Origin of the sequence: Acinetobacter sp. CIP-A165 (assembly GCF_000367985.1) — a bacterium.
Lineage (GTDB): Bacteria > Pseudomonadota > Gammaproteobacteria > Pseudomonadales > Moraxellaceae > Acinetobacter.
Window position 1 is genome coordinate 1,116,205 of sequence record NZ_KB849202.1, and the last position, 115,343, is coordinate 1,231,547.

The following is a 115,343-nucleotide window of genomic DNA, read 5'->3' on the forward strand; positions in this document are numbered from 1 at the left end:
GCCTGTACGGTGAATCCATCCCGTGGTTTTACCTAAACTAGAACCAACAGCAGCACTCTTACGTTGTAATAAGTAAATTTCGCGTTCAGATTTTTCGAGTTCAGGTTGTTTTAAACCGCCAACATGCTCATACGTGGTATCAATGCCCCATTCTGCATAGAATTTTTCAGGATTTAAGCTACCACTTTCACCTTCATGAGTTAAATACTCTGCTGTATCAAAGCCAATACCACCAGCACCAATAATTGCGACACGCTTACCAACAGGCATACGCTCTTTTAATACTTGGAGGTAGCTTAATACTTTTGGATGATCAATCCCCTCAATCTGTAATTGACGTGGCGTAACCCCTGTTGCAATCACAATATCATCGTAATCTGCTTGGCTAAGCTCTTCATAAGTCACAGTATGATTCAGGACTAATTCAATATTAGGTTGTAATTCAATTTGACGCTTGAAATAACGCAAGGTTTCATAGAATTCTTCTTTACCCGGAATGGTTTTGGCAATATTGAACTGACCACCAATTTGATTACTTGCATCAAACACTTTTACCTTATGACCACGACTTGCAGCATATACAGCAAAACTTAAACCTGCTGGCCCTGCGCCAATGACTGCGATATTTTTGGTCGCATTGGTTTCTTTGAAAATTAACTCAGTTTCATAGCATGCACGTGGGTTAACTAAGCATGTTGCAATACTCATTGAGAAAATATGATCTAAACACGCTTGGTTACAACCAATACAGGTATTAATTTCATCACTACGACCTTCACTCGCCTTCAATACAAATTCAGCATCTGCAAGCATCGGACGCGCCATGGACACCATATCTGCATGACCAGAAGCTAATACGTACTCCGCCATTTCTGGTGTATTGATACGGTTAGAGGTAATCAATGGAATCGATACTGTACCTTTTAGCTTTTCAGTCACCCAAGTAAACGCAGCGCGAGGTACTTTGGTTGCAATCGTTGGAATACGTGCTTCATGCCAGCCAATACCCGTATTAATAATCGTTGCACCTGCTTTTTCAATTTCTTTGGCGAGTTGTACCACTTCTTCTAACGTTGAACCACCTTCAACCAAATCAAGCATGGATAAACGATAGATAATAATGAAATTCTCACCAACAGAAGCTCGAGTACGTTTTACGATTTCGATTGGAAAACGAATACGATTTTCATAACTTCCGCCCCACTCATCATCACGATGATTGGTACGAGCTGCAATAAACTCATTAATGAGGTAACCCTCAGACCCCATGATCTCAACACCATCATAACCCGCATATTGGGCTAGCTTGGCGCAGTTGGCAAAGTCATCAATGGTTTGCTGCACTTCAGCAGAAGACAAAGCTTTCGGTTTAATTGGATTGATCGGTGCTTGAATGGCAGATGGTGCAACGTTATCGGCTTGATACGAATAACGCCCTGTATGCAAAATTTGCATCGCAATTTTACCACCAGCATCATGCACAGCTTGGGTAATGACTTTATGCTTTTCAGCTTCTTCACGTGTATCTAATTTAGTTCCATGCGCAAATACCACGCCATCATCGTTTGGAGAAACACCACCAGTAACAATTAATCCAACATCACCTTTCGCACGTTCAGCATAAAACGCTGCCATACGTTCATAACCTTCCGGTGCTTCTTCTAGACCAATATGCATAGAGCCCATCAGTACACGGTTTTTCAATGTAGTGAAGCCTAAATCAAGTGGTGCTAATAAATTTGGATAAGCTGACATGTGTTCTCCTTTGGCTAGCAATCTGCTTGCTAATGCAACTTGTTGCACAAACTTATAAACAAGATTTGATTTTTATGCAACATTTTGCATAATCTAAAGAGTCACTTTTTATTTCTTGGATGGTTATGTCACTCGCCCATGTTTTATTGACCAGCTTATTGGAAAAACCAAGCTCAGGTTTTGAATTAGCTCGTCGTTTTGATCGCTCCATGGGCTTTTTTTGGAATGCCACTCATCAGCAAATTTATCGTGAACTCAATGGTATGCTGAAAAAAGAATGGATCTCTACCTTAGAAGAGCAAACAGCCAATAGTCGAAAAAAAACCTATCAAATCGAACAGCTCGGAAGAATACAACTCGCTGCATGGATTGAGCAGCAAAGTGAACCAGCTCAACTACGTGATGATCTCATGGTTAGACTAAGAGCTGAAGCGCAACTAGGTGGCAATAAAATTTTGCCCGAATTAGAACGGCATTTAATATTACATAAGGAAAAATTAAGCCTTTATCAAGCTATTCATGATAAAGATTTTAAAAATACCGAACCGACCAATCGCGTTTTGTTTATCCATAAAATGATTCTTGAACTTGGTATCATTAAAGAAAACGAATGGATAAAATGGTTAGAACAGATGATTCCTCAACTTAAGAAGTTTGATGAACTAGACAAAGGAGAAAAATAATGCCGTTTTATAGCATGCCCGATCAACAAAAATTATTTGTACGACGTGTGGGTGAAGGTGAACCTGTACTTGTGTTATCTGGGCTGGGTATGCAAAGCTGGCAATGGCTTCCTTTTTTATTTGCTAATCGTAAGCAATATGAATTTATTATTCCAGATTGGCGTGGCTTTGGTGGTTCAAAACACTGCGCAATTCCTGAGACTGATGCAATTTCTAGTCATTGGAATGATATTGATCATCTGATTAAACAATTAAAATTAGATCAGTTTATCTTGATGAGCTACTCCATGGGCGCAACTACAGCGATGCATGGCATGAAACATGGTGGTTTGGCAGAAAAACTCAAAGCCTATCTTCATATTGACCAAACCCCTAAGATTTCGGTAGACGACTCTTGGCATTATGGCTTGTTTGGACAAAAGCACGCTCAATTCAAAAATCTACTTCTCGATATTCAAACACTTTTATTAGATTATAAGCATGCACAAAAGCTTGAAGACCTACCAAATGATATCCGTTATAAGCTAGTAAGTTTATGGGCCGCTTTTATTGAACTACAAAGTAGCAATACCTATAGCCCTAAAATCGTTAAACTCGCACTAAATCGCCCCTTCCTACAAAAATATTTACTGCCGATTCAACGTTTAGATTATTTGCTTTGGTATGTTGAAAATTATTTAAATCACAATGAAGACTATAGAGAAGCGATTCGCCAAGTGAACTGCCCAACCACGTTCTTTATCGGTCGTGAATCTAGCCTTTACCCTGAAACTGGTCAGACACTGATTGCAAAGAGTCTAACAAATGCTAAAACTGTTTATTTTGAACGCTCTGGACATACACCATTGATTACAGAACCCAGAAAGTTTAGCCAAGAGATTGGTCGTTTTCTTAGCGCGCAGTCCATATAAGCGGTTTTACGGAATTGAATAAAAAAGCCAATCTGATCTAGATTGGCTTTTTTAAGGAAGATTATTTCTTATGTCTCATTTGTTCAGCAATATCTAACAAAACTTGTTCCGTTTTATCCCAACCTAAACAACCATCTGTTACTGATTGACCATAAGTCATATCACAAGAAATCTTCTGACTCCCATCAACTAAATGGCTTTCAAGCATAACACCACGTACGTTTGATTCAGCTCGCTCAACAATAATTTGCTGCAAAACCTGTGGTTGTAACAAAGGATCTTTACCACTATTGCCATGACTGCAATCAATCACCAATGCTGGTAAATGCTTATGTTTAAAATGCATCGCCTGAATCGCTGCCAAATCATAGTTTGTCCCTTGATTTGAACCACGTAAAATCAAATGTGGCAATGGATTACCTTCACTATGCAAAATTGCAGGTAAACCTTGTTGTGTCATGCCTAAAAATTGATGACCATGCAGCGCAGATTGGATTGCATCTAACGCAATTTGAATCGAACCATCGGTACCATTCTTGAAGCCAATACTGTAGGGCATATGGCTAGCAATCTCACGGTGAATTTGAGATTCGCTGGTACGCGCACCAATTGCCCCCCAAGCGAGTAAATCATCAAAATAACCTGTTGCCATTGGGCTTAGAATTTCACTTGCAATTGGCAAACCCTTTTCAACAAGTTGTAAGTAAAGCGCGCGCGATTTTTCTAAACCCAACTGTAAATCTGATGATCCATCTAAATTTGGATCATACAAAAAACCTTTCCAACCCACTGTTGTCCGTGGTTTTTCAATATATGCACGCATAACAAGAAATATCTGATCTTTTACTTGTTCTTGTAGTTGCTGTAGACGATCAGCATATTCTAGAACGGCGATAGGATCATGAATCGAACAAGGCCCTGTAATCACCATTAAACGGTGATCTTGCCCTGATAAAATATTCTGAATCGTTTGACGATGTTTTGAGATTTGCTGCGCTAAAGTAGCAGACAAGGGATACTGCGCTTTAAGTTGCGAAGGTAAGCTGAGCATTGTTTCTTTTGTATGACTTTTTGATTGTGTTAAAGCAGTATTTAAAGCGTTCATTGGCAATTCCTTTGGACTGTCGCACAGTCCGAATATTTATTTGAGCAAGTGTGATCTAAGCGATGTTGATTTCTTTGCAAAGTAAAACCAAGAAGTCTTGCTAAAATATGAAACGTTAAATATGTACATGCTATTTCTCCTAAAGTGATGAATATTAAAGCATAAAAAAACCTGATCGGGGTTGCCGATCAGGTATTAACTGGTTGGGCAACCTTTTGTCGCCCGAAACGCTTCAGGCAACTAAATATATTGCCAAAAATAAAAGTAAGCGTTTGTGTTTACAGTATGCTTTAACATCATTATTTCAAATATCTAAAAAACTGTTCTTCCTTACTAAACTACGCACTATTAGGGCATTTGACAAGCTTTTTTTCTCTTTTTTAACTGCGACTGTAAAAAGGTGAAATTTGACCTTTGACTTTTTCACCAATAGAATAATGCATAAATAAACCCATTTGAGATCACGCCGATGAAGTAAGTTCTATTTTTATCATCAAAGTTCACTTCCCTTTTTGATGTGCAAAATAGACTTATCTATCGTTTAGCGATTCGTATTCTAAAACCCCTCTCATTCTATTTTGCATATCCTGTTTATGAGGTTCTTATGACTCAACAGGCATGTATCATTACCAATCTAACACTAGAACTATCTCAGCTTAAGCTCTTTGAAAGCCTATCCTTTCAAATCCCCTTAAAACAATTTTCTGGATTGATTGGTCGTAATGGCCAAGGTAAATCGGTATTAATGTCTATTCTGCATAGACAAGCAGCCAGTAACCTATCTTATTCAGGTCAAATTTCGTGGCGATGCCCACATCAATATTTGGCGCAACTTCAGCGTGTGCAAGCACAGACCATTGCTCAGGCCTTAGACATTGAAAATTTATATTTAAGTTTTCAGTATATTCAACAAGGTAACGCTTCATTTACAGATTATGAACAGGTGGAAAATCTGTGGCATTTGCCTATGCAATGGCAGCAGCTCTTAGAAAGCGCTGGCTTACCCACAGATCTCAGCACACCTATTCAACATTTAAGTGAAGGTCAAAAAACCAAACTTGCACTTTGTCGTTTATTTCTACTTAAAGATCATTATCTGCTACTAGATGAACCCAGTAATCATTTGGATACTCAGGGTCGTCAATGGCTAATCAATCAAATGGCTCAACATACTACAGGTGGGCTCATCATTAGTCATGATCGACAGCTATTAGCTCATGTAGAAAGTATTTTTGCATTAAATCAATTTGGTTTAAATTATTATGGTGGGAACTATGCACTGTATCAGCAACAGCATCACTCCAAAGTCGAAGCTTTATCGCAAGCTGTTCAACAAGAAAAAAGAGAATTGAAGCATCTTAAGGAACAGCAACATCTCAGTCAAATGAAAGCTCAAAAGCGTAAAAAAATAGGTGAAAAGTTAAGGTCGTCTGGTTCGCAAGCTCCAATCTTGTTGGACGCAAAAAAAGAGCAAGCCGAGCAATCACTCTCTCATCTACGTAAGCAACAGAACAACCAATTAGCGGATGCAAAAGACGAGTTGCTACATAAGCAAACTCAACTGGAACATTTGAAACCGCAATCTTTTGAATTTACCCAAATCTCAGGAAAGTTATCAGAAGAAATCTTACGCTGCCATCAGGTTAAATTGGCTTTTGCGAATACCACTCCCCTTAATCTTGCAATCTCTGCTAGAGAGAAATTGCATTTAAAAGGTATAAATGGCATTGGTAAATCAACTTTACTAAAGACCATCCACGGTCAAATTCCTCCAGCTTCAGGAGAAATTTATTGCAAAGTAGATTCTATTTATCTGGATCAAAATGTTTCATTGCTTGATGAAAATATTTCTGCCGTTGATTATTTATGTAGTTTTGATTCAAATCTGACCGAGCAACAAGCGCGAACTTTGCTTGGAAATTTACAAATCCGTAGAGATAAAGCACTTACTCCTTTAGCAACTTTGAGTGGTGGCGAACGCTTAAAAGTGTCATTGCTTGCGTTGAAACAACAAACTGTAGAGCTATTACTTTTGGATGAACCAGAAAATCATCTCGACATCGAATCACGCGAATTACTCGCTCAGGCAATTCGCTCTTTTAATGGTGCGGTGATATTAGTATCACATGATGAATCTTTCGTAGAAGAATGCGGAATTTCAGAAGATTATGTATTGATGTAGTATTTTTTCTCATATTTCTAAATAAGCGTGACAACATGATTGTTGTTATGCTTAAGCGCTTAACGCACCAACCCTTGCGGTTGTAAGATAATCAAGCTTGCACCACAAAGCACAATGATCCCACCCAAGACATCCCAGCGCGTCAACATTACTTGATCAACGTAACGTAGCCACATCAACGCAGTGAAAATATAAACACCACCATAAGCCGCATAAATACGACCTGATGCAGCTGGATGTAATGTGAGTAACCACACAAACACAGCTAGACTCAATGCTGTCGGTATCCACAACCAATGAGACTTGCCATGATTCAAAATCAAATAAGGAAAATAGCAACCTAAGATTTCAGCAATTGCAGTTAATAAAAATAACCCGAATACACTTAGTATTCGGATTATAGAAAAAGAGAATTCAAACATTAAGCGGGTTCAGCACTCGGATTGATATGGTCTTCAAATACTTCCAATTTCAAACCAACTTCTTTGCCATCTTCATGTTTGACAGAAACAGCAACATTACCGCCATGTTCAGCCAACTCACCAAATAAAATCATCTCAGCAAGTGGTTTTTTCAAATGCTCTTGAATCAAACGTTGCATTGGACGAGCACCCATGAGGCGATCATAGCCATTGGTCGATAACCAGTCACGTGCACTTTGATCAACTTCAAGCACCACTTGTTTTTCATCTAGCTGCGCTTGGAGTTCTGTTAAGAACTTATCAACCACAGATTCAATGACTGTTGTTGGTAATGATTTAAATTGAATCACACCATCCAAACGGTTACGGAATTCAGGTGAGAATGCACGTTTCATCGCATCTTGGTTATCGGCACTGTGATCTTGTTCTGTAAAACCAATACTTGCACGAGAAATACTTTCCGCACCGACATTGGTTGTTAATACAATAATCACATTTCTAAAATCAGACTTACGACCATTGTTATCGGTTAAAGCCCCATGATCCATGACTTGTAATAATAAATTGAATACATCTGGATGTGCTTTTTCAATTTCATCAAGTAACAAGACACAATGTGGGTTTTTGTGAATCGCATCGGTCAACAAACCGCCTTGATCATAACCAACATAACCTGGAGGTGCACCAATCAAGCGTGAAACTGCATGACGCTCCATATATTCAGACATATCGAAACGGACAAACTCCACACCTAACAGTTTTGCCAATTGTTTGGTAACTTCTGTTTTACCAACCCCTGTGGGCCCAGCAAATACAAAACTTCCAACAGGTTTGTCTGGTGCTTTTAAACCTGCACGAGAAAGCTTAATTGCTGACGATAAAGCTGTAATTGCTTCATCTTGACCAAAGACCACACGTTTTAAATCACGCTCAAGATTTTCCAACACAGTCTTGTCATCTTTCGAGACTGTTTTAGGTGGAATACGCGCAATCTTAGACACGATATCCTCAATGTTTTCGACAGAAATCAGTGAGCCATCGACTTCCGCCTTCAAACGACGTCCCGCACCTGCTTCATCAATAACATCAATCGCCTTATCGGGTAAAAAACGGTCATTGATGAATTTTGCAGAAAGCTCCACAGCAGCCACAAGTGCTTTGTCGTCGTATTCAACATGATGGAAATCTTCAAATTTGCTTTTCAGACCACGTAAGATCTCGATCGTTTCCCCAATACTAGGCTCACTAACGTCAACCTTTTGGAAACGGCGTGATAATGCATGATCCTTTTCAAATACTTGACGATATTCTTGGAAAGTTGTTGAACCGATACAACGTAAACTTCCGTTTGCCAAAGCAGGTTTAATAAGATTTGATGCATCCATTGTGCTGCCCATACTTGAGCCAGCACCAATAATCATATGGATTTCATCAATAAATAGAATTGCATTCGGATTCTTTTTTAACGCATTTAACAATTGTTTCAAACGTTTTTCAAAGTCACCGCGATATTTAGTCCCTGCAACCAATGCACCAATGTCTAAGCTATAAACTTCAGCATTTGCTAAAGGTTTTGGTGCTTTACCATTGACAATCAACCATGCCAAACCTTCGGCAATCGAAGTTTTTCCGACACCCGGATCTCCCACTAAGAGTGGGTTATTTTTACGACGGCGACATAAAATTTGTGCCGCACGCTCAATTTCTTTCTCACGACCAATTAAAGGGTCAGTTTTACCCTTTTGCGCTTCAGTATTTAGATTTAACGTGTATTGCTCTAAAGGCCCTGCATTTGCAGATGCTGCGCTTTCACCATCAATATCTTCAACTTCTTCTTCAACTTGAATCTCTTCTTTACGTGTTCCATGAGATAAGTACTGAGTCAAAGTTAAACGATTAATTTGATGTCGTTTCAATAAATAAACAGCGAAAGAATCTCTTTCAGAATACATGGCAACTAATACGTCTGCCCCTTCAACGGTACGATCTCCACCGCTTGATTGAACATGAAAAATTGCTCGTTGCAAAATTCGGTCAAAACTTTCCGTTGGGTGTGGTGCTTGTTCGCTATTATCACCAAGCTTTGGGGTGTGTTGCTCTACATATTCCTCTAACTCTTTACGTAAAGTAACGATATCAGCACCACATGCTTTTAGTGCATTCACAGCTGAATCATTATCAAGCAAAGCGAGCAATAGATGTTCAACTGTCAGAAACTCATGCCTCTTTTGACGAGCCATGCTTACAGCCAAACGTAACGATACTTCTAATTGACGACTGAGCATGTAACCCCCTTATATTTTGGGCTAGATCAAAAAAAGACGCATCTTTAACTGAAAAAGCCAATTATGGACTAATCCGCTTGAGTATCTGCAATCGTTATCTAACATACGTTTACAAGTCTCTTTGCTTCATAGTCTACTGTTAGCATTAGTTGAGTGTATTGGTCAAGATTCAAAACAAAGTATTGTTGTAAAAATTTAATTACAAAGAGAATATGAACCATTCAATTGTTTAAAAAACAAACATACTTATTGTTTAACCGTTACTTTCCTTCATCATCCATTCAAATTTTACTTGAACGTATGATTATATTTTTTACTCGAGATTAAAACTTTGCTACACCTGCCACTCGAGCATACGAGACATATATGGCTATGGCGCAAGGTCTTCTTACGAAGCTTTAAAGGCATCTCAGGACAAAGCCTTAAGCGATGCTTTAAGTTTGTTTTATCCGCCACTCGGAGCATATAAGCCATATATGGCGCAAGGTCTTGCGCATGAGGAATATATTCTGCAAGAACGTTGCTTTGTTTAACCCGCCACTCGAGCGTAGCTCTCATCTTGCGCAGCTAAAAAGCGTTGCTTTTCTTAACGCTGCTCAGGTTCGATCTGACAAAGCAACGGGTGTCCTTGTGCACGCGCATAATTATTAACTTGATTTGCTTTAGTTTCAGCAATATCTCGAGGATAAATACCCGCAGTGCCTTTGCCTTCATAATGGACTGTTAGCATTACTTGACTTGCTTGATCCAAGTCCATAGAGAAATAACTTTGTAGTACATCAATCACAAAATCCATTGGCGTGTAATCATCGTTTAATAAAACAACTGCATACAATGGTGGTCGCTGCACTGCTGGTGGAGCTGTTTGCACAACCAGCTCACCATCATGATCCTCTTGCGAATCACTTAAACGAGGATTTAAGTGCCAGTCAACATAACCCGATTGATGAAAAGAGTTTTTCACTTCACTTAAATTCATTTGACGTCGATATCTTCGCATATTCGGTTCTTAATCTATAAATTTACTGAGCATTTGCTTCAGCTTGAGGAATTTCTGATACAAAAGCAGAATTTAAATCAACGGGTTGACCACGTTGCCAGCTAAAGCGCTTAATCACAGGTGTACCTGCGCCAGATAAACGCACTTCGATAAATTGTGGCGTAAATCCTTTTGGCATAGTCCAGCGTCCAGTTAAACGCTCAAAATCATCAAAATTAAAGCTTTTATCTTCTAGTGGTACATCTAAAATTTCAGTATTTCGAATCAAACGCAATTCAACAGAACCTGCTGCACGGCGTTTATTCGGGCTCACTTGAACAAGATCAATTTGATATTCAAACGCATTTTCAGGTAAAGACTTGATCGCCAAATTCTGAATCGTCAAACTCACGCCACCGCGCTGTCTCAAAATATCTCGATAAATGGCATTCATGCCTTCAAACTGAATTTTATCCGCATTGGCTTGATTGACCGCTTTGAATAGATCATCAGCATTACCCACAGCCATATCCCGCTCTTGAACAGCAGCATTCAAACTTTTGTTAATAGAGTCTAATGCTGTCTTCTGTTTTTGAACAACATCTACTAGCTGCTCAGCATCGGCATCATAACCAACAACAGTTAATCCTTGACGGTGCCCAACTGTATAACCAATCATAAAACTACTACCAATAAGAATGGTTGCAGCAATAAGTAAAGGTAAATTCGTTTTTAAGAATTTGTTTTTCTCAACCGAACTTTCTGGTGAAGTCGTTGGTTCAACGTTATCCATCATTATCTCTATCGTTACGATCTACATCAAAGCACACATTTAAATCCAATTTTAAATGTGTGTGAAGTAAAAAAGCGTTTTTTATGGTAATAAACCAATACCTTCCAAACCTGCAGCCTCATCAAAATCGAACATTAAGTTCATATTTTGAACTGCTTGACCCGCCGCGCCTTTCACCAAGTTATCCTGTGCAACAAGCACAATTAACTTATTCGGTTGAGGTTGGTGTATCGCGATACGTAATTCATTTGCACCACGAACACTGCGTGTTTCAGGTGAACTGTTGGCAGGCATCACATCTACAAAACGTTCATTTTGATAGAAGCTTTCATACAATGCTTGAATATCTGTTTGTTGACTCTGTTCAGTTAAATCCACGTAAATCGTGCTTAACATACCACGAATCATTGGAACCAAATGCGGTACAAAAATCAGTTGATCAAACTGACCTTTTTGTCCTGAAATATTCTCAAGGGCTTCAACAATCTCTGGATGATGACGATGTCCTGCCACGCCATAAGCTTTGAAGTTATCCGCATTTTCACTGTAAATCATACCAAGACTGGCTTTACGTCCTGCACCCGACACACCTGATTTTGCATCAACAATGATACTCTGAGTATTGATCAAACGATTCTTTAATAATGGTGCTAAACCAAGCTGAACCGTGGTCGGATAGCAGCCTGGGTTACCAATTACATTCGCTTGTTTGATTTTTTCACGATTCAATTCAGTTAAACCGTAAACTGAATCTTTGAGTACAGTTGGGCAATGATGTTGCATGCCATACCATTTCTCAAATTGGGCTAAATTCTGTAGACGAAAATCTGCCGCCAGATCAATTACTTTCGTACCAGCAGCAACCAATGCCTCAGCATGTTGCATCGCAACACCATGCGGCGTTGCAAAAAAAACAACATCACACTGTTTAAGCTGATCCAAATCAAAATCAGAAAACTTGAGCTCAGTATGTCCTCGTAGGCTTGGGAACATATCTGCAACACGCTTTCCAGCTTCAGTACGCGAAGTGAGAATACTGACCTGAACTTGTGAATGTCTTAACAATAGACGTAGTAGTTCAACCCCTGTGTATCCAGTTCCACCAACAATACCAACAGAAATCACGTGTCACACCTCTAGCGTTCATTTAGACAAATAGTATGGCAGTTTGGCTTGTTTTACACAATCTTCAAGTCTCTAACTTATAAGAAAATAAAATGAGTAGTCATCATCAAATTAACATGAATAAATTGGCTTATATTTCAAAAATCAGATATATAGAAAGGGAAAAGGTATTCTTTTATTTTGAGCTGATTTTACCATTGGTCAAGAAAGACTATTGAATCAGTATAAGATTCGCATAGAATAAAACGATGCGGTAATAAAAATTTCATGGATGCAAAATTTTTGGAGAGCTGGAATGCCTTCTTTGATGTCAGAACAAAGATTACATCATCATATTTGCTTAGGGTTGAGTACACTTTTACTTAGTTCAGCTTTGATTGGTTGTGGTAGTGGTGAGAGTGAAGCACGTAAGAGCACTCCACCAGAAGAGGTCGTAGCCCAAAAACCGAAGAACTTTAATATTAAAGTGCCTCTCGAAATACGTGAAGTTGTTGTTAAAGTCTTTGATAACGTTGATGACCGATTAGTCTTAGAGCAAAATTTTAGTACAACAACCGATTTATCGATTACCCTGCCTGAAATCCTGAATAAAAACCGTTTATATCGAGTTGAATTAACGACTACACCTAATTCTCTGATCTACGATTTCCTCAGTGGTCAATATAAAAAAATTGATCTGACATTACGAGCATTAGTCAAAGTTGATGTCAGTGATTTAACGCAAACGATATTTATCAACCCCAGCAGCGAGTCGATTTATCAACGCGCCTTAGTTCGTTCAGGACAGTTGCCAAGTGATGAAAGTAACTATGCAATGAACATCACAGCAGGACAGCTTGAACTTGCGACATCGGATGTTGAAACAGCGTTATTGAGTGCCTTTAAATATTTAAACATCACCAACGTAAATCCATCCAATAGACTGCATGTCTTCTCACCACAAAGCTCCAATATAAATTCTGGGTTATATTTAAACACCTACCTGAGTTTTGGTTATCTACAGCAATGGTCAACCATATATCCTGACACTTCCTTCGCTGAGTTCTCTAAAAATTTAGCCATTGATTTAAGAGATGGCTATCTGGATGCAAAAAAAATCCGTGGCGATCAAGAAGTCCTGACTACTCTGGTTCTCGCAGCACCAGATAATATTGACCCTGCTAAAAATACCATCATTGACATAGCAAATAATCAAAAAAACACAAGAGAACAATATGCCGCATCATTAAAACAAGCAGTATTGCAACTCGCAGATACTTATGACCAAAAGACATCTAATCCAACGCATTATAACCAATTGCAACAGCGTAGCTATTCTGGTGTTGTACCAACAGTCAATCCATCTGTACCGCACAATGTTCGTATAACTGGTGCGGGGGATTACCGTCGAGCTGTTGGTTTTTCAGATACAATCGCAACTTGCAATGGCTCAATTTATCCCTGTAAACAAGGCATTACAGGTATCAATATCATTAATCATAGCTCACCTTCTATTGAATATTTGATTGGCCACTATCAAGATAACAGTCAAGATTGCCAACTTAATATTCGTGCCGATGGATGGCTGGAACTTACCAAAAACAATCAGACATTTCGATCAAAATTGGATGGTGACAGTACAGATAACCTATTACAAGTTGATAAAGAAAATCATGAATATCTATTAAATAGTAGTTCACCAGAGCCAACTAATAGCAATTCACAATATCAATTTGTGCAAGTTAATATCAAAGCCAATCAAGTACTGAGCGCCAGCGCTGGTTTTGATGCTCGTAAAGCACCCGATCAATTGCAAAGCACGCAGCTGCAATGTAATTTTAATTAGCAAAAACCCTCATCCAGCAGGCAACAGAATAAATATTCAATTGCCTGCCGGATGATCTTAATTATTTAAGTAGTAACGATGTGCCAAATTTAAAACAATCTTGGTGTTTTCATATGGATTAATCTTCAATCAGTAACTTAAATCTTTTTATAATACCAATGCGGTAGCTGTATCTGCTTTAACTGCCTGCGATGCTCTAGATAGTTGTGATCATGTTTAGCCACCTCATTCCAAAATGCAGCACTATGATCGAAATGTTTGGTATGCGCTAATTCGTGTACACATACTGCTCGCACATTAGATTTAGGCATCAACACCAACGCTGCATTTAACATGATGTCATGTTTTGTACTGCAACTTCCCCATCGTGTTTTTGGTTTTCGGACTGCACATGCTTGGTAAGGCAAGCCAATTTCTCGGCTGACTTGATTTAAATATTCAGGTAAAAATTGTTTTGCGTAAGCCAATACAGCCGCTTGTAAAGCAGCTTCAGGTTGTTGGTTCCGTATAAATAATTGGTGTTGCTCCCAATCGAACTTAAAAATATAGCGCTGCTGTTGCTGAATAATATGAAAGGGTTGTGAATGGAAAAACAAACATAACGCTTCGGGAAAATCACGCCCTTGATCTAATTGTTGCTGCTGTTTTGACCAAGTATTGACTAGCCATTGTTCTGACTGTTTCAAAAATTGTTGAATTTGAATTTTAGTACAAAACGGAGGAACAGTGAGACGTATACCCGTTGGCTCAACACGCAAGCGCAAATTTCTCGCCCTTGCGTGTCGAACAACTTTAACTTCAGGTAATAACGCTTCCAATGAAACTGATGGCATTATTGTGCGGTACGTTCTTCAATACCATGATCAGTTGCAACGATTGCGATACTCGCTGCATTTAAGGCAAAAATACCGTTTGTTACAACGCCCGGAATGTTATTGATGGTTTTTTCTAAATCAAGGGCATTTAAGATATTTAGATTAAATACATCCAAAATCACGTTTCCATTGTCAGTTACAACACCTTCACGATAAGCAGGATCACCGCCTAAAGCGACGATTTTACGAGCGACTGCTGAACGTGCCATTGGAATAACTTCGATCGGCAATGGGAAATCACGTCCCAATTGATCCACCCATTTAGAGTCATCAACAATACACACAAATTTCTTTGCAATTGAGGCAACAATCTTTTCACGCGTCAAAGCAGCACCACCACCTTTGATCATATGCATGTGACGGTCGATTTCATCTGCACCATCGACATAAGCATCTAAACCACCCACTGAGTTCATATCAACAACTTCGATACCGAGTTTTTTTAATCGCTCCGCTGTTGCATTCGAACTTGCAACCGCCGCTTCAAGTTGCAGCTCAGGCAATAAATCGATAAGGAAATTAACCGTACTTCCTGTTCCTACGCCTAAAATGCCGCCTTTGGGTAAATGTTTTAAAGCGGCTTTTGCTGCTGCTTGTTTTTTTTCATCTTGGGTTGCATATAGACTCATGACTTCACTCAACTATTTTGACATTTGCTTTAAGAAAACAGCGCAAATGTACAGGGGTTTGCTACAATGACTCCCTATTTTAAACTGTTATAGGGAAGATGAACATGCTGTCTCGTGTGGTACGACAAATTTTACAAGCAACGGTTTACGATGTTGCGATTGAAACACCGCTTGAAGCAGCTCCCCGAATTAGTCAAAAAATCAATAATAACATTCGCTTTAAACGCGAAGACTTACAACCCGTGTTCTCTTTTAAACTCCGCGGTGCGTATAACCGCATCAGCCAGCTCCCAAAAGATCAATTAGATCGCGGGGTAATCTGTGCTTCTGCTGGCAACCATGCTCAAGGCGTTGCTTTGTCGGGTAAAAAACTCGGCATTCCAGCTATTATTGTGATGCCAATTACCACACCAGATATTAAAGTCCAAGCCGTTAGAAACTTAGGTGGTCAAGTTGTTCTACATGGTGATAGCTTTGATATTGCCAATAAATACGCAAAACAACGTGCTGAAACTGAAGGTCTAGTTTTTATTCCACCCTATGATGATGAACTCGTCATTGCAGGACAAGGCACCATTGCAAATGAATTACTTCGTCAATGGCGTGATGTTGAGTATGTTTTTGTTGCTGTTGGCGGTGGCGGTTTAATCGCAGGTGTTGCAGCTTACCTCGGTGAAGTCGCACCACACGTCAAAGTTATAGGCGTGGAATATGAAGAATCGGCTTGTTTAAAAGCTGCACTTGAATCCAATGAACGTGTGATTTTACCGCATGTCGGTTTATTTGCAGATGGCACGGCGGTTGCACAGATTGGTGAGTTACCATTTGAAATGGTCAAACTACGTAAATCTGACAATTCTGGTCCAATTGTTGAACCCGATGTAGTGACTGTCGATACAGATGAAATTTGTGCAGCAATTAAAGACACCTATGACGAGAACCGCAGTATTGTTGAACCTTCTGGTGCAATGGCATTGGCAGGGATCAAGAAATATGTGGCTCAACATCAATTGACGAATAAAAATATGGTGTCGATTGTTTGTGGTGCAAACATGAATTTTGATCGTCTACGTTATATTGCTGAGCGCACCGAATTAGGTGAGCGTAAAGAAGCCATTTATGCAGTGACGATTCCTGAACAAAAAGGCGCATTTTTACAATTCTGCCGTGCCTTACAAGGCCGCAATATTACTGAATTTAACTATCGTGCCAGCAATAGCGGTCTAGCTCAGGTATTTGTTGGGATTAGCTTAAAAGGCGGTGAAATCGAACGCCATGAGATTCATGAATTGCTCAAACAACAATATGAAGTCGATGATTTGTCTGATGATGAAGTCGCGAAACTACATATTCGTTATCTGATCGGTGGACATGCAAATCTTGAAAATGAACGTTTATTCCGTGTCGAATTTCCCGAACGTCCAGGTGCTCTACTCACCTTCTTAGAACGTTTAGGTCCAACACACAATATTACCCTGTTCCACTATCGTAATCACGGCGCTGCGGAAGGTCGCGTTCTTGTGGGGTTTCAGGCAACAGATGCGAAGCAAAATCCAGATGGTTTGATTGAAACATTGGAGCAGATCACCTATCCATATGCAGAGATCAGCGACAACATTGGATATAAGCGTTTCTTAAAATAAAGTGAACATAACGAGGAGGATTGAGTTCTAATGACAGAACTCAATCCTTTTTATCGTTTTCTGCATCTCGAAGACTGTTTTTCCTAAAAAAAGTTACACACGATCCCGTCAATTCTCAATAAAATGAATAAAAATATTTTTTGATCTTTGGTTCAGGGGTACACATGGCACAGTTTGCAATCATTGGCTTAGGTAGTTTTGGTGCAACAGTTGCGTTAGAGCTCACAAAACTAAATCATGATGTTATTGGTATCGATACCCAAAAGCGTAATGTCGAGAATCTAGCCAACCAAATTACGCATGCCGTTATCGCAGATGCAACTGACGAGCACGTCCTTGATGAACTAAACGTACAAAATTGTGATGCTGTCGTGGTGGCAATCGGTGAAGATATTGAAGCCAGTATACTTTGTGTGCTGAGTCTAAAAAATTTAGGTATTGATAAAATTTGGGTAAAAGCAAAAACCAAAGCGCATCATACAATTCTATCCCATCTTAGCATCAACAAAATCATCCACCCTGAAGAAGATATGGGGGTACGTGTCGCACAAGCACTTAACTACCCAATGGTGAGCCGCTATATGGCATTGGATGATGATCATTTTATTATTAAAGTTCCAATAATAGATAAATTGCATGGCATCAACTTATCAGGACTGATGCAGCTCGCGCCCCATGTCAAACTCTTATTGGTCAAACGTGATCAGCAAATTTTTTACGAGACAGATTGTAATTTTACCTTACATAGAGGCGATGTACTTATCCTTGAGGGGTTATTGCCAAACCTGAAAAAACTGTCTGAGTGCTTCCAATAATATGACAACGAACACTAAGGCACAAAAGATTTTTAATCTGAGCCCTCCCTCCTTACTCGCGATTGGTTTCTTAAGCTTTATTGTGATTGGGACGATTCTACTCAAACTTCCTTTTGCACATACAGGACAAGTTTCTTGGATGGATGCGTTTTTTACAGCAACTTCCGCGGTGACTATTACAGGGTTATCTGTTGTAAATATTGGCGAGTCCTATACTCATTTTGGGCAAATGATTATTCTACTCATGATCCAGTCTGGTGGGCTTGGGTTTATGACTTTTGCGATATTGGCGGCACTTAGTTTATCTCCCAAAGTAGGATTGCGACAACAAATGATGGCGCAAGAAAGTCTGGGGCAAACCAGTTTATCTAAAGTGACGTTTATCGCGAAAGGCGTTGTTGCGTATACACTTTTCTTTGAATTGATTGGCGCGATATTACTGGCCACGACCTTTATTCCACTTTATGGCATTCCCAAAGGTATTTATTACTCTATTTTTTATAGTATATCCGCCTTTAACAATGCTGGTTTTTCTTTATTCGATAACGGTCTTACTAACTTTTACGGCAACTATTTCATTTGTATCACCATTAGTATTCTCTATATCTTAGGCGGGATTGGCTTTTTGGTATTGATGGACATTAAACAGAATAAAAAATGGCGCAAACTCAGTCCAAACAGTAAATTGGTAATCAGTACAATCGTCATTATTAATATTATTGCTTTTATCGCCATTTGGTTACTTGAAGCACGTAACCCTATGACTTTGGGCCATATGAGCTTGGGAGAGCAAGCCGTCAACTCTTGGTTTCAAGCCACTGTCCCACGTTCTTCAGGCTTCAATACACTTGATACAGGCTCGATGAATAACAGCACAACACTATTGACCATGTTATTGATGTTTATTGGTGGTGGCTCTCTCAGTACCGCAGGTGGTATCAAAGTTGGAACGTTTGTCATCTTGGTTTTATGTGTTGTCGCTTTCCTGAGGCGGAATGACGAAATCCGCATCTTTAATCACGCAATTTCGCATGAAAGTACTTATAAAGCACTGGCTGTGGCATCGATTACAGGCATGTTAATTTTTATAGGTGGCTTTACTATACTCATCTTAGAACCTGAGTTAGATGTTCTAGATCTAATGTTTGAGGTATTATCTGCCGCGTGTACTGTAGGACTTTCCAGAGGCGTGACGGGCGAACTACATGACGGTAGCCTTTTAATGCTGTGTTTACTCATGTTTACAGGGCGGCTTGGGCCACTGACTTTGGCCTATTTAATTGCAACACCGAAGAAGAGCCGTTTAAAACATCCTCCAGCCAACATTCAAATTGGATAATAAAAAAGCAGATGATTTCATCTGCTTTTTTATGGACTTAAATTAACTTAATACAAGTTCATCAAAGACACACCCAACCCGACATAAGTTGCACGATGATTATAATCAATCAAGCTCTCGCCATAACCATCAAATATTTGGAAATGTCCACGCAGTTTATCTTTGATCGGAAAAGCCCAGTCAAACTGCACCGCGCCATTTGAACGATCTCCACCCTTGAGTGAATGGCGTAACATCAAAGAAAAATCATTTTGCTTATGTCGATAAAAAGCAGTTAAATCACCACGACCAATATAATCCTTAATATCTGGATTATTATCGTCTTTCGCATCTTCTTCGACACGGTACCAAGGGCGTAGCATCAATGCAAAGTTATCTTTTTCAAATCCGAAGTTAAAAATCACACGATTCCAACTACGAGATAATGGATCAGAACGACCATTTGATTGATGATTTAAAGTCACACCTAGTAAGCGTGCGTTTAAACCCAACACATTGTAATTGGTTCTAAACATGAGGCTTGCTTCAGGTTCATAATTGGTCTCCCGGAATGGTCTAGACTCTTCCGAGTTATAAACCTGCCAACGTGAAGATTGGGTATAACCGACCCAAAGATCACCATTGTTGCCAAAAATATTTTCCCAAGCTTTGGTCTTTAATGAGATCTGAAACTTCGCCTCTGCCGACGTTAAGTCTTGTTTATCTTCCACCGTGTTTTGCGGATTTGGACTATTCGGAAACTCGTTTTTATTACTGGTCCAAAACACGGGCAGCAAATAAACAGGTTGATAAGCACGAATATTCCAAACGCCTAATTTACTTTCTTCAGAAAGCTCCCAACGACGATCCAATAAAGAAACAGTCGGGTCAAACTTTGGCGCAGCACCTAAGATATGCAAGTCACTGACTTTTTGGACCACTTTATCTTTTAATGATTCAAGCTGAGTCTGTTCATTTTCACGCTCAACCATCACTGGACTTGCTGCAAGAACAGGCTCAACGACTGGTGTTGGTGGCTGAATAATCGTTGGCGCTTTGAACAGACGATCATAACAAGCGAGTCGATCCGCATTTGAAGCCAACGCCACACACGCTTCTGCTGACGCAGGGCTTGTTGGTGCTGTCGCCTCAGCATTTGCCAACGATGTCGTTAAAGAGCCAAGTATCGTAAGGACACCTAGCTCCAAATAACGACGCTCAAAAGATTTGAACACCATACATATCTCCAGTTTTTATTTTTTAATTGACCTGTTGAATCTCAAAACCAAGTTTCTGCAATTCTTCGCGTTTAGCGAATGGCGCCACCACCGCTTTCACTGGGGTTTGCTCTAGCAAATATTGTTTCGCTACACGTTGTAAATCATCGAAAGTTACATTGAGTAGACGTTCACGTAACAATTTACGGAATGTAGGTGTCCGAGCATGCAACCATGAATAACAAGCGGTAATCGCTTCACCAGCAGGTGAACCTGGTTTATCCATACTCGAAACCAATCCTAAAATCGCTTCTTCGAGTTGGTATGATTGCTGTTCAGTATTGAATAACCATTGTACGCTTGCTTCAAAATCATTAAAAGTTTCAACTAAACGTGGATCCCGATAGCTGTAGAAACGGAATGAACAAGCATTGCCATCGTAGCTCGCCCCACCACCGTATGCCCCACCTTTTTCACGGATTGCGCTGTGCAGGAATCCATTACGTAGGTACGCTGCCAAGACCATTAAGGGTGCAGCATCAGGGTGTGCCACATCTACAGCTTGATAAGCTGATGCACAGAACTGGACATTGGTTTGAATCAACCATGCTTCATCCGTATTTGTATTCACCTGTGCGACTTGGGTTAAAGTTACAGGGGTCTGATCAACTTCTAATTTATCCCAAACATTTTGGATTTCTTCAACCAAACGATCAGACTGATGTTCTTCACATACCAATAAGAACTGCTTAGGCGCTTGTAAAAGTTGGCGATGAATGGCTTTTAATTCTTCAATCAACGCTTGATAAGCCGTGTCATCTTGATCAATTTTAGCCACTAAATCACTGAGCCAATTTAACGCACCTAATCCTGTATTATGATAATCACGGCGTGCCAAAGCACTCATTTGACGTGAAGCAGCTTGCATTGCATAACTGTGACCAGAACCAGACAAGCGTGATTGCCAACGTGTTTTGCGTTGCTGCAATAACTCAATGATACGATCTTTCTCATCGAAACGTAGTTTTTCAAAAGCTAACTTTAATAGCTGGATCGTATCTAATTTTTGCGTGAGTGATTTGGTGGTTAAAGTTAACCAAGCGCTGATACGATCTTTATCATCAACCTTACTGCGCAAAGATGCACCCATGCCTAAGCCGCCACTCACCGCAGTTTGGATTTGTTGGAACTCGAGATAATCGTATTCGCCAGCACCAACTTCACCCATCAAAATAGAGAGCAAGTTGAAATAAGGTGACTGTACGATTTCATCAGGCACTTGAATGAGTACCTGTTGATAATAAATCCCGTTCGTTCCAGCATGATATAGATTCAATGGTACATCTGAACGATTAATGATAATTTCACGCAATTGACCCTGTACGATCTGTAAATCAGCGGGCACATCTTCCAGACCAACTTTAGGCAGCAATTCTAAGTTATCAGGCGTATCTTGGCGTTTTTTCAGCGCTTCAGTTTTCTCTTGAATTTCAATTTTCTGAGCATCTGTTAGATTTGCAGTGATTTCAGCTAAACGTGCGTGTTCAGCCTCTTGCTCTTTTACAGATTTAGTTGCATCAGGCACAAGTGTCATTTGGACACGATGAGGATTATCTAACAAATGCGTTTGAATCAAGTTGGATAACCACATTGGGTCTTTCAACTCTTCTTTCACTTGTTCAATCGCTGCATCTACATCCCAAACATGAATTGGATCCGTGTGATGAATGGCACAACCCAAACCATTCAAGATCAAACTTAAGCCATAAGGTGTACCATCGCCATTGATTTCACGTTGGTGCAATTCAATTTGATGAAGAATGGCATCAACCAAATCTGTATCGATAGGTTTAGATGCAACATCTTTTAGAATATCTAATACGCCATTTTTAAAGGTATCAGCATGTTCAGCATTTGAACCTTGAATGCCACAATAAAAGGTCATTTCAAAATTACTATCATCTACACCCATGATTGGGCCAGTTGATTGAGCATAACCACAGGTTTCTAAGTAATGACGTAATGGAGAGGCTGAGTTTTCTAATAAAATCCCTTCAACCAAACGCATCCCTAAACGGAGTTTGATATCACTGGTTTCAGGCAATAACCATGACATAACATGATAGGTTTTATCTTTTAAATCTTCACTATCGACCGCATAGCTTTCAGTCACTTCAACTGGCGCAGCTAAACGTTGCTCAGGTGTTGAATATAGAGTCGTACCCTGAGAAAACTTATGTAGTGCTAATTTTTCAAACTGCTCTTGTAGATCATAAGCAGTTTGATTGCCAAAAGTCATAAATACAGCATTGCTCGGATGATAATGCGTTTTATAAAAATCAACGAGCTGCTCGTAACTTAAATCTGGAATGTCTTTTGGATCACCACCTGAGTTGTAGTGATAAGTGGTCTTTGGAAATAAATGATGTGCCAGTTGATGATAAAGCTGATCTGTAGGAGAACTCATTGCCCCTTTCATTTCATTGAAGACCACGCCTTTATAAACAGCTTGATCATTTTCAAGCTCTATACGAATACCTTCTTGAGCAAAGTCTAAAGGATTTAAATTCGCGGCAAATGCAGCATCCAAATACACTGACAATAAGTTTTGAAAGTCTTTTTTATTCTGAGTCGCAAATGGATATGCAGTCCAATCTGCGGCAGTAAACGCATTCATAAAGGTATTGAGTGAACGGCGGATCATTAAAAAGAATGGGTCACGTACAGGAAACTTTTCAGAACCACACAAAGCAGTATGCTCTAAGATATGTGCCGCACCTTTTGAATCCATGGGTTGTGTTCTAAAAGCAACCAAAAATACATTTTCATCATGCTCTGTTGCCAAATGGTAATGAACCGCACCTGTCACTTTATGTTTGTATTCTGAAACGTGAATATCGAGTGCTTCTACATGGTGTTGACGTAATAGCTGAAACGCAGGGTGAATAGTTTGAGTAATGCTTTCAGAAACATCTACAGTCATGTGATCTCCAATTTATCTATTTAAATAACGACGATTGATAGTACAGAGTCTACCGAAGAATACCTATGGATATCCATGTAAATTACTATGTTTTTGTAGAAAAAATCAGCGAGTAATCTAAACAGCGTCACATAAAAATCTTTCTAAAATTCGTATGAGGCAAAGCAACCTTCTCATATCTCATCATTTGATAAAAATTAGCTGCATTTTCAGTATCCGTAAACAATTGCAGCTCATTAAAATAAGCCCGTGCATATCGCTCGATATACGATAACAAATGATGCCCTACACCTTTTCGACGATAAAGAGGATGGATATAAAAACGACGTATGCGCCCCACTTTATTTACATCATAGTCATCATATGGATTCTGATTAAGCCCACAAATGGCAATCAAACGATTCTGTTCATATACAGTAAATAAAGCTTCACCAAACTGATTAAAACAATTTTCACCATTTTGAAAATCATACTTTAGCCTTTCTAAAAACCTAAAACCTTCAATTTTAGAAGACTCAATGAGGGCATCAAGCTGTACTGGTAAATCTAAAACCTTTTCAATCCTTAACTTATCCAATCTAACCATTTATTCCTCTCTTTCATCCTAATCCATTCAACACCTGAATTTTTTTCAACAAACTACAGTAATCCTGAGCATTGGTGTAAACTTTAGTTTTTGATTTTTACTGTGATGACAAACATGGCAACTGTTGATCTTTTTGCAATTGGAAATGCACTCATTGACCAAGAATTTAAGATTTCAAATGAGTTTTTAACACAACAAGCATTGCAAAAAGGTACGATGCAGTTGGCTGATGGTGATGCGCAAGCGGCGTTATACCAAAAATTACAAGATACACAGACTTATAAAGGTCAAGCCAGTGGTGGTTCAGCAGCCAATACAACGGTTGCATTTAGTGCATTAGGCGGTACAGCTTTTTATGGATGTCGCGTTGGGAATGATGAATTAGGCTCAATTTACCTAAAAGGTTTAAATGACGCTGGCATCAAAACAGCCATACAATCCATCAGTGAAGGCGTAACAGGTACTTGTATGGTACTGATTAGCCCAGATTCAGAACGTACCATGCACACATATCTCGGCATTACCGCTGAATTAACGGCTGAACAAATCGACTTTGAACCATTAAAAACGGCGAAATGGCTATATATCGAAGGCTATTTATCGACCAGTGATACTGCACGCAAGGCAGTAAAACAAGCGCGAGAAATAGCAAAAGCACATGACGTTAAAATCGCACTATCGCTTTCCGATCCTGCAATGGTGCAATACGCACGTCAAGGTTTAGAAGAACTATTGGATGATGGTGTTGACTTATTGTTCTGTAACGAACAAGAAGCATTGATGTTTACCAATACAGAAAATCTTAATGATGCAATTGACGTATTAAAATTAAATAATCAACATATCGTCATTACCCAAGGTGCAAACGGCGCAATGATTATCGATCCTGCACAGCAGTTCCATGTCGCTGGTCGTCATGTTGATGCCGTAGATGCGAATGGTGCTGGTGATGCATTTGCAGGTGCATTTTTATATGCAATCAATGCAGGTTTAAGCTTAGAAGCCGCAGCTCAACTCGCGATCTTAATTTCAAGTGAAGTTGTTGCCCAATTTGGACCTCGTTTAGCTGTCGATAACTACGCTAAACTATTTGAGCAATTTAAAACATCGCAACAGGAATGTGCTTAACATGGAAAAGATTTGCATGACTGAGGAAGTCCCTGAACGTGAGTCTCGTGCATACGATACTTTAAAAGGAACAACCATTTTCGTTACTCAAAAAGATGGCAACTTTTATGCCTATCAAAATGTTTGTCCGCATTTGCAAACAGAGCTTGAGTATTTAGAAAATCAGTTTTTAGATCAAGATCGTGAATATATTCAATGCTCTACTCATGGTGCATTGTTTTCTGTAGAAACGGGCGAATGCATTTCTGGACCATGTCTGGGTGACTTTCTTGAAAAAGTAAACTTGGAAGTCCACTCCGATGGTGGTATTTATATCATTGATTAATACCTAAGCTAGAATTCTGCGATGACTGAGTTTTTTTTTAATTACTACCTGATGCCATTTCACATGAGCGTGGTTGCTTTAATTTTGCTCAGCATTGCAGAAACGATTGGGATTCTGATTGGTTTACGACCAAGTTCTTTAGTAAAAAAATTTACACCTGAATGGATTTTAAACTCACCGTTATTAGATGTTAAATTTTCTAAATATTTAATCGTCGTGTTTTTACTGATTAACTTTAGTTTTGCGGGTTATTTTCTTGAACTTTCTTTCTTTGCTATCCAGCATTATTTCATTTCCCCTTACTACCTCTTTATACCTGCATTAATCATCGACATTTTTTTTACGGTATTTATGATCCATTGCTTAGATCAAGTGATCAAGCCAAAAGTCAATCAGACCCACGCCAATCTTGTTGGCCGTTTAGCCACAATTTCCACAGGGAATGCACGTCCAGGGTTTTCTGCACAAGCACGCGTGCGTGATGAATTCGGACAACTTTATTATGTTCAAGTTGAGCCAGAATATGGTGAATTAGAACTTCAATCCCAAGTGCTCCTCATCAGCCAAAAATCCAATGCATATTATCTCGCAAAAAAAATATCGATTTCAAATAAACTGTTCACCCCAGATTAAGTTCGAGTTTAGTCCGTATTTTTACAAAAAATTACAATAAAGTTGCTTCAAAATAATGCTCTCGTCTACTCGCTTAAAATTCAAGTTTGAGCAAAAAACAAAAAAAGAAATGAATTGCATTTACATTAACAAATCCAGACTAAAATACTTGGTTCTAATGACTATTTAATCTAAATCTTCTTTATTTTAAGCTATAGATTCGCAACTGCATGTAAATATTATATATATTTAATTCATACCATTTCAATCAACTTTAAAATAGATTAAATCAAATTAAAACCAACCATTTTAATTTGATTTATATTTCTTAATTATAAGCAATTTAGTCGGATTTAAAATACAGAAAACAAAGTATTTTAGTTGGTTAATAAAATTAATTATAAAAAATAAATATAAACCATTGATTTAAAACATAATTAATGAAAACAAACCCATCAAAACCTCATAAATTTTATTTTCAATGCATTTTAATTAATAATAAAAGAATCTCCCGCTTAATATGAAATGCAGTTCTATGAACATAATTTCAAATGATCAAAATCGGCGATTAATTCGAGAAATCGCGATCATTCTTATTATTAAAGTAATCCTTCTCTTGGTCATTAAACACATTTGGTTTGATGCACCAACGATTCCAAAAGATTTTAACAATCAAGTTGCCGAGCGTATTACAGGCAATCCATCTAACACTCAGGAGACACGTTGATGATTTCTGAAAGCGTGGTCGATCTTTCGCGGTTCCAGTTTGCAATGACTGCGATGTATCACTTTCTTTTCGTTCCGCTGACTTTAGGTCTCGCATTTATTCTGGCCATCATGGAAACCACCTATGTGATTTCAGGCAAAGAAATTTATAAAGACATGACCAAGTTTTGGGGAAAACTCTTTGGGATTAACTTCGCTTTGGGTGTCACCACTGGCTTAACCATGGAGTTTCAGTTTGGTACCAACTGGGCTTATTACTCGCACTATGTTGGCGATATCTTCGGTGCACCCCTCGCAATTGAAGGCTTAATGGCATTCTTCCTTGAATCAACCTTTATTGGTTTGTTCTTTTTTGGCTGGGATCGACTCTCTAAATTTCAGCATTTAGGTGTAACGTGGCTGGTCGCAATTGGTTCAAACATGTCAGCTTTATGGATTCTGATTGCCAATGCTTGGATGCAAAACCCAGTCGGTGCAGCATTTAACTATGAAACCATGCGAATGGAATTGGTGGATTTCGGTGCGTTGATATTCAATCCTGTGGCACAAGTCAAATTTGTGCATACCGTTTCAGCTGGCTATGTTACTGGCGCGATCTTTGTTCTCGCGATCTCAAGCTATTACTTGTTAAAAAAACGTGACTTGCCCTTTGCACGTCGTTCTTTTGCGATTGCAGCAATCTTCGGTTTAGCATCAACATTGTCTGTCATTTTACTAGGTGATGAATCAGGTTATGAGTTGGGTGATGTGCAAAAAACCAAACTCGCAGCAATTGAAGCAGAATGGCACACTGAACCAGCCCCAGCAGCATTTACCTTATTTGGTATTCCTAACCAAAAAGAAATGCGTACCGACTATGCGATTAAGATTCCTTATGCAATGGGGCTTATCGCAACTCGATCAACGGATAAACAAGTCACTGGCTTACATGACTTGATGAAAGAACATGAAGTCCGTATTCGCAATGGTATGGTGGCATATAGTGAGTTAGAAAAACTTCGTGCGGGTGATCGCTCTCCGGAGTTACTCGCATCATTTGAGAAAAATCAAAAAGACTTAGGCTATGGTCTTTTATTGAAGAAATATTCTCCAAACGTGGTGGATGCGACTGAAGCACACATTCAAGCTGCAACCAAAGATACCATTCCGAACGTAGCAGCATTATTTTTCTCTTTCCGCGCCATGGTCGCGTCTGGTTTCCTGATGCTCGTACTCTTCCTTTTAGCGACTTGGGCTGTTGCCAAACGCAATGCCGAAGACAAACCTTGGTTGCTCAAATTTGCGTTATTCTCGCTTCCACTCCCATGGATCGCAGCGCAAACAGGTTGGTATGTGGCTGAAGGTGGTCGTCAACCATGGTCTATTGGTGAGATTTTACCAACCCATCTATCGGCTTCGAGTGTCAGTGCTGGTGATGTCTGGGGATCAATTATTGCGCTTGCAGCGTTCTATACCGTACTGCTTATTATTGAAATGTACCTAATGATCAAATTTGCGCGTCTAGGCCCAAGCTCTTTGCACACTGGTAAATATCACTTTGAAAAACTAGAAGCAGAAACAGTGGAGGCTCAACCATGATCGAATATGAATTACTAAAAATTATTTGGTGGGTATTGGTTGGTGTCTTATTGATCGGCTTTGCCCTCACCGATGGTTTTGACATGGGTTCAATGGCACTCATGCCATTTGTAGGTAAAACTGATTCTGAACGCCGCGCCGCAATTAACACAATCGCACCACACTGGGATGGTAACCAAGTTTGGTTTATTACTGCTGGTGGTGCACTGTTTGCGGCATGGCCAATGGTCTATGCCGTTGCCTTCTCTGGTATGTATTGGGCACTACTACTGGTCCTCTTTGCGCTTTTTTTACGACCTGTCGGATTTGACTATCGCTCCAAACTAGAAAATACCCAGTGGCGTAACGCTTGGGATTGGGGTCTATGTATCGGTGGTGCTGTTCCTGCACTTGTCTTTGGTGTTGCATTTGGAAATCTATTTCTGGGCTTACCTTTCGGTTTGGATGACACGTTACGCTCGCAATACACGGGAAGCTTCTTTGCATTGCTCAACCCATTTGCGCTCATTTGTGGTGTTGTAAGCCTAACAATGCTCTGTGCTCATGGCGGTGCATGGTTGATGTTGCGAACAGATGGAGCGCTCTATCAACGCTCTGCTAAAGCGACACAGATCATGGCTACTATCTTCCTTATTTGCTTCTTAACGGCTGGTGCTTGGTTATGGTTTGGAAATATTGAAGGTTTTAGCTACGCTACAGCGGTTGATACCAACGTTGCGTTAAACCCACTTGCAAAAGAAGTTGTGACCAATGCCAATCACGGTTGGCTAAATAACTATACGACTTTTCCAATGACGATCGCCGCGCCTATTGCTGCAATTCTAGGTGCAATATTGGTGATCATCAGTGCAACCAAACATAAAGCTGCTGTGAGTTTCACTGGCACGAGCTTAATGATTGTCGGTGCAATCTTGACTGCGGGCTTTGCATTATTTCCATTCTTATTGCCATCAAACATAGATCCTGTTTCAAGCTTGACCATGTGGGATGCAGTATCTAGTCATAAAACACTCGGTGTGATGACTGTTGCTGCATGTATTTTTGTTCCTCTCATTTTGATTTATACCTCTTGGTCTTATTACAAAATGTGGGGTGTCATCACCAACAAACACATTGAAGAAAACTCACATAGTTTGTATTAAATCAAGGAGATGTGAAATGTGGTATTTTGCGTGGATTCTAGGCATTTTGATGGCATGTTTCGCAGGTGTGCTCAGCGCACTGTATATCGAACATCATCAAAATTTAGATGAGGAATAATAAAATGGCGAAAGCAATGTCAACCCCGAAGAATAGTAAAGCTCAAGTGCTTGCAATGACCGTTTCGTTTTTGTTGGCATTGCCACTTGCTGCTATTTTATTGGTACATCCATCACTGATGCTCGATGCGAACGGACACTATAATCATAGCTTACTCATGTTGGTAATGATTGGTATCTCAGGTGGCTTCATTCATGGCGTTGGGTTTATACCAAGATTCTGGTTGTGGAAATGGTTATTCAGTCCTTATATCGCATGGCCATTAATGATTTTGGGTTACTTTATCTGGATCGGTAATTAACGCCCAACAGATCAAATGAAAAGAGGAAGTGGATTCGCTTCCTCTTTTTTTGATATGAATTCCAATTGAGGTTTTATCAATATCTCATCCACATCGCAATATCAACACTTTGTCATTACAACGAAATTACCAAAACTGTATTTTTTAATCAGATCACTCAATTCATTAAGATTTTACCGATATACGTTTCTGTTTATTAATTTTCTCATTTCAATCAATTGCGTTGGTACAAGGGGTTGCCCCACACCTGCCTCTAGCGGATAAGACTCCTTTCGCCCAGTCACTTGATATCCACGTCGCTGGTAATAAGCAATAAGTTCAGAGCGTACATCCAATACATACATCATCAAACTCACAACTGCAGGATAATACTCCTCCACGTATTCCTCTACGAAATGAAGCATCTCACGCCCATATCCTAAGTTTTGCAGCGTTGGATCTATGGCAAAGGTGCCAATTTCAACTCTCGTTTTATCAAAGGTTAACCCTATACAGGCAATAATATGCCCAAGCTCATTTTCAGCGACGAACAATTCAAATCGAGATTGTTCCAATGCGTGACTTAATTGCTGTTGGGTAATGCGTTGCCCACAAATAAAATCTTTTTCAGTTGTCCAACTTCGACTTGATTGAGTTCGATAAGCGATATTAATTAATGCAACAAGCTGTTCTAAATCATCATTTTTTACTTTTCTAATATTTAAATGCATTTCTATTCTATTTCGGACATTCAACAAAAAACCGATGATAACATCGGTTTTATAAAACAATGGATAAGTTAGTTGCTTTGACCAGCTAACCAAGCCATAAACTTTTGACGTTCCGCTTTAGAAGCTTGCTGCCACAGCTCAACCAATTGTTGATCTGTCGTTTTCACTGCACCAACTGTAGCAGCAGTAGTTACAGCGACTGGTGCGCTAGCAACGGCTGCTTGTGTTTTACCCGTAACTGGTGCTGGTTGATTTACCGTATTATTCTTATTTTTTTGGGTCAAATCCAAAGTACGACTTAATAAATTATTACCCGAGAACCAAGGTTTCGCTTCATTATTTGCACCCGTTTGCTGTACGACGAGTTGTTTATTTTGATCATAGAGTGCAACGGTCGGCTGTTCAGCATATTTTTTTGCAGCTTCAAAATCTTTTGGTGCATTGACCAGAGCTAAACGATAGCTTTGATTATCCTTTAAGTTTTGAGCTTGTATCGTAACCACACCAGATTTGACAATGCCATGCTCGCCAGTTAAATGCTCAAAATACTCACGGTAACGAACATTAACCGTTAAATCACCTGCATCAACTTGATAGTTATTTTTACTTGAAGGAAGTAATCCTGAATTCACTTCTTGACCATTTACAGCCAGAATCACAATTTCTTCAGGTGCAGTGATCGTAACCGCTGAAAAGACTGAACCACTGAATAATAACCCGAAAGCAGCAATACCAACTCTTAAAGACATTAGACTCTTCTCGATATAAACTATTTATGAAATCGTATGCACTATGCTACGAGATTGTGACTATTTTATGACAATAAGCCGAACGATCTATCCTAAGAATACGACTTATTAAGATATATACCCATTTTTCATACTAAATACCATACTGCTTTTGGCGAATTTTGCTGTTTTTCTTATTACAACAAAAAGAGCACATTAAGTGCTCTTTTGGGTTAACAACAATTTAAACTTAATTAAATGTTTTAAAGCGTACTGCATCATCCATATAGGTTTTTTCGCCGGCTGGAGCTTCAATTGAACCAAATACAAGCTGAGCGCGTAATTTCCAATTTGCTGGAATATCAAAAGTTTCAGCAACTTCGGCATCTACAATTGGATTGTAGTGTTGTAATGAAGCACCCACACCGATTTCAGCCAATGCCGTCCAAGTCGCGAACTGAGCAATCGCACTTGAATGTTCAGACCATACTGGGAAGTTATCTGCGTACAGTGCGAACTGCTCTTGTAAACCTTTTACAACGTCTTGATCTTCGTAAAACAATGCCGTACCAAAACCAGCCGCAAAGCTATCAATTTTTGCACTTGTATTTGCAAATGCGTCTGCAGGAACCATTTTACGCAAAGTTTCACGAACGATTTCCCAAAATTTGCTATGAGACTCACCATATAGAGTAACAACACGTGAGGTTTGTGAGTTAAATGAAGATGGACTTTGTTTTACTGCTTCACGAATGGTTTCTTCAATGGTTACTTGATCAACTGAAACGTTTTTACCAATTGCATAAATTGTACGACGTGTTTTGATACTATTTAAAAAGTTACTCATGTTGTTATTCCTACCTATGACCTAAAGGGAGTTATCTTGGATTGAGGTCAGTTTATAACGCTTCATTTTTTAGGCATAGCCCCAAAAACATAACAGATCGTTCTATTTTCGCAACATATCTCTTTTTCTAGAGCAAAAAAAACTCCACCTCATCATAAAGTGGAGTTCCTAATATCATCAGAACTTATTTATCTGTTTCAAATAATGCAGCAACAAATGACTTCGCTGAGAAAGGACGTAGATCATCAATTTTCTCACCCACACCGATATAACGAATTGGCACATGAGTACGGCTAGCGATATTGAATAACACACCACCTTTCGCTGTACCATCCAACTTGGTAATCGTAATACCCGTCAAACCTACTGCTTCATCAAATAATTGTACTTGATTAATCGCATTTTGACCCGTGCCCGCATCTACGATCAACATGATTTCATGTGGCGCAGTCGCATCAATCTTTTGCATCACACGTTTCACTTTTTTAAGCTCTTCCATTAAGTGTGATTTGTTTTGCAAACGACCAGCGGTGTCGGCAATTAAAACATCCATTCCTTTGGCACGTGCACTTTCAAAAGCATCAAAAATCACGGAGGCGCTGTCAGCACCATTGCCTTGAGCAACCACAGGAATGTCATTGCGCTCACCCCAAATTTGTAATTGCTCAGTAGCCGCAGCTCGGAAGGTATCGCCTGCCGCAAGCATGACTTTTTTGCCTTCACCCTGTAAACGTTTTGCAAGCTTACCAATCGTTGTGGTTTTACCCACTCCATTTACACCGACCATCAAAATCACATAAGGTGATTTGTTTGGATCGATATGTAACGGTTTTACACGTGGCGCAAGTAAAGCGACTAGCTCTTCTTGCAAAGCTTTATACAAAGCATTTGAATAAATCAAATCACCACGTGCAGTTCTTTCAGTCAGGTTTGCAATAATCGTTTTAGTCGCATCAACACCGATATCAGCAACAAGTAGTTGTTCTTCAACTTCTTCTAATAACTCATCATCAATTTCTTTACCACCAATAAGAATATTGACCATCCCATCCGTAAAACTGCGACGAGTTTTGGTCAAACCATCTTTCATTCGACCAAAGAAACCACCTACTTTTTGTTGATCATCGTTCTCTGATTCTGACGTTGATTCTGACGTTGATTCTGAAATTTCAATAACTGGAGTAACTTCAACTTGAGTCTGCACAGGTTCAATAATTGGAACATCGACAGCAGGTAAACTCGGCAACGTGACATCATCATCACCGATATCAGCATTTATCAAGAATTTATTTTGCATATTCGATTGCTGTTGCATGTCGATTCCTTGAGAAAAAAGCAGCTTTTTAGAAGATGGCCAGTCTAGCATAAAATCCTATTTTTTACTGATCAAGACCAAGCATTCAGTTATAAATGGAAGTCAATCAGCTAAAACTTATTCATCTTCTTTGGCCATTGCTGGGTACTGTCGAATACGATTTGATTCAAATTGATACGCATTCAAAAGCTTCAGATACTCTACACGGCGCACTTGATGTTGTTGCAGCACATTCTCAGCCATATCTTGAGTTTTGGGGTGGCTTGCTTGTTGTGAAAGCTGAATGATGTGCTGATATTGAAAATTATTAATCGGGTGCTGTAATGCACCATACGCAAGTATAAAAATACCCAATAAAATAAGACTGACCAAAATATTGTAAAAATGGTCAAATTTAAATCCGAACTTGGATTGCAAGACTTTATATTTAGAAATGATAGACAACATAACCTACCTCAGTGTTATGAAGTAGTGTATGTCTCTGATTCACTAAGAACAAGCATCAAGTTTAGCGATCTTTCATAGATGGTTGCGTTATAGGCTGTTTTTCCAACAATAACGCAACCCCTAAAGGAGATCGCAAAACACTAACCCATCAGCGTTCGAACAAAAGCAAAGTACAGAATCAGTGCAATAATCGCCAAACTAATAAAGATTGCAAACATCCCTACACCATTTTCAGCATCCGCTGGATGTAATTCATCATCGTCAGCAATACGCATCAACTCTCCATTATAAATTTCATAAAAGCGATCTTTTTGCTCAGGCGTTAGACGAATTGCAAAATCATAAACGCGTTTACGCTGTGCAAGACAATAGTCACCCAAATGGATTTCTTGATGAAATACTGCTTCATCGAGCAACTTACGATGGTAATGGGCCAGAGCAATAATTTGGTTTTCTGATGGCGGAATATCAAAGCTTAAACCATCTATGATAGCTGACATGTTATTCTCCTTTTCTTTTATTTTCACTTTGATTTTACTTAAAATTACTTGTTCACAGTGTTTAATCGTGTAAGCTTTTATTTAAACAAAGCGAATGAATGTAAAAGCGAGTTAAATATTTGACAATTCCATTAATTTTGTCATAATAACTTCACAATACAATGTTAAATTAGCTTAAATTCAGAGCAATGTAGCTTTGAATAGAATATGCGGTAATCATAATTAAAATAAGGAGTTATATATGATTCAACATTTTACACAACATGAACTAGAACATGTTTATGCAAACGCGGTAAATACAATCCAGTCGCAAAAAAACTTTCTAGACGCCGTGAAAGAGCTTGAACAAGTTGCCCAAGCAGGTCACGGGAAAGCGGCATTATTTTTAGCAGAGTTGTACTACCAAGGTTTCCGAGTCGAACGTGACTCCCTGAAAGCCCAGTATTGGCAGAAGATGGCAACCTTACAAGCATGATAAAACGTCCTTGCGCTACATCAAAGCTTTAATCGCTTTGATCTGCTCAGGTGGCGTTTTTTTATGCCTATACTAAATAAAAATATTATTCCCAGAATACTACGCGCTTCGCTTATCTTGCACTGCACCAAAGCTTTAGTCGCTTTTAACCTACGCACTTCGTTTGTCTTGCACTGCACCAAAGCTACAATCGCTTTTAACCTACGCGCTTCGCTTATCTTGCGCTGCGCCAAAGCTTTAGTCGCTTTGGCTTGCTCAGGTGGCGTTTTGTAATGCTTAAGAATATTTGCTTACGATTTTGATGAATAGTTTAAACATAAATGCCATCTAAATTTCTTATAATAAAACATAAGTTTAAATAATATTAGTTTAATAATATGTATAGGTTCAATCATTTCCAGCCAGTATCACGAGAGTTGATGATCAAAATCTCGATTCTCAAGACCATGATGTATTGTGGCGTTCTATGGGGACTTTATCACGATGGTTGGGCGATCACGTCTGATCAGGATGGGCATGTATTCCCTTTTTGGCTGAATGGTGTGCAAGCACATCGTTATGCACGATCAAACTGGAAACACTACACACCTCGTAAGATTACACCAAAGGATTTTCATGAATCCTTACTTCCATTACTTACCCGTTTACAAGTTGAACCAGCCCTTTTTAACTCGTCTCATTGCAAATTTAAACTTTCAACTCAGCAAATGCAGCATTTCTTTTTTATGCCGCAGCAACCAATTATTGCCGCTTAGTGCAGTCAAGAACGACTCAATGATGGCTTTTTCTTATAAATGCTTAAAAAGTCATCATTGAAATTAAATTAGGGCTTTGCAATTAAAAAAAATACCGTTAAGTTAAATGAAAATGACAATACAACACAGGTGGATAAACAATGACAATCGTTGCTCAAGTCATAAAAAATAAAGCTGTACAATCAATTTTTACAATCTCACCAAATGCGACTGTACTTGAAGCGATTAAAATTATGGCGGACAAAGGTGTAGGTGCTTTAGTCGTTGCTGAAGATGAAAAAGTCATCGGTATTTTTTCAGAACGTGACTATACCCGTAAGATTGCATTGATGGAACGTTCTTCAAACAGCACACTTGTTGCGGATATTATGACTTCAAAGGTTATTTCAGTCAGTCTAAACAATACCGTAGAAGAATGCTTACAATTGATGACTGATCGCCATTTACGCCATTTACCAGTACTTGATGATGAGAAACTTGTGGGTTTTATTTCAATTGGTGACTTGGTTAAAGCTGCGATGGATGATCAACGTATTCTCATTGAACAGCTTCAACAATATATTTCTGGCTAAAAATCCTCCCCACCCCTCCTTTCATAAAGAAGGGGGGTCTATATGCTTAACAAAAAATGGGCAATTTTAGAAATTGCCCATTTTTATTTCGATTAGTTTACCGTTATGCGGCCAAAAAATCTTGAATCATAGGAACGAGGCGCTTGAGCAACTCATCGGCTTGATCTTGTGTCATGTTTAAAGGCGGCAACAAACGTACCACTGAACCTGCTGTGACATTGATGATTAATTTATATTGATCACGCGCAATCGCAACCAACTCAGCACAATCTTTTGGTAACTGAATCCCAATCATCATGCCAAAACCACGCACTTGAACGTGTTGCTCTGTCAATTGCTCACGTAACTTTTCAACAATATACGCGCCTACTTTTGCCGCGTTTTCAACCGCATTTTCTTGTTGAAGCGTATCTATTACGGTGTAGACCACACGAGAGCCAAGTACAGTACCGCCATAAGTCGAACCATGACTACCAGCTCCCAATATCCCAACAGCTTTGCCCTGCGTCATCACAGCACCAACAGGAAAACCATTGCCTAAACCTTTGGCTGTGGTCATTACATCTGGAATAATATTGGTATGTTGATAGGCAAAGTATTTACCAGTACGTCCATTCCCTGTTTGGATTTCATCGAGCATCATCAACCAATTATGTTGGTTACATAAGGCACGGACTTCTTCCAAATAACTAAAACCTTGAGGTGCTGTATTGACACCACCCTCACCTTGAATCGGTTCAATTAAGATCGCAACAATATCAGGATGATGAATAGCCGCTTCTTGAATTGCTTCGATATCGCCAAATGGAACGCGGACGAAACCTTCAACAAGCGGCGCAAAGCCTTCTTGAACTTTTTTATTTCCTGTCGCAGATAAAGTCGCTAAGGTACGACCATGAAACGATTGTTCAGCAACAATAATTTTTGGATTGGCTATGCCTTGTTGTGCACCAAATTTACGTGCAATTTTAATTGCCCCTTCATTTGATTCTGCACCGCTATTTGAGAAAAAGATTTCCTCCATCCCAGAAACCTCTGCAAGTTTCTGGGATGCGGCTGTTTGCCAAGGAATTTCAAATAGATTACTGGTATGCACCAATGTTGCGGCTTGCTCAGCAATTGCTGCTGCGATAACTGGGTGTGCATGACCTAAGCCACATACAGCAATGCCCGTTAAAGCATCTAAATACTCTGTGCCATCTGCTGTATATAAATATGCCCCTCGTCCTCGCACAAAACTGATCGCTTGGCGACCATAGGTTGCCATAATATGTGATGGTTGATCAGGTTGCACAGGCGCAAGAGTAATATTAGTCATAACAAACTCAATCTATCATTAGTTGTGGGGAAAAAAGTTATATAAGCAAAAACTTGCGTAGATTGAAAGCGTAAACTCACATTTATATAAGAAAAATCTTGAGTAATCCCCCGCGAAGCGATTTTTTTAGGTATATAATGTCGAAAGTTTAGTTGAGGATCTATCTAATGACGGAACAAGCGCGTGATACAGTAGCGTTAATTCGTGATCAAATTGCGAAACACCCTGTTTTACTTTACATGAAAGGCACTCCACAATTCCCGCAATGTGGTTTTTCTGCTCGTGCAGTAGAAGCACTTAGCCAAATTGGTCGTCCATTTGCCTATGTAAATATCTTAGAAAATCAAGATATTCGTGCAACTTTACCTCAAATTGCGAACTGGCCTACTTTTCCACAATTATGGATAAACGGCGAGCTTATTGGTGGTAGCGATATCATGCTTGAAATGTTCCAAAATGGTGAGTTAAAACCATTAGTTGAACAACACAGCGCGGCGCCTGAAGCCTAAGCTGTACAAACGAAAGCCAATCAAATGATTGGCTTTTTTATTGAGTTAAATTCAATTCTGACTAAAACCAATATATCTAAACAGACCTTCCACACCTAAATCTGCTTTATAAATTTGCATTACAGCATAATTGGCTTGTGTGACACTGAGAAAAACATTCATGTTTGGATCTTCATGAATTTCATCAACAGACTGTGGCAATGCCGCTTCAAAACGATCAGCTATATACTCAAAACCTAGATCCATTGCGATAAACAAAGTATGTTCACAAGGCTGAATATACTGTTCTTGCTCCCAATCTAATACTGCATGATCACAATGAGGGCAGCAAACATTTGCTATAGCGCTAGACACTTCAACCAGTTGATAAGGCATATTGATTATTTCAAAAAATTTTAAAGATTATAAAAGAATTTATGCTTCACAAAAAACCTCTACTCATCACTTATTTTTGCAACGATATGTCTATAAAATAATGAATGTTGCAGAAATGGAATTGAATAATGTTAACTGATTTAGATGATTTTTATTGTTTTGCCCTTGTCGTTGAACATGGGGGCTTTAGTGCTGCGGAACGCGCCACAGAAATCCCAAAGTCTAAACTCAGCCGTAGAGTCTATAATCTTGAAGAACAATTAGGCGTGCGTCTCATCCAACGTAGTTCACGTCATTTTGCTGTAACAGATATTGGTATGGATGTTTATCGACATGCTCAAGTGATGATGAATGCCGCTCAAGCAGCGCATGATGCGGTGAATCATTTAAGTAGTGAACCTCGTGGTGTCATAAAAGTCAGCGTTCCAGTTGATATTGCTCAAAATCAAATGACGAAAATCCTACCCAATTTTTTAAAGAAATATCCTGAGGTGCGAGTACAAATGATGGTGAGTAACCGTCGCATTGATGTCATCAACGAGGGAGTAGATGTAGCCTTACGTGTTCGCTCGAAATTAGATGATGATCCAAATTTAGTTTTACGAGAATTTGAAGCCATTGAGCAACGCCTCTTTGCCAGCCAAGCCTACCTAAATGAATTTGGACATTTAAGCACACCTGAACAACTGACCGATCATCGTATTATCAGTATGGCTGAAGATCATCTCGATCAACATTTCTTACTCACCGACCCAAATAAACTACAGAAAAAAATCAAAGTGAATCCTGTCATTATGGGTTCAAACTTACTCATGCTCGCTGAATTAGCTAGTCAAAACTGTGGTATTGCTTTGCTACCTGATAGCATCGCACAAGACTTCGTTCAATCTGGTCAATTGGTGAAAGTATTGCCTGAGTGGACTGCACCACATGGTATTTTCCATGCCGTTTATCCTTCACGTAGAGGGTTATTGCCGGCAGTACGGGTATTTATCGACTATTTGGTTGAGCAACTGGCTCAGTGTGCAACAAAAAAGGTTCGATATTAAAATATCGAACCTTTGCTGTACTTCGCAGTGTTCATAATTAAATACTAGGATAATGACCTGTTCCATTCGGCCACGGGGTCAATAACTCAAAACCATCATCAGTAACTGCTACCATGTGTTCCCATTGCGCTGATAGTGATTTGTCTTGGGTGACCACCGTCCAACCATCACTTAACTCTTTAATCTGTGGCTTTCCAGCATTGACCATCGGCTCAATGGTAAAAACCATTCCTTTTTTTAATACCATGCCTTGACCTTTTTGACCATAATGCAAGATATTCGGTTGTTCATGGTAAACACGCCCGATTCCATGACCACAGTATTCACGCACGATACTATAGCCTTCACGTTGCGCTACAGATTGAATGGCATGACCAATATCACCCAATGTTGCACCTGGCTTCACCGTATGAATACCCGCTAACATCGCCTCGTAAGTTGTTTCGACTAATTTTTTTGCTTCCGAGGCAGGTTCACCCACAAAGTACATACGGCTGGTGTCACCAAAATAACCATCTTTAATGACAGCAACATCAATATTTAGAATATCACCATCTTGCAAAATCCTTTTCGCAGAAGGAATTCCGTGACACACTTCTTCATTGACCGAAATACAGGTGGTTTTGGTAAAACCGTGATAGCCAACATTGGCAGGAATAACTTGTAATGTATTGACGATATAATCATTACAGATATCATCTAAATATTCAGTTGAAACACCAGCCTTTATATAAGGACCGATCATTTCCAATACTTGTGCCGCCAAACGACCTGAGATACGTAATCTCTCAATATCCTGTTCTGTTTTAATGGTCACAGTAGAAGCTCTCATCCGAGATATTCCTTATAAAAAACAAATTAATTCGAAAAATGCAGATCAAGTATTGCATTGTGTATTTCAGATAGTTGTACGCTTCAACCATCAAATCTTCAATCATTTTATGACTAAAACAGCATTTTTATTTTACATTTAATTTCAATTATGATCACAGGAAAAAACGATAGCAAACATGATACCTGCTCTGGCTTTTAACAAATTCAATGAAGGCATAACACTGTAAAGTTCTAATGCGGTCTTTTTAGCCAAAAATAAAGCAACTTTCACATAAATTAGTTTCAAATGACCGCACTTATGCTCTAAAATTCGCACTTTTATTTTAAACTCCCCTCTTTTATGAACCAACTCCGTACAGGAGATATTATTGCTTTAGGTTTTATGACCTTTGCACTGTTTATTGGTGCTGGCAATATTATTTTTCCTCCCATTGTTGCCCAGCAAGCTGGTGAACATGTGTGGCTTGCTGCATTTGGCTTCTTAATCACCGCAGTTGGTCTTCCTGTTATTACCATCATGGCCTTGTCTCGCACCCAAGGTTCAATTGAAAATATCAGCTCACCACTCGGACGTTTTGCCAGTTTATTGCTTACAATCGTCTGCTATTTAACTGTAGGGCCACTATTTGCAACCCCACGCACCGCTACTGTTTCCTATGAGATTGGCTTTGCGCCTTACTTTGGAACATCAAGCAGCAGCCTTTTTATTTACAGTATCATTTACTTTGCTTTTGTTACGGCTATTTCACTTTACCCAAACAAACTCTTAGATACTGTAGGTCATGTACTTGCACCATTAAAAATTATTGCGTTGGCAATACTCGGTATTGCTGCATTTGCCATACCGACTGGATTGATCTCACCACCCATCAATAACTACGTGGCTAGTCCAGTTTCAGAAGGTTTTGTCAGTGGTTACTTGACCATGGATACGTTAGGCGCTTTAGTCTTTGGTATTGTGATCATTCAAGCGATTCAGTCTCGTGGCGTAACTGACACTAAACTCATAACCAAGTATGCCATCATCGCAAGTCTGATCGCGGGTGTAGGGCTTACTCTCGTTTATGTCAGCTTATTTAAGCTTGGTTTAGGTAGCCATGAAGTCGCTGCAAATGCAGACAATGGTGCAATTATTTTGCATGCCTATGTACAGCACGCATTTGGCGATTATGGCTCTTATTTCCTCACAGGTTTGATTTTCCTTGCCTGTATGGTGACAGCAATTGGTTTAACCTGCGCATGCGCCGAATACTTCACAGAGTTGACTGGTCTACCTTACAAATTGTTGGTGTTTATTCTCACAGGGTTTTCACTATTAATTTCTAACTTAGGCTTAACCAAGTTGATCGCCTTCTCAATTCCCGTTTTGAGCGCAATTTATCCACCTGCAATTGTGGTGATTATGCTGAGCTTTTTTTGGAAATATTGGAATAAGCCCTCTATTGTCGTCGGTTCAGTGACTGGTGTTGCTTTCCTTTTTGGTATCATCGAAGCCATTAAAGCAGCAGGCTTTGGTACTCACTTACCTACATTCATTGAGCAATTACCCTTAAATGAACAAAACCTTGCATGGTTACTTCCATCTTTAATCATTCTTGTAATTGCAATGATTGTGGATCGAGTGCTAGCAACAAAAAGATAAAATAATTTGTCGTTAAAATAGTGTTTTACCCAAACATGATTTTAGCTATACAAAAAATGTTCCTTTACCCAATGGACGTATTTTGTTTACGACAAATTATTCTCACCTAAACATTAAACATCGCTATCCCACATAAAACATCGCATTTTTCATACCCGAATCCCCAATTAACGCTGATGAATAGCATTGATATGTTTTTCAAAATGTAAAAAAATGGAGTTGATATTTAACAAAAAATACCAACAATACACATTAAGAATACTAAAAAACCTTAACAATCAATACCAATATAAACTTATTCAAAAAAATTATAGATTTACCTATTGAAATACAGAGAAAATCACAGTACAACTTAAATAACAATTCCGACAAAATCACATGGTTTTGTCATTAAGACAAGGAGGGATGGAGATGTTATCAACACATTTCAACAAGCAAGTCTTCATTAACACTCTGAAGACCAATGACTCAATTATTTATGCCATTACCACACTTGCACTCATGGCGACACTGTTAGTTCAGGGTACAATTAAAGGCAACTTGAAACCTGAATATTTTGTTTACGCACTGATTGTCTCATTGGCATTTTGTGTATGGGCAGTCGTTGATCAAAAATTCCGACAGCTCAGCCTCGCACGTAAGATAAAATCTTTAAGGAAAATGGATGAGTAATCATCCATTTTTTTAATAATGAAATTTAGCGATGGTTCCAAATACCAATACTGCTGTCGCACCCAGTTCAACAATAATTAAACTCAACATAATTAAACTCATTGCCCAAGCAGGAAGTGTCCACCGACCTAATTGATGTGGTTGTTTGAATTGATTGGTTGTATCTCTTAAAATTCCATGGATGATATAAGTCAAAATAGACATCGCAAAAAAGAATAAATTGGCAATGACACAAAACAAAGCGATGGACGCTGATAAAACAGTAAAGTGACTTAAAACAGCAAGAATTAGACTTGCAGCCGCATAAAGTAGACTACTCCGATGGGCAATATCTACATAATAATGAGCTCGTGCTTGTTCTGTTTTTCTAATCTGATAATACTTCCAAACCCCTGTCAGCATACCAACCCATAAAAAAATCCCGCTAAACACAATCGCAATTTGTGTCGCGCTACTCAAAACATACATCTCATCTCCCCAATATAAATATGATTCATTATGCGCACCTATATTACCTAAAAATTGACTTTGCAGTCATTTTTTAATCGAGTTTCTTTTTAGAACTCAGGTAAAGTAAAAAGATGCAATTACAAGAGTATTTTCAAATGAATACCTATGAATCATGCTGGATCGATTGTAAAGATGGCTATCAACTGGCTGCCCAATTTTATCCAGCACAAGTTGACAGCAAAAATTATCCAATTTTGATTTGCCCTGCAACAGGCATTACAAAAACGTTCTATCATTCTTTCGCTGAATGGCTAAGCCAACGAGGCTACCCTGTTCTAAGTTTTGATTTTAGAGGAATCGGAGAATCACTACATGAGCCGTTGAAAAACTCCACGGCCAGTATTAACGATTGGGGAATCTTAGACATCCCCGCAGCAGTTGACAGCTTATTGCATCAAACACAATCTGAGAAAGTAATTATCATTGGGCATAGTGCTGGTGGGCAGTTACTTGGTATTAACCCCAATTATGACAAAGTCGCTAAAGTAGTCGCAATTGCAGGTTCTACTGGACATGTAAAAGGATTAAAAGGCAAGACCAAATTTTTAGCACCCGTTATGTTTAATATAATTTTCCCAGTCTCTAGCTTTATCAAAGGATATGGAGCGACACAATTTATCGGAATGGGCGAAAATTTACCCAAAAATGTGGCGAAGCAATGGGCGGAATTTTGCAGTAAACCGGGTTATGTCATGAACGCAGTGGGTAAAACCATATTTGAAGATTATCATCAGGAAATTCAATGCCCTATTACTTCATTTTGGGCTACTGATGATGAGATTGCTACTCAAGCAAACGTCAAAGAGCTCTTAGGTTTATATCCAAATGCCAAAACCAAATTAATTGAGCTAAAACCTCAACAACATGGCTATAAGCAGATTGGGCATATGTTAATGTTTAAAAAATCACATCAGAAGTTATGGCCTATTATTGAAAATGAATTAACAGTCTAATCCTCTGCATCTATCTCCTATTTTAGATTCACACTTTCCGCATCTAAACGCGTAATCCAGTTTAGATGCGTTTTTTTATTGTGTTTTGATAGCTACGATTTGCTAGGTATGACTTTTTATTTCTTGTGTTATCAATTAATTTTTCTTATCCAACAATATTATTGATTAGAAAATCTTAATAAATAACACTTTTAAAGTAATAAATTTAAGTCTCCTCGCTATAAAGTGTGATAAAGCATGTATTTATTCAACATTACTTATCACTTCTTTTCCATCAAATTTTAACCAAATGATTAAAACAAACACATGTATTTTTTATATATTTAACGATTATTTATTTTATAAATATAATGATTTTGTATTTTTATGACATTTTAGACAGAATTTTTTATAAAAAAGTCACGTCAAAACGCGTATTTTTTTCCTACAATACGATTACTCTACAAATAAGCAGAAATGCAAAATTGTAGGAATATCACTGAAATAAAATGATTCAGGAAATACATTATTCATTACAAATTTATGTGAATTTTGTGATAATTCCCTTAATCATTTATAAAGATAGTTTCATAATTATCTTTGGTAGATTTGCTATCAATGAAATGATAAAAAAATCAGAAAAGGTTTTTTTAGCAGATAAATTGTAGACATTTCATGGAATCTAAGAGCGACGCTATATTGCTCGATATACAAGCATGGGAAAGAAGTAAATGACAAAGAAATATGCGCGTTTTTTACCTACAGCCGAATCATTTAAGCTAGAAGATTTTCCATACTATTGGATTTCTCAAGTAAATTCTCAGTACGTTCAAAATATTGACAACGTACTCAAGAAATATGGTTTAGACAACTCTCGCCGTCGTATTTTAATTGCATTAGAAGTTAAACCTCATGCAAGCGTCTCCGAACTTTCGGATATGGTCATTTCAAAAATGTCTACTACAACCAAAATTGTTTATCGCTTGAAAGATGAAGGTTACATCGAAACCTACTCTTGTAAAGATGACGGCCGTATTACCCGCGTTTATTTAACCGATAAAGGTAAGGAAATGGTCATCAAAATCAATGATCTAACTTCTGTTATTTTGGAACAATCTTTTGATGGCTTAACGCCCCTTCAAATTGAAAAAACCATGGAAATTCTAAAGCTTATGTTTAAAAATCTTGCGCGTTGATTTTTGCTTAGCGAGGGAGGCTTCGATTTGAAGCCTTTTTTTATTTGGATGATAAAACGCTAGAATGCATCGAACATATTTAACTGTGGTGTGATTTTTTCTATCTTTGCCTTAGGCACATATGAACATTCAAATTCTTCTACAGGGAAACCTTGCATAAAATCGAAGAGTTGATTCGGTTGTTTTAAACTCAGCCATTCATCTAAACGATCGTGAGGAACAACCACAACTGATCGTTTTACATCACCTGGCTCATGAAAATCTTTCATCATTGGATGGTCAATTGCATTCATGGTCAACATGGTTGCAGAACGAATAATCTGATCATTTAATTTTCGAATCTCATAAAGTGCCGCAATAAAAAAACCTTTGCCATCTTTACGGCGAACTCCCCATCTTTGCGGCTTATGATCAATATATTTACTTTCATAAAACTCTGAGACAGGGATAACACCAAACTTACACTTAGATGCGGCTTCTTGAAAGCTTGGCTTCTGAAAAATTGTTTCGTGTCGCGCATTATAAGTATGCTTCGTGATATTGGTATCTTCAGACCATTTAGGCACTAACCCAAATAACACCTCACGCCACTCCAAACCTTGTGCCGATTTAAACAATAAAGGAGTCTTATAACTTGGATAAACCTCATCCGCATATTCAAAAGGAATAAGCGGAAGTTCAAGTTGCTTCGCTTGTTCAATAGTCAAAGGTTTATAATTAGCACACATAAGATCACTTAATCATACAACGCTCAAAATAAGATATTAAAAAGGAGGTCTGCTCACCTCCTCACTTTGTTCAAACCTTATTTAAATAACTTTTTCAATTTCGCACTTAAACCATGTACAAAACGATGTTTGGCATTGGCTTTATCACTGGTTAAAAAATTGATTTGGATCGATTGACGTTGTCCTTCATAAGGGACATAGCCATGCCAACCATTATCAGTCACTTTAAAAGCAACCAACGTGCCTGGACCAGCATTAATTTCTTCGACATAATCATCCATGTTCTTTTCATCATTTAAAATACGAAGACGACCCGTAGGTGCATCCCACGATTCATTTAAATAAATCAAAATAGTCAATAACTTGGTCTTAGAATCAGAATGAATACGCCCATCTTTTTGACGAGAATAACCACGTAACGTAATCATCATTGGATGTTCCATCACATCTACATCAAATTTTTCAGTCAAAATTTGGCGGAACGCTTTACTATCTAATGATTTTAAAAAACGATCAAAGTTGGGTTTGATCTCTACATCTTCTATATTATAACTTCCACCTTGTTCAATCTTTGGAAAATCTTGAATGACGGCTTTTACTTCTTCGTCTACTATCGAGTTTTCCACAACAAAGTATGGATATGGAGATGTAGAAACTTGTGCTTGCTTTAAAGCATCCAATTTTAAAATATGAGACATCGTTACGATTCGACTGAATGATCAAATTAGAATGAATTATAGCAAATATTTCATTTGTATTATGTTTCGTGTTTTTAACAATTACTTCACATTCAATATCTCACCAACATTTTCAATCCCGTACTTCTGGTTAATCCTATATTCCCCTCTACAAAGTAATATGCATAAAAAAGAGCCTCCGGAGAGGCTCTTTATTTAGATGAAATTAATCACCTGTATAACCTTTTAATTTTAAACGTGCTGCGTGTAACAATGGCTCTGTATAACCTGAAGGTTGCTCCGCGCCTTTGAAGATCAAGTCTGAAGCCGCTTGGAAAGCGATACCATCAAAGTTTGGTGCCATTGGTGTATATAGCGCATCATTTGCATTTTGTTGATCAACGATTACAGCCATACGTTTCAGTACGTCTTCAACTTGCGTACGCGTTACGATACCGTGACGTAACCAGTTTGCAACGTGCTGAGAAGAAATACGTAATGTTGCACGGTCTTCCATCAAACCAACGTTGTTGATATCTGGAACTTTAGAACAACCCACACCGAGATCAACCCAACGAACAACATAACCGAGAATACCTTGACAGTTATTTTCAAGTTCATTGTTAAGCTCTTCAGCCGTCCAATTTGTTTCAGGTGCAAAAGGAGGTGTCAACAAGTCATCAAGCGTCAACATTTCTTCTGCAGCTAACTCATCTTGGCGTGCTTTTACATTGATTTGATGGTAATGCATTGCATGCAAAACAGCACCTGTTGGAGAAGGAACCCATGCACAAGTTGCACCTGCATTTGGATGTGCAGTCTTGGTTGCTAACATGTCTTTCATGCTGTCTGGTTTTGGCCACATGCCTTTACCAATTTGTGCTTTACCTTGTAAGCCACAAACTAAACCAATCGCAACGTTACGGTTTTCGTAAGATGCAATCCATTTTTGTGTTTTAACAGCTTCTTTACGCACCATTGGCGCAGCTTCCATAGAGGTGTGAATTTCATCACCTGTACGGTCCATAAAGCCAGTATTGATGAAAATTGTACGGTCTTTAGCAGCAGCAATACAGTTTTTCAAGTTTACAGAGGTACGACGCTCTTCATCCATGATCCCGATTTTGAGTGTTTTTGCTGGTAAGCCAAGTGCTTGTTCTGCACGCTCAAATAGCTCAACTGCAAATGCAACTTCTTCTGGACCATGCATTTTTGGTTTAACGATATACATCGAACCTTTACGAGAGTTTTTGTTCTCGTTTTGACCACGGATATCTGCAATTGAAAGTAATGGCGTCACTAAAGCATCCATAATACCTTCAAAAACTTCTTCACCTTCAACCAAGATCGCAGGGTTTGTCATCAAGTGACCAACGTTACGAAGTAGCATGAGTGAACGACCATGTAATGTTGTGGTACCACCAATTAAGTTTTGAACGGTACGATCTTTGTTCAGCGCACGAGTAACGGTTTTGCCATTTTTCTCGATTGATTCTTGCAGATCGCCTTTCATCAAACCTAACCAGTTACGGTAGCCTTCAACTTTCTCTTCTGCATCAACGGCTGCAACAGAATCTTCTAAATCTTGAATCGTTGTAATCGCAGCTTCAAGCGTTAAATCCTTAACACCAGCAGCGTCAGTTTTACCAACTGGGCTATTTGCATCGATATCAATGATAACGTGTAAGCCATTATTTAATAAAACGATTTCTGTTGGATTGGCAGCATCACCATTAAAACCAACAAACTGAGACTCATGCTCTAAAGATGATGTAGAACCATCTTTCAAAGTGACGACTAAACGATTGTGATCAATCGCATATTTGGTCGCATCCGCATGTGAACCTTGCGCTAATGGGAAAGTTTGATTTAAGAAGTTCTTAGCAAATGCAATTACCTTATCGCCACGAACTGGATTATAACCCTTACCTTTTTCCGCACCGCCTTCTTCAGAAATTACATCTGTACCATAAAGCGCATCGTATAAAGAGCCCCAACGTGCATTGGCAGCGTTCAAGCAATAACGCGCGTTACGTACAGGTACAACCAATTGTGGACCTGCCAATAAAGCAATTTCTTCATCTACATTTTCAGTTGTAACTTGGAAATCTGCAACTTCAGGTACTAAGTAACCAATTTCAGTCAAAAACGCTTTATATGCATTTAGTTCAAATTTATTGTTGCGATGCCATTCGTCAATCTTCGCTTGGAGCTCTTCACGCTTAGCCAATAATGCTTTGTTCTTTGGGCTAAGATCGACAACGACTTGCTCGAAGTTTTTCCAATAAGTTTCACTGTCTAAACCAGAACCTGGTAAAGCTTCATTTTCGATGAAATCGTAAAGTTCTTTAGCAATCGCTAGCTTGCCTTTTTGAATACGTGCAGTCATTGTCTTTCCTGATGGTGCTAACTTTTTATAACAAGAAACCTAGTATACCGATTTATACTAGCCTGAATAGTAATATCACATTCCTAAATAGTAAGCATTTTCCAAGCAGAAGGTATTGACAAATATCAATTTACACCTTACCAGAAAAATAAAATATATAACGTCCTTACTGTTTCAGTTTGCAACACACTCAATTCTAAAACCTACCTAGTTATAGCAAAATTTAACCAAGAATAAAGCTTTCTCTATCTAAATTTATAAAAAAAGACATTCCGAAGAATGCCTTTTAAATTTATGATGTTTTTGCAATTTGAATTTGCCGATGCTCAGAATTTAGATACTCATCCGATTGCATTTCTAACAATCTTGAACGTGTCCGCTCAATTTCAAATGCCAATCTATCCCCTTCATAAAGCTCAATAATTGAATCTTCTGAGGTTAGTAATAACTTCACACCGCGATCATAGAATTCGTCGACTAAATAAATGAAACGACGTGTTCCCTCTGACAAGAAATCAGTCAAATGCGGCACACCACTTACCAATACCGTATTATAAATATTGGCAATCTCGATAAAATCAGCAGGACTACGTGGTTTAAAACAGAGTTCCGAAAACTCACACCACAAAACATCTTCAGTGTGTCCCAAAGTCTCTACTACTCGATTATTAATCATGATCGGAGAGTTTGACTGTACCTGAGTTTGTGTTAAAGCATGGAAACGCTCTGACATCCAAGACTGTACATCATGACCTAATGGGTGCTTAAACAACTGTGCCTGTTTTAATACCCGCAAACGATAGTCAATTCCTGCATCTACATTCAAAACTGTACAGTTTTTCTGTACCAATTCAATCGTAGGCAAGAACCGATCTCGGTGAATACCATTTTTATATAAACCTTCTGGCGCAATGTTTGAAGTTGCAACCAGCGTAACGCCACGCTCGAATAATTTTTGGAATAAATCACTGAGGATCATTGCATCCGTCACATTCGAAACAAAGAACTCATCAAAGCATATCACCACAGCATTTTTATAAATTTGATCAGCAACCGAATCTAGAGGATTACGCTGACCTGAAAGCTTATTTAACTCTTTATGTACATGCTGCATAAAGTGATGAAAATGCATTCGAATTTTGCGACGAAATGGAACTGACTCATAAAATTGATCCATAAGCCAAGTTTTTCCACGACCAACACCACCCCACATATAAACACCTTTAGGGTAGGTTTGACGACGGAAACGTCGAAATGCTTTTTTTGAAGCCTTATAGCGAGTGAGTAACTCTTTCCATACTCGATCTAACTCTTGCACTGCCTGAGCCTGAGCTTCATCAGGCATGAATTGTCCTGACTGAATTGCTTGAGCATAACGCTCAGCAGGTGACGTTGGAATATACGCAGTGCTATGTGAGTCTGGTTTAGAATTTGACATAAGGTGTTATTGCAATTTTAATTGAGGAAAATTATATCGAACATTGAGTTCAAAGACATTAGATTTTAGGCTTATTTATCATCAGGTTTAAACATCATAATGTACCATTTTTAATCATTTAATGATTTCGATTATATTGGCGAGGACTGTGTCCAAACCACCTTTTAAATGCATGATTGAAAGCCGCTGGCTCAGAATAACCTAACATTTCGGCAATTTGTTCAATTGAATATGAGCTGCCTTCGATGAATCTTATTGCCTTTTGCTTTATCAGCCTTTCACGAATTTCTTTATAGCTGGTCTGCATTTGCTGCAATTGATGCCTTAAAGTTCGCTCTGGAATTTTCAATGCATATGCTGTTTCAGTCATAGTTGGTATGACTCCATTTTGCAACTCTAGATAATCCTCAACATATTCGACGATCGTTACTTTTGAATCAGAAACTTTCTCTAATAGTTCTATGTCACGTAGGCATTTTTCTTCATACATTCTATAAGTCAGTGCATCAGCCGAAGGAACACTAACATCCAAAATTTGCGTATTTTCTAAAATAAATACGGCTTGTTTACACCCAAATTTGACATCTTGACCATAATATTGCTGATATGCAGCGGTGAGTTGCACATCATCGGGTCTTTGAAAAGGCAGTTCGATCTGAATATTGGGTGTATCAAGTCCCATCATCTTAAATATGTCTTGTAGGAACTTATAGGTTCCTGAGATTTCACATTGCGCTCTAAACTGCCCTAAATGGGTATCTATATCAGTAGGTTGATAAAATAAATGAATCGCTTTATTGTCAATTTCGAGCTGTAAAGAACCAAATAAATGGGTTAATTGTTGGAAACGCACGCCATTCAACAAGGCATGATGTAATGTGTCACTGGTAACGATCAACATGAGAAAAGGACCGTATCCAGCCAGTGCATAATGCTGACCAATGAACAGACCTTGTTCTGGCGCAATATCCTGACTAATATGTTGCAAAATATCCCATTCAATTGCATCAGGTATAATTGAACTTGGATCTAAAGCATCAGCCTGTATTCCCATATTTGCTAAACGTGCATCCACATCAATACCAACATGGCGCATGCCTTGAATCAAATACATCAATCCGAGGATAGATCTCTTCATAATTCTGAATACAATTCTCAAAAATTTAATGTTTTACTATAAAAACACATATAAATGAATTGCCGAAATGATCAAGTTTTACGTCTATACAATCATATTTAATCTCACCAAAACCTTTAAACTGACACAAAATTTAGTGGTATAGGGCGTGGACTATGCGTAATGCAAACCAGAATGCAATTCAAAAAACTAAAGTTGCAATTATTGGTGCAGGTTTTGGTGGCTTAGCAATGGCAATTCGACTATTACAAAGCCAAATCAAGGATTTTGTAATCTTAGAAAAAACCAATGATGTTGGTGGTACATGGCGTGAAAACCAATATCCAGGTGCTGCTTGTGATGTGCAATCACACATGTATTCCCTGTCATTTGCACCCAAAACAGACTGGTCGAAGCGCTATGCAGAGGCAGATGAAATCTTTGATTATATTCAAGATATTACTGAACAATACACACTGAAAGATTATTGTAAATTCAATCATGAAGTTACACATGCCGAGTTTGATGAACAACGTAATATCTGGACAGTAGAATTTAAAGACCAACCTACGCTTGAAGCGCAGTTTGTTATTTTTGCTTCAGGTCCACTCCATGTCCCTCAAGTTCCACATCTCAAAGGCATAGAAAAATTTAAAGGTAAAGTTTTCCACTCTTCTCAATGGGATCACAGTTACGATCTAAGCGGTAAATCCGTTGCCTCGATTGGTACAGGTGGTAGTGCGATTCAATATATTCCTGAAATCGCACCCGAAGTTAAGCAGCTTTATGTCTTCCAACGTACTGCCGCTTGGGTGATTCCTCGTGATGAACGTAAATACTCAAAATTAAGTAAAACATTATTTAAAGCGTCCAATCTCTATCGTCAAATTCACCGTAGTCGTTTGTACTGGACCAATGAGTCTCGTGTTGTGCCTATCGTACAGCCTCAGATCATGAAATATGGTCAAAAACTTGCAGAAGCCTTTATTCGCTTCCAAGTCAAAGATAAAGCATTAGCGAAAAAACTGACTCCAGATTTTGTGATGGGCTGTAAACGTATTTTGATTTCAAATAAATACTTCCCAACGTTCAATCGAAAAAATGTTGAATTAATTACCGATGGCGTTCAAGAAATTACAGAAAATGGCATCATGACCAAAGATGGTAAAGAACGTCAAATCGATTGCTTAATTTACGGCACAGGTTTTATCACTGATCCACGCATCTATTTGAAGCATTTCAATTGTGTTGGACGCAATAGGATTGAACTCAAACAAGCATGGAAAGATGGCGCAGAAAGTTACTATGGTATCAGCACCAAGAACTTCCCTAACCTGTTCCAGTTATTAGGTCCGAATACAATTCTTGGGCATAATTCTGTGATTTTCATGATCGAATCACAAGTGAATTACATTCTTCAGTTGATCCAAACTATTGATAAAACAGGCACCCAAGCAATTGAAGTCAAACACGACGTACAGGATCAATTTAACGAACGTGTCCAAGAACAACTCAAAGGTACGGTCTGGCAAGCTGGTGGTTGTAGTAGTTGGTACCAAGCGGCTGACGGTAAAAACTTCTCGTTATGGCCAACTTATACTTGGAGATTCTGGTTAGAAACCCGTAAAGTAAATGTAGCTGATTATAATTTTATCAGTACTACAGCAAACGTAAAAAACAATGCAGCCTAATCAATAATTCTTCATAATAAGCAGGTTATTCGTGACCTGCTTTTTTTATGCAATCTGTCGTCCTTATTTTCCAAATTTTTATTGCAATAAGCTTAGGCTATTTCTTAGCTCCCCACTTATCACAAAAAATTAAGCGATTTGTTTTTCAAATCCTTCCTTATTTTTCTTATGTTCTATTAATTAGTGTTGCATTTGAACTCAGCCAAGCGTTGAACCATATTCCAAATCCTATTGCAATCTTACCACCTGCAGTATTAATCGCATTTACCACCTCGATCGGCTCATTTTTCATTTGTTTGATTACCTACAAAATCATTGATCGCCAAAGCGTACAAGGAAGAATTTCATTACATCTATTCATCAATGCATTGAAAAATATCGCCAAAGCATTTTTAGCATTGGGTGTCGGAATTCTGCTTGGCACCCTTGTAAATATCTCTAATCTACAAATCACATTTAATAGTTGGTATTTATTACTGATATTTATCTGCTTGATCGGTATTGAGCTCGCCTTTACACAATTTGATCGCAGTTGGTTGAGTTGGAAAATTTTGCTTGTTCCAATTGCTGCCATCATTGGCTCGTGTTTAGCCTCTATTTTTAACTATTTTATTTTATCCAATGACTATAGCTTGAATGAAGTGATGGCTTTGGCTCAAGGCTATGGTTGGTATTCAATGTCTGGGATTTTATTCACAGAACTACACTCAGCCAAACTCGGTGGGATTGCCTTATTAACTGATCTGTTTAGAGAAATCTTTGCGATTATATTGATGTATTGTCTCGGTTGGCGTTTTCCAAGATCGGCAATTTCAAGCGCTGGTGCAACCTCGATGGATGTCACACTCGCCATGGTCAAACAATCATGTGGTACGCATTACATACCACATGCAATGATGAGCGGATTAATTCTTTCGTTACTTGCACCACTCTTAATCAGCTTATTTCTAAATCTGAAATTATAATGGCGATGAAGTTTGCTAATCCGTCAATCACTCGATAGGCGAACACAGTTCGCCTATACATGAATAGATTTAAATCGAAGCTAAAATCGACTTTAACATTTCGGTTGGATTGTCTGCTTTGGTGATTGGACGACCAATAACTAAATGCGTAGAACCATCTTGCATTGCTTGTTTTGGTGTCACGATACGTTTTTGATCATCGGCATTTGAACCTTCAGGACGGATACCTGGCGTTACAAGTGCAAAATCTTGTCCTAGCATTTCACGTAAGATTTTTGCTTCTTGTGCAGAACATACCACTCCATCCAAACCACTTTCTTGTGTGAGTTTTGCTAAACGCTGTACCTGCTCAACGGGTTCAATATCCAAACCAATATCACGTAAATCTTCACGTCCCATCGAGGTTAAAACAGTCACTGCAATCAATTGAGTTTGATAATTTCCTGCCTGCAATCTCTCTACACAAGTTTCCATCATCTTACGGCCACCAGATGCATGGACATTGACCATCCAGACACCTAAATCAGCAGCGGCACAAACGGCTTGAGCTGTTGTATTCGGAATATCATGAAATTTTAGATCAAGGAAAACATCAAAACCTTTATCTTGTAGGTTTTTAACTATAGATGGACCTTCACGAGTAAAAAGCTCTTTGCCCACTTTTACACGACAAAGTGACGGATCAAGCTGATCTACAATAGTTAAAGCGTCAAATTGGCTTTTTGCGTCTAAGGCAACAATAATACTCACGAATCTAGTTCCATCACATAAAAATCAGTTCATTATAAGATGATTAATAAAATGAACAAAGTAAGAAAGCATCCATAATGAAAAAAGCTTTCTCACCACGATACCTTTCAGCTATCTCTCAGTTCAGATAATATAGATTTAGCGACATCTGCTCGGCAGAAACGTTCCACATGAAGATATCTTGGCTTTCCTTAAAGTAAAAAAATAGCTCTTTAATCAAATAAAGAGCTATTTTTTTTGCTGTAAAATCGCTGGATTTTAAAGCACTTGAAATATCTTAAATTATAGCGGATTACGAGGTTGGCTTTCTGGATTAATATCCATCACCGTTTTCTCATGTCTCACACTGGCTGCAACTTCTGCTGCAGCTTGCTGAGCAAGTTGAATTTGCTCTTTGCGAAGATGGTCAATATCTTTACGTAATCGCTTGATTTCCCAACTCGTTTGAAAAACGCGAAAAACCTGTACTCCTAGCAATAATCCAACCACAACACCCAATGCTAAAGTCAATAAAAGCAAAAGACCTAAACGCATGGCAGGAACTTGAGTAAATAATAAATCTACTGGCAGCTCTGTTGGGTTTTGAAGCACTAAAGCAAGCGAATAACCAAAAATAACAACGAGCAATGCAATTAATACATAACGCATAAACACCTCAACTCTTAATCAGCGGTTTCGTTTACTGCATCACGAAGTGCTTTACCTGGTTTAAAATGAGGAACAGCTTTTGCCGCAACATCAACAGATTTACCAGTTTTAGGATTTCGACCTAAACGTGGCTCACGGTGATGTAAAGCAAAGCTACCAAAACCACGAATCTCGATACGATCACCCGTTGAAAGTGCTTCAATCATTTGATCGATCATAATCTTTACAGCATCTTCCACTAATGGTTCAGCCAAGTGTGGGTTTTTAAGTGCAATCCGTTCAATTAAATCAGATTTATTAAGTGCTTCAGTAGTCATTGATGACCTCTTTAATTATTGCTACTTCTCAGTTTTTTAATAATAACCTGTTTAAATACAAAACGGTAGCGTAGTACATCAATACTACGCTACCGTTTACAGTATTTTTGTATAAAAAAGTACGTATCTGTTACAAGAAACGTACCTTTTAACAAATTACTTCATTTGAGCTTTAATTAAGTCACCAATGGTTTTAGGACCATTGCTTTCTGCAGTTTGAGTTGCAGCAGCTTGACGAACAGTGTTCACAGCTTCTTTCTCTTCAGCTTCGTCTTTCGCTTTGATAGACAAATTGATAGAGCGAGACTTACGATCAACGTTGATGATCTTCGCTTCAACTTCTTGACCAACTTCTAGGAACTTAGTCGCATCTTCAACGCGATCGCGGTTGATTTCAGATGCTTTAAGAGTCGCTTCGATGTCATCAGCAAGTTTAACTGTTGCGCCTTTAGCATCAACTGCAGTTACAGTACCTTTAACTAAAGCACCACGTTCATTCGCAGCTAAGAAGTCATTGAATGGGTCGCTGTTTAATTGCTTGATACCAAGGCTGATACGGTTACCTTCAGCATCTACAGATAAGATAACTGCTTCAACTGTGTCGCCTTTCTTGTAACGACGAATCGCATCTTCGCCTTGTTCGTTCCAAGAAATATCAGACAAGTGTACTAAACCGTCGATTCCACCAGATAAACCGATGAAGATACCGAAATCAGTGATTGACTTGATCGTACCAGAAACTTTTTCGCCTTTTTCATTTGCTTTAGCAAACTCTTCCCATGGGTTAGCACGAGTTTGTTTGATACCCAATGAAATACGACGACGTTCTTCATCAACTTCAAGAACCATAACATCAACTTCATCACCGATCTGAACAACTTTAGATGGGTGGATGTTTTTGTTTGTGTGGTCCATTTCTGAAACGTGTACTAAGCCTTCAACGCCTTCAGCGATTTCAGCGAAACAACCGTAATCAGTTAAGTTAGTTACACGCGCTTTAACGATAGAACCTTTAGGGTAACGGTTCATGATCGCTAACCATGGATCTTCGCCTAATTGCTTAAGGCCTAAAGATACGCGGTTACGCTCGCGGTCAAACTTAAGTACTTTAACTGTAACTTCTTGACCAACTTCAACAACTTCTGAAGGGTGTTTGATACGTTTCCAAGCCATATCTGTGATATGAAGAAGACCATCAATACCGCCAAGATCAACGAATGCGCCGTAATCAGTAAGGTTCTTGATTGTACCTGTAACTGTTTGACCTTCTTCAAGCTGAGCAAGTAATGCTTCACGGTCAGCTGAAGATTCAGCTTCCATAACTGCACGACGAGATACAACAACGTTGTTACGTTTAGCATCAAGTTTGATTACTTTGAACTCTAACTCTTTACCTTCAAGGTGAGTAGTGTCACGGATAGGACGCGTATCAACTAAAGAACCCGGTAAGAATGCACGAACAGGACCGATGTCAACAGTGAAACCGCCTTTAACCTTACCAGAGATAACACCAGTAACGATTTCGCCGTCTTCAAAGATTTTCTCAAGCTTAGTCCAAGTTTCAGCACGTTTTGCTTTTTCACGTGATAAAACAGTTTGACCCATACCGTTGTCAAGTGCTTCAACCACTACGTCAACAGTATCACCAACTTGAACTTCAAGTTCACGTTGTTCATTTAAAAATTCAGCACGATCAACAACGCCTTCAGATTTAAGGCCAGTGTCAACAGTTACCCAGTCAGAATCGATACTAACAACAGTACCTTGGATGACTGCACCCTTTTCAACGTTGAGGTTTAATTCACTTTCTTCAAAGAGGGCTGCAAAAGATTCGGTCATGATATACCTGATAAAGTCCGCGGTCTTGGATCAGACAAGGCCGGTTTAGTTAAGTTGTTACATTGTCCAAAAAATCTGATCAAGCAATGCTTCAACTGATAAAAAATTGTGTATCTATTTTATACGGCTATTGATATAGTCAACCATCAACTGAAATACTTCATTGATACCTATTATAGAACTATCAATGACATACGCATCGTCAGCGGGTCTAAGAGGAGCAACTGTACGCTCCATATCTCTTTTATCCCTAGCCTGTATGTTAGATAAAATGTCGCTTATTTTAGCATCAAGCCCCATGCCCTGCAACTGTTTTACACGGCGCTCTGCACGAGACTCAGCCGATGCCGTCAAATAAATTTTAGCTTGAGCTTCTGGAAAGATCGATGTCGCCATATCACGACCATCGGCAACCAAGCCAGGCGTTTGGATAAATGCACGCTGGCGCTCAAATAATGCTTTACGCAATTCAGGAACAACTGCAACTTTAGACGCATACTCGCCAACCTGCTCAGTCCTGATGGTATTGGTGACATCAATCCCATCCAATAAGGTGAGTGTAGCTGTATCCGTCGTTTTGAACTCAATATCTAAATTTATTGCACAATCAATACATTGTTCTAATTTTACATCTAATTGGTCGAGCAAGCCTTGTTGAAACAATGACAGCCCAAGTAGACGATAAAGTGCGCCAGAATCTAATAAATTATAATGATAATGAGCAGCAATTTTTGCAGCCAAAGTCCCTTTACCAGATCCACTTGGACCATCAATCGTAATAATATGAACTGTCATTCCCATCTCTTATGCAGCAACTGATTTCGCTAATTTTGAAAAACCTAGTGTAATCGCTGCTTTGAGTTGTGCAAGAACTAATTTGCTTACAAAAGGTGCTTTTGCTGTAAATTCAATCTTATAGGTTACCAAAGTGATATAGGGGGTGATTTCTTTGAAATCAATTTGCCCTAAATGGTGCTTAACCAACGGATTATTGATTAACTTGTATTCAATGCGCTGGTTTTCTTCCAACAACGTGATTTCTTCTTGCAGTGGTTTAATTGGACCAAAACCCATACGACGAATTGAACCAATACCATCTGGACGTTCAGGATCGGCAGAGTCTTTTACTCGCACCACTTGTAACGGTGCAAACGCTTTATTATAAGTCGCGTGTTTTGACAACAAGTCAAAAACCTCAGAAATAGGTGCATTAAATTCTTTTTGTATGGTGATTGCATTACGCATAGTTTCGCCTTTTTGATTAAACCAAAATCATCGGAGGCTTAGTTTGCCATAACAGCTAAGACATTTTTAATCATTTTAGGACGTTTTTTGATAAACGGTTTTGCTTCTTTTCACTTCTTCTTTGTTTAAAAAAATCACTAAGTTGGGTTGAACATTGCGCTTGCAAGCAACCTTGTTCAAAGACAAATTTATGGTTGTAATAACCATTTTCAAGCAGTTGACGGGCACTGATCAGTGAACCTGCCTTAGGCTCTGTGGTTGCAAAAACAACACGTTGAACACGCGCATGAATTAAAGCACCCACGCACATGGTGCAAGGCTCGAGCGTGACATAAAGTGTGGCATCATCTGGTAGGCGGTAATTATTGATAGATTGACAGGCCATACGCAGTGCTTGAATCTCGGCATGTGCTGTCGGGTCAGAAAGTTTAATTGGGGCATTATAGCCCACCCCAATTATCTCACCTTGGCTGACAATAACAGCACCAACAGGGATCTCACCCTGAGCTGCCGCTAATGCAGCCTGCTCATAAGCAAACTGCATCCAAAATTCATCATTGCTATTATTTTCGCTCATACGCCTTAAACAATAATACCGTATTGTCTTAATAACGCATTCCAACTATCAATATTGGTCACAGGAGGGCAATCAGACAAAATATCTTTTAAGGTGATGTTCTCGGTCGCTTTCCATTCTGGAGAAAGATCTTTATCGACCAAGCGCGCACGTACGCCTTCTACAAAGTCAGGATGACGGATTTTCCAATCAGAAATCTGAGCTTCTAGCGCAAAAACCTCATCCCAAGCATGTCCTTGTTTACCCCACTGCCAAAGCAACCAAGTAATAGCAGCCGTACTTGGCGAGCCTTTTTGCAAATTCTCACTTGCTTGGCGCAACCAATCACTGCTTGCCTCACTCAACCCAATAATTGCTTGATAATCAAATTCAAAGTTTTGACCACGACAAACACTGTGAATAACATCGATCGAATTTTGCAAAGGACCTGCGGCAACCGGACGGTGAAGACTATTTAATGTGTCATCAATGGCACGGAAAGCACCTGCTGGATAATGATTCCAGTCTACATTTAAGACTTTTTGCAAGACATTATCACGCTGCGCTTCACAAATATGAGTTGCCCAGCCGATGCTAAATGCACCTGCTGCAGTCATAATTGAACCAGTTAAACCCGTAAATAGCCCAATTTGCCCTCGATCTGCAAGGAATCGACTTCCACCGACATCTGGATATAAACCGATATTGATTTCTGGCATAGCCAATCGTGAATAAGGTGTAACCAAACGAAATGGTGCAGCCATAAATAGACCAAGCCCACCACCCATTACATAGCCTTCACCCCAAACTACAATCGGCTTAGCATAATTGTGAAGCAATAAGTCTAATGCATATTCTTGCTCGAAGAATTTATTTGCAGTATTAACCTCATTATTTACAACCAGTTGACGAAGTTTTCGTACATCGCCACCCGCGCAAAAAGCTTTAGGTGTGGTTGAGTCTAACCAAATCGCTTTAACACTTTCATCATCATGAAAATGTTCAAACACGCGAAAAAGTGCACTTACAATAGATTCATCTAATGCATGTAAAGATTTTGGTCGGTTTAGGCGAATCACCCGCCAACCATTTTTTTCTTGCTCAATAACCAAATCAGGATGATAGCTATTTAAATCAGGAGAAGTCATTATGCGTCCAATTGCCAGTCTATAGGCTCAATGCCATGTTGTTTCAAATAATGATTGCTTTTAGAAAATACTTTACAGCCAAAAAAACCACCACGGTTTGCCGCCAATGGCGACGGATGAGCTGCACTTAATACAAGATGTTTATTGCGATCAATACGTTGTCCTTTACGCTGTGCATAAGCACCCCATAAAACAAACACCACATGCTCTCGTTGCTCATTTAGCACATCAATCACAGCATCAGTAAAATCTTCCCAGCCTTGTTTTTGATGTGAAGTGGGTTGTCCTGCCTCTACGGTCAGCACACTATTCAACAACAACACACCCTGCGCTGCCCACTTGCTCAAATCACCATGTCGAGAAATAGGTACAGCCAAATCACTGTGCAACTCATGGAAAATATTACGCAAAGAAGGTGGTAATGCAACACCTCTTTGTACAGAAAAACTTAAACCATTGGCTTGATTTGGACCATGATATGGGTCTTGACCTAAAATCACGACCTTTACTGCACTCAAAGGCGTTGTATTTAATGCATTAAAAATATGTTTGCTTGGTGGGTAAATCGTCTTCTCAGCAAGTCTTTGTTGTTGCAAGAACGCGCGTAAATGATCCATTTTCTGACTGAGCAGAAACTCGGACAATGAGACTTTCCATGACTCATCCAGCTGAACTTTACTTAACTTGTCCTGTTGCTGTTCAGTAAATTGCATCAATATTCCTTGAAATAAATTCACTCCCTTGAGTGAGGACGTACTTAAATATTAACTTGTAGTTCTACATTCGGGTTTTGAAATCTGATTCCCTTTTTCAAGCGCTCATACATTTGTGGATCACTCCACTCACTTTGAACCTGCTCTGAGAAAACGATTTGATCTAGGCTCAATATGCCCATTTGTTCATTATCAATATCTTCTTGAAAACTTTGTGCATAACCCGTATCAGTTTCGTGAACAATCACCGAATAAACCTCAACATCCCCTTCGCCATTTTGGGTAACTGTTGAATTTAATACCTGTTGCGCAAGAAAAAAGAAAATACGAGAAAATTGTTCAGCTGATGGTGAAACAGGCAAAGCCACCCAACGTGCGCTAAAGGTTTTGCATGCATCGATATACGCAGCATCGTCTTTTTGCCAATAACAAATCGCATGATCAAAACTATCAAATAGTTCTTTAATCACGCCTTTCAGTAGCCCAAAATCATAAACCATTTGCCCATGATCTAACTTTGACGCTTTTAGTAATAATTCAACTTTATAGCTATGCCCATGAATCGAACGCTTACAGCGATCCGATGTACAATTCCGTACGATATGAGCGTTTTCAAACTTAAATAATTTACGAATTAACATGCACCAAGCTGATCTTTTTTGCAAACAAGCTTTATTATAAAGCAAAAAAACAAGCATTGGGATTGAATTTAAATCTTGTGACTATTCAATAATCCAATCTGATCACTTAAAAGGAGCAAGACTTCTAGAATAGACAGTAACTTGTTTATCTTGACGGTGCATTGAGCTGCTAAATTGGCGCTTGCGCTCACTTAAAACAACTTCTATTTGTGCAGTAAAAAAAGAGGATTTACTGTCTAACCAGGTCGCCGCATCTGCCTTATTTTGCTGATCTATTCCTGAAAAAGCATTGAGCTTCCATAAATCTTCAACATTATTGAAATATGATAAATCAGCTTGTTTTGTTTTTAATTCTTGCTCAACAGCATTGACATCAACGCTTGGATCAATACTTGCGAGCAATAATGCAGGTGCAGTGTTCATATTAATTTTTGTTGGTTCTGGCAATGCCGTAATATATTGCTTAATCAAATCGTAGTTTTTCCCTTCGAAGCCCCTAACCAACTTCAATTCTTCAACACTATGAAATTTGGTATTTGGAGCTAGATAAGAAGGATCTAATCCTTGATAATAACTACTCTCAGCACCCATCGCACCTGTTGTTTCATCATCAGTATCTTGCCAATCGATCACAGCTTGGCTTAACTCTGCGGGCAAACCAACACGCTGTAAAAGTTTTTCAAACCAACGCCGTGCTAAATCATCAACTTCATTGCCATTTGCTTTTACCAAATTATTTAAGTTGAATTTTCCAGATTCATCCACTAAACGACCTTGAACAGTACCACCATCAACAGGAAATGATGGCATTGGTTTCGCCCAATTCTCCTGTAAATGATCAATATTGTTACCATTGTCACTATCTTGTATTAGCAACTCTGAGAAAAATGCCTCAGCACTTTTAGCATAAAGCAAAGATTGATTTTGACGCATCAAATAGCCTGTATTCTCAGCACTATTGCTTTGTCGTTTTGCGATGGTTGCTGCAAGAATCGTCGCGAGCGCAACCATAACCAAGATCGTAAGCAATGCGATACCACGTTGAGACGCGTATGTCTTCATAGCAATCACTGACCACCCTGATTGTTACTGACCAAGCTATATATCCACTCATAGTCTGTACCTGCGACCGTGAGCTGTATTTTAAAACCTAATGGTAATTTTTTTAGTTCATTCACATTATCTGGATCACCCGTGTTTTCTGGCCACTCAGACAATTCTTGAGGGTTCAATGCCAGTACTTTAAACTGATCAACATTTTCCAATAAAGTACTTGAGATCGGCTGCACACGATTTGGGATATTTAAATTTGCATATTTCAAGCGATATACTTTTTTTTGTGCTTCATCAAAACGATATTCTATACGTTCGTATGGTGATAAGCCTTGTTTCAATGGATCTGACACACCAGCTTTACTGAACATAAAACTTTGATCATTTAACAGCACAGCAGCTTGCAGTTGTCGTCCATCATTGGCAGTCAAGGGAATAATTTGTAAGCTATCCCTTAAAACCTGTTGGTAAGCATCCTGTAACGCGAATAAATGCATTTCATGTTCTGCATTACGATCTTTGACTTTCAGCAAATAGTCAAACACCTTCCAACCCAACATCGAAAGCACAGCAAAAATCGCAATCGCAACCAGCAATTCCACCAAAGTAAAAGCTTGCTGTTTATGTTTCATCATGTCTTCGCTTGTTCAGGATAGTTAAAAAATACAATATTACTAATACCTGCTTCAACTTTATCCTGATCAACATTAAACAAACTTATCTGTAACTCAATACGTTGTATTTTGGGACTAATTGTAGGTTCGGCTTTTTTATCAATTTGCCACGTTTCGCCCTGCGAAGAAACTTGCTTGGATTGCGTTCCATCCAACCACTCTTTATTCATTTCCATCATTGCAACTTCATTCATTGCAACAAATTGAGCTTTGGTCCGCAAAATCGCATTTGACGTTGCTTGTGTGTATTGCATTGCAATTTTAGTCAATGCAATTGCTGCCACAGCAAAAATCGCAAGTGCGACCATGACTTCAAGTAAGGTAAAAGCCTTATTCTTCTTCATTCACTTTACCCAAATGATCCAGCGACAGCTCATGTCCAATCGGTCGTTGCTCATAATAAAATTGAATTCTAACAGGCTTCACCTCGCCATTTCCAAACCAAATCAGTTGTGGCGCCCTGCCACCTAACAGATCGTCATTCTGTGCTCTTTTATAATTTTCAGCATCTAAACTTTGAATGCTAAAAGACACATTTTTCGGTAACTGACGAGGTTTAAACTCCTTATAAATCTGCCAAATACGATCCGCATGTTGGATTTGTTCATGACTCTGATCGTAATATTCAAATAGGTTATAGCTAAATGGCGCAACATCAGTTGCATTCTGGGTATTTAATGCAAAAACTTTCGCTTGATCTGTGGCTTCTTTATTGATTTTTTTAAGATCAAGGATAAACATTTCTCTGGCTTGCATCGCTCGACGTTGGTCAACACCACCAATATTCAAGACCACTAACGATGTCATGACGGTCATAATCACAATCACCACCATGATCTCAATCAGGGTAAAAGCTCGTTGCGACCTCAGTGAAGACTTCATTGTATTGTTCACGAAGATGAAACTTGTTCAAGCTGCTTAGGCATCGCCAAAGCTTGCTCAATGTAAGCCACTCGTAATGTATCTCTAGAACCTAAATAACGCTGATAAAAACTTGAGTTCAAGATCACAGCCGCGCCATAGGTCAAAGACCAAATAGATGCTAAATAATCACGGGTCGTCATCGCACTATTAATATCAAGCAAATAACTTTCTGTCATGCGAATAATAATACGTAAACGTTGGCGACGAATCTTATACAACTCACTAAATAACTGCTGGATACCTTGTGCTGTCGTAGATAAACGCTCTTCTATCTGATGAAATAACGCTGTGCGCTCAGGATGATGCAGATGGTGCAACATAAAAAAAGCCAAATGTTCAGGAAAACTTTTTTCTATATCTTGAATCATTTCTAACAACATTCGTTCATTGCGAATAATCAACAACATATATAATTCATCTTTACTCTGAAAGTGCTTATATAACGTACCTTTCGCAAGATCCAACTCAGCCGCAAGAGCATCAAGCGTCATGCCCGCTTCGCCATTTTCTAATAGGAGTTGCTCCGCGATTTGAAAAATTAATACTTCTCGTGCTCGAAACTGAGCTTGACGATCCATTTTCACGTGATAACTCTCTTTCCTAATACAACATAAAACCGTTTATTTAAAATTTAAAAGATTTTCAAAATTCCGTGTTGTAATCACACCAATCTCTTCAACTGATTTATGATATACATCAGCCAAGGCTTTTGCTACATACGGCACATATTTAGGTTCGTTGGTTTTTCCTCGATAAGGCATAGGTGCCAAATAAGGACTATCCGTTTCAATCAGTACCCGATCTAATGGAACTTGTTTTGCAACATCACGCAAATCTTGTGCATTTTTAAATGAAATAATGCCAGAAAACGAAATATAATAGCCACAATCTAAAACTGCTTTTGCCGTTTCCCAGTCTTCAGTAAAACAATGCAATATGCCATGGCTAGATTGTTCAGCTTGAATTATATCAACTGTATCGTGCTTAGCAGAGCGTGTATGTACAACCACTGGCTTCTTCACAATTTTTGATGCTTGAATATGTCGAGCAAAACACTGTTTTTGCTCAGCGACAAAATCTGTGCTGTGATAATAGTCTAAGCCTGTCTCTCCCAAAGCCCAGACCTTTTCGGATTGGGCTAGTTCGACTAAATAGTCCGTTGTCGCACGTGCCATCACATGACCATCTTCACAGGGATGCACACCCACTGTATAGCCCACATCATCATGACGGGAAGCAATTTCTGCCAGTTTAATATGGTCATCAAGATCAACAGAGATTCCCATAAATTTTGAGACACCGGCAAGTCGAGCTTGTGCGAGTGCTTGATCTAGATCCCCATCATAAGGAGTCAAATCTAACAGGGTTAAATGGCAATGCGTATCAACAAACACTCTTTCTTCCTATTCATTTTGCTTACATCGTATAACTTGGACGATCCATTGCTTTAGAACCTGCCAATAATTTCTCAGCTTCGTTCTTATAATACACACCTTTTTCGCCAGCCAACTGGATCGCAAAACCTTGTGGCTTGAAATGTGTCTGTTTGTGCGAGATCCAAATGACTTTACCTGTGAGCGGGATCTTTTGTGATTGCTCTGGTAGTGTCGCCAAAATAAAAACTTCCTGTCCCATTTTTACTGCTTGTTTAGTTGGAACAAATAATCCACCGCCTTGTACAAAAGGCATATAGCTTGATTGTAGAGTAGCCTTATCAGGAATATTGACCTGTATAATCCCACCCATCATTTGATGTTGCATAACCTTCCCCTGTTAAATACATAAAATTATCAATATCATTCAACATTGATAAACATATAAAAACTATCAATTCGCTTTGATCTGTTTTATAAACGTCCTTTGAATTACCGCTTACTTAGTATCTATACATGATTTATCATTTGATTATAGAAAACAATCCTAGAAACAACAAATGCTGTTTCAGCAAAATGTTGTGAAAACACTCAAAACGGCCTGTATTTAGCTAGATTAGGGGTTTACATAGACCTTGCAGCTCACGACATCAGACCAAACTTTCAAATCATGCGTATGACAAAAACTAAAAAACCGCTCATCATCAGAATACCTCATGAGCGGTTTAATTTATTTTAAAAGGGCTTATTTTTCAGTGCACTTATAATCAAAATTTAGTTTACTAATCGCTTGATCGGTATGTCGTGTCACAACAGCGATCTGCCGCGCCCCTGCTTCAATATAAAGTTTACCGCTGAACTGATTCGATTTTGCATTTTGTTGATTATGATTAAATGAGTAACTATACACGCACTCATAGGCTTGCGAACCATGATTAGATGCGTTGATCAGAATAGATGAGCCATTGATATTTGACTCAAACTTGGGCTCAGCCATTGCAATGGCTGGTAAAATTACAAGTGATAATGCAACAGCTATAGATCTTATTTTCATCATCATATTCCTTATTTTTTGATATTATTGTGAAGTACCTCACATTTTATATATTTTTAGTTCGGAAGTTATAATAAAAAACAATTTAAATACAATCTTTACAAAACATCTTAAAATGCAGTCCAACCTTAAAAGTGACTATCCAATTAGCCACAAAAATATGGATTCTTGCGAATCAAAAGCATGATAGTCCATCACTTTGTTATTGCGAAAACCCAAGCTCAACATTCATCAACTGAATAAACAATTCATCTACGACCAATTGCGACTGTACATTCTGCGCCACCATCAGCTTCTTTTGTTGTACATCAGCATAAATCGCAAATAAACGTTCTAAATGATACTGTTCAGCTAAATCTCGAAAATCTAAATCATCATTTCTCAATGATTGATTCAACCTAAAACTAATTAAATCAGCTAATAAATATTCGAACATGGTCATAAATTCTGTAAAACTTAACTCTTTAGACCATTTGTTGGCATAGTGCAACGGCATACTTTTTTCGGCAACTAATTTTAGCCAATCACTTAAAAATGAAGTGCGTTTTTGCAACCAACCACTTTGCTCTATTTCAATCGCAGTCAATGGCATTCCGTTGGCTAGATTTAACAATAACGAAATATGCTGAGTGCCAATATTTGGAACTTGTTGTTGCACAAATGACTGTGCATCTTCCACACTTAAGCGATCTAAAGCGAAACGTTGCAAACGACTGCGAATCGTTGCAGGTAATTTTAAATAATGATCGGCAAGTAAAATCAAAATGACTTTCTCACCCGGTTCTTCAAGTGTTTTCAGTAAAGCATTTGCAGAAGCCATATTTAACGCTTCCGCAGGTTCAATCATGATAACTCGCCAACCCTCACCAGTTTGCTGAACAAAAGGAAGTAAATCTCGTATTTTTTCTATTTTAATTTTCGCATTTTGTTTTTTATTGTCTTCATCTGTGGTGATATGCACATAATTCGGATGTGTATCAGATTTCAACCATTGGCAGCTTGCACATTCTCCACAAGCTGCTTGTGGCTGTTTATTCGCACATAATATCCAAGCAACAAAGCGCTCAGCAAACTCTTTTTTAGCACAGCCTTGCTTGCCATAGAATAATAGGCCATGCCCTATTTCTGGAAATCGGGTTGTCAGCAATTCCCAAGTTTGTTCATGCCAAGCGTAAGTTTTTGTAGACTGGATATCGACGATCATATTATTCAAATGCACTCACTGGCATTGCATTCAGTCGATCTAAATCAGCTTGAGTATCGACACCTGGTGGTAAGTTGGCTTCGGCAACTGCAATCGCAATACGATGACCATTTTCTAGCACTCGAAGTTGCTCTAAACTTTCTAATTGCTCTAATTGACCTTGATCCCATGTGACATATTCTTGCAGTAATTTCACTCGATAGGCATATAAACCTAAATGACGAAATGCCTGATCATGTACCCTGGCTTCAGCTTGTTTCGCGCCATCACGATCATATGGAATTGTGGCACGACTAAAATAGAGTGCTTCATTGCGATTAGACATCACGACTTTAACGATACTATCGCGTTGAAACTCATCTAAATGATAAATTCGCTCGCACAATGTTGACATTGAACATTGCGGATTATCAACAAGAAGCTGTGTTACTTGTTTAACGAGCTGTGCAGGAAGTAATGGTTCATCACCTTGAACATTGACAATAATATCGTCTGCTGCCCAACCTTTAATACGTGCAACCTCACTCAAACGATCTGTCCCAGATGGATGGTCGGCACTGGTTAAAACCACATCCACACCTTCGGCACGACAAACATCAGCAATTCGAGGATCATCAGTGGCTACACATAAATCATCAAAGCCATCAACCTTACTCGCCTGATCGACCACACGTAAAATCATCGGACGACCATGAATCAATAAAAGTGGTTTTGCTGGCAAACGAGAACTCGCAAAACGAGCAGGTATAACAATATGTTTCATGGTGTTTCTCTAAGAAAATTGAATACCGACTTGTTGCAACTGCTGTTTCAACAAATCATAACAATCAGATGATAAAACAGCTTCAACTGGCACAACCCAAATTGGGATATTAAAATCAGGATGCTGTTGCAATAAACTTTTAAATTTTACAGCATCTTTTTCGGTCGTAATAATTGCATCTTGCGAATCAAAGATTAAATCTTCGACTTCATAATCATAATGATCTGGAAACTCATGCGCTTGATATTGACTCACACCAAGCTTACTCAATGTTTGATAAAAGCGCTGTGGAAAGCCAATACCGACGACCGCATTAAAATATTGGTTTGCATCAAACCAACTTAACTCTAGATGAGTATTGAGCAGATAAGGCTTTCCCACATCTAAATGCATATTGTTATGTGGCTGAGCAACTTTAGTATGCTCTATAACTGTGCTGCTTTTTAATCTTGATTTTGGTTCTCGCAAATACCCTTCGGGTAATAGCTTTTCATTACCTAAACCACGGTTTTGATCCAATACAATCCATTCAATCTGACGACCTAAAGCCCAGTGTTGCAGACCATCATCACTAATAATCAAATCAAGATCACCCGCGGTTCGCAACAGCAACTCTATAGATGCTTGACGATTTGGCCCAACAGCCATCGGCACATCGGTCGATTGAACAATCAAACAAGGCTCATCACCAACAACGGAGGGCTCAGATGACAGTTCCACGCTTGCAGGAAAAGGACCTTGTCCTCCATAACCACGACTGATCACCCCAACACGTACGCCTTGCTGTTGTAAATATTTCACCAACTCAATCAGCAATGGGGTTTTACCACTTCCACCAACCGTAATATTACCAATCACCATGATGGGCACAGGCGCGTGATAAACACTTTTGATGCCTACTTTATACAAGCTTTGATTTAGACAGAAACCAAACCGATATAACCATGACAATGGGCGCAAAACAATTAACCATGAAGCTTGTTCATTCCAAGCATCTTGTATACGTTGCGCCATCGACATGCTTAATCTTCCTCAAAATTACGCTGATGTAACTGGTAATACATACCATGTTTAGCAAGTAACTCTGTATGCGTACCCTGCTCTATAATCGTACCTTTGTCCATCACGACAATAATATCCGCATTTTCAACCGTTGATAGACGGTGTGCAATCACGATCGTGGTACGACCTTGCATCGCCTCATCAAATGCTTGTTGAATAAAGTATTCGGACTCATTATCAAGCGCACTGGTTGCTTCATCTAAAATCAAGATCGGTGAATTTTTCAAAATTGCTCTGGCAATCGCAATACGCTGACGTTGACCACCAGATAGATTTAAACCTTGTGCACCTAGAACGGTGTCATACCCATGCGGCAACTCCATAATAAAGTCATGCGCATAGGCTGCTTTAGCCGCTGCAATGATTTGCTCATCACTTGAATCTTGCAGTTGTCCATAGGCGATATTGTCACGCACGCTACGGTTGAATAGCACCACTTGTTGGTTCACCATCGCAATTTGCGAACGCAAACTAAGCAACTCAATCTCTTGAACAGGAATATCATCAAAATAAATCTGACCGCGACTCAGTTCTTGGAAGCGCGGCAACATATTCACTAACGAGGTTTTACCCGCACCAGAGCGCCCAACCAATGCAATCGTTTGCCCAGCTTTTATATCTAAAGTGAAATCTTTAATCGCATGGGTGCCATCGCTATATTGCAAATTTGCATGATCAAATCGAATATTGCCTTTCAATGCAGGTTTTAATTGGCCTTTATTTTCTTCTTCTGGTAGATCCAATAACTCAAAAACTGAATGCGCAGCAGCTAAACCACGTTGTAGTTTTTCATTGATATCCGTTAAGTTTTTCACTGGCTTAGAAATCAAACCTGCAGCAGTAATATAAGCTACAAATTCACCAGCTGAAGTATCACCAAATACTTGTGGTCTTAACGCTAACCAAAGAATAAGTGCCATTGCACAAGACAAAACAAGCTGAACAACAGGACTGTTAATATTTTGAACCACGACCATTTTTAAACCACGGCGAAGGTTTTCTACCGATGATGTATAAAAACGTTGTTGTTCGAAAGCTTCACCTGTAAAACTTTTGACTACTGAATTACCATTAATGGTTTCTTGAACCACGTGATTGACATCACCCATGGTATTTTGTACTTGCAGTGAAAGCTTACGCATTCGTTTCGCAGCAACACGAACTAACAAGCCAATCACAGGCATAAATACAATAATACAAAGCGTTAAGCGCCAGTTGGTATAAAATAAATAACTGAGCAGCGCGATCACAATTAAACCATCTTTTACGACGGTTTGCAGTGAGTCCGACGAGGCTGCTGTTAACTGTTGTACGTTGTACATCAACTTAGAACTGATATGTCCTGAAGTATTATCAAGATAATATTGTGCAGGTAGCCTTAGGAGTTTCGCATAAACCTCTTGGCGAATACTAAACACCAATCTTCTTGAAATTACTGCTGTAAAGTAGCCACCTAGAAACAAGCCTATGCCGCGGAAAAACATAAGCAAAATAATTAAAACTGGAAACCAGTTTAAATTTTCTCGACTACCTTCCTGAATCGCATCAATAATATATTTAAGTAGTTTAGCGACCGACACCTCGGTGGCGGCATTGATACTAAAACCAAGCAATACTAATAAGGCAACGCCCCAATAAGATTTTAAATAAGTTAAAAGACGCAAATAGACTTTAAAATCTTGACTCACTCAGTAAAACCTCTAGTTGGAACTTTAGTGCTAATGTTGACATTGACAAAGCCAAGCTGTCCCGCCACATCCATCACACGAATCACATCTTGATGTGCTGCATTTGAATCAGCGGCAATAATGAACATAAAATCTCGGCGATCTTGGGCAACTTGTTTAATTGCAGTGCTTAGGTCAGCAATTTCTTTGCTTGATAATGCTTGACCATTCACAGAATAATACCCTTTTGAGTCTACCATGATTTCAATTTTGTGATCGAATTGTTTCGGCGGAACGCCTTGCGCATCAGGCAGCGTAAGATTTATACGACTTTGCTGACTAAAAGTGGTTGAAAGCAATAAAAACACCAAAATAAATAACATGCAATCAATCATTGGTGTCAAATTGATATGAATATCTTCAACCTGAGAACGTTTAAATTTCATCATGACACCTATGCTTAGCTTGCACGACGGTGTTCTTGTACATGCGCTGCTTTTTTATAAAAAAGCGCGGCATGAAACAATGTTGATTGTTGCTCTAGCTCAGCAACATATTCATGTACTACTCGTTGAAAATAGCGGTACGCAATCATGGCAGGAATAGCAATTAACATCCCGACAGCAGTGGTAATTAACGCAGTCGAAATCCCTGGCATCATCATGCTTGCATTACCAGAAGAACCAATATCAACCACCAAAAAAGCCTCGATGATGCCAATAACCGTACCCAACAAGCCAAGTAATGGTGCGATTGCACCTAATGTACCTAAAAAATTGATATTCTTTTCTAGATAACTGATTTCTTGTGAAGCCGTGGCTTCCATTTGCGCACGAGCAAATTGCTCACCTTGGTTTTGATGTGCATAGCCCGCTTTTAGGATACGACCTAAAGGGCTATTTTGAGCGTCATCATGTTCTAAATGTGAAATAACTGATTCTACATCAGCCCCCTGAACAAGGAGTGCTTGAGGTAAAACCTGCGAACGCTTCAACCGGATGAAACGCTCAATGATAATCGCAACCGTAAAAATTGATGAGAAAATAAGGGGCAGCATCAACCAGCCACCCGCTTTCACAAGTTCCCACATATTATTCCCCAATAATATTTAAAATATAAAAGGATGGTTTCTCAATATTATCAGTTTAATTCGGTAAACAAATATTTAGGATTCCATCCAACTCATCCAATGAATGATATTGAATCACTAATTTCCCTTTGCCTTTTTGATTATGGTCTATTTTCACATTTGCCCCAAAACGTTCAGATAACTTTTGAGTCAGTTGTTCAATATCTGGAGAAATTAGCGCCTTTTTCTTTTCAGGTTTTGGCTCATTCCACTCACGAACCAATTGTTCAGTTTGACGTACCGATAAGCCTTTTTCAATAACGATATCTACAACTGCAATTTGATCTTTGGCCTTTAGGGTCAAAATGGCACGTGCGTGCCCCATATCGATTTGACCTTGCTGCATAAAGTCTTTAATTGGGTCAGCCAAACTGAGTAACCTCAATAAATTACTAACTGTCGTCCGTGCTTTACCAACAGTTTCAGCAATCTCCTGATGACTTAAACCAAATTCTTCATGGAAACGCTGTAAAGCTAAAGCCTGATCGATCGGATTTAAATCTTGACGTTGAATATTCTCGATTAACGCCAAAGCAATCGCCACTTGATCATTGAGTTCACGCACAATTGCAGGGATTTCTGTCAATCCCGCCATCTGCGCTGCGCGCCAACGACGCTCACCCGCAATAATTTCGTATGGATACTGCTCATCGTCGACAGGACGAATCACAATTGGTTGCATTACACCATGTTTTTCAATCGAAGAAGCAAGCTCTTTTAACTCTTGCTCCTGAATAAAACGACGCGGCTGATACTCCCCACGTTTCAATAAATTGACATCAATCTGCTTGAGTTGACCATGATCTAAAGCTTGTGCTTCAAGTTGCAATTTCTCTTTCTGAATTGAACCCAGTAGCGCATCTAAACCACGACCTTTAGCCAACCCGCGTTTTTTGATGCTCATACAGCACTTCCTTTTTTCACTTTACTTTTCTTCAATATTTCTGCGGCCAAATTCAAATATGCAACCGCGCCTTTCGAGCTTTTTTCAAAATAGATCACAGGTAAACCGTGTGCAGGTGCTTCAGCCAAACGGATATTTCTTGGTACAACCGTATCATACAGCTTCTTACCAAAATATTGCTCCAACTCAGCCGAGACATCACGTGTCAATGCATTACGAGCATCGTACATGGTACGTAATACCCCAACAATTTCCAAGTTTGGATTAAGGGCTTTTTGTATACGATCAATTGTTTGTGTTAAATCAGCCAACCCTTCCAAAGCATAATACTCACATTGCATTGGTATAATCACACCAGTGACAGCAGCCAAAGCATTGACCGTAATAAGGCTTAAACTTGGCGCACAGTCGACAATAATATAATCATAAGATACGGAAATTTCTTGCAATGCATTTTTAAGAATAAACTCGCGTCCATCTTGCTCTGCAATTGCAAGCTCGACACCTGCAAGCTCACGATTTGCGCCTAAAACCTTATAACCCACCTCGGCTTTTTGAATTGCAGTCTCGATCGGAACTTCACCCAAAAGGACGTCGGTTATTGAATAAAGAAGATCATTTTTTTGAACGCCAGACCCCATCGTGGCATTGCCTTGTGAGTCCATATCAATCAACAAGACGCGTTTCTTTAAGATCGCCAAGGATGCAGCAAGATTTACGGCTGTCGTGGTTTTCCCGACACCACCTTTTTGGTTTGCAATCGCAATAATTTGAGCCATGATTACCCTTAATATTTTTTATTGAATACGTTGAAGTAAAAGTAAATGACGCTGTTCATCCAATCTTGGTACCCGAAGCTCAATCACTTTACACGAATATTTATCTTTCAACTGCTCAACCTCATCCGTTGGAATTAAGCCTTTCATCGCAGCAATGATGCTCTGCTCATGCATATAAGGTTGTGCCGCATCCACAAAGTCAGACAATGATGCAAAAGCTCGACTTGTAATGACATCGAAATGACCAAGCTCATTGATGCTTTCTTCATTTTCAACACGTGTTTGCACTGCAATTACATTTTTTAGCTTCAAATCTGCGATAAATTGTTTCAAGAAACGAATCTTTTTACCATTTGAATCCAACAACACACAATGACGTTCTGGTTGACACAATGCAATGATCATGCCCGGCATGCCACCACCAGTACCCACATCCAACAAACGCCCCTGTGGCAAATCCTTTAAGATACTTAAACTATCCAATAAATGTTTAACCAACATTTCTTTAGGGTCACGAATAGCCGTCAGGTTATATGCCTTATTCCATAGCACTAAAGCATCTTGATATTTCAGTAAGAGTGTTAGGGTTTCTTCGCTTAGGCTTAATCCTAAGGCTTGACTTCCTTGCTTTAATTCTTGAAAAAAAGGATGCATAACGGTGCAACATCTCGATAAATTTGCTGTGCAGTATACCGATTTCTGATACAAGACACAGTAGGACTTGTTGAACGATTATGCAGTTAAACATCTTACAGCATGATAAACTGCACAATCCTCTGTATTTTGCCATTCTTCATACAAATCAAAGATAGACAACGTATTTTATAAAAACTCGCCGTGCTGAATCTGTTGATCAAGTTGCTCTAAACGCTCAGGTGTTCCAACATCCACCCAAACGGCTTGCATTTTCTCAGCCGAAACCTGCTGTTGTTGCATCGCTTGCTTTAACAATGGTGCTAACGGTCGCTTTCCACCCTCTAAACCAGCAAACATTTGTGGAGATAATACCGCCACACCACTATAAGTCAGCGCCTCACCCAATTGTGCCTGCTCAAAAGTATAAGCATGCTCATTTGCTAGAACAAAGTCACCTTTTAGATGTTGTGGTGGGTTTTCAACCAACACCAAATGTGCTTTTTTATCACCCAGCTCAACATTCAACAACGAGGAAAAATCCATCGTCGTCCATACATCACCATTGACCAAGATAAATGGCTGATCACCCAACAACGGCAATGCATTGATGATTCCACCCGCAGTTTCAAGCCCTTCACCTTCATGCGACCATAGAATGTTTACACCAAATTGGCTGCCATCACCTAAATCAGCAACAAGTTTTTCAGCTAACCAAGCCGTATTAATGACGATTTCAGTTATACCAATTTGTTGTAGCTTTTCAATATGCCAAACAATCAATGGTTTCCCACCGACTTCTAACAGAGGTTTTGGCGTATGTAAGGTTAAAGGTCGCATGCGATTGCCCAGACCCGCAGCAAGAATCATCGCTTTCATTATGCCGCAACCTCGTAATTACCATATTTCACAACAAACTTCGGCATCACCACATCACGAATGAACTGCATAAAGTCATTTAATTCATCATAGCCTTGGCTTTCTTCAAGCAAATACCACATCACTCGTGGCAAATCACTTAAATAACCAGATTTTCCGTCGCGCTCAAACAAACGCACAAAAATACCTAGAATTTTGAGATGACGCTGAATCGCCATAAGATCTGCATCACGTTTGAACTGTTCAAAACTACGGCTTTCTCTAGCAGAGCTAGGCAACAAATTATAAAACAGCTCAAACCAGTGATACACACGTTCAGCATTCCATTGCACATAAGCATCACGTGTAATCGAAATGAGATCATAAGTGTCAGCACCAATCACGGCGTCCTGAAAATCAATCACACCCAAATCTTGTTCATTCTCAATTTTCATGAGGTTTCGACTATGAAAGTCACGGTGCACAATCACCTGTGGTTGATTGGTCGCCTCAACAGCCAGAAAGTCAAATGCTTGCTCAATCGTTTCAAGCTGCTGCTCTGTAGGCTGAATATTCAACGAAGGCAACAACCACTCCGTCAATAATCGCATTTCAGTCATCAACTTTTCATACGAATATGCTGGCAAATGGTCTCGGCCATCAATTTGCTGCAATTCGATCAACTGCTTAAAACTCTGCACATAGTATTGATCGACTGTTTCATCATTCAACAATGTAGATAGCACTACATCACCAAAATCTTCTAACAGCAGCAAACCTTGCGCTAAGTCTTTCGCAACGATATGGGGCACACGAACACCATGCTGATCAAAGAACTCATCAATACTCACAAATGGAATACAATCTTCTTTTTCAGGAGGAGCATCCATTAGCATATATGTTTTGTTTTGTAACTTGATTCGCGCATAGCGGCGGAAGCTAGCATCACCCGCTAAAAAGCTGATCTCGAACTGATCAGATTGCAGCGTGGTATGCAGCCAAGTTTGTATCAATTGTTCACGTTGTGTATTCATTTGCAATAAAATCTAAAACTAGCTGAGATTTTGAAAGCTTAAGTGTAGCCACTTATCAACTTTTTCTCTATGATGCGACAATAATTAATTGTGAATTAGCATATTGGTTAATGAGACAATGAAACATCAGTTTAAATATAATCCTTTAGCAACTGCTATTTTGACACTCTTGTGTGGCGGCTCGATTCAATCAAGTCTCGCAGCGGATCAATCTGTGCCGTTTACGTCTCATGCCTCTACGCTTGACAATACACAGCTCAAAGCCCTTGCTCAACAGGAGCAAGAGACTTATGCAGGAGAAAAATTTTTCCAGCAATATTATGTTGACAAGTCTGCGCCAGAAGCACAATTACGCAACAACCAATATTTAAGTTCAGCTTTCTGTCAAGGCACATGGGTCACACCGATCAACCCAGTCACCAAAACTGCTGATCAGAATGCAACAACATCCGTCATTACAGCAGATTATGGACACTACGATCCAAATGGCGACTCTGTTTTGCAAGGTAATGTTGTGATTGATCAAGAAGGTCGTATGATTCGTGCAGATCACGTCATTCTTGATTCCACGCAAACTCATGCCAATGCACAAGGTCGTGTTCAACTTGCACAAGCTGGCTTACTCACCCAAAGTGATCAAATCAACTATAACTTAAAGACTCAGACAGGCGATTTAAACAATAGTTTCTATATCGCTGAACAACAGCATGCGCATGGTCATGCCAACCAAATTCGACGTCAAAATGAAAATCTAGTTGTTTTTACAGATGCAAGCTATACCGCATGTCCACCTGGCCAAAAACCAGCATGGAAAATCCAAGCCAAGCAAATTGAACTTAATCAAGAGAGTGGACGTGGTGTCACACGTGGCACAAAACTCTATGTAAAAGATGTACCTGTACTTGCTGTGCCCTATTTTAACTTCCCTATAGATGACCGACGCACTACTGGTATGCTAAGCCCTAACTTTGGCTATAGTAACGATGGTGGCGCACAACTCGCCGTACCTGTCTACCTCAATCTCGCGCCGAACTACGATCTAACACTTACACCAAGTTTTATGAGTAAACGTGGTGTTAAGTTAGATGCCGAATACCGCTACATGACTGAAAACTTCGGTTCAGGTCAAATTTGGGGTGGTTATATACCAAATGATAAAGAGTACGATAAAGAAAATCGCTCAGATCTACACCTTATTCATAATTGGTTCATCAATAATCAATGGTCAACTCACTTAGAATACAATTACGCATCGGATAAAGATTATTTTTCTGATTTCAATAACAACCCAAATACGAGAACCGATTTAAACTTACGTCGAGCGTGGGAGCTTAATTATCGAAATGGTATTCCAGGCCTTAGCGCTCAACTAAAAGTTGAAGACTTCCAAACCCTTGATAAAGAAATCGAAGATAAAGATAAGCCTTATGCACGACTACCTCAGTTCTTATTGAATTACGTCACTGGCAACCCACAAGGGCTACAGTACGAATTCAATAATGATACCGCTTATTTTAAAAAATCGATCAATGATGGATCTGCTTTAGAGTCCAGCGGAACTCGTATCTATAATCAATTCGCAGTACGTTACAACTATATTACACCTTCATGGTTTTATGTCATCCCAGAAGCCTCTATACGCAGCATCAATACTTTTTATGATCGAGACTCAAAAGAAGGTCGCGGACTTTCTACCTCAGATGACTTAGAGAAATCCGTTGTCGTCCCTCAATTTACGCTTGCGACAGGTTTGACCTTTGAAAAAGATGGTAAATACCTACAAAGTATTTCCCCTCGTGCTTTCTATGCCTATTCACCATATAAAAAGCAAGACGACTATCCAAACTTCGACTCGACTACAGCCTCGATCAGCTATGACCAACTTTTCAATCCTTATCGCTTTTATGGACATGACCGTCTAGAAGATAATAACTTTTTATCTTTAGGTCTAACTTACAGTCTATTGGATATGGAAGGTTTGGAGCGTATTCGTGCTAGTGTCGGTCAAAGTTACTACTTCAACGATCGTCGTGTCAGTTTAAATGAGGAACTTTATCGCTTTGATACACAAAGTCGCACAGGACCAATCGTGAGCTTATCTAGCCAACTGAATCAGAATGTCACTATTAGTGCAAACTCAGCTTGGATGTCAAATGGAGATAACGCACAACGCGATTTCCAAGCCTACTACACGGGTGATAAAGGCAATCTCTACAATGTCGGTTATTTCTACCGAAAAGACATTAAAGATCGCCAAGATGCATACGACCAAGTTGTTGCATCCTTTATACAACCCGTAAAAGATAATTGGCGTATTATGGGTCATGCTCAATATGACCTAGACAATAATCTGATACGAGAATATTTACTTGGCGTAAATTACGAATCATGTTGTTGGGCTGTCTCAGTTTATGGTCGCTCTTACTATAATGATTTGGATGATCCAAACCTTCCAGACGTACATAGAAAGCGCGCTGTAATGGCGGAGTTCACACTTAAAGGTCTAGGTGCTTTAAACAATAAACTTGCTTCTCTTCTTGAGAATAGAGTTTTAGGCTTTAACAAAATCAATCAATCTTGGACACAACGTTAATGAAGATAAAACATTTTCAACATATCTTTAGAGCCACTGTTCTCGCTGCCCTAATTTCTTCATCAATGCAAAGCTTTGCTCAACCTACGGATGAGGTTGTTGCAATTGTGGATAGTAGTGTCATTCTCAGAAGTGATTTAGTGCAAGGAATTGCTGAAACCGAACACCAGTTAAAAGCGCAAAATAAGCCAGTCCCTCCACAACAATACTTACAAATGCAGGTTTTGGATCAACTTATTGTTCGCCAAGCCCAACTGGAACAAGTAAAGCGGTATGGTATTAAAGCCGATGAAAATAGCTTAAATGCTGCAGTATTGAGAGTTGCAAACCAGTCTGGTTCAAGCACACTCTCCGCTTTCCAGCAAAAGCTAGATGCGATTGCACCGGGTACTTATGAAAACTTACGCAATCGTATTGCTGAGGATCTTGCAATTGGCCGTCTGCGCCAACAACAAGTCATGTCTCGTATCAAAATCAGCGATCATGATGTTGAAAACTTTTTAAACTCACCAGAAGGTCAAGCCGCACTTGGTACGCAAGTTCATGTCATCCACATGCGTATTGCTGGTGAAAATACCGCTGAAGTACAAAAAGTTGCTCAAGAAGTAAGAAAATCTCTAACCACGAGTGATGATCCTAAAGCCATCAGCACCAAGTTTTCGACTTCAGCAGTTACCGTTGATGGTGCAGATATGGGCTTCCGCTCTTTATCAGACATTCCAACAGAGCTATCTGCTCGTATTACCCCATTAAAAGTCGGACAAACGACTGAACTGGTTAACGTTCGTGATGGCACACATGTCTTAAAATTGCTTGATCGCAAACAAAATGATCAAAAAGCCCTAGTACCCCAATATCAAACACGCCACATCCTCATTCAATCATCAGAGGTTGTTAGCCTCGATCGTGCCAAACAAATGATTGATAGTCTCTATAATCGAGTCAAGGCTGGTGATGATTTTGCGACCCTCGCTGCAACCTATTCAAATGATCCTGGTTCAGCTCGTGATGGCGGAAGTCTTGGCTGGGTGAGTCCAGGTGTGATGGTACCAGAGTTTGACAAGGTCATGAAAGACATCCCTGTTGGACAAGTAAGTGAACCGTTCCAAAGCCAATTTGGTTGGCATATTTTAGAGGTTATGGACACCCGCCAACAAGATATGACCAAAGAAGCTCAAGAACGTATGGCTCGTCAGATCTTAGGTGAGCGCCAGTTTGAAATGGAAGTAGATAGTTGGTCACGTGAACTTCGTGCCAATGCCTACGTTGAAATCAAAGATGTTAGCTTAGATGCAAAAGCGCAATAAGCATCAGTAACCACCTTCAAGAAAATGCCAGCTTATCGCTGGCATTTTTTATAACTGAAATAAAAAAACAGCGACAATTGCCGCTGTTTTTAATTCATCACAAATCGGTTTTATTTGTAACGATCAACCATTTTCTCTAAAGAAATTGGGCGAATCTTGTCTGCATTACCCGCTGTACCAAATGCTTCGTAACGAGCGACACAAATATCTTTCATTGCTTCAACAGTTTCACCAAAGAATTTACGCGGATCAAACTCACTTGGTTTCTCAGCCATCATACGACGCATTGCACCTGTAGACGCCAAACGTAAATCGGTATCAATATTAATCTTACGCACACCATGCTTGATCGCTTCAACAAGCTGATCTACTGGCACACCATAAGTTTCTTTAATATCGCCACCATATTGGTTGATTACCGCTAACCACTCTTGTGGTACAGAGCTTGAACCATGCATCACAAGATGCGTGTTTGGTAACGCAGTATGGATTTCTTTAATGCGATCAATTGCCAAGATATCGCCTGTAGGTGGACGAGTAAACTTGTACGCACCATGTGAAGTACCTACAGCAATCGCCAAAGCATCTACATTCGTATCTGTAACGAATTGAGTTGCTTCTTCAACAGAGGTTAAAAGCTGAGAATGATCCAGTACACCTTCTGCACCTACACCATCTTCTTCACCAGCCATACCAGTTTCAAGGCTACCCAAGCAACCGATCTCACCTTCAACTGAAACACCACATGCATGTGCCAATGCAACCACGCGACGTGTTACATCAACATTATACTCATACGAAGTTGGCGTTTTACCATCTACACCCAATGAACCATCCATCATCACCGAGCTAAAGCCCAACTGAATCGAACGTTGGCAAATATCAGGACTTGTACCATGATCTTGGTGCATTACCACAGGAATATGTGGCCACTCTTCAATCGCCGCCAAAATAAGATGACGCAAGAAAGGTGCACCTGCGTATTTGCGTGCACCAGCCGAAGCTTGCACGATTACAGGTGAATTTGTCGCATCTGCAGCAAGCATAATTGCGCGCATTTGTTCTAAGTTGTTTACGTTAAACGCTGGTACGCCGTAGTTATGTTCTGCAGCGTGGTCCAAGAGCTGGCGCATCGAGATTAGAGCCATAATATCCTCCCAGGTAATGCGCCATATTCTACATGTTGATCTATTTCAATTCAGCAACTAATCGCAGGATTTCAAAAAAAACTGAATCTTTTGTGTAATTTGCGTATCAAGACACACTTACAAATAAAAAAGACCAAATCAAAAAATGATTTAGTCTTCTATGAATCAAATGTTTGGTTTTAAAACAACCAAGTCACTCTATTTACTTAAATCTAGCAATAGCCTTCCATTCGAGTCAGCGGTAATTTTTTACCAATCGCTTTTTCAATCTCTGGTAAATAAAATGCATCATCTTCTGACAAGAAACTAATACTCACACCCTGTGCACCTGCACGCCCAGTACGACCAATACGATGCACATAATCGTCAGATTGTTCAGGCAGAGTAAAATTAATGACATGTGAAACACCATCCACATGGATACCACGACCCGCAACATCCGTTGCAATCATAATATTATTCTTGCCATTTTTAAATTGATCTAGCATTTTCACACGCTTATCTTGCGCAATTTCACCGGATAACATCCCAACTCGATAACCATCGCGTTTCAAATGATCATACAAACGACGCACTTGATCACGACGGTTTGCAAAGATCATGACCTTATCAATCGGTTCATCACGAAGTATTTCTTGTAAAAGCTTATACTTATCTTGCTTCGCAACCATATAAACTCGTTGCTCCACATCACTATTGGTCTTTTGCCCTGGTTCGATTTCAACCGTTACAGGCTCAAACAACCATTGACGTGCAAGATTTAAGACATCATAACTAAATGTTGCAGAAAATAATAATGTTTGACGTTGCTCTTTAGGCGAGGAAAAACGAACAATTCTTTTTACAGAAGGAATAAAACCCATATCAAGTAAACGGTCAGCCTCATCAATCACTAAAAATTCGATGCGATCCAACCAAACTTCTTTTTGTTCAACAAAATCAATTAAACGCCCCGGTGTTGCGACAATAATATCAACAAAGTTGCGATCCAACATTTTCTTTTGCTTATCGAAATCCACGCCACCCAACAAGGTAACAACATGCAAATCTGAAAATTTTGTAAGTGCCTGTGCATCACTTTCGATTTGCAAAGCCAACTCACGAGTAGGTGCCAAAATTAATGCACGCGGCTCCCCACGAAAGCGCTGGTCTTGAATCGGATTATTTAATAGATCATTGATCACACTCACCAAGAAGGCAGCTGTTTTACCTGTACCTGTTTGTGCTCGACCAATGGCATCATGCCCTGCTAGCGTATATTTCAAAACCTTTTGTTGAATTGGGGTCATCTGAGTAAAACCCAAAGCATCAATCGCTTTTTTCAACTGCGGATGTAAATTTAAGGTTTCAAAACCTGGTGTCATATATGCTCTCGAACCATCAATGACCAAAACAAAGTCGTTATTATAAACAAAAACGCCCCAATATAACATTGGAGCGTTTCATATTGCATTAAAGCAATAAAACAAATTAGTCTAAAGGCTGAACGTTTTCAGCTTGGAAACCTTTTTGTCCTTGAACTACGCTGAATTCAACGCGTTGGCCGTCACGTAAAGAACGGTGACCGTCGCCCATAATTGCGCGGAAATGAACAAATACGTCATCACCACCATTACGCTGAATAAAACCAAAGCCTTTAGTGTCATTAAACCACTTTACTACGCCTTGTTCACGAGCTGTCATAAGTCAATCCTCAGATATTGAAAGATAAGGACCTTCCGGTGTTGCAAACAGCAGAGCCAACAAGGTTTTAAAATTTTTTATAATTTTAAAGCTTGTAATCATTCTGTAAAACTAACAACAATTTCCGGTTACATCCATTTGTTATAGGTTTTAGTACAATCTAATTGTATTAAACATTCCCTAAAACGCACCGAGCTTAACATGGGTTTCTAACAATTAATAGATTTATTTTAAGTTATTTCCCCTGTTTCCATTGATTTCGTACGATTATTTGGTTGCATTTTTAATAAAACTTTTTCTCTAAAAGCCTTTCAAAATTTGTTAAGATCATTTTGAATGAAGTTATTTAAATGATTATGACCTTTACACTTTCTAGCTCAACTGAAGTTATTGATGCTTTAGGACAACCCTGTCCGATGCCACTACTTTTGCTCAAACGCGCCCTAAAAAAAGCAAACGGTAAAATACAATACCTATTAAAGTCTTCTGATCCACATAGTGAAATTGATGTAACACGATATTGCCAAATTCAGCAACTACAATGCCAAGTCCAAAAAGTTTCAGAAAATGAATTCCACTATTTAATTGAATCTCTTTAGGGTTTTTCCAATTTACTTTTTTTGTTAAACTCTTGGTAAAGATAGATTTACATTTATATACTCAAATTTCCTTAATGATGAAGCACATTCGCATTAAGATGAAATTGCTGACTCAATACCATCCTATAAGGAGACTCCATGACTACTGACAGCAGCAATCAATTGATGCCCCTGTCATTGTCTGCGCCTGGCGTAAACCTTGGTGCATATATCAGTACTGTCAATCAAATTCCGATCTTAACGGCCGAGCAAGAAAAAGAACTTGCTGATCGTTATTATTACGACCAAGACCTTGATGCTGCCAAACTATTGGTCATGTCACATTTACGCTTTGTGGTTCACATCGCGCGTAGCTACGCAGGCTACGGCTTACCACAAGGTGATTTAATCCAAGAAGGCAATCTTGGATTAATGAAAGCAGTAAAACGTTTCGATCCAAATATGGGCGTTCGTTTAGTCTCTTTTGCTGTACATTGGATCAAAGCTGAAATTCATGAATATGTGATTCGTAACTGGCGTATCGTCAAAATTGCGACTACCAAGGCTCAACGTAAATTATTTTTTAACTTACGTAGTCTAAAAAAATCAAGCAAAAAGCTGACGCTTGAAGAAGCAAAAGCCATAGCACGTGATTTAAATGTCACAGCAGAACAAGTGATTGAAATGGAAGGTCGTTTAACCGCTTATGATGCTGCATTTGAAGCACAAGGTGATGACGACGATGACACACCTCATACCGCACCAGCGCTTTATTTAGAAGATAGCCGTTACGACCCTGCTCGACTTGTCGAAGAACAAGACTACGAAGAGCAAAGTACTGCTGCTTTACATGAGGCAATGGATCAGCTGGATGACCGATCGCGTAATATTTTACAACGCCGTTGGCTAGATGATGATAAGTCTACCTTGCATGAGCTTGCTGCTGAATATAACGTTTCTGCCGAACGTATTCGCCAGCTAGAAAAAAATGCAATGGAAAAAATCAAAACCGCGATGTCAGCGAGTTAAAATACAACAAAAGGGCTATAAGCCCTTTTGTTGTATTTGGCTATGCTTAACTTTCTGAATATGGTAACTTTACCACTCAAATTTCTAGTTACATTGTAATTATGTGGATAGCGATCTCTGCGCTTAATCTTGCGCTTGCGGTGATGCTCGGTGCCTTTGGTGCACATGGCTTAAAGTCTTTTGCTACGCCTGAACAACTTACTTGGTGGGCCACAGCAACACAATACTTCTTCTATCATGCCATTGGTTTGCTTATCTTGGCTGTATTAAATAAAACCACACCAACCTTTCCAATAAAAATTCCTTTTATTTTGATTCAAATTGGTATCCTCTTTTTCTGCGGTTCGTTGTACATTATGGCGCTTGGCTTACCTAGAATATTAGGTGCAATCACCCCGATTGGTGGTGCATTTATGATTGTGGGTTGGGTGCTACTCGCATGGCAAGCAATCAAGCATGCGAAATAAGGATTTATCATGCAAATCTATCTAAATGGCGAGTTAACTGACACGTCTTGCGAAAACCTACAGCAACTGATTCAAGACTTAGCCCTAGAAGGCAAACGCTTCGCTGTAGAAAAGAATCAACAGATCATTCCGAAAAGTAAACTGGAGCAAACAACAATTGCTCCTGAAGATCGTATTGAAATTATTCAAGCTGTTGGTGGCGGCTAATTGGCTAAAAATGGAGTAATAAGCCCATGCAAGATTCCCCTTTAATTATTGGTTCACGTACTTTTCAATCACGTTTATTGGTCGGAACTGGTAAATATAAAGATTTATATGAAACTGATTTAGCCATCCAAGCCAGTGGTGCTGAGATTGTCACAGTGGCGATTCGTCGTGTAAACATTGGACAGCACCCAGATCAACCCAACTTACTTTCAGTGATTCCACCTGAGAAATACACGATCTTGCCAAATACCGCAGGCTGTTTCGATGCTGATAGCGCGATTCGTACATGTATGCTGGCACGCGAACTACTTGATGGTCATAACTTGGTCAAGCTCGAAGTGCTTGGTGATGAGAAAACCTTATATCCAAATGTGACAGCGACGCTTAAAGCAGCTCAAACATTGATTGATGATGGTTTTGAAATCATGGTCTACACATCTGATGATCCAATTGTCGCTCAAGAACTTGAAAGCATGGGCTGTGTCGCGATTATGCCTTTGGGTAGCTTGATTGGTTCTGGTTTAGGGATTCTCAATCCGCATACGATTTCAATCATCAAAGAAAATGCCAAAGTTCCTGTGTTAGTTGATGCAGGTGTAGGTACGGCTAGTGATGCTGCGATTGCGATGGAACTGGGCTGCGATGGTGTATTGATGAACACGGCGATTGCGGCTGCTCAAAATCCGGTTTTGATGGCTTCAGCAATGAAGAAAGCAGTTGAAGCAGGTCGTGAGGCATTTTTAGCAGGCCGTATGCCGCGTAAACGCATGGCAAATGCAAGCTCACCTGAGACTGGGTATTTCTTTAAATAAGCTATGCGTTAAGGGGCAAATGAACTGCCCCTTCCCCAAATACGATTACATTGCTTCTTTAATATGAATATTCATACAGCTATTTGGATGATCTTTTAAACAGTTTAAGTTAAGCCGTAACGTATAAAAGCCAAAATATCGCTCAGCACTTATCAAATCTTTTCTTATTTTCGAATATGGATATCACAGATTACATATTCTAAGGGCATCAAATGAAGTTTAATATAAAAAAAATTCTAACCTTTTTGACTTTAGCTATCTCCTTAGCATTTTTTTCAAATTATATGACAAATAGAGATTACAAGAAAAATGAGAAAAATATTGCCCAAATATTTCAACAAGATACAGAATTACATGAAAAATATGGAACGATAGAAAATTATAAATTAAGAAAATCTGGCTGGTATTCTGGAGATAGTCAAGAACATACACCATATTATTACTATCATTTCTATATAAAAGGAAATCTGAAAGATGGTGTGATTGAATTAAAAACCTATGAAAACCAAGAAAAATATGCAATAAAATATATTCAATAAAATCTCATATTACATATATCATTATTAAATAGAGATCTAATTTCCAACAACCTCTCTCAAATTATTTTTAGCGCTGTGCTCGAAACACTTCTGAAAATATTCCGTTTGATAAAGTGGTTCTGTCTGATAAAAATGTGCTAGCACTTCTTTTCTTTTAATAGAATATACATCAGGATCAACCCAAGAATATTCCTGCTGAATCTGCTGTTCATATTCCACAAAACGTTCTGGTGAAGCCGCTAGAATCGCTAAATCAATATCTAATAAAAACTGTAAGTCCAGTTCTTCAGTCGGCTCATGCTTTTGCGTGGCAACAATCCAACGCTCTATTTTTTGAACAGTCTCAGTTGGTAGGTCTTGAGCCAAATACTGCTCAAATAGCACAGCACTTTTCAGCTCATTAGCTTTGGCTTGAGGATCATAAACCGCATCATGAAACCAAAGTGCCAATGCAACAGCATGATCATCATTTAAATCAGATCGAGTAGCTTCGAGTAAAACCAAGCACTCATACAAATGCTGAATCGTATGATAAGCCCTTTGCTTTTCGCTATAAGCAGCAATCAGTTTATTAAAAGTTCTCTGAGGTTCAGAAAACTGATAATGCCGATGCAACTCATACCATGATTTTTCTAATGTAGATAAATAGTGCTGCATAATCAGTCATCTCTACATTGCTTGATTCAGCCATTTTGCCAATGATTCAGCATCTTTACGCTCTAAAAAAAGCTGATACAAGGTACAGGAACCAAACTCATGCTTCAGTTCCTGTTGGCGCATAGGGTGATTACCAAATCGAAACCGTCGAGTACCATCTCGGTCTAAAGGCAATGCATACACTCCATAACTTCGAGGTTCTGTCAAATGTCCTTTAACTTTAACTTGATCAGACGATATTGCGTGTTTTAATAAATATTCTTTGCTTAACATCCCACCCTGCCCAAGGCAAATCTAAGCTGCGTGCTGTTCATCTCGCTTAAAGACCAACTCTTTATCCGATGAACTTTCAGCATCAAAGTAATACCCTTCACTATCAAATGCTTTTAATTGTTCTACTTGGCTTAATTTATTTTCAATCAAGTATCTTGCCATCAGACCACGCGCTTTTTTCGCATAGAAACTAATGACTTTATATTTCCCGTTCTTCTGATCCAAGAATACAGGCTTAATAATTTCTGCCTGAATTTTCTTTTCATTCGCAGATTTATAATATTCGTCAGAAGCTAAATTTACCAACACTTTTGCATCGATATTTGCTAAATCTTGATTAATTTGATCACTGATAATATCGCCCCAAAACTCATATAAGTTATGTCCACGCGTATTTTTTAACTTTGTTCCCATTTCCAAGCGGTATGGCATCATCAGATCTAAAGGACGTAACAAACCATAAAGCCCCGACAACATCCGTAAATGCTGCTGCGCAAAATCAATATCTTGTTCATCTAAATGATATGCATCTAAACCTGTATAAACATCACCTTTGAATGCAAATATCGCTTGGCGTGCATTAGAGAAATCAAAATCTACATTCCAGTCACGAAAACGTTCTGCATTTAAAGTGGCAATTTTTTCACTGACAGTCATCAAAGATGCGATCTCAGTCGCTGAAAGTTTGCGACAAACCTCGATCAACTGTTGTGATTGTTCCAATAAACGCGGCTGCGTGTGTGTATCTGTTGGTAAAGCTGTTGTGTAATCAAGTGTTTTAGCAGGAGAAATTAGAGCAAGCATATTCAATCAATATCAATTTATCTTGGCTAAACTATAACAGTTGAGAATTTTTAATGCCAATTCGTGTTTTCATTCTTCATTATCGGTAAAATAGTGGATTCTTCCATAATTCATTACGTATTTTATGTCTGAGCAACTATTCATCCAAGGTCCTGTTGGTCAAATCGAAATGTTTGTTGATCAACCCAAAGGTGAAATCACAGGTTTTGCAGTCGTCTGTCACCCCCATCCACTACAAGGGGGCACCCCCAATCACAAAGTGCCTGTTTTATTAGCGCAAATTTTTAATGAAATGGGCTGCATCGTGTATCGTCCAAGTTTTCGCGGTCTAGGTGGTAGCGAAGGCACGCATGATCAAGGTCATGGTGAAACTGATGATATGTTGGCAGTGATTGAATATGCACGCGATAAACATGCAGGCTTAACGTTCCATGCGGGTGGCTTTAGTTTTGGCTCACATGTCTTAGCCAAATGCCAAGCGCAGCTCAGTGAAGAGCTACGCCCGAAACAATTAGTTTTGTGTGGCTTACCAACTGGCTCAGTGGTTGATTTACGTCACTACAAAACCCCTGAAATTAATGGCGATATTTTATTTGTACATGGTGAACAAGATGATATCACCCTACTCTCAGATATGGTTGCGTGGGCAAAACCACAAAAACATCCAATTACCATCATGCCTGGTGCAAATCATTTCTTTACAGGTTATTTAAAGCAATTACGTCAAGTGATCACTCGCTTTTTAAAAGTGTAGACTTAACAACAAATTATTAAGAAAAATATACTTCTTTTGAATCCCATGTCTGTTATATCAGTACAGATGAATAGGCATTAGGGTTCTTTGATGAAATTAAATAAAAAACAGGGACTATTTTTAAAACACACAATTGAGTATTGGCAACAACAAGGAACGATTACACCTGACGTTGCCAATGATCTTAAAAGTAGTTTTTCCGTTCGACCTTTTGATTGGGAACGACTAGCAAAATATTCATTTTGGATTTCGATGATTTGCACAGTGATTGCAGTTGCTGCAATCACCCTAGATGAATGGTTAATGAAAATACTTGAACAATTATTTTTAAGTTCAAATGTTATCCCATGTCTTATCTTTGCTGCTGCGGCCGCTGCTTTTTATATATTTGCCTATCGTCGTAGGAAAACCAAACCCTTACATCACTTTAGGAATGAAGCGATTATTTTTGCGGGTGTACTTTCTACTGCCGTTTCGGTGGCGTATTTTGGACAAGCGATTGATACTGGTAGCGGGCATTTCTCGTTGCTATTTTTAGTTTCAACAATCATTTACGCTGCACTGGCTTTCTGGTTTCCTTCCAAATTGATTTGGATCTTTTCTCTGCTTTCGCTCGGCTCTTGGTTTGGGACTGAAACAGGCTATATGTCTGGCTGGGGTGCGTACTATTTAGGTATGAACTTTCCTTTGCGCTTTGTGTTATTCGGCGGTGTGCTGATTGGGCTCAGTCTATTGTTTAAACGTCACGCGCGTTTTTCTGACTTTGCGCATTCAACCTATGTCATGGGTCTGCTTTATCTATTTATCGCGCTATGGATTCTTTCAATCTTTGGCAATTATGGTGACCTGAATAGCTGGTACAACGTTAAACAATACGAGCTACTTCATTGGGGCATCTTATTTGCATTCATTGCCATCATTGCTATTGTATATGGCTTAAAACACGATGATGCCACTTCACGCGGTTTTGGTATTACCTTTTTATTTCTAAACTTATATACCAAATATTTTGAGTTCTTTTGGGTTGGTATGCATAAAGCAATCTTCTTTATCATACTGGCGGCTTCATTTTGGTGGATTGGTCGACATGCGGAAAACTTTGGAACTTAGAGTTTTTATCTAGCCAATCGCAGCGTAAGAAACAACAACCTGATCAAGCTGAATAACTACTGAAAATCACTCCAACTCAAGCCAAACCGAGCCAAATACTTTTTGACTCGGTCACTATCATTGGTGGTATTTCTTTGCTGGCGGGAAGCAGCAAAAAGCTGCCGCCCAGCATCCGCCATTGATTTTGCACTTTCACAAACCTCAAGCACACCACGTAGCTGAATCCGGTCAAACTCGTCAATTTCCATTAATTGCATTTGATCTAAATATTTCAGCAAAATATCTTGATCATTTTCATCATGTGAATGTGTCTGAATAGACCACAACTGTTTTAAACGAAGAATCTCTTTTTCCACTGTTTCAGAGCGAATCAACTCTCCATCCGATAATGTCGCTAAACGCGTCACACTTGCGGTTAAATCTCTGAAATTTCCCTGCCATGATGCTTCTTTAGACTTGGCAAATTTCAAATACTCATCAAGAGCATCTCGTTGAAAACGAAGTTGACGTTGATGATTAGCAGCAAAACGTTGTAGCTCGAACTCAATATTCGGCGCGATATCTTCAACACGATCTTTCAGATTTGGCAAAAAGAAAGTCCATGTATTGAGTCGCGCCCATAAGTCCTCGCGAAAACGCCCTGCTTGCACCTCGGTTCTCAAATCTCGATTTGTCCCCGCAATCAGTTGAAAATCTGCCTGAACTTCCTTATCACTACCTACTGGAAAAAAGGATTTATCTTCGAGCGCTTTAAGCAACATGGCTTGCTCATCTAATCCAAGCTCGCCAATTTCATCTAAAAATAAAATGCCCTGATCTGCACTTTTTAACAAACCTATCCGAGAAGCTGCTGCGCCTGTAAAGGCTCCTTTGATATGCCCAAACAAACTCGACATGGCACTGTCACCACGTAAAGTGGCGCAGTTCACATCAATAAACCGCCCACTCAAATGAAACTTGTCTTTCTTTAGTTGAAATATCTGTTTAGCCAAATGAGATTTTCCAACACCTGTTGCACCCATAATCAAAATCGGCGCACTAGACCGTGTTGCGACCAATTCAACTTCACTAATCAGCTGATTAAAACCAAGATTATAGGTTGAAATATTGGCTTTGAGCTGTTGCCAGTTTTCCTGTTGCTCATCTTCAAAACGCTGCTTTAAGACATCATATCGAGATAAGTCCAGATCAATGATGCGATATTCACCCTCCGGTGTTTTCTGTTGGTTTGGCGCACTTTGGATCAGCTTGGCTGGTAAATAGTTCGCATCGACCAAAAGATACCAACAAATTTGGCCAACGTGCGTTCCAGTCGTGATGTGCAAAAGATAGTTATTTTTTTCGGTATCAAATGAATATGTTTTTACAAAATCATAAAGTGCACCGTATACCTCGGCAAAATCCCAAGGATCACGAATACTCACTCGATAACCTGATATTGTTGTAGATGGAGATACATCCTTTGCATCTTCAGCAATAAACTTCACCAAATTATGATGTTGGCGATTATGCAATAAGACCAGCTCATCTACAATTAGATCTTCATGCATCAATAGACTTAAGGTGGGACGCCAACGTTGCCAGCGATCAGGACGTTTTCCTTGATCTAAAGTTGAACCCACAAAGCCTATTACGACTGTTTTTTTCACATCCGTCATGATTTCTATAAAATTTTATAAATGTCTATAATATACAATACGCATTTAAGTGAAAAATTCCAACAATATGCTTCATTTTACTTTTTTAGGTACATCTTCAGGTGTACCCACACTCACTCGTAATGTTTCGGGTTTAGCGATACGAAACAGTAAAAACAAAGATTGGATTTTGGTCGATGCTGGTGAAGGCACACAACACCGTATTCAACAAGCCAAACTTTCTTTACAAAATCTGATTGCGGTCTGTATTACCCATGTACATGGCGATCATTGTTATGGGTTGGTCGGCTTATTGGCAAGTGCTGGCATGAATGCACGTACTGCTCCCATAACGATTATCGCCCCCAAAGAAATTCAAAAATGGTTTGAAGTAACTGCACAACTCACCGATCTACATCTGCCTTATCAACTCAATTTCATTGATGTGAATGAGGCAACTCAAATACAGCCATTGACGGATGAACTTTCAATTCAAGCCCACCCACTTAGTCATCGAGTACCAAGCTTTGCATTTAGTATTATCACGCAACACACCCAAAATAAATTAGACACACAGGCTTTAATTCAACTTGGTGTACCTAAAGGTAAAGCTTGGGGCGATTTACAACAAGGCAAAGATATCCAGTTCAATGATCAAATCTTGAAAGCGAGTGATTTTATTCAAACCCATATACAGCGCGTTCACGCGATAGTTGGTGGTGACAATGATCGTCCTGAGTTATTAGCTCAGCCATGTCAAGATGCTCAACTGTTGATTCATGAAAGCACCTACACTCAAGCAGTTCTGGATAAAGTTGGGCAAGGTCCGATGCATAGTTCAGCAAAAATGGTGGCTGAATTTGCTCAGCAGCAAGGATTAGGCAATATCATTCTCACTCACTTTAGTCCGCGACATCAAGACAGTGCTGGGCAGCAAGCCATCGCCGAGGAAGTCTGAGCGTTTTACAAAGGTAATTTTTATTTAGCTCATGATTTTGATCAATTTAGCTTAGATGAAAATGGTCAACTCTTAAAAATTGATAAAACCTAATACACCTCCTGTTATGCGATCTATCTGTAAAATTCAAGAATAGATCGCATATCCTTTAAGATATATTTATATCTATATAAATATATTTTTTATATAAAAAATATACCCCAATATTTCAATCCAGAGTAGAATAAATTTTATTTTATATTATTATCAATAACATATAATAATTTTGATTTGCTTTTTAAAACATTGGCACAGTCGCTGCAATAGTATAAGCACACAACATCATTGGGATCTTGTGAATAACACCTGCCTGCAAACGCTTGGCAGGCAGGCTTTGAAAGGAAATATGAAAATGTCTGTCATTGAACAAGTCAATCAACAAGCTCAATTTGAACAAGAACAGCAACAACGTGCTTATCAAGTTCTACATAGTGAAAAAAGCATGCCTGTGAAAATGTGGACCAAAGGTGTTCTTGTTGATGACAACTCAAAACAACAATTACTACAAACTGCCCAAATGCCATTTATTTATAAATGGATGGCGGTAATGCCAGACGTGCACTTTGGTTTAGGGGCAACCATTGGAAGTGTGATTCCAACCAAAGGCGCGATTATTCCTGCGGCTGTTGGCGTCGATATCGGTTGTGGAATGATGGCAACTCGTACGAACTTAACCGCTTCTGATTTACCAGATAACTTACACGGATTACGTACTGAACTTGAACGTTTAATTCCACATGGAATGACTAAAGGTCGAGGACGAGATCGCGGGTCTTGGGAAAATCCACCTGAAATGGTGGATCAGGCTTGGGCAGACCTAGTGGCTGATTTTGAGTTGATTTGTGCAAAGCACCCTCGTCTTAAAAACACCAACAATCGCAAGCAATTGGGAACTTTAGGAACAGGAAATCACTTCGTTGAAGTCTGTTTAGATGAACATGATCACGTTTGGATTATGTTGCACTCAGGTTCTCGCGGTGTAGGTAATGCCATCGGAAATCATTTTATCGAGCTTGCACGAAAAGATATGCAAAAGCATTTCATTAATTTGCCGAATAAAGACTTGGCTTATTTAGTCGAAGGAACTGAGCATTTCGATGATTATTGGTTTGCTGTGGGTTGGGCGCAGCGCTTTGCCATGAAAAACCGTGAAATCATGATGCAGTCAGCGATTAAAGCTTTGGCAACGATTATCCCAAAACCGTTCCAAGCACGATTGGAAGCCGTGAATTGCCACCATAACTACGTGGAAAAGGAAGAACACTACGGCGAAGAAGTGATGGTGACACGTAAAGGTGCTGTAAGTGCAAAACTTGGACAATATGGAATTATTCCTGGTTCAATGGGTGCTAAATCTTTCATCGTTCGCGGGCTTGGAAATCAAGAGTCGTTCTGCTCATGTTCGCATGGTGCAGGTCGAGTGATGAGTCGTGCTGAAGCAAAACGTCGCTTTACCGTAGAAGATCAGATCGCACAGACTGAAGGTGTGGAATGCCGTAAAGATGCTGCTGTGATTGATGAAATTCCATCGGCTTATAAACCAATTGAAGATGTGATGAATGCACAAAAGGATTTGGTTGAAGTGGTTTATACATTAAGACAAGTGGTATGTGTTAAGGGGTGATTTCATGAATCAAATTGAAACAGGTATTGTGCAATTTGAATGGGCAATAAAATTGTATTTATATGAGTCAGCATTTATACCAGCTATTACTTTAGCTGGTGCTGCGGAAGGTATTTTTGGTGAACTTAAAAATGGCTATGTATTTCATAAAGTCAGTGAAAATATTGCCCTTAAACGTAATGAACCGTACCATGTTTGTCGGAGACTCAACATTCTGAGAAACTACTCCGATGAAAAAATCAAACTACACCCCTGAAATCAGAGAAAGAGCGGTTCAACTTGTTATTGAATCCGAAAAAGATTATCCATCGAATTGGGCTGCAATCACTGCTATTGCTCCCAAGATAGGTTGTACCCCTGAAACACTGCGTGTTTGGCATCAAAAATATTTGGATCAACAAAATCCAGTTAAAGTACAGCATCTTTCAGATCAAGAACGTATAAAACAACTGGAACGTGAAAATAAAGAACTGCAACGCGCTAACGAAATTCTACGTAAAGCAGCCGCTTTTTTCGCCCAGGCGGAGCTCGACCGCCTACACAAATAATGGTGGATTTCATCCATAACAATAAAGACCTATATGGTGTTGAGGCAATCTGTAAAATTTTACCGATTGCACCATCGACCTATTACCGACAGCTGGATCTGACCGAGAACCCAGAAAAGCGCTCAAAACGCGATTTACATGACGTGCATCATGCTGAACAAATTAAACGAATTTGGAAAGAAAGTTCGGGTCGATATGGTGTACGTAAAGTCTGGCAACAATTGAAACGTGAAGGCTATATTGTTGCACGCTGTACGGTTGCTCGATTGATGCAAAATCTAGGCATACAAGGTGTTTGGCGTGGTAAGAATAAACAAACTACTCGTAGCCGAGATGATCAAAAACGTGCACCTGACTTGGTGAAACGCAATTTTACTGCTGATCATCCTGACCAACTGTGGGTCGCTGACTTCACGTATATTCGAACCAATTCAGGCTGGGTGTATACCGCCTTTATTATTGATGTGTTCTCACGAGCCATTGTTGGATGGAAAGTATCTACACGAATGAATACAGATATGGTGCTCGATGCATTGGAGCAAGCATTGCATGATCGAGGCATGCCAAAGAGCGTGATCCATCATTCCGATAGAGGTGTGCAATATCTTTCCATCCGCTATACCAATCGTTTAGAAGCAGCAAATTTACGAGCATCAGTCGGTACGACTGGTGATTCATACGATAATGCTTTGGCTGAAACGGTGAATGGCTTATACAAAACAGAGGTGATTGAATATCTAAAAGCAGATTGGCAAGGTTTGGTAGATGTGCAACTTGCGACATTAAACTGGGTGGATTGGTTCAATAAAAAGCGTGTACATAGTGCTCTAGGTTATGTATCACCATTTGAGTTTGAAGCAATGTACTATGATAAGATGAGCCCGTTAGGTCAGGTGGCCTAACTTTAATAAAAATCTCTCCGAAAAACCCGGTACGGTTCATAACCTCCAAGCAAAGCAAGTTTCTCAAGAAATTAATAAAGTCAGAAATTGGTTAAAACATGGAGCTTGCCATCAATCATTTAATGATTTAAATGAGCAAGAACTCCAAGCTGCTGCAATCAGTCGAATTATCATCGCGGCTACCGCTTTGATCCACTTAAAACCTGATTGTATGAGTAATTTATTAATTCAATTTATGCAACATACTCAAACATATCATTCAGATTTTTTACCTAATGATAGTTTTGACTGGAATAAGATAGAGATATAAATATGAAACTCGCAGAAGCACTTTTACTTCGAAGCGATCAACAAAAAAAGCTCGCTTCATTAAAACAACGGATCAATGCCAATGTATTAGTACAAGATGGTGATGAACCGAGTGAAGATCCAAATGAACTGATCAAACAAGTCTTTGCTTTAACCCAAGAAAGCAATCAGTTGATTTGTCGTATCCATTTGACCAATGCACAAGCAAAAGTTGAGGATGGAAAAATATTACTATCGTTACTCAGCTTAAGAGATAGTTATGCTGAACAACATAAGATTCTCGTTGATGCGATTGTCAATACACATCGTGAGCCGGACCGTTATAGCTCACGTGAGATTAAATGGCAAAAGGTCATCCCTGTTTCTAGCTTGCAAAAACAAGCCGATGATATCAGCGCGAAACTACGCGATTTAAATATCAGAATTCAGGCTGCAAACTGGCAGATTGATTTAGTCGAATAGACAACAGATTTTGTGAATTTAGTTCACAATCACAGTTTGGACATACTGGGCGAGTACAAGATCCTGCGTTACTCCGATCTGAGGGATTGAAAATAATTCAGGCGGCTATGGCAGCATGTGAGCCGTGCATCAATCTTCACCGATCAGGCTCAGCACCATGTACTTAGTAAACCTTTGCCAAAAGCAAAGTCACGCGTTACTTCGCATTACCATGTACTGACAGTATGTTCATTAGATTAGAAAATAAGGAAAATAGACGTGAATAAGGCTTTGGCAAATATGCCAGCAACCATCCAGATTGATGGTTCTCAAGGTGAAGGTGGTGGGCAAATTTTAAGAACTGCCCTCTCTCTTTCAATGATTACAGGTCAAGCATTTGAATTAATAAACATTCGTGCTGGGCGTAAAAAACCGGGCTTAATGCGTCAGCATTTGGTCTGTGTACAGGCATCCCAACAGATTAGCCAAGCTTATGTTGAAGGGGCTGAACTGCATAGCCAACGTTTGTATTTTGCGCCACAGCATGTACAAAGCGGAAAATACCAATTCCAAATTGGTTCTGCTGGCAGCACAACATTGGTTTTTCAGACGCTATTGCCTGCTTTATTATTACAAAATGAAGCCAGTGAACTCACGATTTCTGGTGGCACACATAATCCGCTTGCGCCAACGGCTGATTTTGTTGAACATTGCTTTTTGCCTGCATTAGAAAAGCTTGGAATAGAGGTCGAGTTTAAATTAAATAAAGCAGGCTTCTTTCCGATTGGTGCAGGTGAAATTCAAATCAAGATTCAGTCGTGGCAACATCGAAATAAGCTAAGCTTATTAGATCGTGGCTCGTTACAATCAATTGATGCCTTTGTAGCAGTCCTCAATCTTTCAGAAGATGCCCAAATCGCACAACGTGAATTAGCCACTTTAAACAAAAGGCTGAAACTAAATACTCAACAACAATTTCATTTACATGGAATCAGCCAAGGAAATACGGCGTATGTCAAAGTTGAGCACGAAAATCACGTTCAGCTATTCACTGCTTTAGGCGAAATGCGTAAAAGTGCTGAACAAATAGCAAATCACTTGGCAGAAAAAGTGAAGCTTAATCTTGCGTCCAAAGCTGTCGTTGATGAGTATCTCGCTGATCAACTCCTCTTACCTTTAGCATTGGGTCAAGGTGGTGAATTTACGGCGAAATGTATTAGTGAACATACGCGTACACAAGCAGCAATGATTGAAAAATTTATTGATTGTGAAATTGACTTTATCGAATTGGATAAGGATCTGTTTCAAATTAATGTAAAAGTTTAAGAAGCTCAGCCTTGAGCTTCTTTTCAATCATCTTTTAAAGATACAGGCTCAAAGCCCTAATCCATATTTTATTTTTAAATCTTATTTAAAACCAATATATGAATTAGCTAGCATATAAATTCAAGCAACTAACTTTTCCAAACAAACTTTGAAAAACTATGTTCGGCTTTTAAGCTATTTTCAACAGCTTGAGCCAACTGACGAATAATACTTTGAGTTTCAATCTTTTCAAACCAAGCTTGTTCTTGTTGTGGATTTGCAGAAATCTCACACAAAATATGTCCCTCGGTATCTTGCTGAGAACATAAAATAGAGAGTGGTAATTGATGATTATCAATGCAAACTTCAATTTTTTCATGCTCATGACGCATATGTTGCGCATCGAAGCCATATTGTTCTAATTGTTTATATAGTAGTGCAGCCACGTATTCTTGCGTGATATAGCATTCATTGGGTGGATGATCAATTACCCCATGTTTAGGGCAATCTGCTATAAATTGCAGCTTTTTCATGGTATTCCCTCTTTTTTATGTTTTTAGTTCTGGATCACAGACTAAAACCGACTAGTGCACTAAGGATTATTATATATACAATTGTCTTTAATTGATTAGCTGATTGTCTTAGTTCTCATATTAAAATGATAAATTTCGACCCAATTTGATATGTACATATTCAAACTGTTATTTTTTCATTTATCAGATGCTATTAGACCGAAAGTATCATATTTTGCAACAGGTCATTTTGCTGATGATGCACTATTGAGATAAATGACATTCATTTTGAAAAAACTTCTTAGATGAACTGCTTAATGCGGTTATTCAAAATCATATATCAATCGAATTTCAAATAGATGAAACAACAAAAAACCGAGCTTATTTTTCACTCGGTTTCTGCAATATTGACTTATTAAACAATCATTGCTAAAGCCCGCGCCAATCGACTCGCGCATTACGCTCAGTGGCATAAATGCGTTGAACATATTGTCCAAGCGGTAGATCTAATAAATAATCATAATATTCTTTTAGCTCTCCACCAAATTGATCAACATCATCATTTTCCAACTCCCACGGCGTACCTTTAATCATCAATAACGGTGCAAGCATTGAACAAACAGCAATATCAGCCAAACCAAGGCGATCTCCAACCAAATAGCGCCCTTGATTATCAATTAATCGCTGGTTTAAATCAGTGATGAGTTCGGTCATACGAATTTTTGATTGAGCGACTTTTTCAGGGTTTAACTTGTAATTCGTCGAGACTAAACTCTTTAAAATAGGTTTGGAAATCTTTTCAAACTGACGTAGATAGCCCTGCTCACCCATCATAATTTCCAGTGGATGATCCCCCACAGATAGTGCCTGAGCCAATGACCAACGGCGTACATGGATACCAAGTTCTCTAGACAGTTCATCAATCTCTAAAGCTTGATCACGTAATTGTTCATCACGTCTTAACAGAGCATGTTCTGGATAAGTAGTATCTAAATACAAAGCAATTTGAGTTGAATCAGCGATCCACTGCTTGTCATCTTTTAACATCGGCAATAAATATTGCCCTGACTTTAGATAGGTAAACGCACGATGAAAACCAGGAATTAAATTATGTGCCACATAATCCAATTCCTTATGATCTAACAACCAGCGAGCTTTTTCACAATAATGAGATAAAGGAAATTGGTATAAAACCCGCATATATACTCCAAATTTATTTTTCTATTCAATCAAACATAAGGTTTTTCATACTTTAGAAGTAAAATCTAATGAATACAATGTCCTTTTCGCTCTATCTTTTTTTATTTTGGCTAAAATTCTTTATCTCTTTTTCTGGCCAGATTATTCATTTCTTTCATAGAAAAATACTTTTCTGTACTGACCAACCAAACACCACACCTGATAAACAATTGTTTAAATTAAAAATTTAATATCATTTTTTCTGTTATTTTTCTCACAAAAAATACTTAATAATTATTGTGATATATAAGCCACATCTGATGATTTAGTGGAAAAGTAAAACTTTTGTAAAGTCCCTCTTATCTATTAGAGGTGCTCACATGTCCAGTAATCCATCAGTGATCCAAGCTCCAGTACAACTGATTTCAAATGATCAGCAGGCCATCAATGCTGCCTATCAAGTTGCTGACTTTGCATTAGAAGAACGAAATAAACGAGATCAAGATCGTATTTTACCAACAGAACAAGTTATTCACTTTAGTCAAAAAGGCTTGGGAGGGATTCGTGTTCCTCAACAATACGGTGGCGCTTTTGTCTCCAATAAAACCTTGGCCCATGTGTTTCGTATTTTAAGTAAAGCCGATGCCAATGTAGGTCAGATCCCACAAAACCAATTCGGACTGTTAAATTTTATTAATATCACAGGTTCAGATGCTCAAAAGCAGTTTATCTATGCTGAAATTCTTGCAGGTAAACGTATCGCTAACGGTGGCCCAGAAAAAAACTCTAAAGATAGCAAAGCCATTCAAACCACTTTAACTTTAGAAAATGGTCAATACATTTTAAATGGTGAAAAATTCTATTCTACTGGCACTAGCTTTGCAGACTGGTTAGCAATTCGAGCACTGCATCCAGATGGGCATACAGTATTGGCAATCATTGATCGACATGCTACTGGTGTTGACGTGATTAATGACTGGAATGGCTTTGGTCAACGTACCACAGCCAGTGGAACAGTGAAATTGAGCAATGTTGTTGCAGACCCAGCCTTATTTTTTGATGAGCGTATCATCGCCGACACCCCAAATGTTCGCGGTGCGTATTCTCAACTTTTGCAGGTTGCCATTGATGTTGGCATTGCCGAAGCCGCTTTTGATGACACCTTATCCAGCGTGCGTAAAGCACGTCCGATTATTGATGCAGGCGTAGAAAAAGCCAGTGAAGAACATTACACCCTACAAGAAGTTGGTAAGCTCAATATCCTGCTCGATGCAACCATTTTATTACTAGATGAAGCTGCTGAATATCTGGATGAGCTTGATCAACTCACCGAGCTTTCTGCTAAGCAAGCCGCTCGCGCCTCGATTCTGATAGCCGAAGCAAAAATCTATGCCAATGATGCAGCCCTGCAAATCTCCGAAAAGCTACTCGAACTTGGCGGTAGCCGTGCCAGCTTAAGCAAACATCACCTCGATCAGCATTGGCGTAATGCTCGTGTGCACACCCTACATGATCCTGTGCGTTGGAAATTCCATGCCATTGGTGATTATTACCTCAATGATACTCACCCTGCCCGCCATGCTTGGATTTAAGGAGTAAATCACTGTGACCTCATATCAAGAATTACAAGGTTTCGCCAAAACCAACTTTAAAGCGGCTCATATCATTCAAAGTGATGAAGAAGCATTGGAAATTGCCACAAAGCTGAGCCAGCAGTTTAAACAAGCTGCGGTTGAACGTGATGCCAATCGGAACTTACCTTTTACAGAAATCGAAGCCTATAGCCAATCAGGTTTATGGGCGATTACCGTACCTAAACAGTATGGTGGTGCAGACGTTTCAAGTCTAACCGTTGCCAAAGTCATCGCTTTATTTAGTGGTGCGGATGGTTCAATTGGTCAAATTCCACAAAATCATTTCTATGCTTTGGAAGTGCTGCGTAATACAGGCACGGAACAACAAAAGAAACGTCTCTATCAAGAAGTTTTACAAGGTGCTCGTTTTGGTAATGCACTGGCAGAGTTTAAGACCCGTACCTCTGCACACAAACAAACAGCTTTAATCCCAAGCGAAAACGGTTATCTGATTCAGGGAGAAAAGTTTTATTGCACAGGTAGCCTATTTGCACATCGTATTCCAACCTTAGTGATAGATGAAACGGGTAATGAGTTTCTGGCTTTTGTGCAACGCGACAGTCAAGGCTTAGAACTGATTGATGACTGGTCTGGCTTTGGGCAACGTACCACAGGTAGCGGCACAGTAAAGTTTAATCAGGTTTTGGTTGCCAAAGAGGATGTGATTCCTTTTGACACAGCCTTTAAGCAACTATCTTTAGTGGGTCCATTTGCTCAGATCATGCATGCTGCGATTGAAGTTGGGATTGCGCGTGCAGCGTTTGAAGAAACCCTAGAACGTGTCCGTGTAGCTCGTCCGTGGATTGATGCCAATATTGAATCCGCGACGCAAGACCCATTAACGCTGTCTGAACTCGGTCGCGTGGCAACCGATGTCAAAGCCAGCGAACTTTTACTGAAACAGGCAGCTCGATCAGTCGATGCGGCTAAATATGAACTCAATCCAGAAAGCTTAGCCAAAGCTTCAATTGATGTAGCCAAAGTACGTGCGCATAGCACGGAAACTGCATTAAAGGCTTCATCGAAACTAATTGAATTGGCTGGCAGTCGTGGCAGTCAACGTGCTGATGGTCTGGATCGACATTGGCGTAATGCACGTGTACATACCTTGCATGATGCTGCACGCTGGAAATATTACTTCATTGGTAATTATGTGTTGAATGGCATTCTGCCACCGCGTCGGGGGACATTGTAATGAGTCAAAATCTCCCGAAGAAAATTTTACTGAATGCATTTGATATGAATTGTGTCGGTCATATCAATCATGGTTTATGGACCCATCCACGAGATCAATCATACCGTTTTAATGAGCTGAATTATTGGACTGAATTGGCACAAACCTTAGAACAAGGCTTGTTTGACGGTTTATTTTTAGCTGATATTACGGGCGTTTATGATGTCTACCAAAATGGGATCGAGCTGACCTTAAAAGAATCAATCCAATTGCCAAGCCATGATCCATCTACCCTGATTTCGGCAATGGCACTGGTCACGCAAAATTTAAGTTTTGGTGTAACCGTCAACCTCAGCTATGAACATCCCTATCAGTTTGCACGGCGATTTGCCAGTCTTGATCATTTAACTCAAGGTCGTTTGGGCTGGAACATTGTCACAGGCTATTTGGATAGTGCCGAACGCTTGATTGGTCAAAAAGGTTTAAAAGATCACGATGCACGTTATGATCAAGCCGAGGAATTTTTACAGCTTTGCTATAAATATTGGGAAGGCTCTTGGGAAAATGATGCCTTAAAGAAAGATAAGCAACAGCGTGTTTTTACTGATCCAAATAAAGTTCACTCAATCAATCATCAAGGGCAATACTACCAAAGCCAAGGGGTGTTTCAGGTTGCGCCGTCTGTACAGCGTACACCAACTTTATTCCAAGCAGGTGCTTCACCGAAAGGACTACAGTTTGCCACGCGCCATGCGGAATGTATTTTTATTGGTGGCGATCAACCCGAAAAGATTCGTCAACAAGTGAATAAAATACGACTACAAGCGAAGCAACAAGGCCGTGATGAAGATGCAATTAAAATCTTTGTCGGCATTACTGTTGTGGTTGCTGAAACACATGATCTTGCACAGCAAAAACTGGCTGAATATCGCCAATATGCCAACCCTGAAGCAGGATTAGCGCATTATGCGAGTTCCGTCGGCATCGACCTTGCTAAGTTTGAAGATGATGAAGCAATCCCCTATCAAAAGAGCAATAGCATTGCTTCCGTTAATGAGAAGTTTAAAGAACAACGTATCAGTAAAAATGATCTAAAAGCGCAGCATGTTCTGGGTGGACGTTACCCCCTCATTGTCGGCAGTGCTGCTGAAGTTGCGGAATATCTGATTGAGCTGCTCGATCAAACAGGCATTGATGGTTTTAACCTGACCCGTACTGTTTCGCCTGAATCACATTACGATTTTATTCGCCTAGTAATCCCGGAGTTACAGCAGCGTGGACGTTATAAAACTGAATATGCCACAGGTTCATTGCGCAATAAGCTTTTTGCTCAAGGTGATCATTTAGCAGCAAGCCATCCTGCCGATCAGTTTCGATGTAGCAAATATAAAAATAGCAACGAATTGAAAATAATTGAAAACCTAAGTGCTTAACTAAATAAAGAATTGGAGAAATATATGGCTCAAACAGCCTCTAAAAAATGGCTTGGTATCGGTCTTGTCGCAGTTGTCGTGATTGTTGCCTTATTGATTTGGAATAAACAAAGACAGAATCATAGTAGCGAGCTGGTGATTGGGATTAGCCCTTCTTTTGCACATCCACTACAAGTCGCTGCGGATGAAGCCAAACAACAAGGTTTAAATGTCAAACTCGTCGAGTTTTCGGATTGGAATACGCCCAATATCACCTTAAATCACGGGGATATTGATGCGAACTTTTTCCAGCACCAACCATTTTTGGATAACGCGATTAAGGAAACAGGCTTTAAATTAAAACCCTTTGCTGTGGGTGCGGCATCGCATGTCGGGTTGTATTCAAAAAAATATAAAAGTTTTGATGAACTTCCGAATGGAGCAACTGTTGCCATTCCCAATGATCCAGTGAATCAAGGTCGTGCACTATTACTATTGCAACAAGCGAAGCTAATTGAACTGAAAGACAGTAACAATCACCTTTCCGCACTCAAAGATATTACAGCAAATCCGAAGAACCTGAAATTTACTGAAGTTGAAGGCCCTCAGACTGCGCGTGCGATTGATGATGTTGATCTCGCTTTTGGCTATCCACATTACTTACGTTTAGCCAAAACGGCTGATCCTGAAAGTGCCTTATTGTTTGATGACAACACCAATAAGCGCTATGCGATTTTATTTGTGGTACGTGATGATTATCAGGACAAGGACCATAAACTACAGAAATTTGTCGAGATTTATCAAAACTCAGCAAAAGTTAAAGCTGCCTTGGATAGTGATTTTGGTCCAACGCTCTGGTTTTCTGGCTGGAAATAAGGAGAACAATCATGGTGAGTTTTGGTTCACAAGTTGATTTTTCAGTTCCACATCTGAAAATACGCGGTTTAAATAAGTTTTATGAAGTACAAGGCCAACGCTTACACGCTTTAAAAGACATTAACCTCGATATTCCCAAAGCGCAGATTGTTGGCATCATTGGAAAAAGTGGCGCAGGCAAATCCTCCCTGCTGCGTACCTTGAATGGTTTAGAGTCGATTGATACTGGCAGTATTTTGATTCATCAACAAAATATCGCTGAACTGAGTCATGCTGAGTTGATCAAAACTCGGCAGAAAATTGGCATGATTTTTCAGCATTTTAATTTAATGTCTGCCAAAACCGTATGGGAAAATGTAGCTTTACCGCTACGTATCGCAGGTTATGCTAAGGCCGAAATTGAGCAACGGGTCAGCGATGTACTGACACTGGTTGGCTTAGAAGCAAAGCGTAATGATTACCCTGCCCAACTTTCTGGTGGGCAAAAACAACGTGTCGGTATCGCACGTGCTTTGGTGTCGCAACCTGAAATCCTGCTCTGTGATGAAGCCACCTCAGCACTGGACCCTGAAAGTACAGCCAACATTCTGTCCTTATTAAAACAGATCAACCGAGACCTCGGTTTAACCATTATCTTGATCACGCATGAAATGCAGGTCATCCAAGAGATTTGCGATCAAGTCATCGTGATTGATCATGGTGAAATTGTTGAAGCTGGGCAAATCTGGTCGGTATTTTCCAATCCACAACAACAGATTACGCAGGAATTACTCAAGCTAGAACAGCTCAATTTACCTTTTGAATTGAGCCAAACTTTTGATCAGCACACGACGCACCAAATTTTAAAACTGAAATATGTCAGTGAATCTAAATCGGTTCCTGATTTATATGAGTTACTCAACTTCTTTAAGCATCCTGTTCAGGTCTATCACAGTCAAATCAATACCATTCAGCAACATACGATAGGTTCACTGATCGTTGGTATTCACAGTCTGGAATTAGACTTAAAAAAGCTACACAAAGAAATGCATCATACAATAACGCAACTTGAGGTGATCGGTTATGCACAATCAACTCATTGACCTGTTACTGATAGGCACAACCGATACCTTAGTGATGGTCGGTGTTTCCGCCATTTTTGCTTTTCTGATTGGTCTACCAATTGCCTTAATTTTGGTGAGTACTGCTGATTTTGGGATTTATCCTTCCAAGAAAATTAATCAGCCTCTAGGATGGGTGATCAACATTACCCGTTCTGTACCTTTTCTGATTTTAATGGTGGCTTTGATTCCGTTTACCCGTTGGATCGTCGGAACCAGTTATGGTGTGTTAGCGGCAATTGTGCCTTTGACCATCGCCGCGATTCCCTTCTTCGCCCGTATTGCTGAAGTCAGTCTTCGTGAAGTTGATCAAGGCTTAATTGAGGCAGCACAAGCCATGGGTTGTAATCGCAAACAAATTCTTTGGCATGTGTTACTTCCCGAAGCCTTGCCGGGCATTGTTGCGGGCTTTACCGTGACCATTGTCACCATGATCAGCTCCTCTGCGATTGCAGGCGCAATTGGTGCTGGCGGTCTCGGTGATATCGCCTATCGCTATGGTTATCAACGTTTTGATATGCAAGTGATGTTGGCTGTGATTGTAGTGCTAATCGTTTTAGTCATGTTGGTTCAAAGTACAGGCGATAGTATTGCCAAACAGCTCGATAAACGCAAAGTTTAACCGCGAATTGATAATCCACTTAAGCCATGACCTGACTTTGTCATGGCTTTCATGTAAAATCAGCAACAATTTTTAAATAACACATTTGTGAGTGGTTTCATGGGTTTTAATTGCGGTATTGTTGGTCTGCCAAACGTAGGTAAATCTACATTATTTAATGCATTAACAAAGGCGGCTATTGCTGCTGAAAACTTTCCGTTCTGTACCATTGAGCCCAATACAGGGATCGTTCCTGTACCAGATCCACGCTTAGATAAACTTTCTGCGATTGTAAAGCCACAACGTATTATTCCAACCACAATGGAGTTCGTTGATATTGCTGGTCTGGTTGCTGGTGCATCTAAAGGTGAAGGTTTAGGAAACCAATTCCTTGCCAACATCCGTGAGACCGATGCGATTGCACACGTAGTACGTTGTTTTGAAGATGAAAATGTCATTCATGTAAATGGCAAAATTGATCCATTAGATGACATCGCAACCATCAATACCGAGCTTGCACTTGCTGACCTTGATACGGTTGCAAAAGCACTTTTACGTTTAACAAAGTCAGCAAAAGGCGGCGACAAAGAAGCGCTTGCAACCAAAGCTGTTTTAGAAAAAATCCAGCCATTACTTGATGAAGGCAAACCAGCGCGTGCTGCTGATCTTTCTGATGATGATCGCAAATTAATCCGTGGTTTTGGTTTAATGACCCTTAAACCAACCATGTATATTGCAAACGTAGCAGAAGATGGTTTTGAAAATAATCCGCATCTTGAAGCAGTACAAAAACTTGCTGCGGAAGAAAATGCAATCGTTGTTCCGCTTTGCAACCAAATCGAAGCTGAGATTTCATTACTAGAAGATGAAGATCGTGCGGAGTTTTTAGAAGCAATGGGCATGGAAGAACCGGGCTTGAACGTGGTGATTCGTGCGGGTTATAAACTTCTTGGCTTACAAACTTACTTCACTGCGGGCGTACAAGAAGTTCGTGCTTGGACCGTAAAAGTAGGTGCAACTGCGCCACAAGCGGCAGGTGTGATTCACACTGACTTTGAAAAAGGCTTTATCCGTGCTGAATGTGTTGCTTACGATGATTTCATCCAATACAACGGTGAAAGCGGTGCGAAAGAAGCAGGAAAATGGCGTTTAGAAGGTAAGACATACGTTGTTCAAGACGGTGACGTACTTCACTTCCGTTTTAACGTTTAAATCAGTTTTTGATTTCCAAGCCGCTAATAAAGACCTTATTAGCGGTTTTTTTTGAATCTGTATTTTAAGAAACAATCTGCTGCTTCATATCCATCGCTGCACGTTTCATTTGTGCTTCTTTTAAAATACGTTGGTGTAAAGATTTACGGAATCCGAGTAGAAAAACAAACTCAGCCAAAACGAATAATGGACCAATCGCTAAACCAATCAGATCATCGACGAATGCAGGCTTTTTCTTTTCAAAATAATGCCCAACAAATTGAAATAGCCAGCCTACGATGAAGATACCAACACTTGCACCAAACCAACCCCACGTTGCTAAAGCTGCGATTTTCAAGGCCAATGGGTAAATCAATACATATAAGATCAGCATTAAAAAGCCAAACAACTTATCCAATGAAATATAGTAAATGCTACTTAGCACAATCAGTAACATTGCCAAAGTTACCGAAAAGCCTGATATTTCTACTCCAACGCGTGCGGTTAAACATAAAATTGAAAAAACAATTAAAGGTATCCCTATAAAATGGGTCACAATATTATTACGATCTAAATGATAAGCAGCATATTGACTAAGTAGACGTTCCAAATTTGTCATTATTCATTCCTCATTTCATTGGTTTATACTGCCACTCTATAAGAAATCTAATTGTGAAGTTGTCATGTAGCTGACAAATGGATTTATTTTTTGCAAAGGAAATTTTGTGTTAGAAGCAACTTATATCAAACATTTGCAGCAAAACTCGTGGTTTAATCAACTTACAGAAACTTTCCAGCAATTTATTATTCAACATAGCCGAAAATATACAGTAGAAAAAAACGCTGCTGTGTTTAACGCTCAAGATCCTTTTGATGGTGTATATGCTGTACTCGAAGGTTCAATAAGCTTGGGTTATATAGACGTAAATGGTAATGAAGCGATTGCTGCCATTGCTGAACCGATTATGTGGTTTGGTGAAATTTCATTAATCGATAAACAACCGCGTTCACATGATGCGATAGCTCTCAGAAAAAGTGTAATTCTACAAATACCTGCTCAGCCATTAAATGATATCTTGGCGCAGTATCCTTATTATTGGTATTACTTTGCACTGCTCACCAGCCAAAAATTACGCTACGTCTTTTTAGAGCAAATCGCTATTCAAACACAAAGTCTTACGCAACGCTTGGCGCAACGTTTACTGTTTATTTTGGAAGGCTATGGCAATCGTGCTTCTATTAACGATCTGAATATTCAAATCTCGCAAGATCAACTTGCCAATATGCTGACAGTATCAAGACAAACCATAAATCAAGCACTCAACCTATTTGAAAAGCAAGGCGTAATTCAACTTGGCTTTAAAAAGATTGAAGTGATTGATCTTGAAAAATTGATCACCTTATCAAAAGTAGGTGATCTAAAAGACTAGAATTATCCGAGCGAATAAAGTCTAAAATTAGCAAGTCCAAGTGACTCCGCTCCAAATATGCCACTGTCGACATCGTTCACCGACAATGGCATCGTTATTATTGTGAAGGTGGGTCTAAATGAATACCCATTTTCCCAACACGTTTCTCCCAAAGTTGTCTTGCCAACTTCTGCATATCCTCGACCTTGTCACCTTCATCAAGAATTTCAATACCAAGTAAAGTTTCAACCACATCTTCCAATGTGACTACACCTTTGGTATCGCCATACTCTCCAACCACAAGCGCAATATGTTGACGTTGTTCCAGTAAGATTTCCATTAATCGAGATAAAGGTGTTTTTGCCATGACCGTTATGATTTCCCTGCGGAACTCATTAATCGAATGCCCACCTTGCCCGTGGTTTTTAGCAACCAACAAATCTTCACGTAGTACAAATCCAACCACACTATCCAAATCATTATCATAAATTGGTATACGTGAAAAATTAGAACTTGTCGGCATAGATAACACCTCATCGACCGTCAAATCTTTCTGTAACGCAGAGACAACGATTCGTGGTGTCATCACCGTACTGGCATCAAAAGACTTAAAAAGAAAAAGGTTACGGATAATTTTAGATTCTCGATCATTCAACATCCCCTCTTCTTTACCAATACCTGCCATCGCAACAAATTCATCACGGCTAAATTGCTGAACTTTTTTGCCACCAGAAATGAGCTTAGTCAGCTTTTCTGAAATGAGAATTAATGGATACATGATTTTGATTAGGAAATTGACATAAATCACTGTCAAACCAGCAAGTTGACGCCAATACACGGCACCTAATGTTTTTGGAATGATCTCTGAAGCAAATAAAATCAATAAGGTCATAACCGCGGAAAAAACGCCAAACCAGACTTGACCAAATACGGTGACTGCTTTTGCACCAGCACCAATCGCCCCTACTGTATGCGCTATTGTATTTACCGTCAGAATCGCAGCGAGCGACTGATCGATATTATCTTCTTTTAATCGTCTTAATTGTTCGGCTTTTTTAGGATCGGTTTCGTTTAGACCTGCGACATAACTCGGTGTGATACTGAGTAAAGTTGCTTCTGCAATCGAACATAGAAAGGAAAAGAATAATGCTAAAAAAACATATAGTAAAAGAAGCAATGCATCCCCACTAAGGGCGGAAGCGAAAGAGAATTGACCAATATTTTCAGAAATTAAACTGGGAGTATCCATATGAGAACTTGGCTTTTAGCCACAGGTTCCTTACGTAATTGAGGAAATTCATCCTACTTATTCGCCACAAATGAGTCAATCGTTTCAGCGTTTTTTAAAAATTATTCTTTTACAATTTATGATTTTATTAAAGCTAAGCATCTCAACAACAATGACGAAAAGAATGAGTATTTAAACGGCAGAATAAGATTTTTGTTCTGCCGATACCTAAACTAAAAACATATGCGAGCTAGAAATTGAGAACGATGAGAAGCTGATAATTGAGCTTATTTCGGTGACGTATTACCTAAAGCAGGATTATCAATTGCATCTTTACATTGAGCTTTATCACGCTCATAGCTTACTTGCTTTTGCGTAGCGCCATTCGCATTGTCTCTCACATCTCTTGCCCAGCTATCTAAACTGGTTAGGGCTTTACGACAGAGCGCATACTTCCCCTCAGTAACGGAGTCCGTCATTTTGACATTAATCCGCCAATCTGTACTCAGTTGACGTATCGGCTTTCTCACTTTTTCTTCAATATCATTCACTTGTTTATTGTAAACAATTGGATCAATTTCATTGATCAGTTGCCATGCAGCATTTGCATAACTGGTTGCATCATTTGTTAGTTTCGGCGCAGGTTTAATCTCAACTCGTTTTTCGGTTTCGTTGTTTGAACTACCGCATGCAGCCAATAAAAAAGTGCTGCACAACATTATTGTCGCCACACGAGTTTTGCTATTAGACATATCAGATCGCCGATGAAACATTTGGGCTTTATGCTAGTCAATTTAAACAGAATTCTCAATCATTGTTACTTATTTACCAAGCGAATGAATCCCAGACTCAACTCACTGGTTTTATGCTACTGTTTTTAATTCTTTATCGACTTTATTCATTTTGAATAAACTTCTTTGATAAATCCCCTTGCAGAACTTCAATCGTTCCTCACGCTCTCAATGGGAAAAGTCTAAAGAGGATAAATAATGATGAAAAAAGTCTAATCATCAACAATACGTATGAACACAATCACGGAGCAAATGATAAATGTCCCAAATAAAAATTTATGCGCTGAATAAAACGATCACTCAATTTAGAGATCAACTTTCAGATGCCATCCATCTAGCTTTGGTGACAAGTTTGAGCTATCCAATAGAAAAGAAATTTCAACGCTTTATTGCTTTAGAGCAAGCCAATTTCATCTATCCTAATGATCGTAGTGACAACTATACGATTATTGAAATTTCAATGTTTGAGGGTCGTACAACTGAGGCGAAAAAGCGCTTGATCCAAACAATATTTGATAATATTCAACAACAATGCGGTATTTCACCCCAAAATATCGAAATCACAATTTTTGAAACACCAAAAGCCAATTGGGGCATCCGTGGACAAAATGCGGATGAATTACAGCTAAACTATCAAGTAAATGTCTAAACAGATCACTATCATTTTAAGCACTATATTTTGTCTAACAAAAACCATTTTTTTTGTATCAATTAGAGCTTAATTTAACCTTAAGTTCTGCTATGCTTAAACACAAATTACTCAGGATAGGATTATTCGCATGAGCGTCACGCTAGGAACTCCACTTCAATCTTCGGCATTTAAAGTTTTAATGTTAGGTTCTGGAGAACTAGGTAAAGAAGTCGTCATTTCTTTACAACGCTTAGGGGTCGAAGTACACGCCGCAGATCGTTATGATCATGCACCTGCCATGCAAGTTGCACATTTCGCTTATACCTTGAATATGGCTGATCCATCTGCATTAAAAAAATTAATTACCAAAGTTAAGCCAAATCTTATTATTCCTGAAATTGAAGCGATTGCGACTGAAGTTTTAATTGAAATTGAACAAAACCAAACCGCAACAGTGATTCCTTCTGCCAAAGCAGTCAACTTGACCATGAATCGTGAAGGTATTCGTCGCTTGGCTGCCGAAGAACTCGGTTTACCAACCTCTGCTTACCGCTTTGCAAATACACTAGAAAGCTTCCGTGCTGCTTGTGACGATATTGGTTATCCAAATTTTGTAAAACCAGTGATGTCTTCATCTGGTAAAGGCCAGTCTCGCGTAAAAAGCTTTGATGAAGTCGATGCCGCTTGGGAATATGCCATGCAAGGTGGACGTGTCAATCAAGGCACGGTCATCGTTGAATCACAAATTGATTTTGATTTTGAAATTACCTTATTGACAGTTCGTGCCAAAAATCCAGAAACAGGTGAAATTGAAACTCACTTCTGCGACCCAATTGGGCATCGCCAAGATGCGGGTGATTATGTGGAAAGCTGGCAGCCTCAAGCCATGACTGCGGCTGCATTGCAAGAATCAAAACGAATTGCCAATAAAGTAACTACCGCTTTGGGTGGTTGTGGTATTTTTGGGGTAGAGTTATTTATTAAAGGCGATAACGTGTGGTTCAGTGAAGTCTCACCTCGCCCACATGACACTGGACTCGTCACTTTAGCATCACAATTTCAAAATGAATTTGAGCTGCATGCACGTGCAATTTTAGGCTTACCTGTCAACACGGCTCGTCATAGCATTGCTGCAAGTGCAGTGATTTATGCAGGTGTAGATTCAAACAATCTAAGTTTTACTGGCTTAAATCTTGCTTTAGCTAATCCAGATACTGACTTACGCTTATTTGCTAAACCAGAGGGTTTTAAACGCCGCCGTATGGGTGTTGTCACCGCTCGTGCAGAAAGTACAGATTTGGCGCGTGAGCTCGCACAACAATCAGCTGACCAAGTGAGCGTAAAAACAAACGTTTAAACTTCCCTTGCATTGCAACAATCACAACTCGCCCTCTTGTATACAGAGGGACTTTGATAGAAGACCATTTTCATGATCAATACTTCTCCATTGTTGAACTACGTCACCAGTCATCATGATATTCAAGCCATTAATCAATGGCGAAAAGATGTAGAGAAACAATTACAAGAGAGTTATGAAAATGGTCAATCTATTCGTGACGTTATTAAAGCCCGCTCTAACTCGATTGATGAAGCACTGATATTTCTATGGAATCATGCTGGTCTCGATCAAACTGAATTAGGTTTATTTGCTGTCGGTGGTTATGGCCGTCGTGAAATGCTGCCTTATTCAGACACTGACATTATGATCTTGTCAGACGATGAGTTCAGTGAAGAACAAGAAAAGCTGATTTCTACTTTTATTTCATCGCTTTGGGATGTCGGTAATTTCAAACCGGGCATCAGCGTTCGTACGATTCAGAACTGTGTTGAACAAGCAACCAATGATTTAACCGTAGCAACTACGCTGATCGAAGCCCGTTTGATTACTGGAAATGAACAACTGGCAAAATGGCCACGTCGTATTGTTGCACAAACATGGACAGATCAAACCTTCTATGATGCCAAAATGGCAGAGCAAGCCAAACGCTATGCTCAACATAACAATACTGAGAGTAATTTAGAGCCAGATATAAAAAATGCACCGGGTGGTATCCGTGATATCAATCAAATTGGTTGGATTGCAAAACGCCACTTTCGCGTCAACCGTATCTACGACCTCGTTCATTTAGGTTTTATTACTGAGTTTGAGTTGGGTGTATTAGAAGAAGCTGAAAGCTTTTTATGGGAAATTCGCAACCATCTACACCGTTTAGCAAAGCGTGATGAAAACCGCTTGTTGTTTGATCACCAACGTGAAATTGCTGCAAAATTTGGCTATGTTCGTGAAGAAGGTCAGTCGGTAAATTTTGGCGTTGAACAGTTTATGAAGCGTTATTATCGTACTGCGCAACAGGTTTCCACGCTAAGTGAAATGCTACTGGCTTATTTCAACGAATCCGTCATTACTCCTCGCTTAACTGAATATGACCGTCAAATTATAGAAATCAATGAACGTTTTAAA

General features: G+C 39.3%; 119 protein-coding genes, 3 pseudogenes and 1 other annotated feature (2 of these 123 only partly in view). Of the genes and pseudogenes, 53 read left to right on the top strand and 69 right to left on the bottom strand.

Going from position 1 to position 115,343, the window contains the following annotated elements; translation table 11 throughout:
- Positions 1–1,755: the 5' portion of an NADPH-dependent 2,4-dienoyl-CoA reductase gene (locus F991_RS10755; RefSeq protein WP_004671281.1), read on the bottom strand. Its footprint begins 270 nt before the window's first position; the window shows 1,755 of its 2,025 coding nt (coding positions 1–1,755); the start codon lies at positions 1,753–1,755; its stop codon lies off the left edge, out of view.
- Positions 1,756–1,880: 125 nt separating this feature from the next.
- Between F991_RS10755 and F991_RS10760 the strand changes: the two genes are divergently transcribed.
- Together F991_RS10760 and F991_RS10765 are read left to right on the top strand one after the other, a co-directional pair.
- Positions 1,881–2,438, top strand: coding sequence for a PadR family transcriptional regulator (locus F991_RS10760; protein WP_004671282.1), 558 nt, complete (start codon positions 1,881–1,883; stop codon positions 2,436–2,438).
- A complete protein-coding gene (locus tag F991_RS10765) occupies positions 2,438–3,349 on the top strand; it encodes an alpha/beta fold hydrolase (protein WP_004671284.1) in 912 nt (303 codons plus the stop codon). The genes F991_RS10760 and F991_RS10765 overlap by 1 nt, the downstream gene beginning before the upstream one ends.
- A 61-nt stretch (positions 3,350–3,410) precedes the next feature.
- Here F991_RS10765 and F991_RS10770 read toward each other — a convergent pair whose 3' ends face one another.
- Complete coding sequence (locus F991_RS10770) at positions 3,411–4,454, bottom strand: 3-deoxy-7-phosphoheptulonate synthase (RefSeq protein WP_004671287.1); 1,044 nt, start codon at positions 4,452–4,454, stop codon at positions 3,411–3,413.
- 604 nt (positions 4,455–5,058) lie between these two features.
- Here F991_RS10770 and F991_RS10775 point away from each other — a divergent pair.
- On the top strand, positions 5,059–6,636 hold the full coding sequence (locus tag F991_RS10775; RefSeq protein ID WP_004671288.1) for an ATP-binding cassette domain-containing protein: 1,578 nt from the start codon (positions 5,059–5,061) through the stop codon (positions 6,634–6,636).
- A gap of 59 nt (positions 6,637–6,695) precedes the next feature.
- On the opposite strand, the gene F991_RS10780 is transcribed toward F991_RS10775, so the two are convergent.
- The 6 genes and pseudogenes from F991_RS10780 to argC form a co-directional block, all read right to left on the bottom strand.
- Positions 6,696–7,058 carry a YnfA family protein gene (locus F991_RS10780; RefSeq protein ID WP_004671290.1) on the bottom strand — a complete coding sequence of 121 codons (363 nt, stop codon included), beginning with the start codon at positions 7,056–7,058 and terminating at the stop codon, positions 6,696–6,698.
- Positions 7,058–9,343, bottom strand: coding sequence for an ATP-dependent Clp protease ATP-binding subunit ClpA (clpA, locus tag F991_RS10785; protein WP_004671292.1), 2,286 nt, complete (start codon positions 9,341–9,343; stop codon positions 7,058–7,060). Before clpA ends, F991_RS10780 begins: the two co-directional genes overlap by 1 nt.
- A 104-nt stretch (positions 9,344–9,447) precedes the next feature.
- A pseudogene (locus tag F991_RS17955) lies at positions 9,448–9,549 on the bottom strand (ATP-dependent Clp protease adapter ClpS); the annotation flags it as partial.
- Between the two features lie 380 nt (positions 9,550–9,929).
- Positions 9,930–10,343, bottom strand: a complete 414-nt coding sequence (clpS, locus tag F991_RS10790; protein ID WP_165382367.1) for an ATP-dependent Clp protease adapter ClpS — start codon at positions 10,341–10,343, stop codon at positions 9,930–9,932.
- 22 nt (positions 10,344–10,365) lie between these two features.
- Positions 10,366–11,115: a DUF6776 family protein gene (locus tag F991_RS10795; RefSeq protein ID WP_004671298.1), complete on the bottom strand. Its 750-nt coding sequence runs from the start codon at positions 11,113–11,115 to the stop codon at positions 10,366–10,368.
- An 81-nt stretch (positions 11,116–11,196) separates the two neighbouring features.
- Positions 11,197–12,240, bottom strand: coding sequence for an N-acetyl-gamma-glutamyl-phosphate reductase (gene argC / locus F991_RS10800; protein WP_004671300.1), 1,044 nt, complete (start codon positions 12,238–12,240; stop codon positions 11,197–11,199).
- Positions 12,241–12,535: 295 nt separating this feature from the next.
- Here argC and F991_RS10805 point away from each other — a divergent pair, with 295 nt between their 5' ends.
- The gene (locus F991_RS10805) at positions 12,536–14,065 is read left to right on the top strand and encodes a hypothetical protein (RefSeq protein WP_004671301.1); all 1,530 of its coding nucleotides are present in this window, start codon (positions 12,536–12,538) and stop codon (positions 14,063–14,065) included.
- Positions 14,066–14,202: 137 nt separating this feature from the next.
- Here F991_RS10805 and F991_RS10810 read toward each other — a convergent pair whose 3' ends face one another.
- Entirely contained in the window at positions 14,203–14,898 is a 696-nt protein-coding gene (locus tag F991_RS10810; protein ID WP_004671303.1) for a M48 family metallopeptidase, read from the bottom strand.
- A complete protein-coding gene (gene rpiA / locus F991_RS10815) occupies positions 14,898–15,569 on the bottom strand; it encodes a ribose-5-phosphate isomerase RpiA (protein WP_004671304.1) in 672 nt (223 codons plus the stop codon). Before rpiA ends, F991_RS10810 begins: the two co-directional genes overlap by 1 nt.
- 98 nt (positions 15,570–15,667) lie before the next feature.
- On the opposite strand from rpiA, the gene ilvA reads away from it, so the two are divergent.
- From ilvA to F991_RS10830, 3 genes are all read left to right on the top strand, one after another.
- On the top strand, positions 15,668–17,212 hold the full coding sequence (ilvA, locus tag F991_RS10820; protein WP_171063441.1) for a threonine ammonia-lyase, biosynthetic: 1,545 nt from the start codon (positions 15,668–15,670) through the stop codon (positions 17,210–17,212).
- Between the two features lie 164 nt (positions 17,213–17,376).
- Positions 17,377–18,027 (top strand): potassium channel family protein, encoded by a 651-nt coding sequence (locus tag F991_RS10825; RefSeq protein WP_004671306.1) that lies wholly within the window; start codon positions 17,377–17,379, stop codon positions 18,025–18,027.
- 1 nt (position 18,028) lies between these two features.
- Positions 18,029–19,366 (top strand): TrkH family potassium uptake protein, encoded by a 1,338-nt coding sequence (locus F991_RS10830; RefSeq protein WP_004671308.1) that lies wholly within the window; start codon positions 18,029–18,031, stop codon positions 19,364–19,366.
- A gap of 47 nt (positions 19,367–19,413) precedes the next feature.
- On the opposite strand, the gene F991_RS10835 is transcribed toward F991_RS10830, so the two are convergent.
- The 3 genes from F991_RS10835 to F991_RS10845 form a co-directional block, all read right to left on the bottom strand.
- Complete coding sequence (locus F991_RS10835) at positions 19,414–20,583, bottom strand: phospholipase A (protein WP_004671309.1); 1,170 nt, start codon at positions 20,581–20,583, stop codon at positions 19,414–19,416.
- 22 nt (positions 20,584–20,605) lie between these two features.
- On the bottom strand, positions 20,606–23,545 hold the full coding sequence (locus F991_RS10840; RefSeq protein ID WP_004671311.1) for an insulinase family protein: 2,940 nt from the start codon (positions 23,543–23,545) through the stop codon (positions 20,606–20,608).
- A 127-nt stretch (positions 23,546–23,672) separates the two neighbouring features.
- Positions 23,673–24,131, bottom strand: coding sequence for a GNAT family N-acetyltransferase (locus F991_RS10845; RefSeq protein ID WP_004671312.1), 459 nt, complete (start codon positions 24,129–24,131; stop codon positions 23,673–23,675).
- A gap of 114 nt (positions 24,132–24,245) precedes the next feature.
- Here F991_RS10845 and F991_RS10850 point away from each other — a divergent pair, with 114 nt between their 5' ends.
- The 8 genes from F991_RS10850 (at position 24,246) to F991_RS10885 (ending at position 30,061) form a co-directional block, all read left to right on the top strand.
- Positions 24,246–25,259, top strand: coding sequence for an adenosine kinase (locus F991_RS10850; RefSeq protein ID WP_004671314.1), 1,014 nt, complete (start codon positions 24,246–24,248; stop codon positions 25,257–25,259).
- Positions 25,260–25,275: 16 nt separating this feature from the next.
- A complete protein-coding gene (locus F991_RS10855; RefSeq protein WP_121930323.1) occupies positions 25,276–25,584 on the top strand; it encodes a Rieske (2Fe-2S) protein in 309 nt (102 codons plus the stop codon).
- A 21-nt stretch (positions 25,585–25,605) separates the two neighbouring features.
- Positions 25,606–26,217 (top strand): OB-fold-containig protein, encoded by a 612-nt coding sequence (locus F991_RS10860; RefSeq protein ID WP_004671317.1) that lies wholly within the window; start codon positions 25,606–25,608, stop codon positions 26,215–26,217.
- Between the two features lie 514 nt (positions 26,218–26,731).
- A complete protein-coding gene (gene cydP, locus F991_RS10865) occupies positions 26,732–26,923 on the top strand; it encodes a cytochrome oxidase putative small subunit CydP (RefSeq protein WP_034595551.1) in 192 nt (63 codons plus the stop codon).
- Positions 26,923–28,500: a cytochrome ubiquinol oxidase subunit I gene (locus F991_RS10870; protein ID WP_004671319.1), complete on the top strand. Its 1,578-nt coding sequence runs from the start codon at positions 26,923–26,925 to the stop codon at positions 28,498–28,500. The genes cydP and F991_RS10870 overlap by 1 nt, the downstream gene beginning before the upstream one ends.
- Complete coding sequence (gene cydB, locus F991_RS10875) at positions 28,497–29,642, top strand: cytochrome d ubiquinol oxidase subunit II (RefSeq protein ID WP_004671322.1); 1,146 nt, start codon at positions 28,497–28,499, stop codon at positions 29,640–29,642. The genes F991_RS10870 and cydB overlap by 4 nt, the downstream gene beginning before the upstream one ends.
- A gap of 16 nt (positions 29,643–29,658) precedes the next feature.
- Positions 29,659–29,760: a cytochrome bd-I oxidase subunit CydX gene (gene cydX / locus F991_RS17225; protein ID WP_000270276.1), complete on the top strand. Its 102-nt coding sequence runs from the start codon at positions 29,659–29,661 to the stop codon at positions 29,758–29,760.
- Between the two features lie 4 nt (positions 29,761–29,764).
- Positions 29,765–30,061: a cyd operon YbgE family protein gene (locus F991_RS10885; protein WP_004671328.1), complete on the top strand. Its 297-nt coding sequence runs from the start codon at positions 29,765–29,767 to the stop codon at positions 30,059–30,061.
- 173 nt (positions 30,062–30,234) lie between these two features.
- On the opposite strand, the gene F991_RS10890 is transcribed toward F991_RS10885, so the two are convergent.
- From F991_RS10890 to F991_RS10915, 6 genes are all read right to left on the bottom strand, one after another.
- The gene (locus F991_RS10890) at positions 30,235–30,771 is read right to left on the bottom strand and encodes a GNAT family N-acetyltransferase (protein ID WP_004671329.1); all 537 of its coding nucleotides are present in this window, start codon (positions 30,769–30,771) and stop codon (positions 30,235–30,237) included.
- A gap of 68 nt (positions 30,772–30,839) precedes the next feature.
- Positions 30,840–31,520 carry a YccT family protein gene (locus tag F991_RS10895; RefSeq protein ID WP_004671330.1) on the bottom strand — a complete coding sequence of 227 codons (681 nt, stop codon included), beginning with the start codon at positions 31,518–31,520 and terminating at the stop codon, positions 30,840–30,842.
- Positions 31,521–31,749: 229 nt separating this feature from the next.
- Positions 31,750–32,346, bottom strand: a complete 597-nt coding sequence (locus F991_RS10900) for a nitroreductase family protein (RefSeq protein WP_004671331.1) — start codon at positions 32,344–32,346, stop codon at positions 31,750–31,752.
- Between the two features lie 184 nt (positions 32,347–32,530).
- Positions 32,531–33,661 carry a signal recognition particle-docking protein FtsY gene (gene ftsY, locus F991_RS10905; RefSeq protein WP_004671332.1) on the bottom strand — a complete coding sequence of 377 codons (1,131 nt, stop codon included), beginning with the start codon at positions 33,659–33,661 and terminating at the stop codon, positions 32,531–32,533.
- A 117-nt stretch (positions 33,662–33,778) separates the two neighbouring features.
- Positions 33,779–34,108 carry a hypothetical protein gene (locus F991_RS10910; RefSeq protein ID WP_004671335.1) on the bottom strand — a complete coding sequence of 110 codons (330 nt, stop codon included), beginning with the start codon at positions 34,106–34,108 and terminating at the stop codon, positions 33,779–33,781.
- A 140-nt stretch (positions 34,109–34,248) separates the two neighbouring features.
- Complete coding sequence (locus F991_RS10915; protein ID WP_004671338.1) at positions 34,249–34,608, bottom strand: hypothetical protein; 360 nt, start codon at positions 34,606–34,608, stop codon at positions 34,249–34,251.
- A 241-nt stretch (positions 34,609–34,849) separates the two neighbouring features.
- On the opposite strand from F991_RS10915, the gene F991_RS10920 reads away from it, so the two are divergent.
- The 3 genes from F991_RS10920 to F991_RS10930 all read left to right on the top strand — a co-directional run bounded on the left by F991_RS10920 (position 34,850) and on the right by F991_RS10930 (position 36,410).
- A complete protein-coding gene (locus tag F991_RS10920) occupies positions 34,850–35,083 on the top strand; it encodes an SEL1-like repeat protein (protein ID WP_004671340.1) in 234 nt (77 codons plus the stop codon).
- 377 nt (positions 35,084–35,460) lie between these two features.
- Positions 35,461–35,838, top strand: coding sequence for a DUF2750 domain-containing protein (locus F991_RS10925; protein WP_034595035.1), 378 nt, complete (start codon positions 35,461–35,463; stop codon positions 35,836–35,838).
- Positions 35,839–35,978: 140 nt separating this feature from the next.
- Positions 35,979–36,410 carry a CBS domain-containing protein gene (locus F991_RS10930; protein WP_004671344.1) on the top strand — a complete coding sequence of 144 codons (432 nt, stop codon included), beginning with the start codon at positions 35,979–35,981 and terminating at the stop codon, positions 36,408–36,410.
- Positions 36,411–36,513: 103 nt separating this feature from the next.
- Here F991_RS10930 and F991_RS10935 read toward each other — a convergent pair whose 3' ends face one another.
- Positions 36,514–37,728: an aspartate aminotransferase family protein gene (locus tag F991_RS10935; RefSeq protein ID WP_004671346.1), complete on the bottom strand. Its 1,215-nt coding sequence runs from the start codon at positions 37,726–37,728 to the stop codon at positions 36,514–36,516.
- Between the two features lie 167 nt (positions 37,729–37,895).
- Between F991_RS10935 and grxD the strand changes: the two genes are divergently transcribed.
- Positions 37,896–38,237 (top strand): Grx4 family monothiol glutaredoxin, encoded by a 342-nt coding sequence (gene grxD, locus F991_RS10940; RefSeq protein ID WP_004671348.1) that lies wholly within the window; start codon positions 37,896–37,898, stop codon positions 38,235–38,237.
- 51 nt (positions 38,238–38,288) lie between these two features.
- On the opposite strand, the gene F991_RS10945 is transcribed toward grxD, so the two are convergent.
- Positions 38,289–38,612, bottom strand: a complete 324-nt coding sequence (locus tag F991_RS10945) for a hypothetical protein (protein ID WP_004671350.1) — start codon at positions 38,610–38,612, stop codon at positions 38,289–38,291.
- 128 nt (positions 38,613–38,740) lie between these two features.
- Here F991_RS10945 and F991_RS10950 point away from each other — a divergent pair, with 128 nt between their 5' ends.
- The gene (locus F991_RS10950) at positions 38,741–39,661 is read left to right on the top strand and encodes a LysR family transcriptional regulator (protein WP_004671352.1); all 921 of its coding nucleotides are present in this window, start codon (positions 38,741–38,743) and stop codon (positions 39,659–39,661) included.
- 37 nt (positions 39,662–39,698) lie between these two features.
- On the opposite strand, the gene map is transcribed toward F991_RS10950, so the two are convergent.
- Positions 39,699–40,493: a type I methionyl aminopeptidase gene (gene map / locus F991_RS10955; protein ID WP_004671354.1), complete on the bottom strand. Its 795-nt coding sequence runs from the start codon at positions 40,491–40,493 to the stop codon at positions 39,699–39,701.
- Positions 40,494–40,835: 342 nt separating this feature from the next.
- Between map and brnQ the strand changes: the two genes are divergently transcribed.
- The gene (brnQ, locus tag F991_RS10960; RefSeq protein ID WP_004671355.1) at positions 40,836–42,137 is read left to right on the top strand and encodes a branched-chain amino acid transport system II carrier protein; all 1,302 of its coding nucleotides are present in this window, start codon (positions 40,836–40,838) and stop codon (positions 42,135–42,137) included.
- A 411-nt stretch (positions 42,138–42,548) separates the two neighbouring features.
- Positions 42,549–42,809, top strand: coding sequence for a hypothetical protein (locus tag F991_RS10965; protein WP_004671356.1), 261 nt, complete (start codon positions 42,549–42,551; stop codon positions 42,807–42,809).
- A 12-nt stretch (positions 42,810–42,821) separates the two neighbouring features.
- Here the strand turns inward: F991_RS10965 and F991_RS10970 are convergent, their stop codons facing one another.
- On the bottom strand, positions 42,822–43,277 hold the full coding sequence (locus F991_RS10970) for a hypothetical protein (RefSeq protein WP_004671357.1): 456 nt from the start codon (positions 43,275–43,277) through the stop codon (positions 42,822–42,824).
- A gap of 137 nt (positions 43,278–43,414) precedes the next feature.
- On the opposite strand from F991_RS10970, the gene F991_RS10975 reads away from it, so the two are divergent.
- Positions 43,415–44,272: an alpha/beta hydrolase family protein gene (locus F991_RS10975; RefSeq protein ID WP_034595639.1), complete on the top strand. Its 858-nt coding sequence runs from the start codon at positions 43,415–43,417 to the stop codon at positions 44,270–44,272.
- Between the two features lie 710 nt (positions 44,273–44,982).
- Positions 44,983–45,447 carry a MarR family winged helix-turn-helix transcriptional regulator gene (locus F991_RS10980; RefSeq protein ID WP_004671360.1) on the top strand — a complete coding sequence of 155 codons (465 nt, stop codon included), beginning with the start codon at positions 44,983–44,985 and terminating at the stop codon, positions 45,445–45,447.
- A gap of 59 nt (positions 45,448–45,506) precedes the next feature.
- Here the strand turns inward: F991_RS10980 and F991_RS10985 are convergent, their stop codons facing one another.
- The 5 genes from F991_RS10985 to F991_RS11005 form a co-directional block, all read right to left on the bottom strand.
- The gene (locus tag F991_RS10985; protein WP_004671362.1) at positions 45,507–46,175 is read right to left on the bottom strand and encodes an SOS response-associated peptidase family protein; all 669 of its coding nucleotides are present in this window, start codon (positions 46,173–46,175) and stop codon (positions 45,507–45,509) included.
- A gap of 77 nt (positions 46,176–46,252) precedes the next feature.
- Positions 46,253–46,873 carry a 2OG-Fe(II) oxygenase gene (locus F991_RS10990; RefSeq protein WP_004671363.1) on the bottom strand — a complete coding sequence of 207 codons (621 nt, stop codon included), beginning with the start codon at positions 46,871–46,873 and terminating at the stop codon, positions 46,253–46,255.
- Positions 46,874–47,078: 205 nt separating this feature from the next.
- Positions 47,079–49,241, bottom strand: coding sequence for a malate synthase G (locus F991_RS10995; RefSeq protein WP_004671364.1), 2,163 nt, complete (start codon positions 49,239–49,241; stop codon positions 47,079–47,081).
- A 292-nt stretch (positions 49,242–49,533) separates the two neighbouring features.
- A complete protein-coding gene (gene zapE / locus F991_RS11000; protein ID WP_004671365.1) occupies positions 49,534–50,679 on the bottom strand; it encodes a cell division protein ZapE in 1,146 nt (381 codons plus the stop codon).
- Between the two features lie 118 nt (positions 50,680–50,797).
- Positions 50,798–51,817, bottom strand: coding sequence for an AraC family transcriptional regulator (locus tag F991_RS11005; RefSeq protein WP_004671366.1), 1,020 nt, complete (start codon positions 51,815–51,817; stop codon positions 50,798–50,800).
- 155 nt (positions 51,818–51,972) lie between these two features.
- On the opposite strand from F991_RS11005, the gene F991_RS11010 reads away from it, so the two are divergent.
- Positions 51,973–53,487 carry a flavin-containing monooxygenase gene (locus F991_RS11010; RefSeq protein WP_004671367.1) on the top strand — a complete coding sequence of 505 codons (1,515 nt, stop codon included), beginning with the start codon at positions 51,973–51,975 and terminating at the stop codon, positions 53,485–53,487.
- 47 nt (positions 53,488–53,534) lie between these two features.
- Positions 53,535–54,452 (top strand): LysO family transporter, encoded by a 918-nt coding sequence (locus F991_RS11015; protein WP_004671368.1) that lies wholly within the window; start codon positions 53,535–53,537, stop codon positions 54,450–54,452.
- A gap of 69 nt (positions 54,453–54,521) precedes the next feature.
- On the opposite strand, the gene pyrF is transcribed toward F991_RS11015, so the two are convergent.
- The 29 genes from pyrF to F991_RS11160 all read right to left on the bottom strand — a co-directional run bounded on the left by pyrF (position 54,522) and on the right by F991_RS11160 (position 77,420).
- Positions 54,522–55,202, bottom strand: coding sequence for an orotidine-5'-phosphate decarboxylase (gene pyrF, locus F991_RS11020; protein WP_004671369.1), 681 nt, complete (start codon positions 55,200–55,202; stop codon positions 54,522–54,524).
- A gap of 282 nt (positions 55,203–55,484) precedes the next feature.
- Entirely contained in the window at positions 55,485–55,850 is a 366-nt protein-coding gene (locus F991_RS11025; protein WP_004671371.1) for a lipopolysaccharide assembly protein LapA domain-containing protein, read from the bottom strand.
- 14 nt (positions 55,851–55,864) lie between these two features.
- On the bottom strand, positions 55,865–56,167 hold the full coding sequence (locus F991_RS11030) for an integration host factor subunit beta (RefSeq protein WP_004671373.1): 303 nt from the start codon (positions 56,165–56,167) through the stop codon (positions 55,865–55,867).
- Between the two features lie 156 nt (positions 56,168–56,323).
- Positions 56,324–58,006 carry a 30S ribosomal protein S1 gene (rpsA, locus tag F991_RS11035; protein ID WP_004671374.1) on the bottom strand — a complete coding sequence of 561 codons (1,683 nt, stop codon included), beginning with the start codon at positions 58,004–58,006 and terminating at the stop codon, positions 56,324–56,326.
- A gap of 114 nt (positions 58,007–58,120) precedes the next feature.
- The gene (gene cmk / locus F991_RS11040) at positions 58,121–58,801 is read right to left on the bottom strand and encodes a (d)CMP kinase (RefSeq protein ID WP_004671376.1); all 681 of its coding nucleotides are present in this window, start codon (positions 58,799–58,801) and stop codon (positions 58,121–58,123) included.
- A 9-nt stretch (positions 58,802–58,810) separates the two neighbouring features.
- The gene (locus F991_RS11045; protein WP_004671377.1) at positions 58,811–59,251 is read right to left on the bottom strand and encodes an SRPBCC family protein; all 441 of its coding nucleotides are present in this window, start codon (positions 59,249–59,251) and stop codon (positions 58,811–58,813) included.
- Between the two features lie 70 nt (positions 59,252–59,321).
- Positions 59,322–59,828: a tRNA adenosine(34) deaminase TadA gene (gene tadA, locus F991_RS11050; protein WP_004671379.1), complete on the bottom strand. Its 507-nt coding sequence runs from the start codon at positions 59,826–59,828 to the stop codon at positions 59,322–59,324.
- A gap of 5 nt (positions 59,829–59,833) precedes the next feature.
- Positions 59,834–60,958, bottom strand: a complete 1,125-nt coding sequence (locus tag F991_RS11055) for an enoyl-CoA hydratase/isomerase family protein (RefSeq protein WP_171063479.1) — start codon at positions 60,956–60,958, stop codon at positions 59,834–59,836.
- Complete coding sequence (ung, locus tag F991_RS11060; RefSeq protein WP_004671382.1) at positions 60,955–61,668, bottom strand: uracil-DNA glycosylase; 714 nt, start codon at positions 61,666–61,668, stop codon at positions 60,955–60,957. The genes F991_RS11055 and ung overlap by 4 nt, the downstream gene beginning before the upstream one ends.
- A 44-nt stretch (positions 61,669–61,712) precedes the next feature.
- The gene (locus F991_RS11065; RefSeq protein ID WP_004671383.1) at positions 61,713–62,309 is read right to left on the bottom strand and encodes a 6-pyruvoyl trahydropterin synthase family protein; all 597 of its coding nucleotides are present in this window, start codon (positions 62,307–62,309) and stop codon (positions 61,713–61,715) included.
- 102 nt (positions 62,310–62,411) lie between these two features.
- A complete protein-coding gene (gene gspK, locus F991_RS11070; RefSeq protein WP_171063442.1) occupies positions 62,412–63,371 on the bottom strand; it encodes a type II secretion system minor pseudopilin GspK in 960 nt (319 codons plus the stop codon).
- Between the two features lie 5 nt (positions 63,372–63,376).
- Positions 63,377–63,997 carry a type II secretion system minor pseudopilin GspJ gene (gspJ, locus tag F991_RS11075; protein WP_004671385.1) on the bottom strand — a complete coding sequence of 207 codons (621 nt, stop codon included), beginning with the start codon at positions 63,995–63,997 and terminating at the stop codon, positions 63,377–63,379.
- Entirely contained in the window at positions 63,994–64,380 is a 387-nt protein-coding gene (gene gspI / locus F991_RS11080) for a type II secretion system minor pseudopilin GspI (protein WP_004671386.1), read from the bottom strand. Before gspI ends, gspJ begins: the two co-directional genes overlap by 4 nt.
- Entirely contained in the window at positions 64,367–64,918 is a 552-nt protein-coding gene (locus F991_RS11085; RefSeq protein WP_004671387.1) for a pilus assembly FimT family protein, read from the bottom strand. Before F991_RS11085 ends, gspI begins: the two co-directional genes overlap by 14 nt.
- Positions 64,919–64,926: 8 nt before the next feature.
- Complete coding sequence (locus F991_RS11090) at positions 64,927–65,538, bottom strand: TetR/AcrR family transcriptional regulator (protein ID WP_171063481.1); 612 nt, start codon at positions 65,536–65,538, stop codon at positions 64,927–64,929.
- A gap of 42 nt (positions 65,539–65,580) precedes the next feature.
- The gene (locus F991_RS11095; RefSeq protein ID WP_004671389.1) at positions 65,581–66,354 is read right to left on the bottom strand and encodes a TatD family hydrolase; all 774 of its coding nucleotides are present in this window, start codon (positions 66,352–66,354) and stop codon (positions 65,581–65,583) included.
- Positions 66,355–66,376: 22 nt separating this feature from the next.
- On the bottom strand, positions 66,377–66,721 hold the full coding sequence (locus tag F991_RS11100; protein WP_004671391.1) for a PilZ domain-containing protein: 345 nt from the start codon (positions 66,719–66,721) through the stop codon (positions 66,377–66,379).
- A gap of 357 nt (positions 66,722–67,078) precedes the next feature.
- On the bottom strand, positions 67,079–67,387 hold the full coding sequence (locus F991_RS11105; RefSeq protein ID WP_004671393.1) for a hypothetical protein: 309 nt from the start codon (positions 67,385–67,387) through the stop codon (positions 67,079–67,081).
- Between the two features lie 202 nt (positions 67,388–67,589).
- Entirely contained in the window at positions 67,590–68,591 is a 1,002-nt protein-coding gene (locus tag F991_RS11110) for a DNA polymerase III, delta' subunit (protein ID WP_004671395.1), read from the bottom strand.
- Between the two features lies 1 nt (position 68,592).
- Positions 68,593–69,354, bottom strand: coding sequence for a 3-deoxy-manno-octulosonate cytidylyltransferase (kdsB, locus tag F991_RS11115; RefSeq protein WP_004671398.1), 762 nt, complete (start codon positions 69,352–69,354; stop codon positions 68,593–68,595).
- Positions 69,355–69,363: 9 nt separating this feature from the next.
- Entirely contained in the window at positions 69,364–70,374 is a 1,011-nt protein-coding gene (gene lpxK / locus F991_RS11120; RefSeq protein ID WP_004671400.1) for a tetraacyldisaccharide 4'-kinase, read from the bottom strand.
- Positions 70,375–70,376: 2 nt separating this feature from the next.
- Positions 70,377–72,104: a lipid A export permease/ATP-binding protein MsbA gene (msbA, locus tag F991_RS11125; RefSeq protein WP_004671402.1), complete on the bottom strand. Its 1,728-nt coding sequence runs from the start codon at positions 72,102–72,104 to the stop codon at positions 70,377–70,379.
- Positions 72,101–72,529 carry an ExbD/TolR family protein gene (locus F991_RS11130; protein WP_004671404.1) on the bottom strand — a complete coding sequence of 143 codons (429 nt, stop codon included), beginning with the start codon at positions 72,527–72,529 and terminating at the stop codon, positions 72,101–72,103. Before F991_RS11130 ends, msbA begins: the two co-directional genes overlap by 4 nt.
- Before the next feature lie 14 nt (positions 72,530–72,543).
- Complete coding sequence (locus tag F991_RS11135; protein ID WP_004671406.1) at positions 72,544–73,173, bottom strand: MotA/TolQ/ExbB proton channel family protein; 630 nt, start codon at positions 73,171–73,173, stop codon at positions 72,544–72,546.
- Between the two features lie 55 nt (positions 73,174–73,228).
- Positions 73,229–74,116 (bottom strand): ParB/RepB/Spo0J family partition protein, encoded by an 888-nt coding sequence (locus F991_RS11140; protein WP_004671409.1) that lies wholly within the window; start codon positions 74,114–74,116, stop codon positions 73,229–73,231.
- On the bottom strand, positions 74,113–74,895 hold the full coding sequence (locus tag F991_RS11145; RefSeq protein WP_004671410.1) for a ParA family protein: 783 nt from the start codon (positions 74,893–74,895) through the stop codon (positions 74,113–74,115). The genes F991_RS11140 and F991_RS11145 overlap by 4 nt, the downstream gene beginning before the upstream one ends.
- 18 nt (positions 74,896–74,913) lie before the next feature.
- On the bottom strand, positions 74,914–75,549 hold the full coding sequence (rsmG, locus tag F991_RS11150; RefSeq protein ID WP_004671412.1) for a 16S rRNA (guanine(527)-N(7))-methyltransferase RsmG: 636 nt from the start codon (positions 75,547–75,549) through the stop codon (positions 74,914–74,916).
- A 168-nt stretch (positions 75,550–75,717) separates the two neighbouring features.
- Entirely contained in the window at positions 75,718–76,407 is a 690-nt protein-coding gene (gene murU / locus F991_RS11155; protein WP_004671414.1) for an N-acetylmuramate alpha-1-phosphate uridylyltransferase MurU, read from the bottom strand.
- Positions 76,407–77,420: an aminoglycoside phosphotransferase family protein gene (locus F991_RS11160; RefSeq protein ID WP_004671415.1), complete on the bottom strand. Its 1,014-nt coding sequence runs from the start codon at positions 77,418–77,420 to the stop codon at positions 76,407–76,409. Before F991_RS11160 ends, murU begins: the two co-directional genes overlap by 1 nt.
- Positions 77,421–77,538: 118 nt before the next feature.
- On the opposite strand from F991_RS11160, the gene F991_RS11165 reads away from it, so the two are divergent.
- Both F991_RS11165 and F991_RS11170 read left to right on the top strand, forming a co-directional pair.
- Entirely contained in the window at positions 77,539–80,013 is a 2,475-nt protein-coding gene (locus F991_RS11165) for an LPS-assembly protein LptD (protein WP_004671416.1), read from the top strand.
- Entirely contained in the window at positions 80,013–81,320 is a 1,308-nt protein-coding gene (locus F991_RS11170) for a peptidylprolyl isomerase (RefSeq protein ID WP_004671417.1), read from the top strand. The genes F991_RS11165 and F991_RS11170 overlap by 1 nt, the downstream gene beginning before the upstream one ends.
- Before the next feature lie 110 nt (positions 81,321–81,430).
- Here F991_RS11170 and fba read toward each other — a convergent pair whose 3' ends face one another.
- From fba to F991_RS11185, 3 genes are all read right to left on the bottom strand, one after another.
- Positions 81,431–82,468: a class II fructose-bisphosphate aldolase gene (fba, locus tag F991_RS11175; RefSeq protein ID WP_004671418.1), complete on the bottom strand. Its 1,038-nt coding sequence runs from the start codon at positions 82,466–82,468 to the stop codon at positions 81,431–81,433.
- A gap of 212 nt (positions 82,469–82,680) precedes the next feature.
- Positions 82,681–83,832, bottom strand: coding sequence for an ATP-dependent RNA helicase RhlB (gene rhlB / locus F991_RS11180; protein ID WP_034595640.1), 1,152 nt, complete (start codon positions 83,830–83,832; stop codon positions 82,681–82,683).
- 106 nt (positions 83,833–83,938) lie between these two features.
- The gene (locus F991_RS11185) at positions 83,939–84,151 is read right to left on the bottom strand and encodes a cold-shock protein (RefSeq protein ID WP_004653893.1); all 213 of its coding nucleotides are present in this window, start codon (positions 84,149–84,151) and stop codon (positions 83,939–83,941) included.
- A 356-nt stretch (positions 84,152–84,507) separates the two neighbouring features.
- Here F991_RS11185 and F991_RS11190 point away from each other — a divergent pair, with 356 nt between their 5' ends.
- From F991_RS11190 to F991_RS11215, 6 genes are all read left to right on the top strand, one after another.
- Positions 84,508–84,750: a sulfurtransferase TusA family protein gene (locus F991_RS11190; RefSeq protein ID WP_034595159.1), complete on the top strand. Its 243-nt coding sequence runs from the start codon at positions 84,508–84,510 to the stop codon at positions 84,748–84,750.
- 138 nt (positions 84,751–84,888) lie between these two features.
- Positions 84,889–85,758 carry an RNA polymerase sigma factor RpoH gene (gene rpoH / locus F991_RS11195; protein WP_004671421.1) on the top strand — a complete coding sequence of 290 codons (870 nt, stop codon included), beginning with the start codon at positions 84,889–84,891 and terminating at the stop codon, positions 85,756–85,758.
- A gap of 101 nt (positions 85,759–85,859) precedes the next feature.
- Positions 85,860–86,225, top strand: coding sequence for a DUF423 domain-containing protein (locus tag F991_RS11200; protein ID WP_004671423.1), 366 nt, complete (start codon positions 85,860–85,862; stop codon positions 86,223–86,225).
- A gap of 9 nt (positions 86,226–86,234) precedes the next feature.
- Complete coding sequence (thiS, locus tag F991_RS11205; RefSeq protein ID WP_004671424.1) at positions 86,235–86,432, top strand: sulfur carrier protein ThiS; 198 nt, start codon at positions 86,235–86,237, stop codon at positions 86,430–86,432.
- A 26-nt stretch (positions 86,433–86,458) separates the two neighbouring features.
- The gene (locus tag F991_RS11210; RefSeq protein WP_004671425.1) at positions 86,459–87,244 is read left to right on the top strand and encodes a thiazole synthase; all 786 of its coding nucleotides are present in this window, start codon (positions 86,459–86,461) and stop codon (positions 87,242–87,244) included.
- A 212-nt stretch (positions 87,245–87,456) separates the two neighbouring features.
- Positions 87,457–87,783: a hypothetical protein gene (locus F991_RS11215; RefSeq protein WP_004671426.1), complete on the top strand. Its 327-nt coding sequence runs from the start codon at positions 87,457–87,459 to the stop codon at positions 87,781–87,783.
- A 36-nt stretch (positions 87,784–87,819) separates the two neighbouring features.
- Here F991_RS11215 and F991_RS11220 read toward each other — a convergent pair whose 3' ends face one another.
- Genes F991_RS11220 through yaaA form a run of 3 tightly spaced genes read right to left on the bottom strand, consistent with a single transcriptional unit; the run spans position 87,820 to position 89,517 of the window.
- Positions 87,820–88,440 (bottom strand): HD domain-containing protein, encoded by a 621-nt coding sequence (locus tag F991_RS11220; RefSeq protein WP_004671427.1) that lies wholly within the window; start codon positions 88,438–88,440, stop codon positions 87,820–87,822.
- A gap of 12 nt (positions 88,441–88,452) precedes the next feature.
- Positions 88,453–88,713: a hypothetical protein gene (locus F991_RS11225; protein WP_004671428.1), complete on the bottom strand. Its 261-nt coding sequence runs from the start codon at positions 88,711–88,713 to the stop codon at positions 88,453–88,455.
- Between the two features lie 21 nt (positions 88,714–88,734).
- Positions 88,735–89,517, bottom strand: a complete 783-nt coding sequence (gene yaaA / locus F991_RS11230; RefSeq protein WP_004671429.1) for a peroxide stress protein YaaA — start codon at positions 89,515–89,517, stop codon at positions 88,735–88,737.
- Positions 89,518–89,641: 124 nt separating this feature from the next.
- Here yaaA and F991_RS11235 point away from each other — a divergent pair, with 124 nt between their 5' ends.
- Together F991_RS11235 and F991_RS11240 are read left to right on the top strand one after the other, a co-directional pair.
- On the top strand, positions 89,642–90,271 hold the full coding sequence (locus tag F991_RS11235) for an alpha/beta hydrolase (RefSeq protein ID WP_004671431.1): 630 nt from the start codon (positions 89,642–89,644) through the stop codon (positions 90,269–90,271).
- A gap of 90 nt (positions 90,272–90,361) precedes the next feature.
- Positions 90,362–91,437, top strand: a pseudogene (locus tag F991_RS11240) (DUF2157 domain-containing protein).
- Here F991_RS11240 and rtcR read toward each other — a convergent pair.
- On the bottom strand, positions 91,438–93,039 hold the full coding sequence (gene rtcR, locus F991_RS11245) for an RNA repair transcriptional activator RtcR (protein ID WP_004671435.1): 1,602 nt from the start codon (positions 93,037–93,039) through the stop codon (positions 91,438–91,440).
- A 67-nt stretch (positions 93,040–93,106) separates the two neighbouring features.
- On the opposite strand from rtcR, the pseudogene F991_RS11250 reads away from it, so the two are divergent.
- The 6 genes and pseudogenes from F991_RS11250 (at position 93,107) to rtcA (ending at position 99,165) form a co-directional block, all read left to right on the top strand.
- Positions 93,107–94,069, top strand: a pseudogene (locus tag F991_RS11250) (ribonuclease Z).
- A 298-nt stretch (positions 94,070–94,367) separates the two neighbouring features.
- Positions 94,368–95,639, top strand: a complete 1,272-nt coding sequence (locus F991_RS11255; RefSeq protein ID WP_004671439.1) for an RtcB family protein — start codon at positions 94,368–94,370, stop codon at positions 95,637–95,639.
- Between the two features lie 4 nt (positions 95,640–95,643).
- On the top strand, positions 95,644–95,895 hold the full coding sequence (locus F991_RS11260) for a hypothetical protein (RefSeq protein ID WP_004671442.1): 252 nt from the start codon (positions 95,644–95,646) through the stop codon (positions 95,893–95,895).
- Positions 95,870–97,089, top strand: a protein-coding gene (locus F991_RS11270; protein WP_155757149.1) for an IS3 family transposase whose coding sequence is annotated in 2 segments (ribosomal slippage) — positions 95,870–96,146 and positions 96,146–97,089 — 1,221 coding nt in all. Because the reading frame shifts where the segments join, the coding sequence is not laid out codon by codon here. Before F991_RS11260 ends, F991_RS11270 begins: the two co-directional genes overlap by 26 nt.
- Positions 96,145–96,261: a sequence feature (AL1L pseudoknot), on the top strand. It overlaps the preceding gene by 117 nt.
- A 312-nt stretch (positions 97,090–97,401) precedes the next feature.
- Positions 97,402–97,860 (top strand): DIP1984 family protein, encoded by a 459-nt coding sequence (locus tag F991_RS11275; protein WP_004671447.1) that lies wholly within the window; start codon positions 97,402–97,404, stop codon positions 97,858–97,860.
- A gap of 258 nt (positions 97,861–98,118) precedes the next feature.
- Positions 98,119–99,165 carry an RNA 3'-terminal phosphate cyclase gene (gene rtcA / locus F991_RS11280; protein ID WP_004671449.1) on the top strand — a complete coding sequence of 349 codons (1,047 nt, stop codon included), beginning with the start codon at positions 98,119–98,121 and terminating at the stop codon, positions 99,163–99,165.
- A 128-nt stretch (positions 99,166–99,293) separates the two neighbouring features.
- Here the strand turns inward: rtcA and F991_RS11285 are convergent, their stop codons facing one another.
- On the bottom strand, positions 99,294–99,677 hold the full coding sequence (locus tag F991_RS11285; RefSeq protein WP_004671451.1) for a hypothetical protein: 384 nt from the start codon (positions 99,675–99,677) through the stop codon (positions 99,294–99,296).
- 408 nt (positions 99,678–100,085) lie between these two features.
- Positions 100,086–100,856 carry a glutathione S-transferase family protein gene (locus F991_RS11290; protein ID WP_004671453.1) on the bottom strand — a complete coding sequence of 257 codons (771 nt, stop codon included), beginning with the start codon at positions 100,854–100,856 and terminating at the stop codon, positions 100,086–100,088.
- Between the two features lie 359 nt (positions 100,857–101,215).
- On the opposite strand from F991_RS11290, the gene F991_RS11295 reads away from it, so the two are divergent.
- The 7 genes from F991_RS11295 (at position 101,216) to ychF (ending at position 108,844) form a co-directional block, all read left to right on the top strand.
- Positions 101,216–102,427, top strand: a complete 1,212-nt coding sequence (locus tag F991_RS11295) for an SfnB family sulfur acquisition oxidoreductase (protein ID WP_004671455.1) — start codon at positions 101,216–101,218, stop codon at positions 102,425–102,427.
- Between the two features lie 13 nt (positions 102,428–102,440).
- Positions 102,441–103,664 (top strand): SfnB family sulfur acquisition oxidoreductase, encoded by a 1,224-nt coding sequence (locus F991_RS11300; RefSeq protein WP_004671457.1) that lies wholly within the window; start codon positions 102,441–102,443, stop codon positions 103,662–103,664.
- Positions 103,664–105,076 carry an LLM class flavin-dependent oxidoreductase gene (locus tag F991_RS11305; protein WP_004671459.1) on the top strand — a complete coding sequence of 471 codons (1,413 nt, stop codon included), beginning with the start codon at positions 103,664–103,666 and terminating at the stop codon, positions 105,074–105,076. Before F991_RS11300 ends, F991_RS11305 begins: the two co-directional genes overlap by 1 nt.
- Before the next feature lie 24 nt (positions 105,077–105,100).
- On the top strand, positions 105,101–105,931 hold the full coding sequence (locus F991_RS11310; protein ID WP_004671461.1) for a MetQ/NlpA family ABC transporter substrate-binding protein: 831 nt from the start codon (positions 105,101–105,103) through the stop codon (positions 105,929–105,931).
- Positions 105,932–105,942: 11 nt separating this feature from the next.
- Positions 105,943–107,013 carry a methionine ABC transporter ATP-binding protein gene (locus F991_RS11315; RefSeq protein WP_004671463.1) on the top strand — a complete coding sequence of 357 codons (1,071 nt, stop codon included), beginning with the start codon at positions 105,943–105,945 and terminating at the stop codon, positions 107,011–107,013.
- Positions 106,994–107,653, top strand: coding sequence for a methionine ABC transporter permease (locus F991_RS11320; protein WP_004671465.1), 660 nt, complete (start codon positions 106,994–106,996; stop codon positions 107,651–107,653). The genes F991_RS11315 and F991_RS11320 overlap by 20 nt, the downstream gene beginning before the upstream one ends.
- A 99-nt stretch (positions 107,654–107,752) precedes the next feature.
- Positions 107,753–108,844 (top strand): redox-regulated ATPase YchF, encoded by a 1,092-nt coding sequence (gene ychF / locus F991_RS11325; protein WP_004671467.1) that lies wholly within the window; start codon positions 107,753–107,755, stop codon positions 108,842–108,844.
- Between the two features lie 64 nt (positions 108,845–108,908).
- On the opposite strand, the gene F991_RS11330 is transcribed toward ychF, so the two are convergent.
- Positions 108,909–109,442 (bottom strand): Mpo1 family 2-hydroxy fatty acid dioxygenase, encoded by a 534-nt coding sequence (locus F991_RS11330; protein WP_004671469.1) that lies wholly within the window; start codon positions 109,440–109,442, stop codon positions 108,909–108,911.
- A 106-nt stretch (positions 109,443–109,548) separates the two neighbouring features.
- Between F991_RS11330 and F991_RS11335 the strand changes: the two genes are divergently transcribed.
- The gene (locus F991_RS11335; RefSeq protein WP_004671471.1) at positions 109,549–110,253 is read left to right on the top strand and encodes a Crp/Fnr family transcriptional regulator; all 705 of its coding nucleotides are present in this window, start codon (positions 109,549–109,551) and stop codon (positions 110,251–110,253) included.
- Between the two features lie 97 nt (positions 110,254–110,350).
- Here the strand turns inward: F991_RS11335 and F991_RS11340 are convergent, their stop codons facing one another.
- Entirely contained in the window at positions 110,351–111,481 is a 1,131-nt protein-coding gene (locus F991_RS11340; protein ID WP_004671473.1) for a CNNM domain-containing protein, read from the bottom strand.
- Between the two features lie 266 nt (positions 111,482–111,747).
- The gene (locus F991_RS11345) at positions 111,748–112,212 is read right to left on the bottom strand and encodes a hypothetical protein (protein ID WP_004671475.1); all 465 of its coding nucleotides are present in this window, start codon (positions 112,210–112,212) and stop codon (positions 111,748–111,750) included.
- A 298-nt stretch (positions 112,213–112,510) separates the two neighbouring features.
- On the opposite strand from F991_RS11345, the gene F991_RS11350 reads away from it, so the two are divergent.
- From F991_RS11350 to glnD, 3 genes are all read left to right on the top strand, one after another.
- The gene (locus F991_RS11350) at positions 112,511–112,900 is read left to right on the top strand and encodes a tautomerase family protein (protein WP_004671477.1); all 390 of its coding nucleotides are present in this window, start codon (positions 112,511–112,513) and stop codon (positions 112,898–112,900) included.
- 121 nt (positions 112,901–113,021) lie between these two features.
- The gene (gene purT, locus F991_RS11355; RefSeq protein WP_171063484.1) at positions 113,022–114,239 is read left to right on the top strand and encodes a formate-dependent phosphoribosylglycinamide formyltransferase; all 1,218 of its coding nucleotides are present in this window, start codon (positions 113,022–113,024) and stop codon (positions 114,237–114,239) included.
- A gap of 72 nt (positions 114,240–114,311) precedes the next feature.
- Positions 114,312–115,343 carry the 5' end (the start) of a [protein-PII] uridylyltransferase gene (gene glnD / locus F991_RS11360; RefSeq protein WP_004671481.1) on the top strand. It continues 1,635 nt past the right edge of the window, so the window shows 1,032 of its 2,667 coding nt (coding positions 1–1,032); it begins with the start codon at positions 114,312–114,314; the stop codon falls past the right edge of the window.

What these genes read in the sequence shown, in the direction of transcription:
- rpsA (WP_004671374.1), bottom strand. Translation starts at nt 58,006, where the DNA reads ATGACCGAATCTTTTGCAGCCCTCTTTGAAGAAAGTGAATTAAACCTC.
- F991_RS10810 (WP_004671303.1), bottom strand. Translation starts at nt 14,898, where the DNA reads ATGCCATCAGTTTCATTGGAAGCGTTATTACCTGAAGTTAAAGTTGTT.
- brnQ (WP_004671355.1), top strand. Translation starts at nt 40,836, where the DNA reads ATGAACCAACTCCGTACAGGAGATATTATTGCTTTAGGTTTTATGACC.
- F991_RS10835 (WP_004671309.1), bottom strand. Translation starts at nt 20,583, where the DNA reads ATGGTGTTCAAATCTTTTGAGCGTCGTTATTTGGAGCTAGGTGTCCTT.
- F991_RS10945 (WP_004671350.1), bottom strand. Translation starts at nt 38,612, where the DNA reads ATGCCTTATCAACTGGTTGAAGTGTCTAGCGCTATAGCAAATGTTTGC.
- F991_RS10985 (WP_004671362.1), bottom strand. Translation starts at nt 46,175, where the DNA reads ATGTGTGCTAATTATAAACCTTTGACTATTGAACAAGCGAAGCAACTT.
- map (WP_004671354.1), bottom strand. Translation starts at nt 40,493, where the DNA reads ATGAGAGCTTCTACTGTGACCATTAAAACAGAACAGGATATTGAGAGA.
- gspK (WP_171063442.1), bottom strand. Translation starts at nt 63,371, where the DNA reads ATGAAGACATACGCGTCTCAACGTGGTATCGCATTGCTTACGATCTTG.
- F991_RS11185 (WP_004653893.1), bottom strand. Translation starts at nt 84,151, where the DNA reads ATGACAGCTCGTGAACAAGGCGTAGTAAAGTGGTTTAATGACACTAAA.
- F991_RS11170 (WP_004671417.1), top strand. Translation starts at nt 80,013, where the DNA reads ATGAAGATAAAACATTTTCAACATATCTTTAGAGCCACTGTTCTCGCT.
- F991_RS11330 (WP_004671469.1), bottom strand. Translation starts at nt 109,442, where the DNA reads ATGACAAATTTGGAACGTCTACTTAGTCAATATGCTGCTTATCATTTA.
- F991_RS10900 (WP_004671331.1), bottom strand. Translation starts at nt 32,346, where the DNA reads ATGAGTAACTTTTTAAATAGTATCAAAACACGTCGTACAATTTATGCA.
- kdsB (WP_004671398.1), bottom strand. Translation starts at nt 69,354, where the DNA reads ATGAAACATATTGTTATACCTGCTCGTTTTGCGAGTTCTCGTTTGCCA.
- cydP (WP_034595551.1), top strand. Translation starts at nt 26,732, where the DNA reads ATGAACATAATTTCAAATGATCAAAATCGGCGATTAATTCGAGAAATC.
- tadA (WP_004671379.1), bottom strand. Translation starts at nt 59,828, where the DNA reads ATGAGCGAAAATAATAGCAATGATGAATTTTGGATGCAGTTTGCTTAT.
- rhlB (WP_034595640.1), bottom strand. Translation starts at nt 83,832, where the DNA reads ATGACACCAGGTTTTGAAACCTTAAATTTACATCCGCAGTTGAAAAAA.
- F991_RS11025 (WP_004671371.1), bottom strand. Translation starts at nt 55,850, where the DNA reads ATGCGTTATGTATTAATTGCATTGCTCGTTGTTATTTTTGGTTATTCG.
- F991_RS10760 (WP_004671282.1), top strand. Translation starts at nt 1,881, where the DNA reads ATGTCACTCGCCCATGTTTTATTGACCAGCTTATTGGAAAAACCAAGC.
- F991_RS11130 (WP_004671404.1), bottom strand. Translation starts at nt 72,529, where the DNA reads ATGAAATTTAAACGTTCTCAGGTTGAAGATATTCATATCAATTTGACA.
- F991_RS10885 (WP_004671328.1), top strand. Translation starts at nt 29,765, where the DNA reads ATGGCGAAAGCAATGTCAACCCCGAAGAATAGTAAAGCTCAAGTGCTT.
- F991_RS10825 (WP_004671306.1), top strand. Translation starts at nt 17,377, where the DNA reads ATGGCACAGTTTGCAATCATTGGCTTAGGTAGTTTTGGTGCAACAGTT.
- grxD (WP_004671348.1), top strand. Translation starts at nt 37,896, where the DNA reads ATGACGGAACAAGCGCGTGATACAGTAGCGTTAATTCGTGATCAAATT.
- F991_RS11090 (WP_171063481.1), bottom strand. Translation starts at nt 65,538, where the DNA reads ATGGATCGTCAAGCTCAGTTTCGAGCACGAGAAGTATTAATTTTTCAA.
- F991_RS11235 (WP_004671431.1), top strand. Translation starts at nt 89,642, where the DNA reads ATGTCTGAGCAACTATTCATCCAAGGTCCTGTTGGTCAAATCGAAATG.
- ftsY (WP_004671332.1), bottom strand. Translation starts at nt 33,661, where the DNA reads ATGCAACAGCAATCGAATATGCAAAATAAATTCTTGATAAATGCTGAT.
- F991_RS10925 (WP_034595035.1), top strand. Translation starts at nt 35,461, where the DNA reads ATGTATAGGTTCAATCATTTCCAGCCAGTATCACGAGAGTTGATGATC.
- F991_RS11295 (WP_004671455.1), top strand. Translation starts at nt 101,216, where the DNA reads ATGTCCAGTAATCCATCAGTGATCCAAGCTCCAGTACAACTGATTTCA.
- F991_RS10915 (WP_004671338.1), bottom strand. Translation starts at nt 34,608, where the DNA reads ATGTCAGCTATCATAGATGGTTTAAGCTTTGATATTCCGCCATCAGAA.
- ung (WP_004671382.1), bottom strand. Translation starts at nt 61,668, where the DNA reads ATGCAATTTACTGAACAGCAACAGGACAAGTTAAGTAAAGTTCAGCTG.
- F991_RS10870 (WP_004671319.1), top strand. Translation starts at nt 26,923, where the DNA reads ATGATTTCTGAAAGCGTGGTCGATCTTTCGCGGTTCCAGTTTGCAATG.
- clpS (WP_165382367.1), bottom strand. Translation starts at nt 10,343, where the DNA reads ATGCGAAGATATCGACGTCAAATGAATTTAAGTGAAGTGAAAAACTCT.
- F991_RS11110 (WP_004671395.1), bottom strand. Translation starts at nt 68,591, where the DNA reads ATGATCGTCGATATCCAGTCTACAAAAACTTACGCTTGGCATGAACAA.
- F991_RS11315 (WP_004671463.1), top strand. Translation starts at nt 105,943, where the DNA reads ATGGTGAGTTTTGGTTCACAAGTTGATTTTTCAGTTCCACATCTGAAA.
- F991_RS11030 (WP_004671373.1), bottom strand. Translation starts at nt 56,167, where the DNA reads ATGACTACTGAAGCACTTAATAAATCTGATTTAATTGAACGGATTGCA.
- F991_RS10975 (WP_034595639.1), top strand. Translation starts at nt 43,415, where the DNA reads ATGAATACCTATGAATCATGCTGGATCGATTGTAAAGATGGCTATCAA.
- F991_RS10895 (WP_004671330.1), bottom strand. Translation starts at nt 31,520, where the DNA reads ATGTCTTTAAGAGTTGGTATTGCTGCTTTCGGGTTATTATTCAGTGGT.
- F991_RS11100 (WP_004671391.1), bottom strand. Translation starts at nt 66,721, where the DNA reads ATGCAACATCAAATGATGGGTGGGATTATACAGGTCAATATTCCTGAT.
- gspI (WP_004671386.1), bottom strand. Translation starts at nt 64,380, where the DNA reads ATGAAGAAGAATAAGGCTTTTACCTTACTTGAAGTCATGGTCGCACTT.
- rtcR (WP_004671435.1), bottom strand. Translation starts at nt 93,039, where the DNA reads ATGACGGATGTGAAAAAAACAGTCGTAATAGGCTTTGTGGGTTCAACT.
- F991_RS10805 (WP_004671301.1), top strand. Translation starts at nt 12,536, where the DNA reads ATGCCTTCTTTGATGTCAGAACAAAGATTACATCATCATATTTGCTTA.
- F991_RS10780 (WP_004671290.1), bottom strand. Translation starts at nt 7,058, where the DNA reads ATGTTTGAATTCTCTTTTTCTATAATCCGAATACTAAGTGTATTCGGG.
- rpiA (WP_004671304.1), bottom strand. Translation starts at nt 15,569, where the DNA reads ATGAGTCTATATGCAACCCAAGATGAAAAAAAACAAGCAGCAGCAAAA.
- F991_RS10850 (WP_004671314.1), top strand. Translation starts at nt 24,246, where the DNA reads ATGGCAACTGTTGATCTTTTTGCAATTGGAAATGCACTCATTGACCAA.
- zapE (WP_004671365.1), bottom strand. Translation starts at nt 50,679, where the DNA reads ATGTCAAATTCTAAACCAGACTCACATAGCACTGCGTATATTCCAACG.
- F991_RS11285 (WP_004671451.1), bottom strand. Translation starts at nt 99,677, where the DNA reads ATGAAAAAGCTGCAATTTATAGCAGATTGCCCTAAACATGGGGTAATT.
- F991_RS10910 (WP_004671335.1), bottom strand. Translation starts at nt 34,108, where the DNA reads ATGTTGTCTATCATTTCTAAATATAAAGTCTTGCAATCCAAGTTCGGA.
- F991_RS10840 (WP_004671311.1), bottom strand. Translation starts at nt 23,545, where the DNA reads ATGACTGTAGATGTTTCTGAAAGCATTACTCAAACTATTCACCCTGCG.
- clpA (WP_004671292.1), bottom strand. Translation starts at nt 9,343, where the DNA reads ATGCTCAGTCGTCAATTAGAAGTATCGTTACGTTTGGCTGTAAGCATG.
- cydX (WP_000270276.1), top strand. Translation starts at nt 29,659, where the DNA reads ATGTGGTATTTTGCGTGGATTCTAGGCATTTTGATGGCATGTTTCGCA.
- F991_RS11085 (WP_004671387.1), bottom strand. Translation starts at nt 64,918, where the DNA reads ATGAAGTCTTCACTGAGGTCGCAACGAGCTTTTACCCTGATTGAGATC.
- ychF (WP_004671467.1), top strand. Translation starts at nt 107,753, where the DNA reads ATGGGTTTTAATTGCGGTATTGTTGGTCTGCCAAACGTAGGTAAATCT.
- F991_RS10970 (WP_004671357.1), bottom strand. Translation starts at nt 43,277, where the DNA reads ATGTATGTTTTGAGTAGCGCGACACAAATTGCGATTGTGTTTAGCGGG.
- F991_RS11255 (WP_004671439.1), top strand. Translation starts at nt 94,368, where the DNA reads ATGTCTGTCATTGAACAAGTCAATCAACAAGCTCAATTTGAACAAGAA.
- F991_RS10855 (WP_121930323.1), top strand. Translation starts at nt 25,276, where the DNA reads ATGACTGAGGAAGTCCCTGAACGTGAGTCTCGTGCATACGATACTTTA.
- F991_RS11260 (WP_004671442.1), top strand. Translation starts at nt 95,644, where the DNA reads ATGAATCAAATTGAAACAGGTATTGTGCAATTTGAATGGGCAATAAAA.
- F991_RS11220 (WP_004671427.1), bottom strand. Translation starts at nt 88,440, where the DNA reads ATGCAGCACTATTTATCTACATTAGAAAAATCATGGTATGAGTTGCAT.
- yaaA (WP_004671429.1), bottom strand. Translation starts at nt 89,517, where the DNA reads ATGCTTGCTCTAATTTCTCCTGCTAAAACACTTGATTACACAACAGCT.
- F991_RS11320 (WP_004671465.1), top strand. Translation starts at nt 106,994, where the DNA reads ATGCACAATCAACTCATTGACCTGTTACTGATAGGCACAACCGATACC.
- ilvA (WP_171063441.1), top strand. Translation starts at nt 15,668, where the DNA reads ATGAACATGCTGTCTCGTGTGGTACGACAAATTTTACAAGCAACGGTT.
- F991_RS11210 (WP_004671425.1), top strand. Translation starts at nt 86,459, where the DNA reads ATGCAAGATTCCCCTTTAATTATTGGTTCACGTACTTTTCAATCACGT.
- F991_RS11310 (WP_004671461.1), top strand. Translation starts at nt 105,101, where the DNA reads ATGGCTCAAACAGCCTCTAAAAAATGGCTTGGTATCGGTCTTGTCGCA.
- F991_RS10950 (WP_004671352.1), top strand. Translation starts at nt 38,741, where the DNA reads ATGTTAACTGATTTAGATGATTTTTATTGTTTTGCCCTTGTCGTTGAA.
- F991_RS11215 (WP_004671426.1), top strand. Translation starts at nt 87,457, where the DNA reads ATGAAGTTTAATATAAAAAAAATTCTAACCTTTTTGACTTTAGCTATC.
- F991_RS11015 (WP_004671368.1), top strand. Translation starts at nt 53,535, where the DNA reads ATGCAATCTGTCGTCCTTATTTTCCAAATTTTTATTGCAATAAGCTTA.
- F991_RS10990 (WP_004671363.1), bottom strand. Translation starts at nt 46,873, where the DNA reads ATGTCTCATATTTTAAAATTGGATGCTTTAAAGCAAGCACAAGTTTCT.
- rsmG (WP_004671412.1), bottom strand. Translation starts at nt 75,549, where the DNA reads ATGCATCCTTTTTTTCAAGAATTAAAGCAAGGAAGTCAAGCCTTAGGA.
- F991_RS11345 (WP_004671475.1), bottom strand. Translation starts at nt 112,212, where the DNA reads ATGTCTAATAGCAAAACTCGTGTGGCGACAATAATGTTGTGCAGCACT.
- F991_RS10965 (WP_004671356.1), top strand. Translation starts at nt 42,549, where the DNA reads ATGTTATCAACACATTTCAACAAGCAAGTCTTCATTAACACTCTGAAG.
- F991_RS11340 (WP_004671473.1), bottom strand. Translation starts at nt 111,481, where the DNA reads ATGGATACTCCCAGTTTAATTTCTGAAAATATTGGTCAATTCTCTTTC.
- F991_RS10995 (WP_004671364.1), bottom strand. Translation starts at nt 49,241, where the DNA reads ATGACTGCACGTATTCAAAAAGGCAAGCTAGCGATTGCTAAAGAACTT.
- thiS (WP_004671424.1), top strand. Translation starts at nt 86,235, where the DNA reads ATGCAAATCTATCTAAATGGCGAGTTAACTGACACGTCTTGCGAAAAC.
- F991_RS11225 (WP_004671428.1), bottom strand. Translation starts at nt 88,713, where the DNA reads ATGTTAAGCAAAGAATATTTATTAAAACACGCAATATCGTCTGATCAA.
- murU (WP_004671414.1), bottom strand. Translation starts at nt 76,407, where the DNA reads ATGAAAGCGATGATTCTTGCTGCGGGTCTGGGCAATCGCATGCGACCT.
- cydB (WP_004671322.1), top strand. Translation starts at nt 28,497, where the DNA reads ATGATCGAATATGAATTACTAAAAATTATTTGGTGGGTATTGGTTGGT.
- F991_RS11190 (WP_034595159.1), top strand. Translation starts at nt 84,508, where the DNA reads ATGACCTTTACACTTTCTAGCTCAACTGAAGTTATTGATGCTTTAGGA.
- F991_RS11065 (WP_004671383.1), bottom strand. Translation starts at nt 62,309, where the DNA reads ATGTTAATTCGTAAATTATTTAAGTTTGAAAACGCTCATATCGTACGG.
- lpxK (WP_004671400.1), bottom strand. Translation starts at nt 70,374, where the DNA reads ATGTCGATGGCGCAACGTATACAAGATGCTTGGAATGAACAAGCTTCA.
- F991_RS10860 (WP_004671317.1), top strand. Translation starts at nt 25,606, where the DNA reads ATGACTGAGTTTTTTTTTAATTACTACCTGATGCCATTTCACATGAGC.
- gspJ (WP_004671385.1), bottom strand. Translation starts at nt 63,997, where the DNA reads ATGATGAAACATAAACAGCAAGCTTTTACTTTGGTGGAATTGCTGGTT.
- F991_RS11160 (WP_004671415.1), bottom strand. Translation starts at nt 77,420, where the DNA reads ATGAATACACAACGTGAACAATTGATACAAACTTGGCTGCATACCACG.
- F991_RS10765 (WP_004671284.1), top strand. Translation starts at nt 2,438, where the DNA reads ATGCCGTTTTATAGCATGCCCGATCAACAAAAATTATTTGTACGACGT.
- F991_RS11045 (WP_004671377.1), bottom strand. Translation starts at nt 59,251, where the DNA reads ATGCGTAATGCAATCACCATACAAAAAGAATTTAATGCACCTATTTCT.
- F991_RS10930 (WP_004671344.1), top strand. Translation starts at nt 35,979, where the DNA reads ATGACAATCGTTGCTCAAGTCATAAAAAATAAAGCTGTACAATCAATT.
- F991_RS11350 (WP_004671477.1), top strand. Translation starts at nt 112,511, where the DNA reads ATGTCCCAAATAAAAATTTATGCGCTGAATAAAACGATCACTCAATTT.
- F991_RS10775 (WP_004671288.1), top strand. Translation starts at nt 5,059, where the DNA reads ATGACTCAACAGGCATGTATCATTACCAATCTAACACTAGAACTATCT.
- F991_RS11165 (WP_004671416.1), top strand. Translation starts at nt 77,539, where the DNA reads ATGAAACATCAGTTTAAATATAATCCTTTAGCAACTGCTATTTTGACA.
- F991_RS11105 (WP_004671393.1), bottom strand. Translation starts at nt 67,387, where the DNA reads ATGAAAATAAGATCTATAGCTGTTGCATTATCACTTGTAATTTTACCA.
- fba (WP_004671418.1), bottom strand. Translation starts at nt 82,468, where the DNA reads ATGGCTCTAATCTCGATGCGCCAGCTCTTGGACCACGCTGCAGAACAT.
- F991_RS11135 (WP_004671406.1), bottom strand. Translation starts at nt 73,173, where the DNA reads ATGTGGGAACTTGTGAAAGCGGGTGGCTGGTTGATGCTGCCCCTTATT.
- F991_RS10770 (WP_004671287.1), bottom strand. Translation starts at nt 4,454, where the DNA reads ATGAACGCTTTAAATACTGCTTTAACACAATCAAAAAGTCATACAAAA.
- F991_RS11275 (WP_004671447.1), top strand. Translation starts at nt 97,402, where the DNA reads ATGAAACTCGCAGAAGCACTTTTACTTCGAAGCGATCAACAAAAAAAG.
- F991_RS10980 (WP_004671360.1), top strand. Translation starts at nt 44,983, where the DNA reads ATGACAAAGAAATATGCGCGTTTTTTACCTACAGCCGAATCATTTAAG.
- F991_RS10935 (WP_004671346.1), bottom strand. Translation starts at nt 37,728, where the DNA reads ATGACTAATATTACTCTTGCGCCTGTGCAACCTGATCAACCATCACAT.
- F991_RS11305 (WP_004671459.1), top strand. Translation starts at nt 103,664, where the DNA reads ATGAGTCAAAATCTCCCGAAGAAAATTTTACTGAATGCATTTGATATG.
- F991_RS11145 (WP_004671410.1), bottom strand. Translation starts at nt 74,895, where the DNA reads ATGGCTCAAATTATTGCGATTGCAAACCAAAAAGGTGGTGTCGGGAAA.
- rpoH (WP_004671421.1), top strand. Translation starts at nt 84,889, where the DNA reads ATGACTACTGACAGCAGCAATCAATTGATGCCCCTGTCATTGTCTGCG.
- cmk (WP_004671376.1), bottom strand. Translation starts at nt 58,801, where the DNA reads ATGACAGTTCATATTATTACGATTGATGGTCCAAGTGGATCTGGTAAA.
- F991_RS11200 (WP_004671423.1), top strand. Translation starts at nt 85,860, where the DNA reads ATGTGGATAGCGATCTCTGCGCTTAATCTTGCGCTTGCGGTGATGCTC.
- F991_RS10920 (WP_004671340.1), top strand. Translation starts at nt 34,850, where the DNA reads ATGATTCAACATTTTACACAACATGAACTAGAACATGTTTATGCAAAC.
- F991_RS10890 (WP_004671329.1), bottom strand. Translation starts at nt 30,771, where the DNA reads ATGCATTTAAATATTAGAAAAGTAAAAAATGATGATTTAGAACAGCTT.
- F991_RS11010 (WP_004671367.1), top strand. Translation starts at nt 51,973, where the DNA reads ATGCGTAATGCAAACCAGAATGCAATTCAAAAAACTAAAGTTGCAATT.
- F991_RS11140 (WP_004671409.1), bottom strand. Translation starts at nt 74,116, where the DNA reads ATGAGCATCAAAAAACGCGGGTTGGCTAAAGGTCGTGGTTTAGATGCG.
- F991_RS11005 (WP_004671366.1), bottom strand. Translation starts at nt 51,817, where the DNA reads ATGAAGAGATCTATCCTCGGATTGATGTATTTGATTCAAGGCATGCGC.
- F991_RS10830 (WP_004671308.1), top strand. Translation starts at nt 18,029, where the DNA reads ATGACAACGAACACTAAGGCACAAAAGATTTTTAATCTGAGCCCTCCC.
- F991_RS11290 (WP_004671453.1), bottom strand. Translation starts at nt 100,856, where the DNA reads ATGCGGGTTTTATACCAATTTCCTTTATCTCATTATTGTGAAAAAGCT.
- F991_RS10795 (WP_004671298.1), bottom strand. Translation starts at nt 11,115, where the DNA reads ATGGATAACGTTGAACCAACGACTTCACCAGAAAGTTCGGTTGAGAAA.
- F991_RS10845 (WP_004671312.1), bottom strand. Translation starts at nt 24,131, where the DNA reads ATGGTTAGATTGGATAAGTTAAGGATTGAAAAGGTTTTAGATTTACCA.